119 protein-coding genes (2 of these 119 running past the window's edge) are annotated in these 112,448 nt (G+C 57.7%); 79 read left to right on the top strand and 40 right to left on the bottom strand.

The window, feature by feature from the left end:
• Window positions 1–621 carry the start of a glutathione-disulfide reductase gene (gor, locus tag QWY83_RS10955; protein ID WP_249945864.1) on the bottom strand. It extends 735 nt beyond the left edge of the window, so only the first 621 of its 1,356 coding nucleotides appear in the window; the start codon lies at window positions 619–621; its stop codon lies off the left edge, out of view.
• A gap of 86 nt (window positions 622–707) precedes the next feature.
• On the bottom strand, window positions 708–1,496 hold the full coding sequence (gene rpiA, locus QWY83_RS10950) for a ribose-5-phosphate isomerase RpiA (protein ID WP_249945865.1): 789 nt from the start codon (window positions 1,494–1,496) through the stop codon (window positions 708–710).
• Window positions 1,497–1,653: 157 nt separating this feature from the next.
• Between rpiA and QWY83_RS10945 the strand changes: the two genes are divergently transcribed.
• From QWY83_RS10945 to QWY83_RS10935, 3 genes are read left to right on the top strand one after another with little or no spacing between them, the layout of a single operon-like run.
• Window positions 1,654–2,325 (top strand): glutathione S-transferase family protein, encoded by a 672-nt coding sequence (locus QWY83_RS10945; protein WP_353958950.1) that lies wholly within the window; start codon window positions 1,654–1,656, stop codon window positions 2,323–2,325.
• Window positions 2,325–3,698 (top strand): L-serine ammonia-lyase, encoded by a 1,374-nt coding sequence (locus QWY83_RS10940; protein ID WP_249945867.1) that lies wholly within the window; start codon window positions 2,325–2,327, stop codon window positions 3,696–3,698. The genes QWY83_RS10945 and QWY83_RS10940 overlap by 1 nt, the downstream gene beginning before the upstream one ends.
• Window positions 3,699–3,734: 36 nt before the next feature.
• Complete coding sequence (locus tag QWY83_RS10935) at window positions 3,735–4,655, top strand: DMT family transporter (RefSeq protein ID WP_249945868.1); 921 nt, start codon at window positions 3,735–3,737, stop codon at window positions 4,653–4,655.
• Here the strand turns inward: QWY83_RS10935 and QWY83_RS10930 are convergent.
• Window positions 4,652–5,299 carry a thiamine diphosphokinase gene (locus tag QWY83_RS10930; RefSeq protein WP_249945869.1) on the bottom strand — a complete coding sequence of 216 codons (648 nt, stop codon included), beginning with the start codon at window positions 5,297–5,299 and terminating at the stop codon, window positions 4,652–4,654. The two genes, QWY83_RS10935 and QWY83_RS10930, sit on opposite strands and share 4 nt — an antisense overlap.
• Before the next feature lie 239 nt (window positions 5,300–5,538).
• Here QWY83_RS10930 and QWY83_RS10925 point away from each other — a divergent pair, with 239 nt between their 5' ends.
• Window positions 5,539–7,422 carry a hypothetical protein gene (locus QWY83_RS10925; RefSeq protein ID WP_249945870.1) on the top strand — a complete coding sequence of 628 codons (1,884 nt, stop codon included), beginning with the start codon at window positions 5,539–5,541 and terminating at the stop codon, window positions 7,420–7,422.
• A gap of 66 nt (window positions 7,423–7,488) precedes the next feature.
• Here the strand turns inward: QWY83_RS10925 and QWY83_RS10920 are convergent, their stop codons facing one another.
• Both QWY83_RS10920 and QWY83_RS10915 read right to left on the bottom strand, forming a co-directional pair.
• Complete coding sequence (locus QWY83_RS10920) at window positions 7,489–7,701, bottom strand: DUF2842 domain-containing protein (protein ID WP_105235723.1); 213 nt, start codon at window positions 7,699–7,701, stop codon at window positions 7,489–7,491.
• On the bottom strand, window positions 7,701–8,996 hold the full coding sequence (locus tag QWY83_RS10915) for an adenylosuccinate synthase (RefSeq protein WP_067549976.1): 1,296 nt from the start codon (window positions 8,994–8,996) through the stop codon (window positions 7,701–7,703). The genes QWY83_RS10920 and QWY83_RS10915 overlap by 1 nt, the downstream gene beginning before the upstream one ends.
• Window positions 8,997–9,238: 242 nt before the next feature.
• Here QWY83_RS10915 and secG point away from each other — a divergent pair, with 242 nt between their 5' ends.
• The 20 genes from secG (at window position 9,239) to QWY83_RS10815 (ending at window position 27,270) form a co-directional block, all read left to right on the top strand.
• A complete protein-coding gene (gene secG / locus QWY83_RS10910) occupies window positions 9,239–9,610 on the top strand; it encodes a preprotein translocase subunit SecG (protein ID WP_249945871.1) in 372 nt (123 codons plus the stop codon).
• 175 nt (window positions 9,611–9,785) lie between these two features.
• Complete coding sequence (gene pyrG / locus QWY83_RS10905; RefSeq protein WP_249945872.1) at window positions 9,786–11,429, top strand: CTP synthase; 1,644 nt, start codon at window positions 9,786–9,788, stop codon at window positions 11,427–11,429.
• 98 nt (window positions 11,430–11,527) lie between these two features.
• Window positions 11,528–12,310 carry a 23S rRNA (adenine(2030)-N(6))-methyltransferase RlmJ gene (locus QWY83_RS10900; protein WP_249945873.1) on the top strand — a complete coding sequence of 261 codons (783 nt, stop codon included), beginning with the start codon at window positions 11,528–11,530 and terminating at the stop codon, window positions 12,308–12,310.
• 42 nt (window positions 12,311–12,352) lie between these two features.
• Window positions 12,353–12,790, top strand: coding sequence for a tellurite resistance TerB family protein (locus tag QWY83_RS10895; RefSeq protein WP_249945874.1), 438 nt, complete (start codon window positions 12,353–12,355; stop codon window positions 12,788–12,790).
• Between the two features lie 145 nt (window positions 12,791–12,935).
• Window positions 12,936–13,709 (top strand): ABC transporter ATP-binding protein, encoded by a 774-nt coding sequence (locus tag QWY83_RS10890; protein ID WP_290245956.1) that lies wholly within the window; start codon window positions 12,936–12,938, stop codon window positions 13,707–13,709.
• 119 nt (window positions 13,710–13,828) lie between these two features.
• Window positions 13,829–14,557 (top strand): transporter substrate-binding domain-containing protein, encoded by a 729-nt coding sequence (locus QWY83_RS10885; protein ID WP_249945875.1) that lies wholly within the window; start codon window positions 13,829–13,831, stop codon window positions 14,555–14,557.
• Window positions 14,558–14,635: 78 nt separating this feature from the next.
• Window positions 14,636–15,520, top strand: coding sequence for an ABC transporter permease (locus QWY83_RS10880; protein WP_249946237.1), 885 nt, complete (start codon window positions 14,636–14,638; stop codon window positions 15,518–15,520).
• Window positions 15,517–16,323 carry an ABC transporter permease gene (locus QWY83_RS10875; protein WP_249945876.1) on the top strand — a complete coding sequence of 269 codons (807 nt, stop codon included), beginning with the start codon at window positions 15,517–15,519 and terminating at the stop codon, window positions 16,321–16,323. The genes QWY83_RS10880 and QWY83_RS10875 overlap by 4 nt, the downstream gene beginning before the upstream one ends.
• A gap of 178 nt (window positions 16,324–16,501) precedes the next feature.
• The gene (locus QWY83_RS10870) at window positions 16,502–17,836 is read left to right on the top strand and encodes a glutamine synthetase family protein (RefSeq protein ID WP_249945877.1); all 1,335 of its coding nucleotides are present in this window, start codon (window positions 16,502–16,504) and stop codon (window positions 17,834–17,836) included.
• Between the two features lie 60 nt (window positions 17,837–17,896).
• On the top strand, window positions 17,897–18,583 hold the full coding sequence (locus QWY83_RS10865) for a type 1 glutamine amidotransferase (protein ID WP_249945878.1): 687 nt from the start codon (window positions 17,897–17,899) through the stop codon (window positions 18,581–18,583).
• Window positions 18,580–19,938: a glutamine synthetase family protein gene (locus tag QWY83_RS10860; RefSeq protein WP_249945879.1), complete on the top strand. Its 1,359-nt coding sequence runs from the start codon at window positions 18,580–18,582 to the stop codon at window positions 19,936–19,938. The genes QWY83_RS10865 and QWY83_RS10860 overlap by 4 nt, the downstream gene beginning before the upstream one ends.
• Window positions 19,938–20,165 carry a hypothetical protein gene (locus tag QWY83_RS10855; RefSeq protein ID WP_067549996.1) on the top strand — a complete coding sequence of 76 codons (228 nt, stop codon included), beginning with the start codon at window positions 19,938–19,940 and terminating at the stop codon, window positions 20,163–20,165. The genes QWY83_RS10860 and QWY83_RS10855 overlap by 1 nt, the downstream gene beginning before the upstream one ends.
• Window positions 20,162–21,466, top strand: coding sequence for an NAD(P)/FAD-dependent oxidoreductase (locus QWY83_RS10850; RefSeq protein WP_249945880.1), 1,305 nt, complete (start codon window positions 20,162–20,164; stop codon window positions 21,464–21,466). The genes QWY83_RS10855 and QWY83_RS10850 overlap by 4 nt, the downstream gene beginning before the upstream one ends.
• A gap of 81 nt (window positions 21,467–21,547) precedes the next feature.
• Entirely contained in the window at window positions 21,548–22,744 is a 1,197-nt protein-coding gene (locus QWY83_RS10845; RefSeq protein WP_249945881.1) for a DegT/DnrJ/EryC1/StrS family aminotransferase, read from the top strand.
• Window positions 22,745–22,825: 81 nt separating this feature from the next.
• A complete protein-coding gene (meaB, locus tag QWY83_RS10840) occupies window positions 22,826–23,815 on the top strand; it encodes a methylmalonyl Co-A mutase-associated GTPase MeaB (protein ID WP_249945882.1) in 990 nt (329 codons plus the stop codon).
• On the top strand, window positions 23,808–24,605 hold the full coding sequence (locus tag QWY83_RS10835; RefSeq protein WP_249945883.1) for an alpha/beta hydrolase: 798 nt from the start codon (window positions 23,808–23,810) through the stop codon (window positions 24,603–24,605). The genes meaB and QWY83_RS10835 overlap by 8 nt, the downstream gene beginning before the upstream one ends.
• 126 nt (window positions 24,606–24,731) lie before the next feature.
• Entirely contained in the window at window positions 24,732–25,013 is a 282-nt protein-coding gene (gene rpmB, locus QWY83_RS10830) for a 50S ribosomal protein L28 (RefSeq protein ID WP_067550008.1), read from the top strand.
• Window positions 25,014–25,131: 118 nt separating this feature from the next.
• Complete coding sequence (locus QWY83_RS10825) at window positions 25,132–25,479, top strand: hypothetical protein (RefSeq protein ID WP_249945884.1); 348 nt, start codon at window positions 25,132–25,134, stop codon at window positions 25,477–25,479.
• 39 nt (window positions 25,480–25,518) lie between these two features.
• On the top strand, window positions 25,519–26,028 hold the full coding sequence (locus QWY83_RS10820; protein ID WP_249945885.1) for a copper chaperone PCu(A)C: 510 nt from the start codon (window positions 25,519–25,521) through the stop codon (window positions 26,026–26,028).
• 111 nt (window positions 26,029–26,139) lie between these two features.
• Window positions 26,140–27,270 (top strand): MFS transporter, encoded by a 1,131-nt coding sequence (locus QWY83_RS10815; RefSeq protein ID WP_249945886.1) that lies wholly within the window; start codon window positions 26,140–26,142, stop codon window positions 27,268–27,270.
• A 6-nt stretch (window positions 27,271–27,276) separates the two neighbouring features.
• Here the strand turns inward: QWY83_RS10815 and gltX are convergent, their stop codons facing one another.
• Window positions 27,277–28,599 (bottom strand): glutamate--tRNA ligase, encoded by a 1,323-nt coding sequence (gene gltX / locus QWY83_RS10810; RefSeq protein ID WP_105235740.1) that lies wholly within the window; start codon window positions 28,597–28,599, stop codon window positions 27,277–27,279.
• Window positions 28,600–28,783: 184 nt separating this feature from the next.
• Here gltX and QWY83_RS10805 point away from each other — a divergent pair, with 184 nt between their 5' ends.
• On the top strand, window positions 28,784–29,731 hold the full coding sequence (locus QWY83_RS10805) for a 1-phosphofructokinase family hexose kinase (RefSeq protein ID WP_353958949.1): 948 nt from the start codon (window positions 28,784–28,786) through the stop codon (window positions 29,729–29,731).
• Window positions 29,732–29,744: 13 nt separating this feature from the next.
• Here the strand turns inward: QWY83_RS10805 and QWY83_RS10800 are convergent, their stop codons facing one another.
• Together QWY83_RS10800 and nth are read right to left on the bottom strand one after the other, a co-directional pair.
• Entirely contained in the window at window positions 29,745–30,737 is a 993-nt protein-coding gene (locus tag QWY83_RS10800; protein WP_249945887.1) for an adenosine kinase, read from the bottom strand.
• A complete protein-coding gene (nth, locus tag QWY83_RS10795) occupies window positions 30,734–31,378 on the bottom strand; it encodes an endonuclease III (protein ID WP_105235742.1) in 645 nt (214 codons plus the stop codon). Before nth ends, QWY83_RS10800 begins: the two co-directional genes overlap by 4 nt.
• 179 nt (window positions 31,379–31,557) lie before the next feature.
• Between nth and QWY83_RS10790 the strand changes: the two genes are divergently transcribed.
• Window positions 31,558–32,217, top strand: a complete 660-nt coding sequence (locus tag QWY83_RS10790) for a YiaD family glycine zipper/OmpA-like lipoprotein (RefSeq protein WP_105235743.1) — start codon at window positions 31,558–31,560, stop codon at window positions 32,215–32,217.
• A 127-nt stretch (window positions 32,218–32,344) separates the two neighbouring features.
• Here the strand turns inward: QWY83_RS10790 and QWY83_RS10785 are convergent, their stop codons facing one another.
• The 5 genes from QWY83_RS10785 to QWY83_RS10765 all read right to left on the bottom strand — a co-directional run bounded on the left by QWY83_RS10785 (window position 32,345) and on the right by QWY83_RS10765 (window position 34,961).
• Window positions 32,345–32,920 carry a F0F1 ATP synthase subunit B gene (locus tag QWY83_RS10785; RefSeq protein ID WP_435404525.1) on the bottom strand — a complete coding sequence of 192 codons (576 nt, stop codon included), beginning with the start codon at window positions 32,918–32,920 and terminating at the stop codon, window positions 32,345–32,347.
• A gap of 1 nt (window position 32,921) precedes the next feature.
• Window positions 32,922–33,497, bottom strand: coding sequence for a F0F1 ATP synthase subunit B' (locus QWY83_RS10780; RefSeq protein WP_290245954.1), 576 nt, complete (start codon window positions 33,495–33,497; stop codon window positions 32,922–32,924).
• Between the two features lie 86 nt (window positions 33,498–33,583).
• Window positions 33,584–33,820, bottom strand: a complete 237-nt coding sequence (locus QWY83_RS10775) for a F0F1 ATP synthase subunit C (RefSeq protein WP_067550029.1) — start codon at window positions 33,818–33,820, stop codon at window positions 33,584–33,586.
• Between the two features lie 54 nt (window positions 33,821–33,874).
• A complete protein-coding gene (locus QWY83_RS10770; RefSeq protein ID WP_105235745.1) occupies window positions 33,875–34,645 on the bottom strand; it encodes a F0F1 ATP synthase subunit A in 771 nt (256 codons plus the stop codon).
• Window positions 34,632–34,961: an AtpZ/AtpI family protein gene (locus QWY83_RS10765; protein ID WP_249945888.1), complete on the bottom strand. Its 330-nt coding sequence runs from the start codon at window positions 34,959–34,961 to the stop codon at window positions 34,632–34,634. The genes QWY83_RS10770 and QWY83_RS10765 overlap by 14 nt, the downstream gene beginning before the upstream one ends.
• A 230-nt stretch (window positions 34,962–35,191) precedes the next feature.
• Between QWY83_RS10765 and QWY83_RS10760 the strand changes: the two genes are divergently transcribed.
• The gene (locus tag QWY83_RS10760; protein WP_249945889.1) at window positions 35,192–35,539 is read left to right on the top strand and encodes an ArsR/SmtB family transcription factor; all 348 of its coding nucleotides are present in this window, start codon (window positions 35,192–35,194) and stop codon (window positions 35,537–35,539) included.
• On the opposite strand, the gene QWY83_RS10755 is transcribed toward QWY83_RS10760, so the two are convergent.
• Window positions 35,508–36,386, bottom strand: coding sequence for a DMT family transporter (locus tag QWY83_RS10755; protein WP_290245992.1), 879 nt, complete (start codon window positions 36,384–36,386; stop codon window positions 35,508–35,510). The genes QWY83_RS10760 and QWY83_RS10755 overlap by 32 nt on opposite strands.
• On the bottom strand, window positions 36,383–37,261 hold the full coding sequence (locus QWY83_RS10750) for a LysR family transcriptional regulator (RefSeq protein ID WP_105235749.1): 879 nt from the start codon (window positions 37,259–37,261) through the stop codon (window positions 36,383–36,385). Before QWY83_RS10750 ends, QWY83_RS10755 begins: the two co-directional genes overlap by 4 nt.
• Before the next feature lie 254 nt (window positions 37,262–37,515).
• On the opposite strand from QWY83_RS10750, the gene ffh reads away from it, so the two are divergent.
• The 12 genes from ffh to rpmE all read left to right on the top strand — a co-directional run bounded on the left by ffh (window position 37,516) and on the right by rpmE (window position 45,295).
• On the top strand, window positions 37,516–39,036 hold the full coding sequence (ffh, locus tag QWY83_RS10745; RefSeq protein ID WP_249945890.1) for a signal recognition particle protein: 1,521 nt from the start codon (window positions 37,516–37,518) through the stop codon (window positions 39,034–39,036).
• A 3-nt stretch (window positions 39,037–39,039) separates the two neighbouring features.
• The gene (locus tag QWY83_RS10740) at window positions 39,040–39,555 is read left to right on the top strand and encodes a GNAT family N-acetyltransferase (RefSeq protein ID WP_249945891.1); all 516 of its coding nucleotides are present in this window, start codon (window positions 39,040–39,042) and stop codon (window positions 39,553–39,555) included.
• The gene (locus QWY83_RS10735; protein WP_249945892.1) at window positions 39,552–40,118 is read left to right on the top strand and encodes a GNAT family N-acetyltransferase; all 567 of its coding nucleotides are present in this window, start codon (window positions 39,552–39,554) and stop codon (window positions 40,116–40,118) included. Before QWY83_RS10740 ends, QWY83_RS10735 begins: the two co-directional genes overlap by 4 nt.
• Window positions 40,119–40,127: 9 nt before the next feature.
• Window positions 40,128–40,424, top strand: coding sequence for a chorismate mutase (locus QWY83_RS10730; RefSeq protein WP_067550043.1), 297 nt, complete (start codon window positions 40,128–40,130; stop codon window positions 40,422–40,424).
• A gap of 39 nt (window positions 40,425–40,463) precedes the next feature.
• Complete coding sequence (rpsP, locus tag QWY83_RS10725) at window positions 40,464–40,838, top strand: 30S ribosomal protein S16 (RefSeq protein WP_067550045.1); 375 nt, start codon at window positions 40,464–40,466, stop codon at window positions 40,836–40,838.
• 113 nt (window positions 40,839–40,951) lie between these two features.
• A complete protein-coding gene (bluB, locus tag QWY83_RS10720) occupies window positions 40,952–41,581 on the top strand; it encodes a 5,6-dimethylbenzimidazole synthase (RefSeq protein WP_249945893.1) in 630 nt (209 codons plus the stop codon).
• A gap of 10 nt (window positions 41,582–41,591) precedes the next feature.
• A complete protein-coding gene (rimM, locus tag QWY83_RS10715) occupies window positions 41,592–42,107 on the top strand; it encodes a ribosome maturation factor RimM (protein ID WP_249945894.1) in 516 nt (171 codons plus the stop codon).
• On the top strand, window positions 42,100–42,915 hold the full coding sequence (locus QWY83_RS10710) for a hypothetical protein (protein ID WP_249945895.1): 816 nt from the start codon (window positions 42,100–42,102) through the stop codon (window positions 42,913–42,915). Before rimM ends, QWY83_RS10710 begins: the two co-directional genes overlap by 8 nt.
• Before the next feature lie 9 nt (window positions 42,916–42,924).
• The gene (gene trmD, locus QWY83_RS10705; protein ID WP_249945896.1) at window positions 42,925–43,746 is read left to right on the top strand and encodes a tRNA (guanosine(37)-N1)-methyltransferase TrmD; all 822 of its coding nucleotides are present in this window, start codon (window positions 42,925–42,927) and stop codon (window positions 43,744–43,746) included.
• Between the two features lie 48 nt (window positions 43,747–43,794).
• The gene (locus tag QWY83_RS10700) at window positions 43,795–44,406 is read left to right on the top strand and encodes a hypothetical protein (RefSeq protein ID WP_249945897.1); all 612 of its coding nucleotides are present in this window, start codon (window positions 43,795–43,797) and stop codon (window positions 44,404–44,406) included.
• Window positions 44,407–44,675: 269 nt separating this feature from the next.
• Window positions 44,676–45,062 (top strand): 50S ribosomal protein L19, encoded by a 387-nt coding sequence (gene rplS / locus QWY83_RS10695; protein WP_067550057.1) that lies wholly within the window; start codon window positions 44,676–44,678, stop codon window positions 45,060–45,062.
• Window positions 45,063–45,073: 11 nt separating this feature from the next.
• Window positions 45,074–45,295 (top strand): 50S ribosomal protein L31, encoded by a 222-nt coding sequence (gene rpmE, locus QWY83_RS10690; protein ID WP_067550059.1) that lies wholly within the window; start codon window positions 45,074–45,076, stop codon window positions 45,293–45,295.
• 117 nt (window positions 45,296–45,412) lie between these two features.
• Here the strand turns inward: rpmE and QWY83_RS10685 are convergent, their stop codons facing one another.
• Entirely contained in the window at window positions 45,413–46,750 is a 1,338-nt protein-coding gene (locus tag QWY83_RS10685; RefSeq protein WP_249945898.1) for a DEAD/DEAH box helicase, read from the bottom strand.
• 337 nt (window positions 46,751–47,087) lie between these two features.
• On the opposite strand from QWY83_RS10685, the gene QWY83_RS10680 reads away from it, so the two are divergent.
• From QWY83_RS10680 to hypE, 21 genes are all read left to right on the top strand, one after another.
• Window positions 47,088–47,897, top strand: a complete 810-nt coding sequence (locus QWY83_RS10680) for a division plane positioning ATPase MipZ (protein ID WP_105235759.1) — start codon at window positions 47,088–47,090, stop codon at window positions 47,895–47,897.
• A gap of 143 nt (window positions 47,898–48,040) precedes the next feature.
• Window positions 48,041–49,351 (top strand): sensor histidine kinase, encoded by a 1,311-nt coding sequence (locus QWY83_RS10675; RefSeq protein ID WP_249945899.1) that lies wholly within the window; start codon window positions 48,041–48,043, stop codon window positions 49,349–49,351.
• The gene (locus tag QWY83_RS10670; protein WP_249945900.1) at window positions 49,348–50,340 is read left to right on the top strand and encodes an NADH-quinone oxidoreductase subunit B family protein; all 993 of its coding nucleotides are present in this window, start codon (window positions 49,348–49,350) and stop codon (window positions 50,338–50,340) included. The genes QWY83_RS10675 and QWY83_RS10670 overlap by 4 nt, the downstream gene beginning before the upstream one ends.
• The gene (locus QWY83_RS10665; RefSeq protein ID WP_249945901.1) at window positions 50,337–51,764 is read left to right on the top strand and encodes a nickel-dependent hydrogenase large subunit; all 1,428 of its coding nucleotides are present in this window, start codon (window positions 50,337–50,339) and stop codon (window positions 51,762–51,764) included. Before QWY83_RS10670 ends, QWY83_RS10665 begins: the two co-directional genes overlap by 4 nt.
• A complete protein-coding gene (hypF, locus tag QWY83_RS10660) occupies window positions 51,764–53,959 on the top strand; it encodes a carbamoyltransferase HypF (protein WP_249945902.1) in 2,196 nt (731 codons plus the stop codon). The genes QWY83_RS10665 and hypF overlap by 1 nt, the downstream gene beginning before the upstream one ends.
• A gap of 204 nt (window positions 53,960–54,163) precedes the next feature.
• A complete protein-coding gene (locus QWY83_RS10655; RefSeq protein WP_067550071.1) occupies window positions 54,164–55,252 on the top strand; it encodes a hydrogenase small subunit in 1,089 nt (362 codons plus the stop codon).
• A gap of 3 nt (window positions 55,253–55,255) precedes the next feature.
• Entirely contained in the window at window positions 55,256–57,046 is a 1,791-nt protein-coding gene (locus tag QWY83_RS10650; RefSeq protein WP_105235763.1) for a nickel-dependent hydrogenase large subunit, read from the top strand.
• 15 nt (window positions 57,047–57,061) lie between these two features.
• Complete coding sequence (locus tag QWY83_RS10645; RefSeq protein ID WP_067550075.1) at window positions 57,062–57,244, top strand: hypothetical protein; 183 nt, start codon at window positions 57,062–57,064, stop codon at window positions 57,242–57,244.
• A 3-nt stretch (window positions 57,245–57,247) separates the two neighbouring features.
• The gene (cybH, locus tag QWY83_RS10640) at window positions 57,248–58,024 is read left to right on the top strand and encodes a Ni/Fe-hydrogenase, b-type cytochrome subunit (RefSeq protein ID WP_105235764.1); all 777 of its coding nucleotides are present in this window, start codon (window positions 57,248–57,250) and stop codon (window positions 58,022–58,024) included.
• Between the two features lie 279 nt (window positions 58,025–58,303).
• Window positions 58,304–58,915: a HyaD/HybD family hydrogenase maturation endopeptidase gene (locus QWY83_RS10635; protein WP_249945903.1), complete on the top strand. Its 612-nt coding sequence runs from the start codon at window positions 58,304–58,306 to the stop codon at window positions 58,913–58,915.
• The gene (locus QWY83_RS10630; RefSeq protein ID WP_105235766.1) at window positions 58,915–59,235 is read left to right on the top strand and encodes a HypC/HybG/HupF family hydrogenase formation chaperone; all 321 of its coding nucleotides are present in this window, start codon (window positions 58,915–58,917) and stop codon (window positions 59,233–59,235) included. Before QWY83_RS10635 ends, QWY83_RS10630 begins: the two co-directional genes overlap by 1 nt.
• Window positions 59,236–59,242: 7 nt before the next feature.
• Entirely contained in the window at window positions 59,243–59,626 is a 384-nt protein-coding gene (locus QWY83_RS10625) for a thioredoxin domain-containing protein (protein WP_249945904.1), read from the top strand.
• A 2-nt stretch (window positions 59,627–59,628) separates the two neighbouring features.
• Window positions 59,629–60,462 (top strand): hydrogenase expression/formation protein, encoded by an 834-nt coding sequence (locus QWY83_RS10620; RefSeq protein ID WP_249945905.1) that lies wholly within the window; start codon window positions 59,629–59,631, stop codon window positions 60,460–60,462.
• A complete protein-coding gene (gene hybE / locus QWY83_RS10615; protein WP_249945906.1) occupies window positions 60,459–61,253 on the top strand; it encodes a [NiFe]-hydrogenase assembly chaperone HybE in 795 nt (264 codons plus the stop codon). Before QWY83_RS10620 ends, hybE begins: the two co-directional genes overlap by 4 nt.
• Window positions 61,253–62,119, top strand: a complete 867-nt coding sequence (locus tag QWY83_RS10610) for a hypothetical protein (RefSeq protein ID WP_249945907.1) — start codon at window positions 61,253–61,255, stop codon at window positions 62,117–62,119. Before hybE ends, QWY83_RS10610 begins: the two co-directional genes overlap by 1 nt.
• A complete protein-coding gene (locus tag QWY83_RS10605; protein WP_249945908.1) occupies window positions 62,112–62,441 on the top strand; it encodes a hydrogenase maturation nickel metallochaperone HypA/HybF in 330 nt (109 codons plus the stop codon). Before QWY83_RS10610 ends, QWY83_RS10605 begins: the two co-directional genes overlap by 8 nt.
• Window positions 62,441–63,274, top strand: a complete 834-nt coding sequence (gene hypB / locus QWY83_RS10600) for a hydrogenase nickel incorporation protein HypB (protein ID WP_249945909.1) — start codon at window positions 62,441–62,443, stop codon at window positions 63,272–63,274. Before QWY83_RS10605 ends, hypB begins: the two co-directional genes overlap by 1 nt.
• Window positions 63,271–64,740, top strand: a complete 1,470-nt coding sequence (locus QWY83_RS10595; RefSeq protein WP_249945910.1) for a sigma-54-dependent transcriptional regulator — start codon at window positions 63,271–63,273, stop codon at window positions 64,738–64,740. The genes hypB and QWY83_RS10595 overlap by 4 nt, the downstream gene beginning before the upstream one ends.
• 3 nt (window positions 64,741–64,743) lie before the next feature.
• Window positions 64,744–65,034: a HypC/HybG/HupF family hydrogenase formation chaperone gene (hypC, locus tag QWY83_RS10590; RefSeq protein ID WP_249945911.1), complete on the top strand. Its 291-nt coding sequence runs from the start codon at window positions 64,744–64,746 to the stop codon at window positions 65,032–65,034.
• Window positions 65,031–66,173, top strand: coding sequence for a hydrogenase formation protein HypD (hypD, locus tag QWY83_RS10585; RefSeq protein WP_249945912.1), 1,143 nt, complete (start codon window positions 65,031–65,033; stop codon window positions 66,171–66,173). Before hypC ends, hypD begins: the two co-directional genes overlap by 4 nt.
• Window positions 66,170–67,186, top strand: a complete 1,017-nt coding sequence (gene hypE / locus QWY83_RS10580) for a hydrogenase expression/formation protein HypE (protein ID WP_249945913.1) — start codon at window positions 66,170–66,172, stop codon at window positions 67,184–67,186. The genes hypD and hypE overlap by 4 nt, the downstream gene beginning before the upstream one ends.
• On the opposite strand, the gene QWY83_RS10575 is transcribed toward hypE, so the two are convergent.
• The 6 genes from QWY83_RS10575 to QWY83_RS10550 form a co-directional block, all read right to left on the bottom strand.
• Window positions 67,183–68,181, bottom strand: a complete 999-nt coding sequence (locus QWY83_RS10575) for an AbrB family transcriptional regulator (protein WP_290245951.1) — start codon at window positions 68,179–68,181, stop codon at window positions 67,183–67,185. The genes hypE and QWY83_RS10575 overlap by 4 nt on opposite strands.
• 130 nt (window positions 68,182–68,311) lie before the next feature.
• On the bottom strand, window positions 68,312–68,524 hold the full coding sequence (locus QWY83_RS10570; protein ID WP_067550105.1) for a formate dehydrogenase subunit delta: 213 nt from the start codon (window positions 68,522–68,524) through the stop codon (window positions 68,312–68,314).
• The gene (gene fdhD / locus QWY83_RS10565) at window positions 68,514–69,308 is read right to left on the bottom strand and encodes a formate dehydrogenase accessory sulfurtransferase FdhD (protein WP_249945915.1); all 795 of its coding nucleotides are present in this window, start codon (window positions 69,306–69,308) and stop codon (window positions 68,514–68,516) included. The genes QWY83_RS10570 and fdhD overlap by 11 nt, the downstream gene beginning before the upstream one ends.
• The gene (gene fdhF / locus QWY83_RS10560) at window positions 69,305–72,193 is read right to left on the bottom strand and encodes a formate dehydrogenase subunit alpha (protein WP_249945916.1); all 2,889 of its coding nucleotides are present in this window, start codon (window positions 72,191–72,193) and stop codon (window positions 69,305–69,307) included. The genes fdhD and fdhF overlap by 4 nt, the downstream gene beginning before the upstream one ends.
• A complete protein-coding gene (locus QWY83_RS10555; protein ID WP_249945917.1) occupies window positions 72,190–73,707 on the bottom strand; it encodes a formate dehydrogenase beta subunit in 1,518 nt (505 codons plus the stop codon). The genes fdhF and QWY83_RS10555 overlap by 4 nt, the downstream gene beginning before the upstream one ends.
• Window positions 73,704–74,174, bottom strand: coding sequence for a formate dehydrogenase subunit gamma (locus QWY83_RS10550; protein ID WP_249945918.1), 471 nt, complete (start codon window positions 74,172–74,174; stop codon window positions 73,704–73,706). The genes QWY83_RS10555 and QWY83_RS10550 overlap by 4 nt, the downstream gene beginning before the upstream one ends.
• 319 nt (window positions 74,175–74,493) lie before the next feature.
• On the opposite strand from QWY83_RS10550, the gene QWY83_RS10545 reads away from it, so the two are divergent.
• Window positions 74,494–74,676 carry a hypothetical protein gene (locus tag QWY83_RS10545; protein ID WP_105235782.1) on the top strand — a complete coding sequence of 61 codons (183 nt, stop codon included), beginning with the start codon at window positions 74,494–74,496 and terminating at the stop codon, window positions 74,674–74,676.
• Window positions 74,677–74,691: 15 nt separating this feature from the next.
• Here QWY83_RS10545 and trxC read toward each other — a convergent pair whose 3' ends face one another.
• Complete coding sequence (trxC, locus tag QWY83_RS10540) at window positions 74,692–75,117, bottom strand: thioredoxin TrxC (protein WP_067550115.1); 426 nt, start codon at window positions 75,115–75,117, stop codon at window positions 74,692–74,694.
• A 61-nt stretch (window positions 75,118–75,178) separates the two neighbouring features.
• Window positions 75,179–76,117 carry a methyltransferase domain-containing protein gene (locus QWY83_RS10535; protein WP_249945919.1) on the bottom strand — a complete coding sequence of 313 codons (939 nt, stop codon included), beginning with the start codon at window positions 76,115–76,117 and terminating at the stop codon, window positions 75,179–75,181.
• A gap of 308 nt (window positions 76,118–76,425) precedes the next feature.
• Here QWY83_RS10535 and QWY83_RS10530 point away from each other — a divergent pair, with 308 nt between their 5' ends.
• The 3 genes from QWY83_RS10530 (at window position 76,426) to QWY83_RS10520 (ending at window position 77,824) form a co-directional block, all read left to right on the top strand.
• Window positions 76,426–76,632 carry a cold-shock protein gene (locus QWY83_RS10530; protein ID WP_067550117.1) on the top strand — a complete coding sequence of 69 codons (207 nt, stop codon included), beginning with the start codon at window positions 76,426–76,428 and terminating at the stop codon, window positions 76,630–76,632.
• Between the two features lie 54 nt (window positions 76,633–76,686).
• Complete coding sequence (locus tag QWY83_RS10525; protein ID WP_249945920.1) at window positions 76,687–77,217, top strand: DUF4329 domain-containing protein; 531 nt, start codon at window positions 76,687–76,689, stop codon at window positions 77,215–77,217.
• 61 nt (window positions 77,218–77,278) lie between these two features.
• On the top strand, window positions 77,279–77,824 hold the full coding sequence (locus QWY83_RS10520; RefSeq protein WP_249945921.1) for a gamma-glutamylcyclotransferase family protein: 546 nt from the start codon (window positions 77,279–77,281) through the stop codon (window positions 77,822–77,824).
• Here QWY83_RS10520 and QWY83_RS10515 read toward each other — a convergent pair whose 3' ends face one another.
• Together QWY83_RS10515 and QWY83_RS10510 are read right to left on the bottom strand one after the other, a co-directional pair.
• A complete protein-coding gene (locus QWY83_RS10515) occupies window positions 77,825–78,376 on the bottom strand; it encodes a 2OG-Fe(II) oxygenase (protein ID WP_249945922.1) in 552 nt (183 codons plus the stop codon).
• Window positions 78,377–78,470: 94 nt separating this feature from the next.
• Window positions 78,471–80,129 (bottom strand): NAD+ synthase, encoded by a 1,659-nt coding sequence (locus tag QWY83_RS10510; RefSeq protein ID WP_249945923.1) that lies wholly within the window; start codon window positions 80,127–80,129, stop codon window positions 78,471–78,473.
• Between the two features lie 143 nt (window positions 80,130–80,272).
• On the opposite strand from QWY83_RS10510, the gene QWY83_RS10505 reads away from it, so the two are divergent.
• A complete protein-coding gene (locus tag QWY83_RS10505; protein ID WP_435404518.1) occupies window positions 80,273–81,766 on the top strand; it encodes an MORN repeat-containing protein in 1,494 nt (497 codons plus the stop codon).
• On the opposite strand, the gene QWY83_RS10500 is transcribed toward QWY83_RS10505, so the two are convergent.
• Entirely contained in the window at window positions 81,763–83,289 is a 1,527-nt protein-coding gene (locus QWY83_RS10500; RefSeq protein ID WP_249945924.1) for a cryptochrome/photolyase family protein, read from the bottom strand. The genes QWY83_RS10505 and QWY83_RS10500 overlap by 4 nt on opposite strands.
• The gene (locus tag QWY83_RS10495; protein WP_249945925.1) at window positions 83,283–83,927 is read right to left on the bottom strand and encodes an SDR family NAD(P)-dependent oxidoreductase; all 645 of its coding nucleotides are present in this window, start codon (window positions 83,925–83,927) and stop codon (window positions 83,283–83,285) included. The genes QWY83_RS10500 and QWY83_RS10495 overlap by 7 nt, the downstream gene beginning before the upstream one ends.
• Window positions 83,928–84,222: 295 nt before the next feature.
• Between QWY83_RS10495 and QWY83_RS10490 the strand changes: the two genes are divergently transcribed.
• A complete protein-coding gene (locus QWY83_RS10490; RefSeq protein WP_105235791.1) occupies window positions 84,223–85,782 on the top strand; it encodes a 2-isopropylmalate synthase in 1,560 nt (519 codons plus the stop codon).
• 46 nt (window positions 85,783–85,828) lie between these two features.
• Window positions 85,829–86,680, top strand: a complete 852-nt coding sequence (locus QWY83_RS10485; RefSeq protein ID WP_249945926.1) for an MBL fold metallo-hydrolase — start codon at window positions 85,829–85,831, stop codon at window positions 86,678–86,680.
• A 37-nt stretch (window positions 86,681–86,717) separates the two neighbouring features.
• On the opposite strand, the gene QWY83_RS10480 is transcribed toward QWY83_RS10485, so the two are convergent.
• Both QWY83_RS10480 and QWY83_RS10475 read right to left on the bottom strand, forming a co-directional pair.
• Complete coding sequence (locus QWY83_RS10480) at window positions 86,718–88,088, bottom strand: aspartate aminotransferase family protein (protein WP_249946243.1); 1,371 nt, start codon at window positions 88,086–88,088, stop codon at window positions 86,718–86,720.
• A 116-nt stretch (window positions 88,089–88,204) separates the two neighbouring features.
• Entirely contained in the window at window positions 88,205–88,681 is a 477-nt protein-coding gene (locus QWY83_RS10475) for an Lrp/AsnC family transcriptional regulator (protein ID WP_211096404.1), read from the bottom strand.
• Window positions 88,682–88,749: 68 nt separating this feature from the next.
• On the opposite strand from QWY83_RS10475, the gene argE reads away from it, so the two are divergent.
• Together argE and QWY83_RS10465 are read left to right on the top strand one after the other, a co-directional pair.
• The gene (gene argE / locus QWY83_RS10470) at window positions 88,750–89,916 is read left to right on the top strand and encodes an acetylornithine deacetylase (protein ID WP_249945927.1); all 1,167 of its coding nucleotides are present in this window, start codon (window positions 88,750–88,752) and stop codon (window positions 89,914–89,916) included.
• 63 nt (window positions 89,917–89,979) lie between these two features.
• Window positions 89,980–90,858 carry a hypothetical protein gene (locus QWY83_RS10465; protein WP_249945928.1) on the top strand — a complete coding sequence of 293 codons (879 nt, stop codon included), beginning with the start codon at window positions 89,980–89,982 and terminating at the stop codon, window positions 90,856–90,858.
• Between the two features lie 17 nt (window positions 90,859–90,875).
• Here QWY83_RS10465 and flgG read toward each other — a convergent pair whose 3' ends face one another.
• The 6 genes from flgG to flgB all read right to left on the bottom strand — a co-directional run bounded on the left by flgG (window position 90,876) and on the right by flgB (window position 95,297).
• Entirely contained in the window at window positions 90,876–91,643 is a 768-nt protein-coding gene (flgG, locus tag QWY83_RS10460) for a flagellar basal-body rod protein FlgG (RefSeq protein ID WP_067550138.1), read from the bottom strand.
• Window positions 91,644–91,715: 72 nt separating this feature from the next.
• Entirely contained in the window at window positions 91,716–92,474 is a 759-nt protein-coding gene (locus QWY83_RS10455; RefSeq protein ID WP_249945929.1) for a flagellar basal body rod protein FlgF, read from the bottom strand.
• Window positions 92,475–92,495: 21 nt separating this feature from the next.
• Window positions 92,496–93,773: a flagellar hook protein FlgE gene (locus QWY83_RS10450; protein WP_249945930.1), complete on the bottom strand. Its 1,278-nt coding sequence runs from the start codon at window positions 93,771–93,773 to the stop codon at window positions 92,496–92,498.
• Window positions 93,774–93,798: 25 nt separating this feature from the next.
• A complete protein-coding gene (locus QWY83_RS10445; RefSeq protein ID WP_067550144.1) occupies window positions 93,799–94,470 on the bottom strand; it encodes a flagellar hook assembly protein FlgD in 672 nt (223 codons plus the stop codon).
• Window positions 94,471–94,485: 15 nt separating this feature from the next.
• Window positions 94,486–94,905 carry a flagellar basal body rod protein FlgC gene (gene flgC, locus QWY83_RS10440; protein WP_249945931.1) on the bottom strand — a complete coding sequence of 140 codons (420 nt, stop codon included), beginning with the start codon at window positions 94,903–94,905 and terminating at the stop codon, window positions 94,486–94,488.
• Complete coding sequence (gene flgB, locus QWY83_RS10435) at window positions 94,905–95,297, bottom strand: flagellar basal body rod protein FlgB (RefSeq protein WP_105235799.1); 393 nt, start codon at window positions 95,295–95,297, stop codon at window positions 94,905–94,907. Before flgB ends, flgC begins: the two co-directional genes overlap by 1 nt.
• 86 nt (window positions 95,298–95,383) lie before the next feature.
• Here flgB and QWY83_RS10430 point away from each other — a divergent pair, with 86 nt between their 5' ends.
• Window positions 95,384–96,223: a hypothetical protein gene (locus QWY83_RS10430; RefSeq protein WP_249945932.1), complete on the top strand. Its 840-nt coding sequence runs from the start codon at window positions 95,384–95,386 to the stop codon at window positions 96,221–96,223.
• Between the two features lie 53 nt (window positions 96,224–96,276).
• Here QWY83_RS10430 and QWY83_RS10425 read toward each other — a convergent pair whose 3' ends face one another.
• Window positions 96,277–96,879 (bottom strand): response regulator transcription factor, encoded by a 603-nt coding sequence (locus QWY83_RS10425; protein WP_067550152.1) that lies wholly within the window; start codon window positions 96,877–96,879, stop codon window positions 96,277–96,279.
• 328 nt (window positions 96,880–97,207) lie between these two features.
• On the opposite strand from QWY83_RS10425, the gene QWY83_RS10420 reads away from it, so the two are divergent.
• The 3 genes from QWY83_RS10420 (at window position 97,208) to QWY83_RS10410 (ending at window position 101,811) form a co-directional block, all read left to right on the top strand.
• Window positions 97,208–97,729, top strand: coding sequence for a putative pterin-binding protein (locus tag QWY83_RS10420; RefSeq protein WP_249945933.1), 522 nt, complete (start codon window positions 97,208–97,210; stop codon window positions 97,727–97,729).
• A 37-nt stretch (window positions 97,730–97,766) separates the two neighbouring features.
• Complete coding sequence (locus tag QWY83_RS10415; protein ID WP_249945934.1) at window positions 97,767–100,331, top strand: hybrid sensor histidine kinase/response regulator; 2,565 nt, start codon at window positions 97,767–97,769, stop codon at window positions 100,329–100,331.
• Window positions 100,332–100,440: 109 nt separating this feature from the next.
• The gene (locus QWY83_RS10410; RefSeq protein WP_249945935.1) at window positions 100,441–101,811 is read left to right on the top strand and encodes an aminotransferase family protein; all 1,371 of its coding nucleotides are present in this window, start codon (window positions 100,441–100,443) and stop codon (window positions 101,809–101,811) included.
• Here the strand turns inward: QWY83_RS10410 and QWY83_RS10405 are convergent, their stop codons facing one another.
• A complete protein-coding gene (locus QWY83_RS10405; RefSeq protein WP_249945936.1) occupies window positions 101,812–103,053 on the bottom strand; it encodes an Hsp70 family protein in 1,242 nt (413 codons plus the stop codon).
• A gap of 124 nt (window positions 103,054–103,177) precedes the next feature.
• Here QWY83_RS10405 and QWY83_RS10400 point away from each other — a divergent pair, with 124 nt between their 5' ends.
• The 3 genes from QWY83_RS10400 (at window position 103,178) to QWY83_RS10390 (ending at window position 105,775) form a co-directional block, all read left to right on the top strand.
• Window positions 103,178–103,885, top strand: coding sequence for a 2-dehydro-3-deoxygalactonokinase (locus QWY83_RS10400; RefSeq protein ID WP_249945937.1), 708 nt, complete (start codon window positions 103,178–103,180; stop codon window positions 103,883–103,885).
• On the top strand, window positions 103,882–104,841 hold the full coding sequence (locus tag QWY83_RS10395; RefSeq protein WP_249945938.1) for an aldose epimerase family protein: 960 nt from the start codon (window positions 103,882–103,884) through the stop codon (window positions 104,839–104,841). The genes QWY83_RS10400 and QWY83_RS10395 overlap by 4 nt, the downstream gene beginning before the upstream one ends.
• Window positions 104,842–104,959: 118 nt before the next feature.
• Window positions 104,960–105,775, top strand: coding sequence for a bifunctional allantoicase/(S)-ureidoglycine aminohydrolase (locus QWY83_RS10390; RefSeq protein WP_249945939.1), 816 nt, complete (start codon window positions 104,960–104,962; stop codon window positions 105,773–105,775).
• Here the strand turns inward: QWY83_RS10390 and cueR are convergent.
• On the bottom strand, window positions 105,754–106,158 hold the full coding sequence (gene cueR / locus QWY83_RS10385) for a Cu(I)-responsive transcriptional regulator (protein ID WP_105235806.1): 405 nt from the start codon (window positions 106,156–106,158) through the stop codon (window positions 105,754–105,756). The genes QWY83_RS10390 and cueR overlap by 22 nt on opposite strands.
• Window positions 106,155–108,587 carry a heavy metal translocating P-type ATPase gene (locus QWY83_RS10380; RefSeq protein ID WP_249945940.1) on the bottom strand — a complete coding sequence of 811 codons (2,433 nt, stop codon included), beginning with the start codon at window positions 108,585–108,587 and terminating at the stop codon, window positions 106,155–106,157. Before QWY83_RS10380 ends, cueR begins: the two co-directional genes overlap by 4 nt.
• 121 nt (window positions 108,588–108,708) lie before the next feature.
• Between QWY83_RS10380 and QWY83_RS10375 the strand changes: the two genes are divergently transcribed.
• From QWY83_RS10375 to QWY83_RS10365, 3 genes are all read left to right on the top strand, one after another.
• Window positions 108,709–108,906 (top strand): heavy-metal-associated domain-containing protein, encoded by a 198-nt coding sequence (locus QWY83_RS10375; protein ID WP_249945941.1) that lies wholly within the window; start codon window positions 108,709–108,711, stop codon window positions 108,904–108,906.
• A 102-nt stretch (window positions 108,907–109,008) separates the two neighbouring features.
• A complete protein-coding gene (locus tag QWY83_RS10370; protein WP_249945942.1) occupies window positions 109,009–109,692 on the top strand; it encodes a DUF1045 domain-containing protein in 684 nt (227 codons plus the stop codon).
• Between the two features lie 1,219 nt (window positions 109,693–110,911).
• On the top strand, window positions 110,912–112,448 hold the 5' portion of the coding sequence (locus tag QWY83_RS10365; RefSeq protein WP_249946244.1) for a fibronectin type III domain-containing protein. Its footprint extends 668 nt past the window's final position; only the first 1,537 of its 2,205 coding nucleotides appear in the window; its start codon is at window positions 110,912–110,914; its stop codon lies beyond the right edge, outside the window.

Here is a 112,448-nt window from a genome sequence, read left to right as displayed (position 1 = left end):
GTCAAAGCCGCGCAGGATTTGGGCACCGCGGTAGTATTGCGTGACCTCAACACCGAGGCCATTGAGGATGCCCGCGAATTCACATGCGATATAACCGCCGCCGATGATCAGGATCGATTTCGGGAGATCTTCGAGGAGGAAAATTTCGTTTGATGTGATGCCCAGATCAGCATTCGCCAGATCAGGTTTCACAGGACGACCACCGACCGCGATCAGGATGTGTTTCGCGGTGATGTCTTCGCCCGTCGACAGCGTGACAGTGTGTTCGTCTTTGATCGTTGCGCGCGTGTCATATGCCGTGACCGACGACCCGTCCAAAAGGCGGCGATAGATGCCTTCGAGGCGATCAAGTTCGGCATGCATTTTGGTGCGGAAATCGGTCCAGTCGAAATCGCCCGACGACACGTCCCAGCCATAGGCCTGTGCGTCCTCAATGGCGCTAGGGAACTCGCTCGCAAACACCATCAATTTTTTTGGGACACAGCCACGGATCACACAGGTGCCGCCCATGCGGTATTCTTCAGCCAAGGCGACCTTTGCGCCAGTGGCTGCGGCAACGCGTGCGGCACGCACACCGCCCGAACCACCACCGATGACAAAGAGGTCATAATCAAAGGACATGGGATGTCTCCGTCTAAATCTTCTTAGCCCTGATGTGGTGGGCCATTCGGGGGCGGTCAATCTGCCCCCACGCACACAGCAGTCGCTTAATCTGCAATATCGCCAAAGATGTTATCGTCGCCGAGGAAATCGAACTTGTCCTCGGTGATCGTGCCCTCGTGAATATCGCGCACTTCAACGCGACCATCGCCGTAGCCGATGACAACCGCATCACAGACATCAAGGAACAGACCGTTTTCCACGACGCCCGGAATTTGGTTCACAACAAAGCTCAGCTGGCGCGGGTTGCCGATCCGTTTGAGGTGCAGGTCGAGGATATGGTTCCCTTCGTCGGTCACAAAAGGCGCATCACCGTTCATCCGCAGCGTCACGTCGCGGCCGAGAACGTCCATGCCGATCAGCGCCTCTTCGACGATGGATTTCGTGGTCTGCCAGCCGAAGGGGATCACCTCAATCGGCAGAGGAAACGCGCCAAGAGTTTCGACCGATTTAGAAGCGTCGGTGATCACGATCATCTGGTCCGATGCCGTCGCGACGATCTTTTCCTGAAGATGTGCGCCACCGCCGCCTTTGATCAGGTTCAACTGCGGGTCGAATTCGTCAGCGCCATCAATGGTCAGGTCGAGCCATTTCGCTTCATCCAGTGTGATAACGTCGATACCAACCTCGCGGGCGAGGATCGAGGTGCGGGTCGAGGTGGGCACGCCTTTGATCCGCAGGCCTTCCTCGCGGACCATTTCGCCAAGGCATTTCACCAGCCACGCCGCCGTTGATCCCGTGCCCAAACCGACCTTCATGCCGCTTTCTACAAACTGCGCTGCGCGTTTCGCGGCGACGAATTTGGCTTTGTCGATTGGGGACAGATCGATGGGCATATGGCAGCTCCTCATGGATGTTGCCGATCTTATAGGGCCTTCCCCCACAACTGGCGAGGGGCGCGGTCGAAAAACCCGAACCGCTGGGCGTAAAACTCTGCCCCAATGTCGTTATCGGACAGAGCGGTGTGGTTTTGCCAGATACACTCGCAGAATGATGACGCGCTATCGCCTGCACTTTGCCCCTGACAATGCCTCGCTCTGCGTTCGGTTGACGCTAGAGGAATTGGGCGTGCCCTATGACACCGTTTTGGTGGATCGGAGCCAGTCCGCCCAGCGCGATCCAGCCTACCTCGCCCTCAATCCCAATGGTCTGATCCCCGTTCTGGAAACCCCTGATGGGGTGATGTTTGAAACGGGTGCGATCCTGTTGTGGCTGGCCGATCGGCACGGTGCACTCGCCCCTGATCCGCAGAGCCCTGCCCGTGGCGATTTCCTGAAATGGCTGTTTTGGGTGGCGAACACTTTGCACCCCGCATTGCGGATGCTGTTCTACCCCGAAAAATTCAGCCCCGATCACCCGATTGAGTTTCGCGAGGCAACAAAGGTTCGCATCGAAGGGCTTCTCGATATTCTGGCCAATGGTCCTGATCTGATGGCACCGTCGATCCTGCAAACCTACGTGGCGCCGCTGCTGCGGTGGCTGGCGCTCTACCCTATCAATGACACGGCGTGGTTCGATTTATCGAAATGGCCCGCCTTGTTCGACTTCTGCACAATGATGGACGACCGTCCCTCGACCTTGGCCGCGATGCAGGCCGAAGGTCTGGGACCGACGTCGTTCTCTCAACCGAGATATCCTAATCCCCCCGAAGGAAGCGCACTCTAATGTTTCTCTCTGTCTTTGACATGTTCAAGGTGGGCGTTGGCCCGTCGTCTTCGCACACAATGGGCCCGATGGTGGCGGGTGCGATGTTCCTCGACCACCTGCGCAAACAGCCGTTTAGCGTGGCTGGACTGCGTGCGTCGTTGCATGGGTCGTTGGCGTTTACGGGTGTGGGTCACGCGACTGACCGCGCTGTGATCCTCGGTCTCGCTGGGTTCCTACCCGACACCTATGACGCCGAAAAAGCGGATGCAGAGCTGGAACGGATCAAAGCCGAAGGGACCGTGACACCCGAAGGGCTGCCCGTCCTGAACTTTAATCCCAAGGACGATGTGATCTTTGACTACGGTCCTAACCTTGAGGGCCACGCCAACGGTCTGATCCTGCGCGGGCTCGACGCCCAAGGCGACGTGATCACCGAAGTGACCTATTATTCGGTCGGTGGCGGCTTTGTCCTCACGGCTGAAGAACTCGCCGCGGGGAAAGACACTGACGACGGCGCGCCTGTGCCTTTCCCGTTCAAGTCCGCCAAAGAGATGCTCGATATGGCTGCGGAAAGCGGGCTGTCGATTGCGGATATGAAACGCAAAAACGAACTTTCGCGCCGTGGTTTGAACGAATTGAACCGTGGTGTGGAACGCATTTGGGACGTGATGAACCAATGTATTGATCGCGGTTTGACCCGTGATGGCATCCTCCCCGGTGGGTTGTTTGTGAAACGCCGCGCGAAGGGGATTTACGACAGCCTCATGGCGGAACGCGGTATGAACCTCTCTGCCCCGCACCAGATCAACGACTGGATGGCGACCTACGCGATGGCCGTGAACGAAGAAAACGCGGCTGGCGGTCAGGTCGTCACAGCACCGACCAACGGTGCGGCGGGCGTGATCCCTGCGGTGATCCGTTACTGGCTCGACCATGTTCCAGGTGCGACTGCTGCTAAAGTGCCTGAGTTCCTACTCACCGCCGCCGCGATTGGTGGGTTGATCAAATACAACGCGTCCATCTCTGGCGCGGAATGTGGCTGTCAGGCCGAGGTTGGCAGCGCGTCGGCAATGGCTGCGGCGGGCCTCGCGGCGGTGATGGGCGGCACGCCTGAACAGATCGAGAATGCGGCTGAGATTGCTCTCGAACACCACCTCGGTATGACCTGCGATCCTGTGCGCGGCTTGGTTCAGGTACCATGTATCGAACGCAACGGCCTTGGCGCGATCAAGGCTGTGTCGGCGGCGTCCCTGTCGCTGCGTGGCGATGGCACCCACCTCGTTCCGCTGGATGCCGCGATCGAGACGATGCGTCAGACAGGCGTCGACATGAACGCGAAATACAAAGAAACCTCTCTCGGCGGGCTTGCCGTGAACGTGCCAAACTGCTGAAGCTGGCGCGGATATCCTCACTCTGTCGGAGAGATCATGAACGACCGCATCCTGCCCGGTATTCTGCTGATGCTCGGCTTTTGTGTGACGGCGCCCATTTTGGACGTTTTCGCAAAGCTGGCGACGGATACGACCCCCGTGATGCAAATCGCCTCTGCGCGGTTCATCGTGCAGGCAGCGATCATGTTGCCCGTTCTGGTTCTCTTGCGCCACGCCATCCCGCGTGATCCATCGCTGCGCTGGCCACTGGTGCGGCGCGCGCTGTTCCTTGGCATTTCGACCTATTGCTTTGTTGCGGCCACGAATGAAATGCCCATCGCTGACGCGCTCGCTATCGCGTTTGTAGAGCCATTCATTCTGCTGATCCTTGGCAAGTTCCTCTTTGGCGATGAGGTCGGGATGCGCCGTATCATCGCCTCGGTTGTCGGTTTCGGTGGATCGCTTTTGGTCATTCAACCGAGCCTCGTGACCTTTGGCCTTGTTGCGCTCTACCCCCTTGGTACGGCGCTGTGTTTCGCGCTCTATATGCTAGAGACCCGATCGCTCAGCCGTAAATTGCACCCGATCCCGATGCAGTTTGTGACCTCGGTTCTGACGGCACTGTTCTGTAGCCTCTTTGTTGTGGCCGCTTGGATTGGCAAATGGGAGGCCCATGCCCCCGTGATGCCCGAAGGGATCACTTGGCTTTGGCTCTTTGGCGTCGGTGCCGCGTCAGCGCTGGCGCATATCATGATGACCTACGCCCTGCGGTTCGCACCCTCTGCGACCCTCGCGCCGCTGCATTACCTAGAGATCATCAGCGCCGCGATCTTGGGCCTTTTGGTATTCCAAGACTTCCCGAACACGCTGACGTGGGCAGGCATCGCGATCATCGTGTCGTCAGGGCTCTATATCATTCACCGCGAACGGCTGACCGAAAAGGGCAAGGTCCGCTTGAAAGTTCCAGCCGAACTTTAACCCAGCGCGGACCAGAGCGCGGGCAAATTGGCCGCGGAAGTCGAGAGAAGAACGGGACCAGAGGCACGGACCGTGATCGGGCCAGCGACCTCGTTCGAGGAACTGATCATGCCATCGGGCGCGAGGGCCTGACCGTCTAGGTTCCACCGCAACCCCGTTGTCCACGCCTGCGATGCCCCCAAGGGCATAAGGGCAATTCGATCCCCAACAGGTAATCTGAGGGACAACCCAACGTTGGGAACGACAGCCGCGCAATCGCCCGCCCCCAACAAAACCACGCGTCGGTCCGCATAGCGGGCCAGAACATTGAGAACGGCGAGCTGGTGGTCGATACGCCCACCCATGAACCCCAAGGCCAGAATGCGCGGCGCATCAATTCGCATCAGGCATTTTTCGAAATCAGTCGTCTCTTGTTCGCTGATCTCTTCGATCACATCGGCCAAGCTTAGGCGCAAATCGTCGGAGAGGCTGTCGAGATCGCCAATGACCCGTTCAGGACGGAATCCAGAAGCCATAACCTGCGCCGCACCACCATCAGCTGCAACAATCCTTGGCGCTAACCGCATAGCGGTGCTAATCTCATCGTTGCCAGTTTGCGCACCGCCGATCAGCGTGACTGGTTCGTTATAAGCAACAGTTCCCATTACCGACCCATTGATTGTCCACAAATTCGCAACTTGCCTCAAAAGAGTCACGAAATAATACCGTCCATAACCTGATTTCGTTCCGTTTTACGAACCAATTGGACGTCAGAGAGTGAATTACTGGACTAGGGGAAAGAAAGCGAGCGCATGTAGTTATGGTTGGATCGAGCAAGATTTTAACCGTCTCCTACGGAACCTTCGCGTGCACACTTGAGGGATTCGATGATTCCTTCGACACGATGAAGGCCATTGCGGAATATTTCCGCGATCTGGCGGCGGACGATAGATATTTTGGGGCTGAACCCCCAACACCGGATGCAGAAATGCTGGCGCGCATTGCCGAAAACGAAATTGCGCGTCGGGTCGAAGCCCGTATGGAATCATCTGGGATCGTGTTGCGTGCGGCTGCCTTGGCGGCCTCGGAAAATCGCGCTGCCGAACCCGTAAAAGAGGAACCGCAGGCCGTTGCGCCGAGCGTGGCACCTGTTATGCCGCCGCCCGTCGAGACACCTGAGGTCGTGGAAGAGGTTGCGCCGCAACCCGCCCCAGCGCCCGCAATGTCCGAAAGCGTTGCCGCGAAACTTCAGCGTATCCGCGCTGTCGTTGGCAAATCGTCGACTGGCGAATCCGATTACATCGAAGACATTCACGCCTCCGAACCCGAAGAGGACTTTGACCTTGGCTCTGTTATTGATGCCACGGAAGAAGCGCCAGCTCAGGTGGCGCCGATGGATGTGTCGATTGCAGAGACCGAAGTGACCTTTGATGAACCAGAGGACACGATTGGTGAGGACGCCCCTGCGGCTGAACCCGTTGCGCAACAGTCTGCTCCTGTTGCCGATGTGGCATCGCCGCAGGAGGCCGCCCCGCTCCGCCGCACTCGTGTGATCCGTTTGAAACGTTCGGAATTTGACCGTGCGCTGAATAACGGCACCATCGAAGCGGTGGCTGACAAAGCTAATGAGGACGTTGTTGCTGCTGCGCTTGCTGCGACACCGACCGAAAAGCCTGTCGAAGAGGCCCAAGACTGGGCCGATGACACCACAGCAAACGACTACGACGAAACCTACGACGATGCGGATATTGTTGAGGCCAGCATTATGGCCAAGCTCGCCGCAGCCGAGGTTGAAGCGAACGAAGCCGAAGCAAACCAATTCGACCTCGCCTCTTTGGATGGTGCGGACGACATTGATTTCGACGCTGACAGCTCGCTCTCTGACGAAGAAGAAGCAGACCTCCTGCGCGAATTGTCCGCGCTGGATGACGACGAAGACGACTTTGACGCCGACGAAATCGAATCGCAGAACGCCTTCGTTATGGAATACGACTACGAGGATGAGGACGAAGAGCCAGTTGCAGATGCGCGTGCCGACCAACGTGCCCGCGCCCTGCTGGACCGCGAACCCGAGGCTGACGCCCGTGACATGTCCCGTATCTTGGACCGCACGGACGAACAGCTTCGCGCGCCGGAAACCGATCTGCGTCGTCGTACGCTGAGCCACCTGAAGGCCGCAGTTGCTGCGACCGAAGCGGCCCGCCGCATGGGTGAGCCGGTCAAATCGAAAGAAGACGAAGAGACCGATTTCCGCAGCGATCTGAGCGCGGTAGTTCGCCCAACACGTCCGACCGCTGGTGGCGTCCTGCCCCGTCGCGCCGAACGTGGGGACGATCAGCCACGTACAGAGCGTCCGCGTCCTGCGCCGCTCAAACTGGTTGCCGCCCAGCGCGTCGATCTGGCCCCCGAAGAGGCCGCCCCCGCTCGTCCCGTCGCACCCGTGCGTCCGCGCCGTGTTGCCACGGAATCGGTTTCAACGATTGATGCCCGCGATGCAGAGAGCTTTGCTGACTATGTCGAAGAAATGGGTGCGCATAGCCTGCCCGACCTTCTCGAAGCGGCAGCGGCTTACACCTCTTTCGTCGAAGGTCACGAGGAATTCTCGCGTCCGCATGTGATGAAAAAGGTCCGTGAGGTTCTGCAAGACGACGACTTTAACCGTGAAGACGGTCTGCGCGTCTTCGGCACGCTCCTGCGTGAGGGTCGGATCAGCAAGGTCCGCAACGGTCGGTTCCAAGTGGCCGAAGGCACACGGTTCCGCCCCGAACCCCGCGCCGCTCGCGGATAAGGGCACAACAGAATGAAAAAAGGGGTCGGTTTTCCGGCCCCTTTTTACGTTTGATATCGCGAGTGCTTATTTCTGATCAGGATCTTCTTTGCCGATCCCGAGAAAGACCCATTTAAACGGTAGCGCCCATGCAAGACCCAAGATCACGTAGGTGGGCAGCTCTAGCCATTTTGGCAGGCGGTCGATGTTCGACATCACCGTCACCGCGAAAATGACATAGAGCGGCATCCCCACAATGAGGATCAAGAGCGACAGGCGTTTCCGTTTCTTATAGTCCATCAGTCCGCAAACGGGTCAGTGACAAGGATCGTGTCGTCACGCTCTGGCGAGGTCGACAGAAGCGCCACAGGGCATTCAATCAGCTCTTCAACGCGTTTGACGTATTTGATCGCATTTGCGGGCAGATCGTTCCACGACCGTGCGCCTTCGGTCGATTCCGACCAGCCCGGCATTTCTTCGTAGATCGGTGTGCAACGCGCTTGTTCGTCAGCTGCGGTCGGCAGGTAATCCATTTGCTTACCGTCGAGGTCGTAGCCCACACAGATTTTCAGCGTCTCAAAGCCGTCCAGAACGTCCAGCTTGGTCAGCGAAATACCAGTGATGCCCGAGGTCGCGCAGGTCTGGCGAACCAGAGCAGCGTCGAACCAACCACAGCGGCGCTTGCGGCCAGTGGTGGTGCCAAACTCGTGACCACGTTCGCCCAGACGATCGCCATCAGCGTCGTGCAGTTCGGTCGGGAATGGACCTTCGCCAACGCGAGTGGTGTATGCTTTGACGATGCCGAGCACGTAGTCGATCGAACCCGGACCAATGCCAACGCCCGTCGCCGCCTGACCTGCGATCACGTTCGAGGAGGTCACAAACGGATATGTGCCGAAATCAATGTCGAGCAGCGCGCCTTGTGCGCCCTCAAACAGGATACGCTTACCCGCTTTGCGCTTTTCGTTCAGAACCTTCCAAACAGGCGCCGCGAATTCCAGAACCGACGGCGCGATGTCTTTTAGTTGCTGGATCAAGTCGTCACGGTTGACCTCTTCCATACCCAGACCTTTGCGGAGCGGGTTATGGTGCTGCAGTGCACGGTCAACGCGGGCGATGAGGGTTGCCTCATCCGCGAGGTCAGCAACGCGAATTGCGCGGCGGCCTACTTTATCCTCATAGCACGGGCCAATGCCGCGACCGGTGGTGCCGATCTTTGTGCCTTGGCTTGCGGCTTCTTCACGAGCGCGGTCGAGTTCGCCGTGGATCGGCAGGATCAGCGGAGTGTTTTCCGCGATCATCAGCGTTTCTGGCGTGATTTCTACGCCCTGCTCACGGACGGTCGCGATCTCTTTGACGAGGTGCCACGGATCGAGAACAACACCGTTGCCAATGACCGAAAGCTTACCGCCACGCACAACGCCAGACGGTAGCACGTGCAGTTTATAGACTTTCCCGTCGATAACGAGCGTATGGCCTGCATTGTGACCGCCCTGAAAACGCGCGATCACGTCAGCGCGTTCCGACAACCAGTCTACAATCTTACCTTTTCCTTCGTCGCCCCACTGAGCGCCGACGACAACTACGTTGGCCATACCTGAGTCTCCTCGATTTCCGGCTCAAAACCCGCGCCCGTATAACGGGGTAGAACGAGGCAGGAAACCGCAATCTGTCATAGAACCGATACGAATGCATGTTTCGCTCAATTTAATGTGCTGACTTACCCGTCAAAGGTGCAAGACTGCAGAAAACCGACACTCGGTCACGTTGAGGGGTTGCGGGGAACGCACTGACCTTCTAGATACCCACCGTTCACGAAAGTGCAGAGAAGAGCCCTATGGAAAGCGTCGTACTGGTCATCCACCTGATCCTCGCCCTCAGCCTCATTGGCGTTGTGCTAATGCAGAAGTCTGATGGCGGCGGCCTCGGCATGGGCAGCGGCGGCGGCAATGGCCTCGTGTCTGCACGTGGTGCGGCAACTGCACTGGGCAAAGTGACTTGGGGTCTTGCGGCTGCGTTTATCGTAACCTCGATCACCCTGACAATCATCGCAAAGCAGAACGCAAGCACCGCGTCTGCACTTGATACTGCGGTTCCTGCGGCGGTCGAAGAAGCCCCTGCGGCTGATGCACCTGCATTGCCTGGTTTGGGTAGCGACCTGCTTCCGCCGTCGGTTGACAGCACCCTGCCGCCGGCACCTGCAAACTAAGTCTTACCACTACGTATAGGTTTTGGGGCATTTGCCCCAACATCATGTTGCGTACCCGGTTGCGTTCGCGGGGCGATTCCGGTTATACTTAACTCCCGTGATACTGCGTTTTGTTCGATAGATTCGGACAGCGTTTCCACATGATTTCGGATTGACTCACGGGGGATGCCTGACCATGGCACGTTTCATTTTTATTACTGGTGGTGTTGTGTCCTCCCTCGGCAAGGGGCTTGCTTCTGCTGCTCTCGGGTCGCTGTTGCAGGCGCGTGGCTATTCGGTCCGCCTGCGCAAGCTTGACCCCTACCTGAACGTTGACCCCGGCACGATGTCCCCGTTTGAACATGGCGAAGTGTTCGTGACCGACGACGGTGCAGAAACCGACCTCGACCTTGGTCACTACGAGCGCTTCACAGGCGTTCCTGCTCGCAAGACCGATTCTATTTCGTCGGGCCGCATCTATTCCAACGTTCTCGAAAAAGAGCGTCGTGGCGATTATCTGGGTAAAACCATTCAGGTGGTTCCGCACGTCACCAACGAAATCAAAGACTTTATCCGCATCGGCGAAGACGAAGTTGATTTCATGCTCTGCGAAATCGGCGGCACCGTGGGCGACATCGAAGGCCTGCCCTTCTTTGAAGCGATCCGTCAGTTCATCCACGAAAAACCGCGTGGTGAGTGTATCCTGATGCACCTGACGCTGTTGCCTTACCTTGCTGCATCGGGCGAGTTGAAAACCAAACCGACCCAGCACTCTGTGAAAGAGCTGCAATCCATCGGTCTGGCCCCCGACGTTCTGGTCTGCCGTTCCGAACAGCCGATCCCAGAGCGTGAGCGGGAAAAGATCGCTCTGTTCTGTAACGTCCGCAAAGAGCACGTTGTTGCAGCCTACGACCTGAAATCGATTTATGAGGCACCGCTGGCTTACCACGGCGAAGGTCTGGATCAGGCGGTTCTCGATTGCTTTGGCATTGCGCCCGCACCGAAACCGAACCTCGACCGTTGGCTCGACGTTCAAGACCGTATTCACAACACCGACGGCGAAGTGAACGTCGCGATTGTTGGGAAATACGTGCAGCTTGAGGACGCCTATAAGTCGATCAAAGAAGCACTGGTTCACGGTGGCATGGCGAACCGCGTTAAGGTCAACGTCAATTGGGTCGATGCAGAAGAATTCGACCGCGAAGACGTTGGTGAGCACCTGTCGGGCTACCACGCGATTCTGGTTCCGGGTGGCTTTGGCGAACGCGGCACCGAAGGCAAAATCAAAGCAGCGCAATTCGCACGTGAACGTAACATCCCGTATCTGGGCATCTGCCTCGGTATGCAGATGGCGGTGATCGAAGCAGCACGCAACGCGGCTGGCATCGCCAAGGCAGGGTCGGAAGAGTTTGACCACGAAGCAGGCGAAAAGCGTTTCGAACCCGTTGTTTACCACCTCAAAGAGTGGGTTCAGGGCAACCACACCGTGACCCGCAAGGCGGATGACGCGAAGGGCGGCACGATGCGTCTGGGCGCCTATAACGCGACACTCCTCGATGGGTCCAAGGTGGCGAACATCTACGGTGAGACCAAAATCGAAGAACGTCACCGTCACCGTTATGAAGTCGACGGAAAATACCGCGAGAAACTGGAGGAGGCTGGTCTGTGCTTCTCTGGTATGTCGCCTGATGGTCGTCTGCCTGAAATCGTGGAGTGGAAAGACCACCCGTGGTTCATCGGCGTTCAGTTCCACCCAGAACTCAAATCCAAACCGTTCGAACCGCACCCGCTGTTTGCGGACTTCGTTCGGGCCGCGGTCGAAAACTCGCGGTTGGTTTAACGGATTACGGCGCCTTCGGGCGCCGTGTTTCATTGGGGGCGCTGCCCCCGTCTGCGATGCAGACTCCCCCGGGATATTTGGGGCACAAAGGCAGGGCGATGCTTTCTTATCAACATATCTATCACGCTGGAAATTTAGCTGATGTGCAAAAGCACGCGCTATTGGCGTGGGTGCTGGCCTATCTGACCAAGAAAGATAAGCCGCTGACCTACGTTGAGACCCATGCAGGGCGCGGGCTTTATGACCTTGGGTCGTTTGAAGCGTTGAAGACAGGGGAAGCGGCGGCAGGGATAGCGGTCGCGGAAGAGCGGGGTTGGTTCGCGCCAGATCATCCTTTTGCGAAGGTGTTGAAGGGTGTTCGTGATGAACATGGGCGCGACGCCTATCCTGGATCGCCGCTGGTTGCGGCTGGTGTTCTGCGGGCGATGGACAACCTTCAGTTGGCCGAGTTGCACCCCAAGGAATTCGCAGCACTTGACGAGTTGATGGCGGGGCGTGCGGTTCGGGTCAAACGGGACGGCGTGGAATATGCGAAGTCCATTTTGCCGCCAGAGCCACGGCGCGGTGTGCTGCTCGTTGATCCGCCCTACGAGATCAAGGACGACTACAAAACGATGGCGGACCTTTTGGTGCAGGTGCACAAAAAGTGGAACGTGGGCGTTTTGATGCTCTGGTATCCGATCCTCAAGGATGGGCCACACAAACCGATGCTACGCACGTTAGAGCAAGCCATTCCCGATGGAATTCGACACGAGGTGAAATTCCCGCCTGCGCGCGACGGGCACCGTATGATCGGATCGGGGATGTTTGTGGTGAATGCGCCCTTTGGGTTCACCGAAGAATCGGCGCGTCTATCCAAGCTCTTTGGCACTTTGGCGTGAGCGGGACTTTCCCACGGGTCTACAGGGGCTTATACCTCTCTTATGATAGCTGATTTCCTGCGGCGTCTGACCGCCCCCGCCCAAGCCCCCCTGTCCGATGTGGATGCCCGCCGTGCGATCGGTGCGCTTTTGGTTCGGATCGCGCGATCCGACAACCACTACGCCCCCGACGAAAAGGCGCGGATTGATCGGATTTTGGGTGCGCGGTTTGGGCTGACTGAGGCGGAGGCAAAGGCGCTCCGCGAGGAATGCGAAACGATTGAGGCCGAGGCGCCTGACACCGTTCGTTTCACCCGCGTGATCAAAGAAGCCATTCCGTTGGACGACCGCGAAGCCGTAGTGCGTGCCATGTGGGAGGTCGTTTTGACTGACGGTTCACGGGACCAGCACGAGGACGCGTTGATGCGGATGGTCGCGCCGCTGCTTGGTTTTACCGATCAGGACAGCAACCGCATCCGTATCGCGATTACGAAAAACTAATCGCACCTTAAGCGAGCAAAATGCACAAAACGGGCAAATGGATTGCGCAAATCGGTCGAGTGGCCCTAACGTCAACCCATAATGGACGTTGCGCTGGACAGAAAATTCCGCACTACTCCGCAGCCAAACAGGGAATACAGACGCCGTGACTTTGAACAGCCCCGTCATCGAAATTCGCAACCTACACAAGGCCTATGGCGCCTTGGAGGTGCTAAAGGGTGTGGATATTCGCGCCGAGGCCGGACAGGTCATTTCGCTCATTGGCTCGTCAGGGTCAGGGAAGTCGACGCTATTGCGCTGCGCCAACCTTTTGGAAGACAGCCAAAAAGGCGACATCCTGTTCAAGGGTGAGCCTGTCGCGTGGAAAGGCGAAGGCCTGCTGCGTCGACCTGCGGATCGCAAACAGCTGCTTCGTATTCGCACGAACCTGTCGATGGTGTTCCAACAGTTTAACCTCTGGGCGCATATGACCGTTCTGCAGAACGTGATGGAGGCGCCTGTGACCGTGCTGGGCCGTGATAAGGCCGAGGTCGAAGAGAAGGCGCGGATGTATCTTGATAAGGTGGGCATTGGCGACAAGTGCGATGTTTATCCTGCGCAGATGTCAGGCGGGCAGCAGCAACGTGCCGCAATCGCGCGCGCGCTCTGCATGGAGCCTGAGGCGCTATTGTTTGACGAACCGACCTCGGCTCTGGACCCAGAGCTAGAGCAGGAAGTGGTGAAAGTGATCCGCGGACTGGCCGAAGAAGGCCGCACGATGATGATCGTGACCCACGACATGCGGATGGCACGGGATATTTCTGATCATGTCGTGTTCTTGCACAAAGGCTTGATCGAAGAAGAAGGCGCACCAGATGCGCTCTTTGGAGCGCCGAAATCCGAGCGCCTCCAACAATTTTTGTCGCATTCGCTCCATTAAAGGGCCGTGCTGATTGACCCGATGGTCAATTTTGGCACGATGCGTCACACAGACAACCACAAAGTCCCGTTAAGGGGCGATTCCACGGGCAACAGCCCACCAACCTTTGGGAGAGACCAATGAAAACCCTTATCCTCAGCACCGCGATTGCCGCGCTGGCCGCTGGCGCAGCACTGGCTGAAGGCCATGGCGCAACCGTTCGCATGGGCACCGAGGGCGCCTACCCTCCGTACAACTTCATCAACGACGCTGGCGAAGTTGACGGTTTTGAGCGCGAGCTGGGCGACGAACTGTGCGCACGCGCTGAATTGACCTGTGAGTGGGTGACCAACGATTGGGATTCGATCATTCCGAACCTCGTATCGGGCAACTACGACACCATCATCGCTGGCATGTCGATCACCGACGAGCGTAAGCAAGTCATCGACTTCACCGAAAACTACACCCAGCCTGATCCGTCGGCATTCGTCGCTGTTGCAGGCAACGATGTTGACCTCGCTGGCGCAGTGATCGCAGCACAGGCTGCAACCATTCAGGCGTCTTACGTTGCTGAAATGGGCGCAACCCTTCTCGAGTTCGCAACTCCGGAAGAGTCGATTGCAGCAGTCCGCAACGGCGAAGCTGATGCGGTTCTCGCCGACAAAGCGTTCCTTGCTCCTGTCGTAGAAGCCGAAGCAGACCTCGCATTCACTGGTGACGACGTTCTCATCGGTGGCGGCGTTGGCATGGGCGTTCGTCAGTCTGACACCGAACTGCGCGACAAATTCACCGCTGCGATCCAGTCGATGAAAACAGACGGCTCGCTCAACGCGCTGATCGCTAAATGGGAAATCGGCGAGCAGTTCTAATCGCCTGACCTGAATACCGCGGGGCGACTGACACCAGTCGCCCCGTTTTCTCTATCCTCTCAACAGACGGTGGCAGCTATTTTCAGTTTCTGTTCCGATCCAGCCTCGCTCGAAGGCATCGAATGGCTCAGCTGCTATTTGACCACAGGCAAACATCTGGGGATCTACTGGTCTATTGGGACGGTCCTGTTGTTGCTGGCCATCACAGCACCTGTTGCGCTGTTTTTCGGCTTTGCAGGGGCAAGCGCCGCACGCTCGCGCATCCTTCCAATTGCTTGGTTCGGGAAGGGATATACCGCGATCGTTCGAGGCGTGCCCGATATCGCCTTCTTCCTATTCTTCGTCATCGCGCTCGATCAGTTCTTTGAGTGGATACGGCACGAGGTGAAATGTCCCGACTGGGATATGCCGATCCGTCAAGGCAACGATTTCGTTGTCTGCCCTGAAGCAAAACTGCCATTGGGCACAGCCCCACAGTGGGTGCATGAAACCTACGGGTTCTCTCTCGCCGTTCTCACTTTTGCGATCGTGTTTGGGGCCTTTGCAGCGAACGTTCTTTCGGGCGCAATGCGGGCCGTGCCCCATGCCCAGCTAGAAACGGCAGAGGCATACGGCATGACACAGCGCCAAACCTTTTGGCGCGTGCTTGTCCCGCAGATGTGGGTCTACGCCCTGCCCGGTCTGTCGAACCTCTGGATGGTTTTGATCAAAGCCACGCCGCTTCTGTTCCTCCTCGGTGTTGAAGACATCGTCTATTGGGCCCGCGAACTCGGCGCGACGAAGACCGCAAAGTTCACCGAATACCCCCACGGCGATTGGCGGATGTGGTATTTCCTCGCTCTCTTGGTCTTCTACCTCGGCTTCACCAAAGTGTCCGAAGTCGTGCTCGATAAAATCATGTCGCGCCTCACACGTGGTCAAGCGACCGCCGCTGGCGAAGCCCAGAGAAAGGCCGCAGCATGACCTGTTGGGATATCCTATCGGACTACGGATTGCGCAGCTTGGGCATTGGCGAACGGCTGCTGCCGCGTGATAACTTTACCATCTGTCAGCAGGTCGTGCTGATCGGATCGGGGATGATCTGGAACATCTACTTTGGCCTTTTGGCGCTGGTGTCTGGGTTCTTCTTGGCCGTGGCGACCGCTGTCGGCAAAGCGCACCACAACCCGATGTTCCGCAAACCCGCTGAGTGGTTCATCTTTGTGTTCCGTGGGTCGCCGCTGTTCATCCAGTTCTTCTTTGCCTACTTCACCTTCCAGAGCCTCAAGGGCGCCTATCCGATCTTTACCCCGCTGACCTCGGCATGGCTCGGCGCGTTGATCGTTTTGTTCCTCAACACGGCGGCCTATTCGGCAGAGATTTTTTACGGCGCGTTGATGTCGATCCCCAAAGGCGACATTGAGGCGGCAGACGCCTATGGCATGTCGGGCTGGAAACGGTTCCGTCGGATCACCTTACCGACCATGCTCCGCCTCGCGTGGCCAGCCTACACGAACGAAGCGATCTTCTTGTTCCACGCCACAACGCTGGTTTTCATGTCGGGCTTTCCTGCGCGCAGCCAGATGGGTGATGCGCTCTATTACGCGAGCTATTTTGCGGACAAAACGTTCAACCCGTTTATCCCTTACCCGATCCTCGCTGGGTTCTTTATCCTGCTGACGCTGACCGTGATCGGCACCTTCGGGCTGATCAACAAACAGCTTAACCGCCATTTGCCGCAAACAAATCGTGCTAAAATACGCTTGCGTCTAAATCTGATCCGGTAGTATACATAATTTGATCAAATTTACCGGGTGGGTCCGCGCGAGCGGCAGCTACAACCCAAGCGACGGGGTTTGATCCGATCAATGAAGGGCCAAGGGCATGGACCTGTGACGTGGCTGCGTATTCCGCGCGCCACCCCGTACCATTGCCTTGTCAACGGCCCTCTTAAACGGGTGAGACATGAGTAGTTGGCTGGACGAGAATCCGCATATCCGCAGCATTCGCGCGGGCGCTGCCGACCTTAACGGTCAGGCACGGGGCAAACGCATCCCTGTAAAATTTGCGCGTAAGATGGAAACCGAAGGCATGCGGTTCCCGCTGTCCGTTTTGAACCTCGATATTTGGGGCGAAGACGTAGAAGACAGCCCCTTGGTTTTCGAAGTTGGCGACCCTGACGGGATGCTTTTCCCAACCGAGCGCGGCTATGTTCCGATGCCGTGGCTCCAGACCCCATCGGCGCTTTTGCCAATGTGGATGTTCACCGAAGAGGGCGTGCCGTTTGACGGTGATCCGCGCCACGCCTTGTCGCGTGTCGTCAAACGCTATGCCGAGTTGGGCCTAAAACCTGTTGTTGCTTTCGAGATGGAATTCTACCTCATCGATGACAGTGGCAAAGAAATCCAGCAGCCGAAAAGCCCTCGGTCAGGAAAACGCCGCGCGGGTGGCGAAATCCTGTCGCTGCGTGCACTGGATGCCTTCGATAACTTCTTTAACGACCTCTATGACGCTTGCGACCTGATGGAGATCGAAACAGAGGCGGCAACCTCTGAGGTTGGTGTCGGCCAGTTCGAAATGAACCTCGTCCACGTGGCCGACGCCCTGAAAGCCGCTGATGACGCCTATCTGTTCAAGATGCTGGTGCGCGGCCTTGCCCGCAAACACGGGATGGCAGCGTCCTTTATGGCGAAACCCTATGAAGAATACGCAGGCAACGGTCTGCACGTCCATTTCTCGGTCGTGGATGAGGACGGGAATAACGTCTTTGCCGACGGCAGCTTTGAGGGCACCGATACGCTCAAGCACGCGATCGCGGGCTGTCTACGCGGCATCCCTGATCTGGCGTTGGTATTTGCCCCGCATGAAAACTCGTATGCGCGCCTTGTGCCCGAAAGCCATGCGCCAACAGGCATTTGCTGGGCCTACGATAACCGCACAGCGTCAATCCGCGTGCCAGGCGGTAGCCCCGCTGCACGTCGGATCGAACACCGCGTGGCAGGGGGCGACGTGAACCCCTATCTGTTCCTCGCTGCGGTGCTGGGGTCGGCTCTGGTCGGGATTGAGGACAAACTCACCCCGCCGCCTCCCATCAGCGGCAACGCTTACGAACAGGAAATGGCGCAGATCCCCGATACATGGGCTCAAGCCATTGATCGGTTCGAGACGTCTGTCCTTGCGGAACGTGTCTTTCCACGGACACTGATTGACAACCTTGTGATGACGAAGCGCCAAGAACTCCATTATCTGGGCGAGTTGTCGGAACAGGAAATCCTAGACCTTTATCTGGATACCGTCTGACCCATTGCCGCCTGTGAAAACCGCAGGTAGCCTGAGTTAACGCTCCTTATTTGGTGACTTATGAAGATCGGCATTCTGATCGCTGGGCATTCGCCCGAAAACCTAAGGCCGGAACACGGCGAATATGACGTGTTCTTTAAAAACCTGCTGGCTGGTCAGGGGTTTACCTTTGAAACGTGGTTTGCCGTTGATGGCGAATTGCCCGACGACGTGCATGCGGCGGACGGCTGGCTGATCTCTGGATCGCGCCACGGCGCCTATGAGGACTTGCCGTTCATTCCGCCGCTCGAAGACTTCATTCGCGCGGTCTATGCGGCGGCTGTGCCTCTGGTCGGGATTTGCTTTGGCCACCAGATCATCGCCCAAGCCCTCGGCGGTAAGGTCGAAAAGTCCGAAAAGGGCTGGATGGTTGGCCGTCAAGTCTACAACTTCGCAGGCGAGGCTGTGGCGCTTAACGCATGGCATCAGGACCAAGTGGTCGCATTGCCCAAAGATGCCAAAGTCATCGCCTATAACGACACCTGCCCCTATGCCGCGCTTGGCTATGGGCACAAAGCGTTCACCGTGCAGGCGCACCCTGAGTTCTCGAACGGTTTCCTCGGCAAATTGGCCGAAAGCCGTGGGCGGGGCGTGGTGCCTGATCCGCTGATCGATACTGCGATCGAAAACACGGAAAAGCCGACCGATAGCGCCATTCTGGCCCGTCGCATCGGCGCATTTTTTAAACAGAAAGAGCCACAGTCATGACCGACTGGACTGAAAAATTACCCGAGGCGGCTCAGGAATACCTGAAGGACCGCCGTTTAGACGAAGTTGAATGTATTATCGCCGATATGCCCGGCATTGCCCGCGGCAAGGCCGTTCCCGCGTCCAAGTTCGCGCGCCAAGAATACTTTCACCTGCCCGACAGCATCTTTTACCAAACCATCACAGGTGAGTGGGGGGATGCAGCGGGCGAGGACGGGTTTATCGAACGCGATATGATCCTGAAGCCTGACTACGACACAGCGACCGCTGCACCGTGGACGGGCGACTGGACGCTGCAGGTGATCCACGACGCCTACGACCGCAAGGGCAACCCGATCGAATATGCGCCCCGCAACGTTCTGAAGCGTGTTGTGGAGCTGTATCGCAAGCAAGGGTGGGAACCGGTTGTTGCGCCCGAGATGGAATTCTACCTCGTGGCCCGCAACCTCGACCCTGCGAAAAGCATTGAGCCTATGATGGGCCGCTCTGGTCGTCCTGCTGCTGCGCGTCAGGCCTATTCGATGACCGCCGTAGACGAATTCGGCCCTGTGATCGACGACATCTACGACTTTGCCGAAGCTCAAGGGTTCGAAATCGACGGCATCACCCAAGAAGGCGGCGCAGGTCAGCTTGAGATCAACCTCCAGCACGGCGACCCTGTGAAACTGGCTGACGAGGTGTTCTACTTCAAACGCCTGATCCGCGAAGCCGCGCTGCGCCACAACTGCTTTGCCACCTTCATGGCGAAACCCATTGCCGATGAACCCGGCAGCGCGATGCACATCCACCATTCGGTCAAAGAAATAGAAACGGGTCAGAACATCTTTTCCGGTCCGCAGGGTGGCGAAACGGACGCGTTCTATCACTTCATCGGTGGGATGCAGAAATACCTGCCGTCCGCGATTGCCGTGATGGCGCCCTATGTGAACAGCTACCGCCGTTATGTGCGCGACCACGCCGCCCCGATCAACCTTGCGTGGGGCCGCGATAACCGCACGACGGGTATCCGCGTGCCGCTCTCTGGTCCGTCCTCGCGTCGGATTGAGAACCGCTTGGCTGGGATGGACTGTAACCCATACCTTGGCATCGCGGCGTCCTTGGCCTGCGGCTATCTGGGCATGATGGAAGAACACCGCGCAGGTCCGTCGTTCAAAGGCGACGCCTATGAGGGTGACGAAGATCTGCCGCGCGTGATGGGTGACGCTCTCGACCTCTTCGAAGAGGCAACCACGCTGCACGACATCCTTGGCCCAGAATTCGCCCGCGTGTATTCCATCGTGAAACGCGCCGAATACGAAGAATTCCTACAGGTGATCAGCCCGTGGGAACGTGAACATTTGCTGTTGAACGTCTGATGAAACCAACCCGCCGCCCGACAAAGATGGAAAAACCAACTGGACCACGGTCGGCGGGGATGTTTTCGCATGGGGGGAAGGCTCAGAAATCCGCAGGACGGCTGAGCATGAAAAACAGCCCCTCCCTCAACGGCATTTCGGCCTTTCGCGAAGATAAGGTCGAGGTCGCGCAGCCCGTAAAGAAAACCCAATTCACGGTCGCCATCGAACCCAAGAGTGACGAATGAACCCGCTCTACTGCAATGACACGCGCGGTGAATTCCCGCCCTCTTGGTATGCGGCGACCACACCACTTCCTCCGCGGCGCCCATCCCTGACAGGGGATCAAAAGGCGGATGTTGTGATCGTCGGTGCGGGCTACACTGGCCTTCATGCGGCGTGGGAATTGCGCAAACGGGGGCTGTCGGTGATCGTCCTTGATGCGCATCGCGCGGGTTGGGGGGCTTCGGGTCGAAATGGCGGGCAGGTTGGCAGCGATTACAACAAAAGCCAAATCTGGCTGGGTGCGCGGATCGGCCAGCCTCTGGCCCAAGACCTGTGGAAGCTGGCGCACGAAGCCACCGACATGGTCAAAGATTTCTGCACCACCTACGCCCCAGAAGCGAATTTTCGCCACGGGATCGCGCACGGCAGCTTTGACGCCAAAGATGTCGAGATGGAGCGCCGCATCTACGACCTGATGGACAAACACTATCCGGGTCATGAAACGACGGTCCTGAACGAAAAGGCGTTCCGCCGTTTGGTCAATTCCAAACTCTACGCGGGCGGCACCATCAACCGTCGCGCGGGCCATGTGCACCCGCTCCGCTATGTCCTCGCCCTCGCCCGCGAGGCAGAGGCCGCAGGTGCCCAAATCTATGAAATGACCGAGGCAAAGCGCATTCAGCATGGCGCAAAGCCAGTCGTTCATTGCGAAAATGGAACCGTCACGGCGGATCATGTGATCCTTGCGGGCAATGGTTATATGCGTGGCCTTGATCGTGGAAACGACGCGCGCGTGATGACCGTGAATAGCTTTATCGGTGTTACCGAACCCTTGGGTGATTTGGCCGATACGGTTCTGGGCGAAGACATCGCCGCCTGCGATTCATCGAACGTGGTGAACTATTTCCGCTTGACCGAGGATCGCCGTTTGTTGTTCGGTGGCCGTGCCAACTACACGCGGCAGTTCCCCGACGATATCGGCAGCAAACTGCACAAACGCATGGGCGAAATGTTCCCGCAAATCCGCCACGTGCCCTTTACGCATACGTGGGGTGGCTCGCTCGGCATTTCGGTCAGACGTTTGCCTGTCGTGCGCCGCGTTGCGCCGAATGTCCTGTCGGTCTCTGGCTACTCTGGTCACGGCGTCGCTTTGGCGGGGCTTGCAGGGAAACTCATGGCCGAAGCGGTCGCGGGTCAGGCCGAACGCTTTGACACCTTTAGCACCATCCCCCAAGGCCCCTACCCCGCAGGCCATCTGGCCCAAGGTCCGCTTTTGACCCTCGCCATGGCATGGTTCCGTCTGCGCGACAAACTCGGCATTTAATCGCCTTTAAGGCAGACATTCGTAGAATTGTAACAATCCATGTGTTAAGGATTTCCGAAATGAGTTTTCGGGAATCCCAAAATGACCACATTGCCGCCGAATGTTTATGACGCCGAAGCAATCCCAGCCTCTGCATTGGCCGAAGTCGAACGTCTCCTGACCTCTGGCGATCTGTTCCGCTACACAAACGAGGGTTCCCCCGTTCACCTTCTGGAGCAAGAATTCGCAGCATTCCTCGGCTCTAAATACGCGCTGGCTGTGTCGTCCTGCTCTGCGGCTCTGTTCCTCTCGCTCAAGGCGCTCGGCCTGCCCCGCGACGCAAAAGTCCTGATTCCAGCTTTCACATTCGCCGCTGTGCCATCCTCGATCGTACATGCCGACTGTATTCCCGTGCTGTGTGAATGTGCCGACAACTACCGCATCGACATGAACGATTTCCGCGCCAAGCTTCCCGATGTGGATGCGGTCATCATCAGCCATATGCGCGGCCACACCTCTGACATGGACGCAATTATGGAGGCCTGTGACGCCGCAGGTATCCCCGTTGTCGAAGACGCCGCCCACAGCCTCGGCACCAAATGGCACGGCAAAAACATCGGCACCATCGGTCAGATCGGCTGTTTCAGCTTCCAGAGCTACAAAATGCTCAACTCTGGCGAAGGCGGCATTCTCGTCACCGACGACGCCGACCTGATTGCCCGCGCGGTCATCATGTCTGGTGCGTACGAGCACAACTGGAACAAAAACATGGGCCTCAAAGAGGCGTTTGAACGCTGGCAGAACCAACTGCCGCTCTACAACGTGCGCCTCAACAACCTCTCTGCCGCCATCGTTCGTGCCCAGATCCCAGAGATCAACCGCCGCATCACTGACGGTCGTCGCAACCATGACCATGTGGCAGCGCAGCTGAACGCCTCGCCTTGGATTTCAGTGCCCGACAAACTCGCCGCCGAAGACCGCGCACCGGACTCGATCCAGTTCAACCTCGTTGGCATGGGCGACAACGCTGTCAAAGCATTTGCTGCCGCCGCCGCGGAACGTGGGATCAAAGTACAAGTCTTTGGTCGTAGCCAAGACAACGCGCGTGCATTTTGGAACTGGCAGTTCTTGGGCGAAACACCCAACCTGCCACAAACCCGCGCGATGCTAATGAATGCCTGTGACGTGCGCCTCCCTGCCCGCCTGACGCTCGAAGAATGTGATGTGGTGGCTGGCGCTCTGATCGACGCAGCACAAACGGTCATGGGGCAATCGCTCGACACGGTGGCAGCGGAATAACCGCGCCACCTACTTTTGCCAATTCACCCCGCGTCCCACCGCCGCACTGGACAGGCTCGTGCCATCCGCTAAACAGTTTGTATGGCAAAACCATTCGATATTCCCGCAACCGCCGCAGCCCTGAAACAAGGCGACCGCCGTGCTCTTGCCCGCGCGATCACCCTCGTTGAGAGCGGTCGCGCCGATCACCGCGCGCTTGCGCTGGACCTCCTCGATGCGCTCGGCACGGATAGACAGGCGCTGCGGATCGGTCTGTCTGGCACCCCTGGCGTCGGGAAATCCACGTTCATCGAAGCGTTCGGCCTTGCGCTCACCAGCTCTGGCTTGCGCGTTGCCGTGCTTGCCGTTGATCCGTCCTCGGCACGGTCTGGCGGTTCGATCCTTGGCGACAAAACGCGGATGGAGCAGCTAAGCCGCGATCCCAACGCCTTTATCCGCCCTTCGCCATCGCAGGCGCAAATGGGCGGCGTGGCGCGTCGCACGCGTGAGGCTATCGCGCTTTGCGAGGCGGCGGGATTTGACGTGGTTCTGATTGAAACCGTCGGCGTCGGTCAGTCCGAGACGATGGTCGCCGAGATGTGCGATATCTTTACCCTGCTTCTGGCCCCCGCGGGTGGCGACGAACTGCAGGGTGTCAAACGCGGCATCATGGAGATTGCCGATCTGATCCTTGTGAACAAGGCGGATGGCGACCTCAAACCACAAGCAACCCGCACCTGTGCGGACTATGCGGGTGCCCTGCGCCTCCTGCGCAAACGCCCCCAAGATCCCGCCGATTTCCCCAAGGCTATGACCGTGTCCGCCTATTCGGGCGATGGCATTGCCAAGGCATGGGAAGAAATGACCACGCTCGCCAAATGGCGCCGTGATGAGGGGCATTGGGATGCACGCCGCGCAGAACAAGCGCGGTATTGGTTCCACGAAGAAGTGCGATTGCAACTCCTCGAACGGCTCCAACGCGATCCAGCCTTGGCGGCACGACTGGCGCAGGCCGAGGACCAGTTGCAGCGCGGCGAAACCACCCCGACCCAAGCCGCTGCGCGGGTCTTGGACGGGTTCACAGGTGGCTGAGGCCGACGAAGGCATCCGAATTTTCGATGGCGCCCGTTTGCGCCTGACCCATTTTGCGCGGGGCCACGACAAACTGCTCGTGTCCTTTGACAGCCGCGAAATTGGCCGTACAGGCTTTAAGCCGCCCAATATGATCAACGTCTATGATCGGCGCGGCTATGACCAAATTTCCGTCCGCACGTCGGTCAACGATTGGTTCATCAACGCGGAAACCACCGCCGCCGAGCGGGTATTAGAGGCCGTGGCGAAACCGTATCGCGATGTGGCTGCGGTCGGGTTTTCGATGGGGGCCTATGGTGCCCTCCGCTTTGCTCGCGCGATTGGCGCGACGCGGGTGCTCTCTGTTTCGCCCCAATGGTCCATCCATCCTGACGATGTGCCGTTCGACAAACGCTATCGCGCTGAGGCTGGTAACTATGACCAGAGGCTCGGTGCGCTAGAGCCCAGAGCCGTGCCGACCCTAAAGGGGATCATCGCGGTCGACCCGATGAACCGACTGGACCTGTGGCACGCAGAGCGGCTCCAGATGATCTTTCCTGCCCTTCGGATTGCACGGCTGGCGTTCGGCGGACACCCAGCGACCCAAGTCATCACGCGGGGCGGTCGGTACGGGGCCACGGTGCGGGCGCTTCTCTCTGATCCGCCTGACCCGATGGTGCTGACCAAGATGCATCGCGAATTGCGCCGCGACGTGCCATTCTACCTCGACCGACTGTCACAACGCGGCAAAGACAGGTTTCCAGAGGCCGCCGCATGGGCAAAACAGCGGTCAGCATCATTGCAGGCTTGACCGTTTCGCGGAATCGACCTATTGTCAGCGCTCATAACTGGTTCCACGAGGTGTGGGGCCAGTTGGGCTATTGCCCGTTTAACAAACTGGCCCTGGTGGCTGGAACCAATAAATAAGGATATACCCATGTCGCGTAAATGCGAACTCACTGGCAAAGGCCCGATGTCGGGCAACAACGTCAGCCACGCTAAAAACCGCACCCGTCGCCGGTTCTTGCCGAACCTTCAGGACGTCACTCTGATCTCTGACGTACTGGGCCGTTCGTTCCGCCTGCGGATTTCGTCCGCTGCGCTGCGTACTGTTGACCACCGCGGTGGTTTTGATGCGTTCCTCCTCAAGGCGAAAGACGCCGAGCTGTCGAGCGAAGCACTCAAAATCAAAAAAGAAGTCGTTAAAGCATCTGCTTAATCTGACTGACTACCGAATTCGTCAAAGCCCAGACATCACTGTCTGGGCTTTTTCGTTTCCAATCCCTGCGACGCGCTGACCCTTTTCCCGCCTGATCGGCGGTGATAATGGTTGCCCCATGGTTTGGCTCAGATCGCTCATTGCTATCGCGCTTGCCCTGCTGGTGACCGTCACCTCGCAGGAAATGGCGATATTGCGTGGGCAGACAGGCGCCGTTGGCACGACTGTGTTGTGTATTGGTGAGGTCGCTGTCGAAGTCGCCGTTGATGCGGATGGGAAACCCGTCGGTCCGCGTCATATCTGTCCAGACTGTGCCCTGAATGTGATTGTCGCGCTGGCGACACCGGATCTGCCTCAGCGGATCGTCATTGGCCGTGCTCTAACCCTTCTTCCGGTCCATGACATCCATGCAGCCGAAGCGCAGCGCTTAACACCCTCGGCCAGAGGACCGCCTGTGATCGTTTGATCCCCAACATCATACATCTACACATCACAGGACAAACCAATGTTTTTGAAATCCGTTAAACTGGCAGCGGTTGCCGCTACCCTTTTCGCAACCGCTGCTTCGGCTGAGAGCATCATCACCGTTAACGACGCCTATGCGCGGTCGTCTGGCATGTCGGCTATGGCTGGCGCTGCCTTCATGGTGATCACCAACACAGGCGACACCGATGACCAACTCATCGACGCCCGTTCAGACATTTCGGCAAAGGTCGAACTGCACACCCACATCATGGAAGACGGCATCGCTAAGATGCGTCAGGTCGAAGGTGGCTTCCCGATCCCTGCTGGCGGCGAACACGTTCTGCAACGTGGTGCTGACCACGTGATGTTCATGGGCCTCAAGGGTGCGATGGAACAAGGCGATACCGTCACCGTCACCCTCGTGTTCCGTGAAGCGGGCGAAATCACCGTCGATATCCCTGTCGACCTCGAACGTCAGCCACAGGGCGGCCAGATGAACCAAGGTCAAATGGACCACAGCAATATGGGCCACGGCAACATGAACAACTGATTGACAGCGTCAGTTGGATCAAAGAACGGCTCGCCCTCGCGGTGAGCCGTTTTTCATTGTGCAGGACATTCGGCGCGGCTAGATTTTCCGAAATCGTTTTAGGAGACGCAAGTGATCCGACTCTCAGGCCCTTGGCGCGCTGTTGCTTCAGTGTTTTTCTTTAATGGGGCCCTGTTCGGGCTTTGGGCCTCGCGTATCCCTGCTTTTGCAGACCGTTTCACGCTTTCCCCTGCCAACTTGGGCTTGCTCCTGTTGTGTTTGGCGGCGGGTGCAATTGTCGGCTTCCCGCTTGCTGGACGGACTGCGGACCTGCGCGGCGCGCGTAATGCAACGATGCTCTATGGTGCGCTCTACATCGTTGCGTTCCTCTGTCTGCCTCTCGCCCCTAACGTCTGGGTTCTCGCCCCGATCCTTGCCCTGTTCGGCATGGCTCACGGGGGGCAAGACGTTGCCATGAACGCTTGGGCGGCGGAGGTTGAGCGGCACATGGCACGTCCCGTCATGTCGAGCTTCCACGCCGCGTTTTCGCTCGGCGCGGGGATCGGTGCGGGCTCTGGGTTTATTGCGATCAACTGGGGCGCCAGCGTCGCGCTGCACTTCTGGCTCGGCGGTCTGGGGATCACCGGTTTTGTCGCACTTTTCGCTTTTATCCCGTGGAGCAGCGTCACAGGAACGGCAGAGCACGGCCCGCTCTTTGCGTTGCCCAAAGGCCCGCTGTTGATGGTGGGGATCGTCGGTCTGTCGTCGGCCATCGGCGAAGGCGCGATGGTCGATTGGTCGGCACTCATCCTGACCGCTGCGAAAGGCGTCGATCAGGCTCAAGCCGCGCTGGGGTACACGGTATTTTCGACCCTGATGGTCGCAACACGCCTCGCGGGACCGATCCTTGTCGCTCAATTAGGACCTGTGCACACTACCCGAGTTTCGGCAGCCAGCGCGATGATCGGCGGGCTACTGGTCCTCGTGGCACCGTCCCTACCCGTCGCTTTGTTCGGCTTTGCCGCTTTTGGCATCGGCTATGCGATGATCATCCCATTGGCGTTTTCGCGTGCCGCTAATGACCCCGACGTGCCCGCAGGCCGTGCCATCGCGAGCGTGGCCACCCTGACCTACGGCGGCATCCTAATCGGGCCGCCGTTGATCGGTTTCGTGGCCGAGGTCACATCACTGAACGGATCGTTGTGGTTGTTGATCGCCTTAGCGGGCGTCACGCTCTCTATGGCAGGAGCGCTCCGCCGCTAAACCCAATCAGAAGCGCGGTTTTACCTGCATCAGCTGCATGACGTTGCTCATGTCTGGACCGCTAGCGCGACCGGTGACCGCCTTACGGAGCGGCATGAACAGGCCCTTGCCCTTGCGACCGGTGGCTTCTTTCACAGCGTTGGTCCATTCAGCCCATGTGTCTGCGGTGTAGGCTGGCTCACCCAAGAGGCTGAACGCTGTCTCGATCATTTCGCGGTCTTCGTCATCAACCAAAGCAGGTGCGCCATCGCGGAACAGGGTCCACCATTCCGCCATATCGCTCATAAAGGTGATGTTCTCACGAACTACGGTCCAGAAGGTTTCGGCCAGATGCGCAGGAACGCCCAGTGCTAGAACCTCGTCCTTGACCGCATCGAAGGGTTTTGCAGCATTGATACGAGCGGTGAGCGGTTCGAGGTCGAGGACATCGAATTTGGTCGGCGCAACGCCGAATTTACCCAGCTCAAAGCCGTCGATGATCTCTTGAACCGTATCACGCAGTTCGACCGGATCAGCAGAGCCCAGACGCGCCATCAGGCTCATCACGGACATCGGCTCAATACCTTTGGCCTTGAGGTCTTTGAGCGACAGCGTGCCCAGACGCTTCGACAGAGCCTCGCCTTGCGGACCCGTGAGCAGCGAGTGGTGGGCGAACTGCGGAACCGTGCCGCCAAGCGCACGGATCATCTGGATTTGCGTTGCGGTGTTAGTCACGTGGTCAGAGCCGCGCACAACGTTGGTGATGCCCATATCGACATCATCCACAACGGACGCGAGGGTATAGAGGAACTGACCGCTTTCCTTGATCAGAACGGGGTCAGATACCGATGCCGCATCAATCGAGATATCGCCAAGGATACCATCGGTCCATTCGATGCGCTCCCAGTCGAGCTTAAAGCGCCAGTGCGACCCGCCACGCTCTTCGCGCAGACGGTCTTTGTCAGCCTCAGACAGGTCCAGCGCCGAACGGTCATAGACCGGCGGCTTGCCCATGTTCAGCTGCTTTTTACGTTTCAGGTCCAGTTCGGTCGGCGTTTCAAAGCACTCATAGAGGCGGCCCATTTCGATGAGCTGCGCCTTAGCGGCCTCGTAGCGTTCCAAACGCTTGGACTGATATTCGATGCGGTCGTAGGTGATGCCCAGCCAAGCCAGCGCATCCAAGATACCGTCCACATACTCCGGCTTTGACCGTTCCTGATCGGTGTCGTCGATCCGCAGGATAAACGTGCCGCCTTGCTGTCGGGCAATGCAGAAGTTCATCAGCGCAGCGCGCAGGTTACCAATGTGCATCCAGCCAGTGGGCGAAGGGGCGAAACGGGTTGTGGTCATGTGTATCTCCTGTTCCCCTCGCCTGTTTCATATTGGCCCGCTTTTGTCCATATCGGCTGTGGTTTCAGCCCCCGTGGTCTGGCATGAACGATGCGCAATTTTCGACCATTTGATGCATGTCAGTGGCGTGGTTGCCGACAGCACTCTATGTTAGGGCTAACGAAACGCTCTGATGGCGACCATGATGCCTGAAATTCTCACTGTCACGCTCAACCCCGCGCTGGATATCGCAACCACTGCGCCGCAGGTCACGGCGGGGCACAAACTGCGCTGCTCTGATCCGCAGATTGATCCAGGTGGTGGTGGCATCAACGTGGCCCGTGCGATTATTCAACTGGGTGGGCAGGCAACGGCGTTTGTGGCCTTGGGAGGCGATACAGGCGCGCATCTGCGTCGACTGTTGGACGCGGCTGGCATCCCCATTATTGCCCACGCCGCACCCGGCGACACACGGCAGAGCCTCGCCGTCACCGATCTGTCCATCAACAACCAGTTCCGTTTTATGCTGCCCGGCCCGAATTGGAGCGACGCGGACGTCGCATCCGCCAGCGCGGCCATCTGCGCCAATGCGCCCAAAGGTGGGTATGTAGTTTTGTCGGGGTCTGGACCATCAGGAACTACGGCCTCGCTCTATTCTCAACTCTGCGCGGACCTCGCAGGGCGCGGCGTGCAGGTTGTCGTCGACACCTCAGGCGCGGCCCTGTCGCATTTGGCCGAAGGTCACGCCATCCGCCCCCACGTGCTGCGCATGGATCAAGTCGAAGCCCAAGAGAACAGCGCCACGCCCCTCACCACCCGCACGGACACGGCTGATTTTGCGTCTGGTCTGGTGGCCAAGGGAGCCGCAGAGATTGTGATTATCGCGCGTGGGGCGGATGGCAACATCCTCTCGGACGGGACAAACCGTTGGTTCTGTCCCGCCGTCAACGTGACCGTTAAATCAAAGGTCGGCGCGGGTGACAGCTTTGTCGGTGGTTTCACATGGGCTTTGGCACAGGGCAACGATCTACAAACCGCCCTCGCCCACGGTTCTGCCGCCGCTTCTGCGGCCTGCATGACCGAAGGAACAGAGCTATGCCGCAGGGACGACTTTGCCGAGTGTTTGGCTAGAACGGAGTCCTCTCCGCTCTAGCGCCATATTGAAATCAGATCAGACCGTGTTGCGCGAACAAGGCCTTCAGGTCGCTTTCCGCACGTGCGCCGATATGGCTGATGACTTCGCTTGCCGCGACACAGCCCATACGGCCACAGGTCTCTAAGTCATAACCGTTGGTCAGGCCCCAGAGGAACGCACCCGCAAAGAGATCGCCCGCACCCGTCGCGTCAACGATCTGGGTCGGAACCGCAGGCGCATGCCAACGCTGACCGCCTGACAGGATGTGCGCACCATTATCGCTGTCTGTGCAGGCGACGATGGAGACTTCTTTCGCGGCCTGAGCCAAGGCTGCGTCGAAATCCTCGGTCTGATACATCGACAGCATTTCAGCGCGGTTGCAGAACAGCAGGTCCACGTCTTCGCGGATCATCATACGGAACGCATCGCGGTGGCGTTCAACGCAGAACGGGTCGGAGAGGGTAATCGACACCTTACCGCCGTGGCCCTTGCACGCATTGATCGCTTTCGCGAAGGCGGCGTGGCTTTCAGGTCCGTCAAAGCGGTAACCTTCGAGGTAAATCCACTCTGCATCGGCCATCATATCAACGTCGATGTCGGACGGTTCGAGGAACTCTGTCACGCCCAGATAAGTGTTCATCGACCGCTCACCATCGGGGGTTACGACGACAATGCAACGACCGGTTTCTTGGGCTGCGTCTTTGGGGGCGAGCTTGGTTTCATAGACCGCACCCTGCGCCCGCAGGTCGTGGGCGAAAATCGCGCCAAGCTGATCGTCCTTAACCTTACCGACATAGGCCGTCCGCCCACCAAGGTGCGCGATCCCCGCAATCGTATTCGCCGCAGAGCCGCCCGAGATTTCCTTGGCCGCGCCGATACGGCTGTAGAGGTCAACCGCGCGGTCCATGTCGATCAACTGCATGATGCCTTTTTCGATGCCCGCCTCGGACAGAAACGCTTCGGTCTCTTGGGTCAGCACGTCGACCATTGCATTGCCGATACCGACGACTTGAAACTTCTTCATAGGTTCTTTTCCTCAAACAGACAGAGATCGCGGATCACACAGGTCGCGCATTTCGGGTTACGGGCAAGGCATGTATACCGCCCGTGCAAAATCATCCAGTGATGAGCGTGAAGCTGGAAATCGGCGGGGATGTGATCCTCGATCGCACGCTCAACGGCGACGACATCCTTACCCACGGCCACGCCCGATCGGTTCCCGAACCGAAAGATGTGGGTATCAACAGCCTGCGCTGGATACTGCCACCACATATTCAAAACCACATTCGCCGTCTTGCGCCCGACCCCAGGGAGGCTTTCGAGCGCCGCACGGGAATTCGGGACCTCGCCGCCGTAATCATCAACAAGAATACGGCTGAGTTTGATGACGTTCTTAGCCTTATTGCGGAACAGGCCGATGGTTTTGATGTGCTCGATCAAACCCTCTTCACCAAGGTCCAACATCTTTTGCGGGGTATCCGCAATTTTGAACAATTCGGCAGTGGCGCGGTTCACGCCCTTATCGGTGGCCTGCGCAGAGAGCGCGACAGCCACGACCAGCGTATAGGCGTTGACGTGATCTAGCTCCCCTTTCGGCTCGGCCTCGGCCTGCTGAAAGCGGGTGAAAATCTCGCGGATGGTATGATAATCAAGCTGCTTAACCATAGCGTGGGTATGCCCGCCGCAATCCGATCAGGCAAGAACAGGATTGCCGCATAAACCAAAATCCAATGGGCGAAATTTTGCCCGTTATTGTTGCGTTATTGGATATCAATCGCGTTTGAGGCATATCAAAGGGCAATAGGCGCAACCTTCTGCGTCGTACAATAAAACTGGATAGACTTATGATTCTTGCTCGTTCTTCGCTCGCTGTGGCAGCTTTCGCGCTTTTCGGCACGGCTGCATGTGAAATGACCGACCCATCAAACCCGAACCGCAACACGCAGACGGGTGCGGTTGTTGGTGCTGGTATTGGTGCGCTCCTTGGTGCGTCGACTGGCGGTAACGATACCGCAGAGCGCCGCCGCAATGCGATCATTGGCGCTGCTATTGGTGGTGGCCTTGGTGCCGTAGGCGGGCGTCAGCTCGACCTTCAGGAAGCTGAACTGCGTCAGCAACTGGGTAACCAGTCCAGCATCGTGAACACGGGCAACCAGCTGATCGTCACCATGCCGCAGGATATCCTCTTTGCGACCGACAGTGCGACCCTGACAGGTGGCCTACAAAACGACCTCTACACCGTTGCACGGTCGATCAATGCCTATCCAAACACCATCGTTCAGGTTATCGGCCACACCGACAACACTGGCTCCGCTGCCTATAACCAAGACCTGTCGCTGCGCCGTGCGCAGGCTGTGACCTCGGTCCTGATCAACGCAGGTGTTCCAGCGATGCGCATCCAATCCGCAGGCCGTGGTGAGAACCAGCCTGTCGCGGACAACCTGACACCGCAGGGTCGCGCACAGAACCGTCGTGTTGAGATTATCATCATCCCGACGAACTGATCCACCATCAGAAGAGATCGAGGCCGCCCCGAAACGGGCGGCCTTTTTCGTTTCCAAAGCATTGCCGCAAAAACAAAACCCCGCCTGCAGCGCAGACGGGGTTCTATTCAGGTGATGACGGCGGGCGTTAGTGGAGCTTTGCTTCCACAGTCGCGATTGCGTCGTCGATCAGTTTGTTCGCCGAAGCTGCGGTCATCTGTTTAGCGACCACTTCTTTGGCTGCAGAGACAGCGACCATAACTGCGCGGTCCTTGACCTCTTTGACTGCAGACGCTTCAGCGCTTGCGATCTGGTCTTGGGCGGCAGCAAGACGGCGTGCAACAGAAGCTGCGATGTCTGCTTTGGCCTGAACTGCAGCGGCTTCAGCTTCTTCTTTAGCTGTTGCCACGATGCGGTCTGCTTGCTCCTGCACTTTTTTCTGCTTGCGCTCGAACGAGGCCAGCAGGGTCTGTGCTTCTTCGCGGATCGATTTGGCTTCTTCCAGGTCAGACCGGATAGATGCCGCGCGACCGTCGAGCATTTCGCCAACCTTCGACGGAACCTTCAGTTTGAGAAGGACACCAACGAAGACGAGGAACGCCAACAGAACGATGAAGTCAGTGTTGTGCAGCGACCAGAATTCAGCCGCGAACGGGTTCTTGGACGATGCCAGCGCAGGCTGAGCCATCAGGATGAATGCGGGGATCAGAAGCTTCTTCATAATCTCAGCCCTTCATCTGAGCGGCGACAGCAGCAGCGATAGCTTTGTCGTCAGCTTGGCCACCCAGCGCAGCGACCAAAGCAGCGGCAGTTTCCGTTGCTACATCGGTCACGCTGGAAAGCGCGTTATCACGAATTGCCGCGATGGCTTTTTCGCCCTCGGCAGTTTTGGCTGCGATCTCGTCGTCTGCTTTAGCCAGTTCGGCGTTCAGCTGCGATTGGATCTCTGCCTTAGTCTCATCAACGATACGAGCTGCCTCGGAACGAGCGTCAGCAAGTGCTTTGTTGTAAGCTTCTTCAGCTGCAACAGCTTTCGCTTTCAGCTCTTCAGCTGCAGCGAGATCGTTGGTGATGGTTCCCGACCGTTCTGCCAGAACCGCAGCGATGCGCGGCAGGGCAATTTTGGACAGGAGCAAATAGATCACGACGAGCGTGACCAGAAGCCAGAAAATCTGGTTGGAAAAGGTCGTAGGGTCGAGCTGGGGCATTGCTGCACCGCCAGCTTCGGCACCATGAGCCATGTCGACTGCGTGTTCCGCAGCATCAGCGACATGCTCGACCGTGTTGTGTTCGTCTGCCATCTCGTCTCTCTCCGTCGGACCCTTGGGTGTCATCGGGGGCGCGGGGTTAGTCCCGCGCCGCCCGACCGTAAGGATGCGTCAGGTGATTAGACTGCGAACATCAGCAGCAGAGCAACGAGGAACGAGAAGATCCCCAGTGCTTCTGCGAATGCCAGACCGATGAAGAGGGTAGCGGTCTGCGAAGCAGCAGCCGACGGGTTACGCAGAGCGCCCGACAGGTAGTTGGCAGCAACGTTGCCTACACCGATAGCAGCAAGGCCGGAACCGATTGCGCCAAGGCCTGCGCCGATGAACTGACCGAGTTGTGCGATATTGCCTTCCATGATTGTATCTCCTTACGATGGAATTGGCTGGATAGGAATTCAGTCCTGCGTCTCTTAGTGCGCTGGGTGCAGCGCATCTTTGAGGTAGATGCAGGTCAGAATGGTGAACACGTAAGCCTGAATACCGGCTACGAGAACTTCGAGACCGTAGACTGCTGCGATAGCCACAACAGACACAGGAGCCACAGCAGCGATCGCAGCAAAGCCTGCGAACACTTTGATCATCGCGTGGCCTGCAGTGATGTTACCTGCAAGACGGATGGAGTGGCTAACGGGACGGACGAAATAAGAGATAACCTCGATGATCGCGATGATCGGGCGCAGCGCGAGCGGTGCGTCTTTCAGCCAGAACATGCCGAGGAAGCCGATGCCGTTCTTCACGAAACCAATCATGGTTACGATGATGAACACGCCGAAGCCGAGAACAGCAGTTACTGCGATGTGCGAGGTGGGCGAGAACGACAGCGGCAGAAGGCCGAGGAAGTTCGCAAAGAAGATGAAGCAGAAGAGCGAGAAGATGTACGGGAAGTACTTCACACCGTCGTGGCCGGTGATGTCTTCAACCATCTTGTAAACGAAGCCGTAGAACAGCTCTGCGATCGACTGACCGCGCGACGGCACGATTGCGCGACCGCGGCTACCGATGACGAACATCGCAACAATCGCCAGAACAGCGAGGGCCATCCACAACGTTGCGTTGGTGATGGTGTACCAGTGAACGGGGCCATCCCCGAACAGCGGAGTTACCTTGAACTGGTCCAGCGGGTGGAAAACAAGGCCTGTGCCTTCGCCATGCGCTTCAGTCGCCACGTCAGTGATCCCCATCTTTGCTGGAAGGTTGCTCCAGCAGTTTCCTCTGTAGTTCCTGAGCAGAGCCGATCACGGTTTTAACACCGGCCGCAAAGCCCAGAAAAATGAATATCACCAGAAACACAGGCATGGTGCCAAAGGCGTAATCTAACCCGTATCCGATGACGAAGCCGATCAGAAGACCAGCTACAAGCTCGGTGACCATCCGCCACGCATGCTGCGCTTGAGAGTAGTCTTTCTTCATGTGGTTCACTTCGGGCGCTTTGGCTTTCACCTCTTTGATCCGGCTTTCTAGCGCCTTTAGGCGGTCAAGATCGTTCGGATCAGTCACACGAAAATCCCCTCAGAAGGTTGGGGACTAGCTATGGCCTTAGGACCAATGAGTCAATAAGCCGTGATGTGACAAATCGTTCGACGTAATGCATTGTTAATTAACGAAAAAACTTTCACCGCTTCCCCGCCAACGATTCCGCCCACAGCCCATTTAACCCCGAAACCACCCATTCTTTATATTCAACCAATCGGTTGACCTTTGTTATGAAGGCGGCTTAATCGGCGGATATGGCAGCTACACTTGATACCGTCTTTATGGCCTTGGCCGACCCCACCCGCCGCGCGATCCTGTCGATGCTGCTGGAGGATGATATGGCAGTAACCGATGTGGCCGAACCATTCGCCGTGTCGCTTGCCGCGATTTCAAAGCATCTTGCCGTTCTGGCTGACGCTGGACTGATCTCTCAGGAGAAACGCGGACGGGTGAAATGGTGCAAACTGGAACCCGACGCCCTGCGTGAAGCAAGCGTTTGGATGCAAGGCTTTGGTCAGATGGATGGCGTTGATCTCGATGCGTTCGAACAATTCCTCGCCTCTGAGGGCGTCATTCTCGCAGAAGAAGAAGCAGAGCGATAAGCGTCATTGCCACGCCAACCAGCACGATCCCTGGCGGGACGTAGGCATGCCGGATGTATTCCCACGCTATCACCCATGTCGGCACAAGGTATGTGTAGGCCATGACCTTGGACGAAGGCAGGCGTTGGGTCGCGAAGAGCAGCAGCAGCGATGACACCGAGGTCGCAAAGACCGCGATATAAAGGATCGTGATCCAAACGAGGTTCGGAAGGTTTACCCAATCCGTCACCAACAGATCACGCCAACCATACCCCGTGATCCAGATCGCCGCCGCGACCAATGTGCCGAAGGTGTAGGGAATGACATGCGTGCCGCGATTGAGCCTCCGCGCGAGCGGCGTATAGATCGCATGCGCCGCGCAGCCCCAGAAATAGAGCGCCTCACCGCTACCGACCTCGAACGCAAGGAATGCACTGAGGTCGCCACGGAAGATCACCCAGACCGCACCCGCACCGCCAATGGCGAGGGCCAGCGCGATGCGAGGGGACATGACTTGTCGCAGCAGGAAATACCCAAAGCCGCCCGCCATGACAGGCGTCAGCGTGAACACCACCGATAGGTTCACAGGCGACGTGGATTTGAGCGCCATGAACATCAGGACAAAGTAGCAGGCATAAAGCCCGCCCAAAATCGCGTAACGCCACGGGGCTTTGAACGTCTGGCGACTTCCCTTCCCTGTCAGCTTCATCACGATACCGAGGATGGCGACGGCGACCCAGAACCGAACGGTGTTCAGCGCGACAGGCGAAATGTCATTGGCAACGGAGGCGCCGAGCGAAAAGCTCCCCGCCACTGAGGCAGAGAACACCAACATCGCCAAATGTCCCGCTAGATGGGGGCGGATCAATCGACCCACGACTTTGCCTCTTCCTTGAGGAACTTGAGGAAGGTCTGCACCTTTGGCGTCCGATGCAGATCAACGTGCGTGACCAGCCAGAGGCTGGTTGACCATTCTTCGCGCGGCGGCATGACCTGCTGGACACCTGGCATCAAGCCAAATTCGTAGGACGGAAGGAACCCGATCCCTGCCCCCGCCGCGATGGCGTCCCGCATCGAGCGGTTGTCCATCGTGCGATAAACGATTTGCGACGACGGCACGTTCGCAAGAAGCCAACGGTGGAACGGCGCACGGCTGTCAGAGTCGTCATGGCTAACGAACTCGTGCTTTGCGAGGTCCGCGTCGTTCTCTGGCATCCCCATGCGGTCGATGTAGCTTTGGGCCGCGACCATCGCGACGGTCTGTTTGATAAAGGGCTGGACCACGTTGTCAGGCTGGTCAGGCGCGGCACCGGCACGGATCGCGACATGCGCCTCACCATATTCGAGACGGAACAGACGGTCGCCTGTGAGGTAGCGGATCTTTACCTCTGGGTTCTGCTTCTGGAATTTCACCATCACAGGCGTGAGCATCGTCGAGAACGACGCGAGCGACGTCACCGTCAGATCGCCCGTCACACCATCCCCGTGCCCCTTTAACCGCGCACCTAGCTGATTAAACTGATCGTCCGCTGCCTTTGCGACCTTTAACAGGTCCTGCCCTGCCTCAGTGGGTGTGTAGCCCCGAGCGTGTCTCTGGAACAATTTCACGCCCAGACGCCCTTCGAGAGCGTCGATGTGACGGATCACTGTTGCGTGGTGAACACCCAACACTTCGGCCGCGCCGCTGACTGTGCCCAAACGCGCCACCTGATAGGCCGTGCGCACCTCATCCCAATGATCCATCGTGGAAATCCTTAAATCGACCACGTCAATCTAGCCACTGAACCGAAAGGCGCAAGGGCAAGGCGTGCTTGACTCACTGGTTCCACGCGCGTAAACGCAGGCCAAATTTCCCGGAAGCCGAGTCTTCCGGTCCCTTCCCTATTCGGGGGGATCGCCGTCCATCAGCGCGTTGCGCCCATGGGCGCGATTGTGGTTTGAGCGGTCGATGCCTATGTAGCGACCAGATGTTTAACGGGTCGCTGGAGGGCCATGGCATGTTTGAAAATCTATCCGAACGCCTTGGCGGAGTGTTTGACCGTCTGACGAAACAGGGTGCCCTGTCCGCAGACGATGTTAAAACCGCGCTTCGTGAAGTGCGCGTTGCACTCCTCGAGGCTGACGTTTCCCTGCCCGTTGTTCGCAGCTTTGTTAAAGCGGTCGAGGCAAAGGCCACTGGCTCTGCGGTAACAAAATCGATCACTCCGGGTCAGCAGGTCGTAAAGATCGTACATGACGAACTGATCGCGGTTCTGTCGGGTGGCGAAGAAGCCGACCGCCTGAAGATCGACAACCCGCCTGCCCCGATCCTGATGGTCGGTCTGCAGGGTTCGGGTAAAACCACCACCACCGCGAAACTCGCAAAGCGTTTGAAAGAACGCGAAGGCAAGCGCATCCTGATGGCCTCGCTCGACGTCAACCGTCCTGCGGCTATGGAACAGCTTCAAATCCTCGGCCAGCAGATCGGTGTAGACACACTCCCGATCGTCAAAGGCGAAGATCCCGTCACCATCGCAAAGCGCGCCAAAACACAGGCGAGCCTCGGTGGCTATGACGTCTATATGCTCGACACCGCAGGCCGACTGCACATCGATGAAGAACTGATCCAGCAGGCTGCTGACGTTCGTGATGCCGTGAACCCGCGCGAAACGCTCTTGGTCGTCGACGGCCTGACGGGTCAGGACGCGGTGAACGTTGCAACCGAGTTTGACGCTAAGATCGGCGTCACTGGCGTTGTCCTCACCCGTATGGACGGTGACGGTCGCGGCGGTGCTGCGCTGTCGATGCGCGCCATCACGGGTAAGCCCATCCGCTTTGTCGGTCTGGGCGAAAAGATGGACGCCATTGAGACCTTCGAGGCGGAACGCGTTGCTGGCCGTATCCTCGGCATGGGTGACATCGTTGCACTGGTCGAAAAGGCTCAAGCAACGCTCGAGGTCGAACAAGCCGAACGTATGATGAAGCGCTTCCAGAAGGGCCGCTTCAACATGAACGACCTGAAGATGCAGCTGGACCAGATGCTCAAGATGGGCGGTATGGAAAGCCTGATGGGTATGATGCCCGGCATGGCGAAACACGCTGGCAAGATCAAAGAAGCTGGTTTCGACGACATCATGCTGCGCCGCCAGATCGCGCTGATCAACTCTATGACCAAACTCGAACGCGCTAACCCTGATGTGATGCAAGCCAGCCGTAAAAAGCGGGTTGCTGCGGGTGCTGGCCTCGAGGTGTCGGAACTGAACAAGCTGCTCAAGCAGCAGAAGCAGATGGCCGACGTCATGAAGAAGATGGGCAAAATGGGCAAAGGCGGCGCTCTCAAAGCAGCCGTTAAGCAGATGTTCGGCAAAGGCGGTATGCCTGACATGCCGAACATGGACGACCCCAAAGCCATGGAACAAGCAGCCAAGGCACTGGGAAGCCAGTTGCCGGGTGGCAAACTTCCGGGTCTTGGTGGCCTTGGTGGCCTCGGCGGTTTGCCGGGTGGCCTATCGGGTCTGGGCATGGGGAAAAAGAAGTAAGCCATGCAAACGCTCGAAACCCAACGTCTTATCCTGCGCGAGCCGAAGGCTTCGGACATGGAGGCCGCATGCGCCTTTTTTATGTCTGACCGCGCAGCAGGCGTGGGTGGACCGCATGATCTGGGCAAGGCATGGCGTGCTTTCGCGGCTGAGATTGGCCATTGGCAAATCCACGGATACGGCATGTGGATCGTAACCCGTAAGGGCGACGACACACCGCTGGGCATGATCGGACCGTGGTTCCCTGCCGATTGGCCAGAAACTGAAATTGGCTGGACCGTTTGGGACCCGTCGATCGAAGGCACAGGCATCGCCACTGAGGCCGCTCGCGCAGCGATTCATCACGCGTGGAACGTTCTGAAGTGGGACACCATCGTTAGCTACGTCGGCATCGGCAACACCCGCTCCGCGAACCTCGCGGAAAAGCTGGGCGCTGTGCTGGATGAAACCGCACCACAGCCGAAACCCGATCAACCGTGCTGGGTCTATCGCCACCCGAAACCGGAGGCTGTTCAATGACACGTGCATGGGAAAACGCCCCTGAAGGCCAAGCAGCCGTTGCAACCGACCGTATTCGCGGCGCCCTGCCCCGTATCATCCTTGATCGTGTGACCCTGCGCGCGCCGCGCATCACCGATTTTGAGGACTACGCGAAAATCGTCTGCACCGAGCGCGGCAAATTTGTTGACGGCCCAATGGACCGCGACCAAGCATGGCTCGATTTCAACCAGCTGATCGCGGGTTGGGTTCTGCGTGGCGCTGGCCTCTGGACCGTAGAGCGTAACAGCGATTTCGTGACCTTGGGCTTTGTGATGCTCGACCATGAATTCGGCGATCCCGAGCCCGAAGTTGGTTTCCTCTTCCTCGAAGAATACGAGGGCCAAGGTTACGCCTATGAAGCCGCCCGCTCTGCCCGCAACAACGCGTTTAACGCGCTGAGCTGGCCGACACTGGTAAGCTACATCCACCCCGACAACACCCGTGCGATCCGTCTGGCTGAAAAGCTGGGCGCGGTGCGTGACGAGACCGCTGATTTCGGCGGCTGCATCACCTACCGCTATTCGCCCGATATTCCAGCGTAAGAGGACAGAATGACCGACGCCGTTCAAAAAGCAGCAGCGATCCTCAAAGGCCACCGCGAGTCCATCGACCGTTTGGACGCGATCCTCGTCTTTACGCTGGCCGAACGCTTTAAGCACACCCAAGCCGTTGGGAAGCTGAAAGCGGAAAACGAACTTCCTCCGTCTGATCCCGTGCGCGAAGAGGCACAGATCAAGCGGTTGACCGACCTTGCGGAACAGGCCGATCTGGATCCTGAGTTCGCCAAGAAATTCCTGAATTTCGTTATTCAGGAAGTGATTCAACACCACAAACAACACCAATCCTGACGGCCCGCCCGTCACCACGCCATTCAAGGAGATCAACCCATGGCTATGAAAATCCGTCTCGCTCGCGGTGGTTCGAAAAAACGCCCTCACTACGCAATCGTTGCTGCAGACTCGCGCATGCCGCGTGACGGTCGCTTCAAAGAGAAACTGGGCACCTACAACCCGCTTCTCGCAAAAGACAGCGAAGACCGCGTAAAACTGAACGTAGAGCGCGTTCAGTTCTGGCTCGCTCAGGGCGCTCAGCCGACCGACCGTGTTGCACGTTTCCTCGAAGCTGCTGGCCTCGTTGCGAAAAAAGTCCGCAACAACCCGAACAAAGCTGTTCCGGGTAAAGCTGCTCAAGAGCGCGCTGCTGCTAAGGCTGCAAAAGCTGCCGAAGCTGCTGCACCGGCAGAAGAAGCCGCTGAAGAATAATAAACGTTCTGCTCGGCCTTTCGGGGCCGAGCAGTCCCCCTTGTCTTTGGGGCTATTTTGTCTGACCTTGCCAGCATAACGACGGGCAATGCCGCACAAAGGAGCCATCGCGCATGACTGGGTTCTCACCCAACTTTCAAAGTGACCTCTGGTCACTGATCCGCATGCGCCGCGATGTCCGTCGGTTCAAACCTGACGCCATTGATCCCGAAATCGTCGACCGTTGCCTGCGTAGTTTTTCGCTCGCCCCGTCTGTTGGTTTGTCCGAACCGTGGCGGATCGTGATGGTGAACAGCGCAGAAGGTCGCGCCGCCGCGCGTGAGAATTTCCTTGAGGCGAATGCCGATGCGCTGGCGGGTTACAGTGGCGACGATGCGAGAATTTATTCGGGGCTAAAGCTGTCTGGCATGGATTTGTCCCCCGTTCAGATGTCCGTTTGGTGTGACGCTGGCACGACCAAGGGCAAGGGCCTCGGCGCAGGCACTATGCCCGAAATGAAGGCCTACTCCTGCGTTTCCGCCGTCATGCAGTTCTGGCTCATGCTCAAGGCGCATGGGGTCGGCATGGGATGGGTGTCCATCCTCGATCCTGACCGTTTGGCACGCGACCTTGATGTTCCGGACGGCTGGAAATTGATCGGCTACTTCTGTATCGGCTATCCCGAAGAAGAACATGAAACTCCAGAACTCGAGCGCGCTGGTTGGGAACAACGGCAAGCTCTCCCTGATATGCTGGTAAGGTAAGAGGATCGACATGCCCGAAGATCGCGTTGTCGTAGGTTCTATCGCAGGTGCCTTTGGTGTCCGTGGCGAAGTGCGCCTGAAGTCGTATTGCTCTGACCCCGAAGCCATCGCCGACTACACGCCTCTTTATACAAAGGACGGTCGTAGCTTCCCTGTTGTTGTCCTGACGGGCATCACCAACAACGGCCTCACAGCACATATGGACGGGATCGTCACCAAAGAGGACGCAGATGCGCTCAAGGGCACTGAACTCTTCGCATCGCGCGATGTCATGCCCGACCTTCCTGATGACGAATACTATTACAACGACCTGATCGGCCTTTCGGTCTTTGATACGGGCGGCAATAACCTTGGCACTGTAAAAACGGTCGTGAACCATGGCGCAACGGACCTCTTGGAAGTGACCAAGATGGGCTACCGCGACACCGTGCTGTTGCCGTTTACCAAAGCCGCGGTGCCCACCGTCGACATCGCCGCGGGCCGTATCGTCGCTGACCCACCCGAAGGGCTCTTCCCCGATGCCTAAACGTCGGATTTTGCTGCACCCGGGCTTTCACAAGACTGGCACCAGCTCTATCCAGCATTTCTTTTGGACCAACCGCGAAAAGCTGGCGCCGCATGTGCATCTGTTCATGCTCCGCCACCTCAAGCCCGTCACCCAACTGACCCACAGCTATTCGCGCAGCGGCAATCCTCTGACTCTGATCGATCTGGCGGATCGCCTTGATGAGGTCTTTGCTGACACGCCCGACGACAGCCGCGATATCCTGATTTCCTGCGAGGCGCTCTGCGGCCACCTCCCCGGTTGGCCCAAGGTGCAAACCTATCAGGCCGCGCCCGTTATCCTGACCTATGTCACAGGCTACTTGCGTGATCTTTTTAGCGCCGAGGTCGAGATCGTCGTGACCACACGCGATCCCGAACCGTGGCTCTACTCTGCCTATCGTCACCACCTCAAAGGCCAGCGCCTGACGCTCGACCCCGATGCCTTTGCCGCGAAATATGCCAAGGCCGCCGACTTTACCCCGATCATTTCGGCCATCGCGACCCAATGCGGCCCGACGCAAACGCTGCCGTTGGAAACCTCAGCGCTCCATCCGTTCGGCCCCGGTGGTGCGCTCCTCGACCTGTTCGGCATCCCAACCGACGGCTTTACCCCCGTGGGCAAAGGCAACGAAGGGCCGTCGAATACCCTGTGGCGCGAGTTCCTGACGCTCAACCGCTCTGACCTCACCGACACCGCGCTGGTCGATGCCAAAGACGCGCTCGCCAAACAGTCGAACTTGGGCGGGTGGCGCACGGGGGACGTTCCCAAACCCAGCCAATTGCCCTAAGACAGCCGCATGACTGATACACCCGATACCCCCCGCAGCATTGGCCGCAAGGTGATGCGCCCGACCCTGAAACCGACCGACCTGCTGACCGAACAGCCGGAGTGGGTGGGGACGTGGACCGCGCAGATCATCACGCTGATGCCCGATGCTTTTCCGGGGGTGCTCGGCGATAGCCTGACGGGCAAGGCGCTGCGGGAAAACCTCTGGGCGCTACGGACGATCAACCTGCGTGACTACGGGATCGGCAAACACAAGAACGTCGACGACACCCCTGCGGGCGGTGGCGCGGGAATGGTGATCCGCGCCGATGTCCTCGACCCCGCGATCCAAGAAGCGGGCCGCAATGCCCGTGGCCGCATGCCTCTTGTCTACCTCTCCCCGCGTGGGAAGCGGTTCGATCAGGCGATGGCGCGGGAGTGGGCGTCCTACGACGGGATCACCATGATCTGTGGCCGTTTTGAGGGCATCGACCAGCGCGTGATCGACGCCTACAACATCCAAGAAGTCTCGCTCGGCGATTTCGTCCTAACGGGCGGTGAACTCGCCGCTCAAGCCATGCTCGACGCCACTGTGCGCCTGCTGCCGGGTGTGCTGGGGAACGCCGAAAGCGTGGTGGACGAAAGCCACTCCAACGGGCTCTTGGAACACCCCCAATACACCCGCCCCGCCGAATGGCGCGGCCGCGAAATCCCCGAAGTCCTCATGTCCGGCCACCACGCGAATATCGAAGCATGGCGAAAGGAACAGGCCGAGGAGCTTACGAAGGAACGTCGGCCTGATATGTGGGAGAGGTATCGGGGGGGGCTACTCAATTTAGGCGCCACATCTTAGGGTTGACTCTACACCTATGGTTTCCCCAGGATTTATGAGGATGATTTATTGAGTCAGGATGATGAACCGGACTGGAAAGTAGAACTCCAAAAACACGATGAAGCTTTAGAAACACAACAGAATGCAGAAGCGACACCAAGTTTCTCTATCCCCGAATTTAAAAAACGGATGAGACAAGGCGAGGACTGGCACAAGTTAGTTCAAGCAAAAATCTACTTGGAATTTGTTGCTTTAAAATTCTTAGAACAAGAGCTGGCAAACCCAAACGAAATTCGACTAAGTAGAATGAGTTTCAGCTCACGGTTAGACTTAATTTCTGCGCTAGGCCTCGCGCCTAAGAATTTTATTGACGCTGTGCGGTTGGTCTCAAAAAAGCGCAACAACGTTGCGCATGATTTAGAGTTTGAACTGACCGAACAAGATGCCAACGAAATAGCAAGCCAGCTGCCTAAAGAGCTAAAGAAGATAGCTCGCGAGGTAGAATTCATTACGGATCAAGGCCCAATTGAGATAAGTCAATCACTCTCAATTATCGTTGTAATGTTTGAGCAATACCGACAAACTCGTATGCGGTATCTAGTTTGGATCAAACACAAAAAGCATCGTGAGCGGTTACTACAAAAGATGATCAAGCAAGTGATAGCAGAGATTTCGACATAGAAGCGTTGTTTCTGGCAAACTCAATCCTTGCCCAACACCCCCCAATCCCCTATACGCGCCCTGTCTAGGGGTCCGTGCGATTCCGTAGGCCCGTGTTGCTATTGCTTTGGCGCGTTTTCTTCGGCAGCCACCACGGCTCGCAGCATCGGTGAATAAGTAAAGTCGACCTGAACTCTGGCGGGCGCTACGGCGGACCCGAAAGAAGACCAAGAGCTCTGAGGACGCATTAACTTTGTGGGACCACCACAAGCATCATAGGAGAAGGTCAGATGGATCTGATCGCACAGCTCGAGGCGGAACAAATCGCCTCCCTCGGGAAAACCATTCCCGATTTCAAAGCCGGCGACACCGTTCGCGTAGGCTACAAAGTGACCGAAGGCACCCGCACCCGTGTTCAGATGTACGAAGGCATCTGCATCAGCCGTAAAAACGGCAAGGGCATCGCTGGCTCGTTCACCGTTCGCAAAATTTCCTTCGGCGAAGGCGTAGAGCGCGTATTCCCGCTCTTCTCGACCAACATCGACTCGATCGAAGTTGTACGTCGCGGTAAAGTCCGTCGCTCGAAACTGTACTACCTGCGCGCACGTCGTGGTAAATCCGCACGTATCGCAGAAGTCACCAACTACAAACCGCTCAACAGCGGCGCTGACGCGTAAGGAGACGGATAATGAAAAAAGACATCCATCCCGACTACCACTTCATCGAAGTGAAAATGACCGACGGCACCGTTATCACCATGCGCTCCACTTGGGGCAAAGAGGGCGACACGATGGCACTCGACATCGACCCGACCGTGCACCCTGCATGGACTGGCGGTACTTCGCGTCTGCTCGACCAAGGTGGTCGCGTATCGAAGTTCAAAAACAAATACGCAGGTCTGGGCTTCTAATCCCAAACCCACGGTTTACGGAAACGCCGCGCATTTTGCGCGGCGTTTTTGTTTGGGCGATCGGGTGGCCAGTTAGTGAAACGAAAAACGCGGACCCGAGGGCCCGCGTTTGTCATTTTATCCTGCGGCGCGATTGCCTTGGGGTTTGCGGCGACGCTGGCCGCCCCCTGCTGGCTTAGCAAACGACGGACGGTCACCTGCGGGTTTGCCGAATGCGGGACGATCCCCTTTGGGTTTGCCAGCACCACCGCTGCCTTTGTTGCCAAAGCGACGCGGACCACCACGGCCATTGCCAGCGGGTTTGCGTTTCGGCTCGTTGCCGAGGACTTCCCACGGACGGCCAGAGGCGACAGGGATCGTCGTTTTGAGCGTCTTTTCAATGTCGCGCAGATCCGACATTTCGTCAGGTGCACAGAACGCAACGGCGCAACCGTCCGCACCTGCGCGCGCGGTACGGCCAATACGGTGGACGTATTGATCAGGCACGTTCGGCAGCTCGTAGTTATACACGTGACGCACGCCCGGAATGTCGATGCCACGGGCCGCAACGTCGGTTGCCACGAGAACGCGCACCTTGCCCTCTTTGAAGTCTTTGATTGCGCGGTCGCGTTGTCCTTGGGATTTGTTCCCGTGGATCGCAGCAACGGCAAAGCCCTTGTTTTCGAGAACGCGCGACAGTTTCTCCATCCCGTGCTTGGTACGGCCAAACACCAGTGCCAGTTCGTCACGGTGTCCGTCGAGCAATTCAACCAAAAGGTCCGTCTTTGCAGCCTTCGCAACAAAGTGGATGCATTGTTCGATTTTCTCAGCCGCCTGACCCGGAGGGTTCACTTGAACGCGGATCGGGTTGGACAAGTAGCTTTCGGCCAATTCAGCCATCTGTTTCGGCATGGTCGCCGAGAACAGCATGGTCTGACGCTCTTTGGGGATCAGCGTCGCGATTTTGCGCAGCGCGTGAATGAAGCCGAGGTCGAGCATCTGGTCAGCCTCGTCCAACACGAGGAACTGCGTCTCATCAAGGCGCACAGCACCACGGTCGATCAAGTCGAGCAACCGACCGGGGGTCGCGACGAGGATCGAGGTACCTTTTTCCAAACGGCGGCTTTGGCCCGTGATGCCTGCGCCACCGACGACCAGAACGGTTTTGAGGTGCGAGCCAGAAGAAAACGCAGACAAGCTATCCGCAATCTGTTTCGCAAGCTCACGGGTCGGCGCGAGGATCAGCGCACGCGTGGTTTTCGGCGAAGGCTTTTCACCGTTTTTCATCAGCGCATCGAGCATCGGCAGACCGAAAGCAGCGGTTTTACCTGTGCCCGTTTGCGCAAGGCCCATAACGTCGCGACCGTTCATCGCGTGCGGGATCGCCTGCGCTTGGATCGGGGTCGGGTCAGTGATGCCAAGCTCGGCAAGTTTAGTCACAAGGCGGGGGGCGAGCCCCAGCATATCGAAGTCCATAAAAATCCTGTTCCGCGCAGCCCAACGGGCAACGCATTGGTCCGGCCCAGCGCCGGAAACTGCAAGAGTTGCGCGGATCGCTCGCCGTTCGACCGGATGTCGAACTGCCGGATCTACGCGGCCCCTTGCGTGAAAGTGGGAACCTGTAGGTTGATGACGTCTTGCGCACATCTCAGCGCACGTCTCACGCGGACGGGACGGTCATCAGTGGCGGCATATGGACCCTTAGCCGTTATACGTCAAGGATTAAGTAATTGCGGCATCACAGGCGGCACATCTTTTCCTTGGCGGTTTCGCGCCATATAGTGCGACCAACGAACAGCACTGGGGATCGGGCGTGGCGCATATTATCGTCGTCGGTAACGAAAAAGGTGGCGCGGGCAAATCGACCGTGTCGATGCATGTGGCAACGGCTTTGGCGCGGATGGGACACCGGATTGGTGTGCTCGACCTCGATATGCGGCAGAAGTCGCTGGCGCGGTATCTGGATAACCGTAAGGCATATTCGGACGCCGAAGGTCTGAACCTCGCCATTCCTGTGTACCGCGACCTTCCTGAGGTGGATCAGGCCGACCTGCAGCCCGGTGAAAACGCATTTGACCATCGTCTGTCCGCAGCCGTGGCCGCGCTGGAACCCGAAAGCGATTTCATCCTTATCGACTGCCCCGGTTCGCACACCCGCCTGAGCCAAGTGGCACATTCGCTCGCTGATACGTTGATCACACCGCTGAACGACAGCTTTGTTGATTTCGACCTTCTCGCCCATATCGACAGCGATGGTGAGAACATCACTGGCCCTTCCGTCTATTCCGAAATGGTATGGAGCGCGCGTCAGTTGCGTGCTCAGGCAGGCCTCCAGCCGATTGACTGGGTCGTGGTGCGGAACCGTTTGGGCGCACAGGCGATGGTCAACAAACAAAAGATGGAATCCGCGCTGAACAAACTGTCACGTCGGATTGGGTTCCGTGTCGCCCCTGGGTTCAACGAGCGCGTTATCTTCCGCGAATTGTTCCCGCGTGGCCTGACGCTCCTCGACCTTAAGGATGTTGGCGTCACGCAGTTGAACATCTCGAACCTCGCGGCCCGTCAGGAATTGCGCGACCTGATCAAGGCACTGAACCTGCCGGGTGTTACTGCGGACTTCTGATCACTGCCTGATCACGTATCCACGTCTCTGCATGGTCACTTTGCAGAGACGTACCCTATTCGACCATAAGTCTATGAATTCACGCGGGCTCTCCTTTGACGTGGCCTGCAAACTCGCTAAGCTATCCCAAAGAGGAGCCTCGCGTGATCGACACCCATGACCTGAGCGGTGGACAAACGCCCGTGTCCGATGAGGCATGGGTCGATGTGCTGCGGGCCGTCGATAAAACCTACGCAGAGCTGGTCAGTTACCAGAGCGAGCTAGAGGTTCGGAACGCCGAACTTGATGAAATGCGCGGCTTTATGGCCTCGGTTTTTGCCTCGGTGTCGGACGTTTTGATCGTTGTCGATCGGGACGGGTTGATCGAACAGGCGGCGGGGTCGTTCCAAATGCTCTTGGGCCTTGACCCTGCCAGTGTGCGGGGCCGCCCCTTGGCTGATCTCACGTCAGATGCCGCACTGCATGAGGCCGTGCAAAAGGTCGTGCAAAACCGAAAATCCGTTCGGTTTGAGGCTGAACTGCCCACCTCTGCCGGTCCGACCCCTATTGATCTGTCGATCACCCCTCGCATTGGGGAACGCGGCAAAAGCCTTGGCGCGGTGCTGATCGGGCGCCCTGTGGGCGAACTGCGTCAGGCCTATTCCGAACTCGCCGAAAGCCACCGTGCATTGCAAGAGGCCCAAGCCCACCTCGTTCGCAACGAAAAGCTGGCGTCGCTGGGTCGGTTGCTCGCAGGCGTTGCGCACGAACTCAACAACCCGATTTCGTTCATCTACGCCAACACCCATGCCTTAGAAAAATACGTGGCGCGGTTTGTGACCTATTTCGAACAGGTGCAGGCGGGGGCATCGCGGGCAGAGCTAATTGAGTTGCGCAAGGAACTGCGGCTCGACCGCGAACTGGCGAATATGCGTACCGCGATTGACGGAGCGCGGGACGGGTCCGAACGGGTCCGCGACATTGTTGAGGATCTACGCAGGCTATCCGCAGATGGCACGGGCGAATTTGCCAATTTCGATTTGGTTGAAACAACACGCGTGGCAACCCATTGGGTCGTGCGCGGGATGAAAACCCCTGCACCGATTGTCACCAATGCGCCCCTGACCCTCTCGGCGAACGGGCGCGTCGGTCACGTTCAGCAGGTCATAATGAACCTCGTTCAAAATGCGCTCGATGCGGTTGAAGGCACAAAGGACCCGCAGATCCAGATCACCTTGGGCCAAGACGGCGATCACGTCTTTGTTCAGGTCGCGGACAATGGTCCTGGGATCGGTCCCGACATCGCAGGGTCCATCTTTGACCCGTTCTTCACCACCAAACCCGTGGGCAAAGGAACAGGCCTCGGCCTGTCGATCTCTCACAAGATCGCAGAGGAACACGGGGGGCAGTTGCAACTCTGTCCATCTGAACGCGGTGCCTGTTTCCGACTGTCACTGAAACGAGGTGGGGAATGAACGTTCTCTGGCTTCAGGCGTCGGGCTGCGGTGGCTGCACGATGTCGCTCCTCTGCGCTGAAAACCCGAATGTGTTCGATCTATTGGGTGGCGCGGGCATCAGCTTTATCTGGCACCCTGCCCTCTCTGTCGCCTCTGGCGACGAGGTGCGCCGCCTCTTGGCGCAGGTTGGAGCGGAGGAGATCCCGCTCGATATCCTCTGCATTGAGGGCGCCATCGCACGTGGTCCGCGCAACACAGGGCGGTATCAAATGCTATCGGGCACAGGCCGTAGCATGATGGACTGGGTCCAATCGCTCGCCCCTCTCGCGCGGCATGTGATCGCCGTGGGTAGCTGTGCGGCCTTTGGTGGCGTGACGACTGCAGGCGGGAACCCGTCGGATGCGGTCGGGTTGCAGTTCGATGGCACGCATGCGGGCGGCATCCTTCCGTCGGGCTTTGTCGGCAAAGGTGGCCTGCCCGTGATCAATATCTCAGGCTGCCCTATGCATCCGGACTGGGTGACTGAGACGTTGTTGATGCTGGCCGATGACGCGCTCACGCCTGCTGATCTAGACAGCTATGCGCGGCCAAGGTTCTTTGCCGATCACCTTGTCCACCATGGCTGCACAAAGAACGAATTCTACGAATACAAAGCCTCGGCCAAGGAACTCAGCCAGATCGGCTGCATGATGGAGCATTTGGGCTGCATTGGCACCCAAGCCGTCGGTGACTGCAACATCCGTCCGTGGAACGGAGCTGGATCGTGCACGCGCGGGGGCTATCCCTGCATCGCCTGCACCGCGCCCGAATTCGAAGAACCCCGCCACAGCTTTACCGAGACGCCAAAGATCGCGGGCATTCCCGTTGGCCTCCCGTCCGACATGCCCAAGGCGTGGTTCATGGCGCTGGCCTCTCTGTCCAAGGCCGCAACACCAGACAGGATTGGCACCAACGCGACAAGCGACCGCGTGACCATCCCACCCACCATCAGGACGCCCAAGAAATGACAGACCGCAGCCTGATCGTCGGCCCGTTTAACCGCGTCGAAGGGGACCTCGAAATTCGTTTGGACGTGCGGGACGGTGCTGTCGCTGCGGCCTACACGAACTCGCCCCTGTTCCGTGGGTTTGAAATGATGCTCTTGGGCAAAGACCCACGCGATGCGCTGACGATCACGCCACGGATTTGCGGGATTTGTTCGATCAGCCAATCGGCGGCGGCGGCCTTAGCCCTCGCCGATGCGTCAGGGGCTGTGATGCCAGCCCAAGGGATGCTGATCGCCGCGATCTTACATGCGGTTGAAAACCTCGCCGATCATGTGACGCACTTTAACCTCTTTTACATGCCCGACTTTGCCCGCCCCGTGTATAGCGCCGAACCTTGGCATGATCAGGCGGTCGCACGGTTCACCGCAATGGAAGGCTCAGCCGCCCGCGATGCCGTGACCGCGCGGGCAGAGCTTTTGCACATCGTCGGGCTATTGGGTGGGAAGTGGCCCCATACGCTCGCCATCCAGCCCGCTGGCGTGACAAAGACGCCGACCACATCGGATAAGGTGCGCATCCAGACCGCGCTGCGGAGCTTCCGGCGTCATCTGGAAACGACGCTCTTTGGTGCCCCTGTCGAAACCTTTGCCGCGCTGAGCCGTAAGGACGACCTGCTGAATTGGACCACAGGGGATGCTGGCCTTTTTATCAGGATCGCGCAGGCGGTTGGGCTGGATGATATGGGCTACGGTCCGGGGCGGTTCATGTCCTTTGGCGCCTACCCACTGCCAGATCGTCGGGCGTTCAAGGCGGGCGTTTGGAATGGCACCCTTAGCCCCGTCGACACCACACAGATCACCGAAGACCTCAGCCACGCATGGATGCTTGGCGATACGGCGCATCCCCGCGATAGCACAACCGAACCAGACGAGGATATGCGCGACACGGCGTATAGCTGGTGCAAGGCCCCACGTCTAAACGGCCAAACCGTTGAAACAGGTGCGTTGGCGCGACAGATTATCGACGCGAACCCATTGGCCCGTGATCTGGCAGCGCACCCCTCGGCCTTTGCCCGTGTCGCAGGGCGACTGATCGAGATCGCCCGCACGCAAATGCTTCTCGAAGATTTGGCGGCTCAGATCGACCCCAAGGATCGGTTTATGGGGCACTGGGACATGCCCGCCTCAGGCACAGGCGAAGGTCTGGTTGAGGCAGCACGTGGTGCCTTGGGCCATTGGGTGAACTTCGACGGCGGGAAGATCACAGGCTACCAGATCATCGCGCCGACCACGTGGAACTTTAGCCCACGTGATCAGGAAGGGAACGCTGGTCCTGTCGAGGCCGCCTTGGTCGGTGCGCCTGTCCGCGACGGCGAAGAAACCCCGATCGCGGTCCAACACATCGTCCGTAGTTTCGATCCCTGCATGGTTTGCACGGTGCATTGATGGGCTGGCGCATCCGTGTCCGCGGGCAGGTCCAAGGCGTCGGATTTCGCCCCCACATTTGGCAACTCGCCCAACGGTTCGGCCTGAACGGCGAAGTCCTGAACGACGCTGAGGGTGTTCTGATCCTCTGCGACACCGCCCCTGACGAATTCATCACTGCGATCACCGCAGAAAAGCCGCCCCTGTCCCGCATCGATCAGGTCGAAGTCACTGAGGCGGACTATGATGCGCCCATAGGCTTTACCATCGCGGCCAGTGGGGCAAAGGGCGCAGAGACCCGCGTCACCCCCGATGCCGCCACCTGTCCCGCGTGCTGTGACGAAATCCACGGGGACGGTCGCAGGGCGGGATACGCCTTTACCAACTGCACGCACTGCGGGCCGCGTTTCACCATTCTGAACGCGCTGCCCTACGACCGCGCCCAGACCACGATGGCACCCTTTACCATGTGCCCCGACTGCGCCGCCGAATATGCAGACCCCGCTGACCGTCGGTTTCACGCGCAACCCATCGCCTGCCCTATTTGCGGCCCGCGTATCTGGGCAGAGCCCGATGGTGACGCGATCCCAGCCACGGCGGAGCGTATCTTGGCTGGGCAGATCGTAGCGATCAAAGGGCTGGGTGGGTTCCACCTCTGTTGTGACGCCACGAACCCCACCGCGATCGATACCCTACGCACGCGGAAACACCGTCCGACAAAGCCTTTGGCGCTGATGGCGACGCTCGACACCATTCACCGTTACGCTCGTGTCACCGACGCCGACCTCGCGCTTTTGACCGACCCTGCTGCACCGATTGTTCTGCTGCCCAAGGCCGACGCCCTGCCTGACACCCTCGCCCCGCAGCAAAACCAACTGGGCTGGATGCTGCCCTACACGCCGCTTCATCATCTGTTGATCGAGGCCGTGGGCCGACCGCTGGTGATGACCTCGGGCAACCTCTCGGGCGAACCGCAGGTGATCGGCAATGATGAGGCCCGCGAAAAGCTGAGCCGCTTTGCCGATGCGTTCTTGATGCATGATCGCGACATTGCCCGCCGACTGGACGACAGCGTGGAACGCGCCACTCCACCGATGATTTTGCGCCGTGCGCGGGGCCGTGTGCCTAGCACGATCCCGTTGCCAGAAGGGTTTGAGGACGCGCCGCAAGTCCTCGCGCTTGGGGGGCAGATGAAAGGCGCAATTTGTCTGACGAAGAACAGAGAGGCCCTGCTCGGACATCACCTCGGTGACCTAGACGATGTCTTATGTGCAGAGGAATTCGAGAAAGCCGTCACGGACTATTCCGCCCTGTTCGACCACAAACCGACCGTTGTCGCCGTCGATGCCCACCCTAGGTATCGTGCGACGCGCTACGGGCAAACGCTCGGACTGCCCGTGGTCGAGGCTTGGCACCACCATGCCCACCTCGCGTCCTGCCTCGCTGAAAACGGCTGGCCGCTGTCGGGTGGGCCCGCGGCGGGGATCATATTGGACGGCACGGGATTGGGGCCTGATGGCACGCTGTGGGGGGGCGAGGTTCTCCTCGGTGATTATCGCGCGGCCACGCGGGTGGGTGGCCTTACCCCTGCCCCGCTGGCTGGTGGTGATCGGGCCGCCCGCGAACCTTGGCGCAACGCGATGGCCCGACTGGATCAGGCAGGGCTGAGCGATTGGGCCGATGAACTGTTCCCCGACGCCCCCCGCGACATCCTCCGCCACGCTGTCTCCAAAGGACTGAACGCCCCAATGTCGTCGAGCGCAGGACGGCTCTTTGACGCTGTCGCTGCGGTTGTGGGCCTCTGCCCGATGGCGCAAAGTTACGAGGGCGAGGCGGCGATGGCCTTAGAAGCCTTAGTCGACCCCACAATCGACGGGGCCTATGCGTTCGGTGTTGAGAACGGCCAGATCGATCCCTCACCGATCTGGGGTCAAATCCATGACGACCTGCGCCGCGGCGCGCCCCACTCTCAGATCGCCACCCACTTCCACCGCGGCCTCGCAAATGCCTTTGCCGATGTCGCCCGTGACCTGTTTGAACAGGGTAATGTCGAGGCAGTCGCGCTCTCTGGTGGATGCTATCAAAACGTTGCGCTTTTCACGATGACCAAGGCACGGCTGGAGGGCATTCCCACCCTCGTCCATCGTGAGATTCCCGCCAACGATGGGGGACTCGCCTTGGGTCAGGCGATGATCGCAGCAGCGCAAAGCATCTGACCACATATACGATTAGGCGGTTATCGCCATACCGGACGCGATCGCAGAGAAATCACACTAACCACATGAAATGAATGCAGTATTCCACTGTATGCGAATTTTGCACTCACTGCCTACCTTCTGACCCTGATCCACCCGATCCTAAACGGACAATGCCCGAATTGCGTCTTTCGCACGGGCCAGAATTCAAAGAGGGAGGGTCATTTGTCGCAAATCGAAACCTTTTATGAAGTGATGCGGAAGCAGGGGATCACCCGCCGCTCCTTTATGAAATATTGCTCGCTGACGGCCTCGGCACTTGGCCTTGGTCCGTCGTTCGTGCCGCAGATCGCGCACGCCATGGAAACCAAACCGCGCACGCCTGTGATCTGGGTCAATGGCCTAGAGTGCACCTGCTGTTCGGAATCCTTTATCCGTGGCGCGCACCCGCTGGCCAAAGACGTCGTTCTGTCGATGATCTCTCTCGACTATTCGGAAACGCTGATGGCTGCCGCAGGCCACCACGCCGAAGCCGCGTTGGAAGAAACGATTGAGAAATACAAAGGCAACTACATCCTCGCCGTTGAGGGCAACCCGCCCCTGAACGAGGACGGTATGTTCTGCATCGTCGGCGGCAAGCCCTTCGTCGAGCAGTTGAAACATGCAGCCCAACACGCGAAAGCGGTTATCTCTTGGGGTGCTTGCGCGTCCTACGGCTGTGTTCAGGCGGCAAAACCTAACCCGACGCAGGCCACACCCGTTCACAAGGTGATCACCGACAAACCGATCATCAAGGTTCCGGGCTGTCCGCCCATCGCCGAAGTCATGACGGGCGTCATCACCTATATGCTGACCTTCGACCGTCTGCCCGAGCTCGACCGCCAAGGTCGTCCGGCGATGTTCTACGGCCAGCGTATCCACGACAAATGCTACCGCCGTCCGCATTTTGATGCGGGTCAGTTCGTCGAACATTGGGACGATGACAACGCACGCAAGGGCTTCTGCCTTTACAAGATGGGCTGCAAAGGCCCGACCACCTACAACGCCTGTTCGACCGTGCGTTGGAACGAAGGTGTCTCGTTCCCGATCCAATCGGGTCACGGCTGTATCGGTTGTTCCGAGGATGGGTTCTGGGATCAGGGCTCGTTCTACAACCGCGTCACCGATCTGACCCAGTTCGGGATCGAAGCCAACGCAGACAAAATCGGCATGACCGCCGCTGGCGTTGTTGGCGCGGGCGTTGCGGCCCATGCGGCCGTATCCGCGCTCAAGGCCGCGCAGCGCAAGACTCAAGACAAGAAAGAGGAGGCATAAGCCATGGTCACCACCCCTAACGGCTTTGACCTCGACACATCGGGCAAACGTATCGTCGTCGACCCTGTGACCCGCATCGAAGGCCACATGCGCTGCGAAGTGAACGTGGACGACGAAGGCATCATCCGCAACGCGGTTTCCACAGGCACCATGTGGCGCGGTCTAGAAGTGATCCTCAAGGGTCGCGACCCGCGTGATGCTTGGGCGTTCACCGAACGGATTTGCGGCGTCTGCACAGGCACCCACGCGCTGACCTCGGTCCGTGCGGTAGAGGACGCGCTGGGGATCACCATCCCTGACAACGCGAACTCCATTCGTAACATCATGCAGTTGAACCTGCAGATCCACGACCACATCGTGCACTTCTACCACCTGCACGCGCTGGACTGGGTGAACCCTGTCAATGCTCTGCGAGCTGACCCCAAGGCGACCTCGGAACTGCAACAGATGGTGTCGCCGAACCACCCGCTGTCGAGCCCAGGCTATTTCCGCGATGTTCAGAACCGTCTCAAACAATTCGTGGAATCTGGTCAGCTCGGCATCTTTAAGAACGGCTATTGGGACAACCCTGCCTATAAACTGCCGCCCGAAGCAGACCTTATGGCAACCACCCACTACCTCGAAGCGCTCGACCTGCAAAAAGAAATCGTGAAAATTCACACGATCTTTGGCGGTAAGAACCCGCACCCGAACTGGCTCGTTGGTGGTGTTCCGTGCCCGATCAACGTCCACTCGACGGGCGCTGTCGGCGCGATCAACATGGAACGTCTGAACCTCGTGTCGTCGATCATCGACAAGTGCATCGAGTTCAACAAAAACGTTTACCTGCCTGACGTTGTTGCCATCGGTGGCTTCTACAAAAACTGGCTCTACGGTGGCGGTCTGTCGTCGCAAGCCTGTCTTGCCTATGGTGACATCCCAGAGCATCCGAACGATTTCTCTGCGGATCAGCTTCACCTGCCGCGCGGCGCGATCATCAATGGCGACCTGTCGGTCGTTCATGATGTAGACGTGCGCGACCCAGAACAGGTTCAGGAATTCGTTGACCACTCGTGGTACGAATACGCAGAACCGGGCATGGGTCTTCATCCATGGGATGGCGTAACTGAGCCGAAATACGAACTCGGCCCGAACGCCAAAGGCACACGCACCAACATCCAAGAACTCGACGAAGCTGCGAAATATTCGTGGATCAAAGCGCCGCGTTGGAAAGGTCACGCGATGGAAGTTGGCCCGCTGGCCCGCTACGTCGTCGGCTACGCCAAAGGCCATGAGGACATCAAAAACCAAGTTGATGGCCTGCTGCGCACGATGGACCTGCCGCTGCCTGCGATCTTCTCGACCCTTGGCCGTACCGCTGCGCGGGCGCTGGAGTCGGAATACTGTGGCCGCTTGCAGAAGCACTTCTTCGACAAACTCGTCACCAATATCAAAAACGGCGACGAAAGCACTGCGAACGTGGCGAAATGGGACCCGTCGACATGGCCCAAAGAAGCCATGGGCGTTGGCATGACCGAAGCACCACGTGGTGCGCTGGGTCACTGGATCAAAGTCAAAGATGGTCGCATCGAAAACTACCAGTGCGTTGTTCCAACCACTTGGAACGGTTCGCCGCGTGACACCCAAGGCAACATCGGCGCCTTTGAGGCCGCTCTGATGAACACCAAAATGGAACGTCCCGAAGAGCCAGTCGAAATCCTGCGCACTCTGCACAGCTTTGACCCATGTCTTGCGTGTTCGACCCACGTTATGTCGCCCGATGGTGAGGAACTCACCACCGTCAAAGTCCGCTAAAGGGAGGATCGGACAATGAAAAAACTCGCGACTGCACTTCTCACCCTGAGTGCCACCACAGCGGTGGCGCATACGGGCCACGATGCCGCACTTGGCGACGGTATCGCGCATTGGACCCTGTCGCCCCTTCACGGGCTGGGTGTGATTGCATTGGCTGCGGTTCTCTACGGTGTTCGCTCCTACCTTCGGAAGGAGTGATCCATGGCTGATCAGTCAATTCACACACCAAACATGGAGGTCGAACCTCTGGAAGCGTCCCGCCTGACGGGGGACGCAACCGCGCAGGACATCGACAGCATCCGCCGCAGAACATCGGTCTTTGTCTACGAATGGCCTGTGCGTCTGTGGCACTGGGTCAATGCGCTCTGCATCATGGTTCTGATCGGAACAGGCTGGTTTATCGCCTCGCCCCTGCCTACCATGACCTTTGCTGAGGCCACCCATCAGTTCGTCATGGGCTACATCCGCTTTGGCCACTTTGCCGCCGCGCAAATCCTAACGGTCGGGTTCTTTGCCCGCATCTATTGGGCATTTGTCGGCAACCACCACGCAAAGCAATTGTTCTACGTTCCCATCCTGAACAAACGCTGGTGGAAAGAGGTCGTGTTCGAACTCAAATGGTATCTCTTCCTCGAAGCAGAGCCAAAGAAGTACGTCGGCCACAACCCTCTGGCACAGATCGCCATGTTCTTTTTCATGACGCTCGGGATCACGTTCATGATCCTGACAGGCTGGGCGCTCTACGCAGAAGGTGCGCAGGCGGGTTCACTCTCGCACAACCTGATGGGCTGGTTGATCGGTTGGGTCGGGAACACACAGATCCTGCATTCGGTCCACCATTTGGGCATGTGGTTCATCGTGATCTTCATGATCATCCACATCTACGCCGCAATCCGCGAAGACATCCTGTCGCGTCAGTCGATGGTCTCCACCATGATCTCTGGCACGCGGACCTTCAAAGACGACCGTCCAGAATAATCCCATCCTTATTCAGGACAAAAAACGGGCGCTTCGGCGCCCGTTTTTTTGTGAATATTTCATTTCCAAATATACATATGTTCGATAATTTACTTTTCACTATGCTGCAGCATAGCATCCTACGGCATACAGAAATTTAACAATAAAACAGTTACTTAAAACGAAATATCCGAGAATGTCTTTTCTCTCACCGCCGCAAATTGAAAGCATTACTCTCACTTAGGCGAACAGTCGGTAACCATGATTCCGGCTAGAGGGGACATCATCAGGGAGGGTTGGATGGCACAACGTGTGCTCATTCTAGGCATCGGTAACGTTCTGTGGGCCGACGAAGGCTTTGGCGTCCGCTGCGTCGAACGTATGGCAGATCAGTGGGCCTTTCCTGACAACGTGCGCCTCTTGGATGGCGGCACGCAAGGCCTCTACCTTTTGCCCTTCCTCGAGGAAGCCGACGTTCTGATCGTCTTTGATGCGGTCGATTACGGCCTCGAACCCGGCACGATGAAGATCGTCGAAGGCGACGAAGTTCCCGCCTTTATGGGCGCGAAAAAAATGTCGCTGCACCAGACGGGTTTTCAGGATGTAATCGCGACCGCGCGGTTGATGGGCTACTGCCCGCCCGACCTTTTGCTGATCGGTTGCCAACCCGAAGAACTAGAGGACTACGGCGGCGGGCTCCGCGACATTGTTGCCGCACAGATCGAACCCGCGATCAGAGTGGCGCTCGATAAGCTCGCCAAACTGCAGATCGTTCCGACCCGTGGCGAAGGCGACAAATCGCTCCTCGCGGATAAATCCATCCTGCGTTCCGCCTATGAAGATGGCCGCCCGTCCGAGGACGAAGCCTATCGCTATGGCGACGAACGCTTCCTCCCTGCGGAGGTCGAATAATGTGCGTCGGCGTCCCGATGAAAGTCATCGGCACCGAAGGCATCGCCGCGACTTGCACGGACGGCGAACGGATCGAATTGATCGACCTGTCGCTGGTCGGTGATGTCCCTGCTGGCACGTGGCTCCTAACGTTTCTCGGTGCAGCCCGCGACATCATCTCTGCCGACGAGGCCGAAAAAATCACCGCTGCACTGAATGGGCTGCGCTCCATCATGCAGGGCGGCGATCTGGGTGAAGCCTTTGCCGACCTGAACGCCCGTGAACCGCAACTCCCCCCTCACCTTGCTGCCGCACTCGCGGATGGCAAATCGACTGCATGAGGCCGCAATGACCCATCCGTTAATCGACCGAATGACCTCCGAATTTGGCTACCCCGTCCTGAACACGACCCACGACCTGACCGAATACACACGGGGCGAAGGCGTGCATTGCGTGTTCATCACGGGTGATCCCGTCCGCAACCTCGAAACCACCGACGTGGCCGTAGTTCTGCCCGAACTGAAAATGACCTTCCAAGGCGCGTTTGACTGCGCCGTCGTCGCGACCGAATTCGAGGACGCCGCCAAAGAGGCCGCAGGCGTGTTCAAAACACCCGCGCTCGTTTTTTACCGCGAAGGCGTGGTCTTGGGTTCGATCCCAAAGGTCCGCGACTGGGACGACTACATGTCCCGCATTCCCCAAATCCTTGCGCTGCACCCTGAAGGAGCCTGATCATGTCGAATTTCGTAATGCCCCCGACCGGCTTTGGCCCTGGCTCCCAGCCTTTGGCTGAGGATGACGAGCTACAGTACACCGTCATGCCGCAGGACATGCGGACCTATTGCCCGCACACGCCAGAGATCGACGATCCAACCCGCGTTGCAGCTGGCACCGCGCTGATGCACGACATCGCCAAATCATGTGCTGATTGTGCGATTGACGGGCAAAGCCGCAGCCACGACCTATCGCATCTTGATCAGGCGAACCGCGCGTTCATGGCCGACACCTTGGGCGAAGGTGAAGTCTCGCTCCGCATTCGTGGTATCCCCGCGATCCGTGCGCAGGAGTCGTTCTTTGCAGGGGTATGGCTCATCGCAGGCGAAGGCGTCGACCGTGTAGAGGTCGCCCCCATTCCCGCGATCGCCATTGAGCGCGCCCACACCCCACACAAACCCGCGCTTTTGACCGCAGCCCCGAAACCATCAACCATCGCCAACGCGCCTGCGCTACTGGCTGAACTGATGGACAAATCGGCGAGCTACCAAAAGGGCCAAATCCCGCATGTGATCAACCTCACCCTCCTGCCCCACACCGAAGGCGATCTGGAGTGGTTGGATGCTGCCCTCGGCGAAGGGGCCGTGACGATTCTGTCCCGTGGCTACGGCAACTGCCGCGTCACCGCGACCGCGTTGAGCAAGGTCTGGCGGGTACAGTTCTTTAACTCCATGGACACGCTGATCCTCGACACGTTCGAAGTCACCGACATGCCCGAAGTCGCGCTCGCCGCAGACGAGGACCTCCGCGACAGCGACGCCCGCATCCGCGACGTGATGGAGACACTGGCATGAGCGGGTTCGAGGGATCATTCCTCGGCGCGATGGACAAGATAAGCCGCGCCGCGATCATGGAATGTAAAATCTGCTGGACCCCCTATGACCCAGCGGATGGCGACGATTACCGTCAGATCGAACCCGGCACAGCCTTTATCGACCTGCCGCATGATTGGTCCTGTCCCAACTGTTCCGCCCCCAAGGAACAGTTCATGGTCCTCGAAGACCCTGGTGCAGAGAGCGTCAAAGACGCCAATGACATGGCCGCCGTCTCTGCCGGGCTCGAAGCGGATTTCCGCGAAATCTGGCATGCGAAAATGCGCGACGTGCCTTTGGTGAACAAGGTGCTGCATGTGCAGGCCGTCGGGTTCCACCGCTATGAGGGCCGTCCCTTGGGCGTGCTAATCACCCCGTGGTTCATGAACCTGTTCCTCTTGCCTGCCGAGGGCGAGGATTGGTCGACCCTCACCGTCGGCGCTAAGGAAACCATCGCGTTTCCATCGGGCAATTACGAATTCATCCATAACGTTCGCGAACAATCGGGCGGCTATAAGGCCTGTTCGCTGTTCTCTCCGATGGGGGATTTCAACACTCAAGCCCAAGCGGTCGATGTGGCCCGCGCTGTCCTGACAGAGCTCTTCAAAGAAGAGAACCGCGCAGAGACGGACTGCCGCGAAGATATCCGCGCCGCGCGCGAGGCAGAACTGAAACCGCCAGAGGCCGAGGAACCTGAAATCGACATGGCTCCGTCCCGCCGCAAGGTGATCACCGCTGGCATGGCGTCAGATATGGCGACCGAGGCCGAATAATGATCCAGACCCGCGCACGATATATAGTCACCACAACGCCGGAGCTTCCGGTAGGTGAATTGTTGCGCGGGCGCACAGCGCTGGATGCGGCAGAAACCTTGCCGCGTCTGTTCAACCTCTGCCGTGGGGCGCAAGAGCTTGGCGCACGGTTGGCCCTCGGGCTTCCGACAACGCCCGACTTAATGCAGGCCGCTCACCAAGAGGCCATCCGCGACCACGCCCTGAAATTGTTCATCGCGCTGCCATCGCGGCTAAACATCGGCTCGCCGACGCTGCCCCAAGGCTGGCAGAGCGATGCAGCGGCCGTGATCCGCGCGGGCTTTGGCCCGAACGGCGTGCCACGGCGGCTCGCTGATTTTCGGGCGTTTTTGACCTCGGGCGATGGCATTGCCCCGCTCTTTTCAACGATCCAGACCACCTTTGCAAACCGCGTGGCCGACACGGGCCCCGTGCCTTTGGTCAGCGTGGACACCATGTTCAAAAAGGCTCCAGTCGAAAACTCAGTCGCGGGTCGTCACGCCGATCACCCCCTGATGATCCAAATCGCGGAAAGCTACGGCTACGGCCCGCTTTGGCGTACAATGGGCCGCGTGATTGATCTAACCCGCCCGTATCCATCCCCGCGCCGCACCGCCTTTGGCACCATCGTCAGCGCCCCACGTGGCGACTATGGCCTGCGGATCGGCATGTCGAACGGGCATGTCACCGATCTGACACGGATTACCCCGACGGATCACCTACTTGCCAAAGGTGGCGTCTTGGACAGATCGCTCGCGTCCTTAACCGATGCTGGCCTTGCGTCGTTGCTTTTGGATATTCTGGATCCCTGTATCCCCGTCACCGTTCAAGAGGCCGATCATGCATGAAATGTCCCTCTGCGAAGGCATCCGCAGCGTGATCGAAAACGCGACAGACCGCCCCGTGACCAAGGTGCGCGTGGAAATCGGTCGCTTTGCAGGCGTGGAAAAAGACGCGTTGAGCTTTGCCTTTGACGTGGTGATGCGCGGGTCCGTCGCGGAAAACGCGGAACTTATTATGATTGACCTCCCCGGTCGGGCGCTCTGCTACGACTGCATGAAAGAGGTCGAGATCGACAATAGACTGGACCCCTGCCCTGACTGTGGCGGCGGGAAATTGATGCCCCAAGGGGGCGACGAAATGCGGATCAAAGATTTGGAGGTGGAATAATGTGCACAGTTTGCGGTTGCGGTGATGCAAAGCTCGAAGATCACCACCATCATGATCACGGCCACCACCATCATCACGGTCATGGGCATCACCACCACGATCACGGCGATATCCACTTTGGCCACGGCCCTGCGGGCGTCGAAGTGCCTGGCATGTCCCAAGAACGCCTGATCGAGATCGAGACGGATATCCTGGCCAAAAATGACCGTTACGCCGATGAAAACCGTGCGGCCTTGGCGGGTCTTGGGTGCTTTGCGATCAATCTGGTGTCCTCACCGGGGTCGGGTAAAACCACCCTTCTGTGCAAAACCATCGATGCCTTGGGTAACGCGCCCCTTGCGGTGATTGAAGGCGACCAGCAGACCGCCAACGACGCCGACCGCATCCGCGCAACAGGCGCCCCCGCGATCCAAGTTAACACGGGCAAGGGCTGCCACCTCGATGGCCATATGGTCGGCCACGCGATGGAACACCTGAACCTCGCGACAGGCTCGTTCCTCTTTATCGAAAACGTCGGAAACCTCGTTTGCCCCGCCTCTTTCGATCTGGGCGAGGACTGCAAGGTCGCGATCCTCTCGGTCACCGAAGGTGAAGATAAACCGCTGAAATATCCCGATATGTTCACCGCAGCCCGCGTGGCGATCCTGAACAAAATCGACCTCGCCCCGCATTGCGACGTGGACCTCGACCTTTACGAGGAAAACCTGCGCCGCGTGAACCCAACCATCGAAATCCTCCGCGTTTCGGCGCGCACGGGCGAAGGCATGGATCAGTGGATCGGCTGGCTGACCGCGCGGCTCGCGGCGAAATCCGAACCGAGGGCCGCAGAATGACCCTGCCCACGGTTCTCTTGATTGATGATGAGGCGCACAGCCTTGCCTCTATGCGGATGGCGCTTGAGGACGACTTTGACTGTCTGACCGCCGCCAATGCTGATGAAGCAATGTCCCTGATGGAGGACAACTACGTCCAAGTTATCTTTTGCGACCAGCGGATGCCGGGCAAAACTGGCGTCGAATTTCTGTCTGAGGTCCGCAACCGCTGGCCCGAAACCGTGCGGATCATCATCACGGGCTATACCGAGACAAACGACATGATCGCCGCCATTAACGAGGCAGGCATTTATCAGTTCGTTACCAAACCGTGGCACCCCGACCAGCTGTTGATGACCGCCAAAAACGCGAGCCATCTTTTCCAGTTGTCCCGCGAAAACGACCGTATGTCGCTCGAGCAGAAATACCTCGGTCAAACGATGGAGACGAAGCTCGAAAAACAGCGCAAGGCACTGCGCGAGGGGCTGGGTTTTGAAAACGTCCTGCGGTCGCCCAATTCGCCGCTTAACCCCGTTCTGACTGCCGCCCGTCAACACGCGTCGTTTGACGTGCCTGTCTTGCTGACAGGCGAGGCAGGCGTCGGCAAAACCCAGATCGCACGGGCGATGCACTATACCTCGCTCCGCTCTGATCGGTCGTTCTTTGAACTGAACTGCGCGGGCATGTCGTCAGAGATGGTCGAGCTAGAGCTGTTCGGCGCGAAACGCGGCGCGATCCCCAGCCTTCAGTCGAACAAGATCGGCCTCCTGCAAAAAGCAGATCGTGGCACGCTCTTCCTCAACGGCGTCGAAACCCTGTCGCCCGAACTTCAACTGTCGCTGTTGCGGGTCGTGACCGAAGGCAGCTTCCAACCCATCGGCGGGCACGAAACGCTGTCGACGAACATGCGGTTGCTCACGGGCGCCCATTGTGACCTGCGGGCGCGGGTGGCGGATGGGCTGTTCCGTTCGGACCTCTTCTACGCGCTGGCCGTCACTGAACTGTCGATCCCACCTCTGCGGGCACGGGTCGGTGACATCGCCGTTTTGGCGCAGCACCTCTTGTTTGAGGCAGCGCAATCGCACGGCAAACCTGTGCATGGTCTTGCGGATACCGCTCTGGAATTTCTGGAAAACTACGATTGGCCCGGCAACCTCAAGGAACTCGAAAACGAAGTCACGCGCATGTTGATCTTTGCGCAAGAACCCGTGCTCGGCCCTGAACTGATCTCGCGTCATATCCTTCAGGCTGATCCGTCAGAGGATGGCGCGGATCGTCGCGCCGAAGAGGTGCTGACCTCTGAAGGCACGCTCAAAGACCGCGTTGAACTGATCGAAATGCGGATTTTGCGCGAAACCCTCACCCGTCTGAAGTGGAATAAAAGCCGTGCGGCGACCGAACTGGGTCTGTCACGTGTTGGCCTGCGCGCCAAACTCGACCGTTACGGCATCACGCCACCCCGCCGCATCAACGCAGAAGAGGATTAAGCCATGTGCCTAGGTATCCCCGGCCAGATCGTGGCCATCACCGACCCAACACGCATGATGGCAATGGCAGATGTGTCTGGCGTCAAACGCGAAGTGTCCTATGCGCCTGTCCTAACAGGCAACCCTGACGACCTGATCGGCCAATACACCCTGATCCACGTCGGCTTTGCCATGGCGATTATCGACGAAGACGAAGCCGCCAAAACGCTAGACGCGTTGCGCGGGTTGGGCGAGGCACAAGAGACGCTTGAGGCGATGGCCGAGGGTGCGAAGGCGCTGGAGGAAACGAAATGAGATACGTCGAAGAATTCCGCGACCCCACGGCTGCAAAAGCCCTCTTGGCCGAGATCGAAAAGGTCACCAAACAGATCGGCGCGACCAAAGAAAAACCCGTGCACATCATGGAAATCTGCGGCGGCCACACCCACGCGATTTTCCGCTACGGGCTGGATCGCCTGACACCCGAAGGCATCGAGTTTATCCACGGTCCGGGCTGCCCTGTTTGCGTGCTACCAATGTCCCGCGTCGATGAATGCGTGCAGATCGCTGAAAAACCGAACGTGATTTTCACGACCTTTGGCGATGCGATGCGCGTGCCGGGCACTAAAAAGTCCCTCCTTCAAGCCAAGGCGGACGGGGCCGATATCCGCATGGTCTATTCTCCGTTGGACGCATTGGAACTGGCCCGCCGGAATCCTGACAAAGAGGTCGTTTTCTTTGGCCTTGGGTTCGAAACAACGACGCCCTCGACCGCGCTGTCGATCCAACAGGCCGCGCGTGATGGGCTGACGAATTTTTCTGTGTTCTGTAACCACATCACCGTGCCCGAACCGATCAAGGCGCTGCTGGATGACCCTTACATGATGCTCGACGGGTTTGTCGGGCCGGGTCACGTGTCGATGGTGATCGGCGTGCATCCCTATGACTTTATCGCTCGTGACTACGGCAAACCAATTGTCGTCGCTGGGTTTGAACCGCTGGACCTTCTGCAATCGGTGCTGATGGTCCTCACTCAGATACGCGATGGGCGTGCCGAGGTGGAAAACCAATACGCGCGCATCGTGCCCGAACATGGCAACCCAATTTCAATCGCCGCTATCAACGATGTTTACGAACGCCGCCCTTCGTTTGAATGGCGCGGGCTGGGTGAAATCGACGCCTCAGGCCTCAAAATCCGTGACAGCTACAAAGCGTTTGACGCTGAAGAAAAGTTTGGCATCGGCTACGCCGCTGGCCCCCGTGTGGTCCAAGAACCCGACGGCTGCGAATGTGGGGCCGTTATGACAGGCCGAATGAAGCCCACCGCTTGCCCGCAGTTTGGCAAGGGCTGCACGCCCGAAATGCCACTGGGCGCGCTGATGGTCAGTTCCGAGGGCGCCTGTGCCGCCTATTGGCAATACGGCGGACGCCGCGCTGCGGAGCCTGCCGAATGACCCTACGCGACGACAAAGTAACGCTGTCCCACGGTGGTGGCGGCAAAGCCATGCGCGACCTGATCGCAGAGGTTTTCACCTCGGTCTTTGAACCCACCAGTCGCGAGGATCAGGCCCGTCTGACCCATGAGGCGCTTCTTGAAACTGGTGCGCAACTGGCATTTACGACTGACAGTTACGTGGTGACACCCGTCGAATTCCCCGGCGGCGACATCGGCAAAATCGCGGTCTGCGGCACGGTCAACGATTTGGCCGTTGGTGGAGCGAAACCGCTCTGGCTCTCTGCGGCATTCATCATCGAGGAAGGCACCGAAATCGCCCTCCTCCGCCGTATCGTCGCCAGCATGAAGGCCGAGGCGGACAAGGCAGGCGTAAAGATCGTCACGGGCGACACAAAGGTGGTCGGGCGTGGGTCCGCCGACAAGGTGTTCATCACCACCTCTGGCGTCGGCGTGATCCCCGCGGGCCGTGATCTGCGGGCGGACATGATCCAAGCGGGCGACGTTGCCATCGTGAACGGCGTGCTCGGCGATCATGGGGCGACGATCCTCGCCGCGCGGGGTGATATGATGCTGTCCTCTGACCTGAAATCCGATTGCGCCGCACTGGGCCACCTGATGGAGGCCACCTGCACTGCCGTTCCCGTCCGTGCCTGCCGTGACGCGACGCGCGGCGGGATTGCCTCTGCGCTCAACGAAATGGCCGAGGCTGCGGGCTGCGCGATTGAGATCGACGAGGCCGCTCTCCCCCTTCGGGCAGAGGTCAAAGGCACCTGCGAGATCCTCGGGCTTGATCCGCTGTATTTGGCGAATGAGGGAACGCTCGTCCTCTTTGTCCCTGCCGAACATGCGGATGCCGCACTGGCTGCGATGCGATCCGTTGACACGGGCAAAGGCGCAACCATCATCGGTCAGGCCAAAGAGGGTGCGCCGATGGTCACCATGCGCACGGCTTTTGGCGGCAGTCGGATTGTCGATATGTTGGTGGGCGAACAGCTGCCGCGGATTTGTTAACCGCGGCGCAAGAGCCACTTCATCACGACAGGCGCGAAGGCGATCACCAGTGCGATCCGTGCGAGGTGGTGCACCGAGATATAGGCCACCTCCGCGTTCATCGACAGCGCGACAAGGCTCATTTCGGTCAATCCACCGGGCGCATAGGCGAGGATCACCTGCTCTGCAGTTTGGCCGAACAACCCATGGAACAGAACTGCAAAGACGAGGGTCAAGGTCAAGGTCAGCAGCGTCGCGCCGAGGCTCAGAACAAGCGACCGCACCACCATCGGTTTTGGCGCCCCAACAAAGCGGCAGCCCAACACGGTGCCCAAAACCACCTGCGCGACGATTACCAGAACGGGCGGCGGCGCGGAATGGGTCAGACCCGCGATATGCACAATCGCTGACAGGATCATCGGCCCAACCAGTTGCGCGGCGGGCAAACGCAGCCAACCACCCAGATAGACGCCCGCCACAGCACAGGCCGTCAGGATCGCAACATCGACCATACCTAGCGAAACAGGTTCGATGGCAAAGCCGGCAACCTTTAGACCCAGAACCACACGGAACCAGAACGCGATCACCGCAATCGTCACTAGAATTCGTGCCGCATGAGCGAGGATGATCTTGCGCGGGTCGGCCCCCATCGCCTCACCGATGAGCATCATGTCGTTCACACCACCGGGCATCGCGGCGAAAAACGCGGTGGTGCGGTCGAACTTACCAATGTGCGTGTAGAACGGAACCACGATGGCCGACGCGACCGCTAGGTAGAACCCGAGAAAGGCCAACGACACCGCCCAAGCGCGTGCGTCAGCTAGGATGCCGCTGTCAAATCCGGACCCCAGCATGACCCCGATCACCGAGATCACGATCGGCCGCAACATTGCAGGTGCCTTTAGCTTTGCACCGCCCATAACGACCGCGAAGGTCGCTATCATCGCGCCGAGCATCCACGGCAGAGGCAGGTGGAAATAGTAGAACAACCCACCCCCGATCCCGCCGATCGTCAACGACAGCGAAATCGGTAAAGCATTGGAAAAGATCGTTTTTGCAGACACAGGAGCGCACGCCAAAAGTTCGGAGAGTCGAAAGGCTTGCGCTTTGTATACCTCGGTATACAAAAACGTTCAACGGGTCAGTTTACTCTGCCGTCGCGATCTTTGCGCCGTCCAGCGCCAAAGGCGACAGACCTTCGCCGCCAGCATCGAGATGCGATTTCAACTGGCCCCGCATACGCGGCTCCCAAAAATCTTTGATATGCGCGGCAACGCGGTCCGCTTTGTCATCGCCAGGCTGGGAAGAAAAGAAGGTGGCGATTTGGTTCGCCATGTAGACCATTTTTTCAGACTTCATCGGGGATAATCCGTTCAGGATGGGTAAAGACATCAAATCCATCGCCACGCGCCAGCGCGGCAATGGTCAGGTTGGCGGCATCGGCGATCTCGACCGCTTGCACGGTCGGTGCAGACACAGCGATCAGGATCGGCGCACCAGCGATCACGGTTTTCTGGACCATATCGACCGACACCCGCGAGGTGAGAACAATCGCGCCCGTCGCAGGATCGATACCGCGCTGCACCAAGGTGCCGATCAGTTTGTCGAGGGCATTGTGACGGCCCACATCTTCGGTCACGGCAACTATGCCATCGCACCAGAACCCCGCTGCATGAACGGCGCGTGTCTGGTCATGCAAGGGCTGGTGCTGGCGGAGGGTTTCGGTCGCTGCGTTGACCTCAGAATAGGTTAACGTCTTGTTAATGTTGACAGTTGTCAACTTTCGCATCGCCTGCTCAAGGCTATCGATCCCGCAAAGGCCGCAACCCACCGGACCAATCATCGACCGACGTCGATCCTCCATCCGTTTGGCGGCGGCATCCGCGATCCACATCCGCACCTCGAACCCTTGATCATGTTCGATGACCTCTAGGCTCTCGATCTCATCGGCGGTGGTGACGGTGCCTTCGGTCAGGGCAAAGCCGATCCCAAAGGCGTCCAGCGCGTCGGGCGTCGCCATCATCACGGCCTGCGTTGTGCCGTTAAAGACGATGGCCACAGGCACTTCTTCGGGCAAGGCGCGGTGCATTTCCTGCACCCCGCCCCGCCAGCTCTGTCCAGCGATGGATTTCGCCGCGCTCACTCTGCCGCCGGAAGGATACGCCGCGAAGCGGTGGCCTGCGCGTTGTAGTCCTCTTGCCACTCGGACGGACCGTTCGACGGGCTGACCTGAACGGCAGTGACCTTGTATTCAGGACAGTTGGTCGCCCAGTCACTAAAGTCCGTGGTGATCACGTTCGCCTGCGTATCTGGGTGGTGGAAGGTCGTGTAGACCACACCTGGTGAGACACGATCCGTGATCTGCGCTTTCAGCGTCGTTTCACCAGACCGCGATGCGAGCTTGATGAAATCACCGTCCTTCACGCCGCGGACTTCTGCGTCATGCGGGTGAATTTCCAGAACGTCCTGATCATGCCAGACAACGTTCGCGGTCCGACGGGTCTGAGCGCCCACGTTATACTGCGACAGGATACGACCTGTGGTCAGCAAGAGCGGGAAGCGCGGACCTGTTTTTTCGTCAGTCGCCACGTATTCGGTGACAATCAAGCGGCCCTTACCACGGACAAAGCCATCGACGTGCATCAGAGGCGTGCCATCAGGCGACTTGTCGTTGCACGGCCATTGGATCGAACCGCGTTCTTCAAGCAAATCGTAGCTCACATTCGCAAACGACGGGGTGGTCGCTGCGATTTCGTCCATGATCTGGCTTGGGTGGGTGTAGGTCCAACCTGCGCCCATCGCGTTCGCCAACATCTGGGTGACTTCCCAGTCGGCATAGCCGTTCTTCGGTGCCATCACCTTGCGCACGCGGTTGATGCGGCGTTCAGCGTTGGTAAAGGTGCCCTCTTTTTCCAAGAAAGTAGAACCCGGCAGGAAGACGTGTGCGTAGTTTGCGGTTTCGTTCAGGAACAGGTCATGGACGATCACGCATTCCATCGCGGCAAGGCCAGCGGCAACGTGTTTGGTATCGGGGTCGGACTGAAGGATGTCCTCGCCCTGACAGTAGAGGCCCTTGAAGGTACCATCGACCGCCGCGTCGAGCATGTTGGGAATACGCAGACCCGGTTCAGGATCAATCGCAACGCCCCATGCCTTTTCAAATATCTCACGCACGTCGGCGTTCTTCACGTGGCGGTAGCCCGGCAGTTCGTGCGGGAACGACCCCATATCGCAGGAACCTTGAACGTTGTTCTGACCACGCAGCGGGTTCACACCAGCACCGTTGATACCGACGTTACCAGTCAGCATCGCGAGGTTGGCGATACCGATGACGGTGGTCGAGCCTTGGCTGTGTTCGGTCACGCCGAGGCCGTAGTAGATCGCGGACTTGCCAGCCGTTGCATAGGTGCGGGCCGCTGCACGAACCTCTGCCGCAGGCACGCCTGTCAGCATTTCGACGGCTTCGGGCGAATGGCGCGGATCGCTGACGAACTCTGCATAGGCAAGGTATTCGTCCCAATCGCAACGGGTCTTGACGTAGTCTTCGTCGATCAGACCCTCGGTCACGATGGTATGCGCCAGCGCAGTGACAATCGCCACGTTGGTGCCCGGACGCAGTGCGAGGTGGTGGTCGGCCTTGATGTGGTTCGATTTCACCATGTCCGTGCGACGCGGGTCGATCACGATCAGCTTTGCACCCTGACGGATACGCTTTTTCAGGCGCGACGCGAAAACAGGGTGACCGTCGGTCGGGTTCGCACCAATGATCAGCGCACAATCGGTTTCTTCGACCGAGTCAAAGTCCTGTGTGCCAGCCGAAGTGCCATAGGTCTGACCCAGACCGTAGCCAGTCGGCGAGTGGCAGACGCGGGCGCAGGTGTCGGTGTTGTTGTTGCCGAACACAGCACGGGTCAGTTTCTGAACGAGGAAGGTCTCTTCGTTCGTGCAGCGCGACGAGGTGATCACGCCGATGGACTTCTGACCGTATTTCTCTTGCAGACCGCGCAGACGGGTCGCGGCAAAAGTCAGCGCCTCGTCCCACGACACTTCGCGCCACGGTTCATCAATCGTGTCACGGATCATCGGGTTGAGAATGCGGTCTTGGTGCGTGGCGTAGCCGTAAGCAAAACGGCCCTTAACGCAGGAGTGACCACGGTTCGCTTTGCCGTTCTTATATGGCGTCATGCGGACGAGTTCGTCACCGCGCATCTCTGCCTTGAACGAACAGCCCACGCCGCAATAGGCGCAAGTCGTGATGACCGAACGGGTCGGTGTGCCCATTTCGATCACGGATTTTTCTTGAAGGGTCGCGGTCGGGCAGGCCTGAACGCAGGCACCACAGGATACACAGTCCGACGACAGGAAGGTGTCGTTCAACGCGCCAGCGGACACGCGGCTGTCGAAACCACGGCCTTCGATGGTGAGAGCAAAAGTGCCCTGCACTTCTTCACAGGCACGCACACAACGCGAGCACACGATACACTTCGACGGATCGTAGGTGAAATACGGGTTGCTGTCGTCTTTGGGCAGCCACTGCGGGTTGGCTTCGCCGCTGGTGTTTTTGGCTTTGAAGTGGGTTTCGACCGCTTCATAGCGCACATCACGCAGGCCAACAGCGCCCGCCATGTCTTGGAGTTCGCAGTCGCCGTTCGCGCCACAGGTCAGACAGTCCAGCGGGTGGTCGGAGATGTAGAGCTCCATCACGCCTTTGCGGATTTTCTGAACCTTGGACGATTGGGTGTGAACGACCATGCCAGCTGCAACAGGTGTCGTGCAGGACGCGGGCGTGCCGCGACGACCTTCGATTTCCACAACGCACAGACGGCACGAGCCGAACGCCTCAACGCTGTCAGTCGCGCAGAGTTTCGGAATGTCGATGCCAGCGATCGCAGAGGCACGCATAACGCTGGTGCCTTCCGGAACGGTGACTTCGAAACCGTCGACGGTGATGGTGACGGTCTTGTCAGATTTTACAGCGGGGGTGCCGAGATCGCGATCATCGGTCCACGGGATAATAAAGTCCTTCATTCTGCGGCCTCCTTCGCGGTCGAGAATTCTTCAGGGAAATTTTGCAGTGCAGACATGACGGGGAACGGGGTGAACCCGCCGAGCGCGCAGAGCGACCCGTCTTTCATTGTCTCACAAAGATCAGTCAGGATTTCGACGGCCGCGTTATCGCCCGCCGCAATACGGTCGATGGTTTCTACGCCGCGCACCGCACCGATACGGCAGGGGGTGCATTTACCGCAGCTTTCAACCGCGCAGAACTCCATCGCGAACCGCGCCATGCCGAGCATATCAGCAGTGTCGTCGAACACCACGATACCAGCGTGACCGATCAGGCCGCCTTTCTGGTCGAAGTCCTCATAGCCAAAGGGCGTGTCGAATTTGGACACAGGCATATAGGCGCCGAGCGGGCCACCAACCTGAACGGCTTTAACCGGACGACCAGAGGCTGTGCCGCCACCGATTTTATTCACGAGATCGCCGAGTGGCATACCGAACGCAGTTTCAAACAGACCGCCGAATTTCACGTTGCCTGCGATCTGGATCGGCATGGTGCCTTTCGAACGACCAAGGCCGAAGTCCGCATAGTGCTGCGCACCCTTTTCAAAGATCACAGGAACAGTCGCCAAAGAAATGACGTTGTTCACAACGGTCGGACGGCCCATGAAGCCTTGCAGAGCAGGGAGCGGCGGTTTCGCGCGAACGGTGCCGCGCTTGCCCTCAAGGCTGTTGAGGAGCGAGGTTTCCTCGCCACAGACATAAGCGCCAGCGCCCACACGGATTTCGATGTCGAACTGGTGGCCAGAGTTCAGTACATGGCCCAGAACGCCCGCATCACGGGCAATCGCACAGGCAGCTTCCATCTGTTCGATGGCGTCAGGGTATTCCGAACGAATGTAGACGAACCCTTTGGTCGCATGCGTCGCGAGACCCGCGATGATCATGCCTTCGATCAGGGTGAAGGGGTCGCCTTCCATGACCATACGGTCCGCAAAGGTACCGCTGTCGCCTTCGTCGGCGTTACAGACGATGTATTTCTTTTCGCCCTGCGCCATGCGCACGGTGTCCCATTTGATCCCTGTCGGGAAGCCAGCGCCACCGCGACCACGCAGGCCAGAGGTTTTCACTTCGTCAACCATCGCCTCGGCGGACATGGCGATTGCGCGGCGCAGACCGACGAGGCCACCGTGGGCTTCGTAGTCGGACAGGGACAGCGGGTCGATTTTACCAACGCGAGCAAAGGTCAGGCGGGTTTGCGCGGCAAAGAACGGGATCTGTTCCACATCGCCCAGCGCCTTATCGCTGTCACCTTCAAAGATCGCTTTGACGTCAGCAACGGTCACAGGGCCATAGCCCACACGACCTTCGGCGGTTTCAACCTCGACCAGCGGTTCGAGCCAGATCATCCCGCGGGAGCCATTGCGGATAATCTGCGCGTCGATGCCGCGCTCTTTGATCTCTGCCTCTACTGCTTTGACGATACGTTCAGCGCCGAGAGCTTTGGCGGCTGCGTCACGAGGAATATAGATTTTCATGCGCCGCACTCCGCCAGGATTTCGTCCATACGAGCCGCATCAACGCGACCTTCGAGCTGATCATCGACCAGAACAGCGGGGCCACAGGCGCAGAGGCCAAGGCAATACACAGGTTCAATCGTGATATTGCCGTTCGGCGTCGTCATGTGCCAGTCGCCGCCCAATTTTGCCAGAGCGTGATCGGACAGGGCATTTGCGCCAACCGACTGGCACGCCTCAGCGCGGCAGATTTTCACGACGTGCTTGCCCGCAGGGGCATCACGGAAATCGTGGTAAAAGCTGACGACGCCATGCACTTCGGCGCGACCGATGTTCAGTTCGGCAGCGATCAGGGGAACGGCAGTTTCAGGGATGAAGCCGAATTCATGCTGCAAATCATGCAGGATCGGCAAAAGCGGGCCTTCGAGGTGAAGATGGCGGGCGATGGTTTCGACTATCGCCTCTGGCGTGGGCTGGGCTTGTGTCATAGCGGGCTCCGAAAGTTTACCAGACACTCGTTGAAGTGATCACGGAAAACAATATCGATAAGCCGTCATTTGATAGAAAATTTCTATCAACCGAATGATCCAAAACGAATCGAAATTGCCCGAAATTCAGGCGCTTCAGCCCCGCCTTTCAGGATTCGAACACAGATGTGTCATGTTCCTGCAACAGGTGTCACGTTGAGACGTGCTCCAAAGGATAGGGTCGGTAAACAGAGGAATAAGCCAACAAGACGCACCAACTTTGACGGCGTTAAGCCTGAGTGTCGGATCGCTGCTGATCCCCGTGTGTTGAGGTACTCAAATGGCGTTTGTCGCTTTTATCGCTGGAAGTTTTATCGGCCTGCTCGCTGCCTGTGCAGGTCTCGTATTCTTGGACCTGAGCCTGATGGCTTCGTTTGCGCTCTACATGATCGCAGGCATTGCGATTCCATTGGTGTGGCTGGCGACCGACCATGCCGAACGCCGCCTGAATACAACTCTCTGATCTGCCAATCAGACCTTAGGTCGACGCCCACGTAATAATGGCGGATGCTGGAACGGCACCCGACTGGCGTTTGACCTCTTTGCCCTTGGCGAATTTCACCATCGTGGGAATGCCGCGGATCCCGAATTTCGGGCTCGCGGTTTGGTGCATCTCGGTGTTGACCTTCACCAGTCGCGCCTTGCCTGACAATTCAGAAGCGGCCTTTGAAAACTCTGGTGCCATCATGCGGCAGGGCCCGCACCATGGTGCCCAGAAATCGACGACCAATGGGACGTCATCGGTTTTGGCGGCTTTTTGAAGCGTCTTGAGGTCGATCTCGATCGCTTTGTTCGACATGAGTTTGGTCCCGCAGGTGGCACATTTCGGGCCAGCGGTCAGTTTGTCGTCGGGAACGCGGTTCACCTGTCCACAATCGAAACAGGTCATTTTCAGGCCAGCCATCGGTGCCTCCATTCATACATCTCAAAAATCATATATGTTTGTGAGACAAAGATGCAAGCCCTTAGGCCATGGTTTCCTCTGCCTCACCTTCGCGGTCGGATGTTCGTAGCGGCGCGTGAGCCGTCACGATGAGCGCAGCAATCGGTTCTCCGCGATCTTGGCGAAGGGTGGTTTGGGACAATTGAACATCCCTGAAGCCCGCAACATCTAAGAGCGAGCGGATATACTGTTCCGAATGGGCATAGCGGTGAGATGGTTGGAGCATGACGCCCTCCCCGTCGTGAACTTCGACGGTAAAGGCAAAGCGTCCTGTGTTGGTCAGGGATGCCGCGACCCAGCCGAAGATGCGTTCCAGCGTGCCGATATAAATGAACACGTCCGCCGCGATGATCGTGTCATAGCGGCTACTATCGACCATCAATGTGGCGAGGTCGCGCTGTTCGAGGTGGTCATAGATCGCTTTGTCTTTGGCCTGGGCTAGCATCCGCGCGGAGAGGTCGTAGCCCCCTATCCAGTCGTAGCGCCCCGCAATCGCAGCGCCCATCAGTCCCGTCCCGCAGCCAAGGTCGAGCACGCGGCCAAGCGGACCCGACAGCGCCTCTGCAATGCGGTCTGGCCCGCAATAGCCCAGCGCCCCAACAAGAGAGGCCTCGAACCGAGGCGCATAGTCGTCAAAGAGGGCCTCGACATGCGCCGCAGGAACACGTTCTGCCAGAGGGACCGCGCGGTGCAAATCCAACCGCAACGTCGCGCCGAAACGGTCAGACGGGTCAGTGGCGAGGGCTTGGGCGTAGGCCTCTTGGGCCAAGGTCGCATCACCCGCCGCATCGGCCATTTCGCCCAAACGCATCCATCCCGCCGTCCACATTGGGACTGTCGGCATGGTTTCGCGCATCAGGTCAGCCGCCGCGCGCGCATCGCCCTCCGCCAAGAGAGCGTCGGCATAAGATAAACGGCGGTCAGCCGCCAAATCACCAGAAGACGTAAGCAAAGGTGCCATGATCGCATCCAAACAAGGAATACCGCCCCGCCGGCGGCAAGCGATTTGCGATCAGACTCAGGGGGACTGTTTGGACATGAAATACGACCATGACGGACAAAGCTGCGCTACATGTTGCTAGACTGCTCCAACTGTCAAGTGGGCCTCACGCAAAGCTTGATTATTTAAGGAGAGGACCCCATCATAAAGGACGCGAGTTACTACTTATCGACACTGTCTCCGAATCCGGCTCAGTTCTTCGATCACGTTCTGACGAGCCGGCTCCGCTGCAATTCCGCGAGCGGGTTACTAAAACAGGAGACATCACGATGGCTACCGGCACCGTGAAATGGTTCAACACCACCAAAGGCTACGGCTTTATCGCCCCTGATGGCGGCGCAAAAGACATTTTCGTTCACATTTCGGCAGTAGAGCGCTCGGGCCTCACTGGTCTGAACGAAAACCAGAAAGTCGAATTCGAACTTCAGGCTGGCCGTGATGGACGCGAATCCGCGATCAACATCACCATTCTCTAATCTACCGTTTATTCGGACTTGATTGGAATCATGGGTGCGGGGATGCTCGCGCCCATGAGATTTTTAAAAGCAGCCGCATGCATCCTATGCGCGACCAGTATGACCGCCCATGCCGAAGCACCTGATGGTGCGGAATTCGCGTTCGTCATCAAAATCTTTGAAAAAATCCAAGAGCAGTCATTTGCCGCGAACCGCGAGTTATGCGGGTATTTGGGCTATGGGCCCGATGGCGAGCTAATGACCACACGGATCAATCGCGGTGAAGAAGCGGCCTGCTATCTGCCGACTTGGCCAGCCAAGATGGATGTGATCGCCTCGTTTCACACGCACAGCACGTATAACCCCGACTACAATTCCGAACTGCCGTCCTCGACCGATATGGAATCAGACGAGGACTCTGGTATCGACGGCTGGGTCGCCACACCTGGTGGACGGCTATGGTATATCGATAGCTCTGAGATGATGGCCTATCAGGTTTGTGGTGCGGGTTGTCTGCCCCAAGACCCCAACTTTGTCGACGAACCCGCTGGCGCGATCAAACCGAGCTATACCTACCGCGGCATCCTCAAGAGTGAGTCGCAGTAGCCCCTCGCCTCTCTCACTCGAACGCGATAAGTGTGCGGGGACGATGACGACGGATATTCGCATGACCCACCCGCGCTTTTTCGGCTATGGCAGCCTCGTAAACCTGACCACCCATACCTATCCCGACCCCAAACCCGCCAAGCTGCGAGGATGGCGTCGCGTGTGGCGGCATACGCAAATCCAAGAGCCTGCGTTCTTATCCGTGGAACCCTGTGACCGCACGACCTTGCTCGGCGTGACGGCGGCGGTTCCGAATGCGGATTGGGCAGCGCTGGATGAACGGGAAAGCGGATATCTGCGCCGCGACGTGACCCATTTGATCGACGACGCGGTGCAATCTACAGCCGTGTATGAGGTCGACGCTGCGCATTACCTCGAACCTGTCACACGCCCGATCCTGTTGTCGTATCTGGACGTGGTTGTTCAGGGATATCTGCGGGTGTTTGGCGACGAAGGTGCTGATCACTTCTTTGATACGACCCACAATTGGGGGCCGATCCTGAATGATCGCGAGGCACCGCGCTATCCCCGCGCCCGCACTTTGACGGCTGAAGAAACCTCGCGGGTGAATGCGGGGCTGGCCGCGCTGGGCCAACCCCTCGATTAATTAGCGGAACGCGGGTCCGTGCGCCCAGATGGTGAGCGAGTAGCGTTCACCAATGGTGACGGGTGTTACGCGGTGTAGCAGATACGACGGGAACATCGTGACGGTGCCGCGTGCCTTATTCGCGGTGATCACGGCGTTTGACGGCATGACCTCTAGCGCGCCGCCCTCGTAATCCTCGGGTTCGGACAGTTGCGCGACCATGGTCAGCTTGCGTTTGGACGCCACGCGGCCGTCGCCGATATCGGAATGCCATGTGAAATGCCCTTCGCGTTCGGCACCATAGCGAGCGACCTGCGGGCTTTCGGAAAAGTCGGTGAGATCAAAGCCATAGGCATCCCGATTGGCCACACGCACGACATCGATGATGCGATTCATCACCCAATCCGCGCCCTCAACATCATCGAGCCAAACGAGATCAGCGCGGCGCAGGTTGTGGTTCTGTTCACGCCCGACAAGTTTCGCGTCCTTCGCAGGCGCAGAGCGCACCAGATCGAGAATGCGGTCGCAGTCTTCGATTGAAAAAGCGTCGGGCACCGTGTGCACAGTGATCATGGTCGTCCATTCCTATACTGAATGGACGGTCATTTAGGCGCGAACGGTCTGGGGTCTGTTCGCTTTCCGACATGCAGGACGGAAAGCGACGTAATTATGCGTTATCGCGGAAACGGTTTGCGATGGGGTAGCGGCGGTCCAGCCAGAACGCCCGTTTCGTCAGGCGCGTACCCGGTGCCGATTGGAAACGTTTGTATTCGCTGATGTAGAGCAGATGCTCTACTTTCTTGACCACATCACGGTCAAAGCCTTTGGCGACGAGGTCGGCAACGCTGGCTTCGTCATCGACCAATCCTTCGAGGATCGCATCGAGGATGTCGTAGGGCGGCAGGCTGTCTTCGTCCTTTTGGTCGGGACGGAGTTCGGCGCTTGGCGGTTTGTCGATGATTGAAACGGGGATCACCTCGCCTGCGGGGCCATCCATCCACGGGCGGTGGTTGGCGTTGCGCCAGCGGCAGGTCTCAAAGACGCGCGTTTTATAGAGGTCTTTGATCGGGTTATAGCCGCCGTTCATATCGCCATAGATCGTGGCATAGCCCACGGCGACCTCGGATTTGTTGCCCGTCGTCAGCAGCATTTCCCCGAATTTGTTCGACAACGCCATGAGGAGAAGTCCGCGCAAACGCGACTGGATGTTTTCTTCGGTCAGGTCAGCGTCGCGGCCCGCAAAAAGTGGAGCCAGCGTTTCGGTGATCGCATCGCGACCCTGTTTGATCGGCACATAGTCATAGTGGACACCCAGACGGTTCGCGATGTCTTCGGCATCGTCGAGCGATCCTTGCGAGGTGTATTCAGACGGCAGCATCACGCAGCGCACGTTTTCGGCACCAATCGCGTCAACAGCGATGGTCGCGACGATGGCAGAGTCGATCCCGCCCGAAAGGCCAAGCAGCACCTTTTTGAACCCCGTTTTCCGCATGTAATCGCGGAGCGTCGTGACCATTGCGTGATAGTCCTGTTCCCACGCATCGCCAAAGGTGGCCTTGGGGCCTTCGGCGGCTTCCCAGCCATCATCGGTGCGGTGGAAATCGACGTGGGCCACGGCCTCTTCAAAGAGGGGCAGCTGCACGGCGAGTTTGCCGTGACGGTTCAGCACAAACGATCCGCCGTCGAAGGCCTGATCATCCTGACCGCCGACGGTGTTCACGTAGACCATCGGCACATCGTTTTCGATCACACGAGCAACCATCGTGTTTATACGGCGGTCGAATTTTCCACGGTAATAGGGCGATCCGTTCGGTACGACGAGGAGTTCGGCCCCGCTTTCGACCATGGCTTCGGCCACATCGGGGAACCAAGCATCCTCGCAAATCGGCGATCCGATCCGCAGGGGGCCAGCATCATAGGGGCCCTGAATGGCGCCACGATTGAACTGACGCACTTCGTCAAAGACGTTGTAGTTGGGCAGGAAGTGTTTCAGCTGGCGCGCCGCGATCTTACCGTCCTTGAGGATGAAATAGGCGTTATAGAGCCGTCCGTTTTCCGCCAGTGGCCCACCGATCCCGATCATCGGGCCATCCGCACATTCCGCAGCGAGGGCGACAATGCGGTCATAGCAGGCCTGCTGGAACGCTGGTTTCATCACGAGGTCTTGGGTCGAATAGCCCGCGATGAACATCTCAGGCAGTGCGACCATCTGCGATCCAGCCGCGCGGGCGGTATCCCAAACGGTTTTGGCCTTGGCGGCGTTGCCTTCGACATCCCCAACGGTGGGGTTCAATTGGGCCATCGTGATGCGGAATGTATCGGTCATCGGTGTCCTGTGCGCTAACTCACGACAGGTTTACCAGAACCCACGCTAAGGGAAAGCGGATTGCGGCCCAATCCCCCCTAGACCGTTGTATCGGCGGGCGGGCTCTATTAGCATCGCGCGGGCTGGAATAGGGAAAGTTAACGATGACTCGCAATCGGGCGCTATGGGGCGGTGCAGTTTTGGTTCTGTCGATGACAGGGGCCGTGGCGCAGGACGTTCAGACCAAACAATACGAGGATGGCGGCGTCTACGAAGGCGAATTCCTGAACGGCAAACAGCACGGGACAGGGATGTATCGCCTGCCCAATGGCTATGAATACAACGGCGATTGGGTCGAAGGCCGCATCCAAGGCAATGGCGTTGCGCGCTTCCCCAATGGTTCTGTCTACGAGGGCGAATTCGCCGAAGGTAAGCCGAGCGGCACAGGCAAGATCACCTTTGCCGATGGTGGCGTCTATGAAGGCGACTGGGTGGATGGCAACATCACCGGCAGCGGCATCGCCACTTATGCAAACGGTGTCATCTACGAAGGCGAATTCCGTAACGCGATGCACCACGGCACAGGCACCATGCGCAGCCCGAATGGTTACAGCTATGCGGGCCAGTGGGTGAACGGCGTCAAAGAAGGCTCTGGCACGATCACTTATCCCGACGGCACGATCTATGAGGGCCAGTTGGCCCGCGATGACCGCGAAGGTGACGGTAAGCTGCTGATGCAGGACGGCACCATCTACGAAGGCAAATGGGTCGCTGGTCAGATCGAGGGCATCGGTCGACTAGTCCAGCCGAACGGCGACATTTACGAGGGCGATCTGGTCGCAGGCCACCGCGAAGGCACGGGCACTGTGACTTACGCCAACGGTGATATTTATCAGGGCGGTTTCCACGATGACCGCCGCCACGGTCAGGGCACGTTCCGCGGAACGGACGGCTACGTCTATGTCGGCGGCTGGGAAGGTGGCGCGATGTCTGGTCAGGGCAAAGTGCTCTATCCAGACGGTTCTGTCTACGAAGGGCAGTTCGCAAACGACCTACCCAATGGCGAAGGCAAAATCACCTATCCAGACAGCTCGACCTATGTTGGCGGCTGGGTTGATGGCGTGATCGAGGGAACGGGCATCGCCACCTACGCCTCTGGCCTCGTCTATGAGGGCGAATTCAAGAACGCAAAAAACCACGGTCGCGGCGTAATGCGCTATGGAGACGGCTATTCCTACGACGGTGAATGGGCAAACGGTCAGCGCCATGGGATTGGCACCGCAACCTATGCCGACGGGTCCGTCTACTTTGGTCACTTTGAGAACGGCCAACGTCATGGACAGGGCAAGATCACCATCCCCGACAACCCCGCCACCGAAGCCGACGAGAGCTTTACCTACGAGGGTGAATGGCAGAACGGCGAGATTTCGGGCCAAGGGGTCGCGACCTACTCGAACGGCGATATCTATCAGGGCACCTTTGTTGCGGGTCGCCGTCAAGGGGATGGCACGATGCGCTATGCCTCGGGACAGATCGAAAGCGGTAACTGGGATCAAGACCTCTACGTGACCCGCGATGATGCCGCCCCTGCAGGTGATGTTGCGACAGGTGCGCCAGAGGCCACCCCAGACGCAGCCCCCGAAGCGCCCGCGAACTAAACGACCTCGCCCGCGTCCAGTCGGGCGAGCCACGTTTTCGCATCAGCTAGAACGGTTTCTTTGCGCGTGTCGTCCATTCGGTCCCACGTGCGATACATGTTCCCCATCCGTGCATTGCCCGCAAAACGGTCGCGGTGACGAATGAGGAAATGCCAATATAGCAAGTTGAACGGACAAGCGGTGTCGCCTGTTTTGTCTTTGACCTTGTAGTGGCAGGACCCGCAGTAGTCCGACATTCGGTCGATATAGGCGCCGCTGCTGACGTAGGGTTTGGACGCGATTACTCCACCGTCGGCGAACTGGCTCATCCCGATGGTGTTCGGGGCCTCGACCCATTCAAAGGCGTCGGCATAAACGGCCAGATACCATTCATGCAGTTGATGTGGATCGACCCCCGCTAAGAGCGCAAAGTTGCCTGTCACCATGAGCCGTTGGATATGGTGGGCGTAGGCCTCTGTTCGGGTTTGTTCGACGGCCTGAGACATGCAGTGCATCTTTGTCTCGCCACCCCAGTAGAGCCACGGCAGTTTACGATCATGGCCAAGCGCGTTGCGGGTCATGTAGTTGGGGCCGTGCAGGAAATAGATGCTCCGTACGTATTCCCGCCAGCCGATGACCTGACGAATGAACCCCTCCACCGCGTTGAGCGGCGCGGTGCCGCTGCGATAGGCGGCTTCGGCTTGTCTGCAGACCTCAAGCGGGTCCAAGAGGCCGATGTTGAGATACATCGAGATGATCGAGTGCCAGAGGAACTTTTGCCCCGTCAGCATGGCGTCCTGAAAGTCGCCGAATTTCGGCAGACCCCGCGCGATCCAGTGATCGAGTTGGGTTTGGGCCTGCTGGGCGTCGGTCGCGAACCAAAACGGGCGTAGATCGCCAAAGTTCTGACCAAAGCGATCTTCGACAAGGTCCAGAACCTCTGCCGTGATTGCATCGGGTTCAAACCGCAACGGTCCACTGAAATCGACGGCATCGGGCGCGGGTTTGCGGTTGTCGTGGTCGTAGTTCCATTGACCGCCCGCCGGCTGGTTGCCGTCCATCAACAGCCCCGTTTTGCGGCGCATATCGCGGTAGAAATACTCCATCCGCAGCGCCTTGCGGCCCTCGGCCCAATCCTCGAAATCGCGATGAGAGGCGATAAAACGGTCATCAGGGAACTGGTGCACGGGGATTGGCAGATCTTCGAGTGCTGAGATCAGCCGCCATTCGCCCGATTGTGTCGCGATCACTTCGGCAGCGTTATGTTCAGAGGCGCGCCGCAGAAGTTCCCCAGCGATGCTGCCCGCGTTTTCGGGATCATCCAGAGTGGTGTAGTCCACCTGCCAGCCCTCGGCCCTCAGGTGATCCGCAAACTTGCGCATTGCGGCAAAGATCAGGGCGATCTTTTTGGGGTGATGGGGGACGTAGGTTGCCTCGCCCATGACTTCGGCCATGACGACGACATCGCGGGACTTATCTGCTTCGCGCAGGGCGGAGAGGGTCGGCGAAAGTTGGTCACCTAGAACGAGGACGAGCTTTACCACGGCACGGTTGCCCCGTTGAAATCGTAGAACGACCCTGTTTGGTCTGCCCCTGCCCCGTCGAGGACGGAGAGTAGTGCGGTGGCAGAATCCGTCGGCGACAGTTTCTTTGCGGCATAGCCCGCAGTGAACGGCGTATCGACGGTCCCAGGGTGAAGGGCGAGGACGACTGAACCTTTGTGCGTTCGTTTCAGTTCCAACGCCGTGCCACGAATGATCTGGTTCACGGCGGCCTTCGATGCGCGGTAGGAATGCCAGCCGCCCAATCCGTTGTCCCCAATCGACCCAACCCGCGCAGAGAGGACACCGACCCGTCCCGATGGGGCAAGCAGTCGGGGAACGTGCTGAAGGATCAACGCCACGCCAATCGTATTCACCGCAAAGACCTGCGCCATCGTCTGCGCATCAATGGCCGACAGGGATTTTTCTGGCGCGGCACCGTTGGGGGCGAGGATACCCACGGCGATGATCACACGATCAAACGGCCCCTCAATGGCACCCAGAACACGATCAACCGAAGCAGGGTCGGTCACGTCCAGACCATTGTCACGACGCGATAGTCTGATGACCTCGCCATCAACTACATCGCAAAACGCGCGGCCTATGCCTCCTGAGGCGCCAATGATCAGGTTTCGTTTCATGCGCCAGAACTAGTCTACCCTGCCCCACTGTCCAGTTTTCCCCGACCAAAACGCGGGCATTCAATGAGCCAGAGCAAAAACGGGCAAAAACGCTCTTTCCCTCGCGGGAATCATGGGTATAGTCCCGCCCCATGACGCGCTTGGATCATATCACTCAGACTGCCCGCATTTGCGGTGCGTCGTCCTCGTGCGCCCTTCTACTCCTTAGCAGCCTCTGAGCGTGCCTTCCGGCGCGACCGCTCAGGGGTGTCTTAGCGTCGGGACAAAAAGCTAAGGACAGACAAGGAATTATGACATGACCAAAGACCGCGTGTTGATTTTCGACACAACCCTGCGTGACGGCGAACAGTCGCCCGGCGCCACCATGACCCACGAAGAAAAGCTCGAAATCGCAGAGCTGCTTGACGATATGGGTGTCGATATTATCGAAGCTGGCTTCCCCATCGCATCCGAGGGTGACTTCCGCGCCGTTTCCGAAATCGCTCAGCGTTCCAAGAATTCGACGATCTGCGGTCTGGCACGTGCGAACTTTAAAGACATTGATCGCTGCGCTGAAGCGATCAAGCACGCAGGCTCGGGCCGTATTCACACGTTCATCGGCACCTCGCCGTTGCACCGTGCGATCCCGAACCTGACCATGGATGAGATGGCGGATAAGATCCACGAAACGGTCAGCCATGCGCGGAACCTCTGTGACAACGTCCAGTGGTCCCCGATGGATGCGACCCGCACCGAGTGGGATTACCTCTGCCGCGTGATCGAAATCGCGATCAAAGCGGGCGCGACCACGATCAACATCCCTGACACCGTGGGCTACACCGCCCCGATGGAAAGCGCGGACCTGATCAAACGCTTGATCGAGACCGTTCCGGGTGCAGATGACGTGATCTTTGCGACGCACTGCCACAACGACCTCGGCATGGCGACGGCGAACGCGCTGGCGGCTGTGGCTGGTGGTGCGCGTCAGATCGAATGCACCGTCAACGGTCTGGGCGAACGCGCAGGTAACACCGCGTTGGAAGAAGTCGTCATGGCGCTCAAAGTACGCAACGACATCATGCCTTACACCACAGGTGTTGATACCACGAAGATCATGAATATCTCGCGCCGCGTTGCGACCGCGTCGGGTTTCCCTGTGCAGTTCAACAAAGCGATCGTTGGTAAGAACGCCTTTGCGCATGAATCTGGCATCCACCAAGACGGCATGCTGAAGAACAAAGAAACGTTCGAGATCATGCGCCCAGAGGACGTAGGTTTGGCTGGCACCTCGTTGCCGCTGGGCAAACACTCTGGTCGTGCGGCACTGCGGGCGAAACTGGAAACGCTCGGCTTTGATATGGCCGACAACCAATTGAACGACCTGTTCGTGCGGTTCAAAGACCTCGCTGACCGCAAGAAAGAAGTCTACGACGACGATATCGTGGCTCTGATCCGTCAGAACGACACTGTCGAGGACCACATCAAGTTCAAATCGCTCCGCGTTGTTTGCGGCACTGAGGGTCCGCAGACCGCTGACCTGACCCTGCTGGTTGGTGGCGAAGAGAAATCGGTTCACGCGACGGGCGATGGTCCGGTTGATGCAACGTTCAATGCGGTTAAGGCGATTTTCCCGCATGGTGGCCGTTTGGACCTGTATCAGGTGCACGCTGTGACCAAAGGAACGGACGCACAGGCCACCGTTTCGGTCAAGCTCGAAGAGGATGGTCGTATTGCGACAGGTCAGTCGGCAGATACGGACACTGTGGTTGCGTCGGCCAAAGCCTACATCAACGCGATCAACCGTTTGATCGTGCGGCGCGAAAAATCCGCTCCGGGTGATGACATTAAGAACGTGAACTACAAGGACACGATCTGAGGATATCGGGCGGCTTTCGGGCCGCCCTTTTCATAAGGGCTATAGCATGGACAATTGCGTCACTCTCCTCGGGACTAAGGGCGGTCCTGCAATCAGACCTGGAACCCCGATGCCGACCTCGATCTTTGTGCGGCTTGCGGGGCAAGTGATCCTCGTTGATGCGGGCCTTGGTGTGTCGCGGGCGGTTTGCGATGCGGGTGTCGCGCTGACCGACCTCGATGCGATTATCGTGACGCATATGCATTCCGACCATTATCTGGAGTTGGGACCGCTGATGCACACGGCGTGGACCGCTGGGTTAAAGCGCGCCGTGCCGATCTATGGCCCCGCAGGTCTGACGGCCTATTGGCAGGGGTTCCTTGCTTCGATGGAGGCCGATATTTCCCTGCGGATCGCGGATGAGGGCCGCCCAGCGCTAGAGCCTTTGGCCGATCTTCGGCTGCTGGATGCGGGGCAGTTTACAATCGGCAGCGTAACGGTCGAGGCGATCCGCAATCAGCACCCACCGCTGATCGACAGCTTTGCCCTGCGTCTGGCGGGTGACGGGAAATCGGCGACGCTTTCGGGCGATACGGCGCCAATCGACGCGATGATCGACTTTGCCAAAGATACCGACCTCCTCGTTCATGAAGCGATGCTGAGCGCGGGTATTGATGCCCTGTGTAAACGGGTTGGGAATGGTGACGACCGTCTGAGGGTGCATCTTGAACGGTCACATTCGCCTGCGGCTGAGGTGGCTAAAATCGCGACGGCGGCAGGGGTGAAACAACTCGCCCTAAATCACCTGATCCCGAGCGACGATCCTGATTTCACCTTGGAAGATTGGCACGCAGAGATCACACCACACTACAGCGGGCCGCTGTTTGTCGGGACTGATGGGATGACGATCCCGCTTTAACGAAAAGGGCCGCAGCGAACTGCGGCCCTGTGTCGTCTTAACCGAGCACTTCTTTGATCGAGTCGACGGTAGCCGCGACGATGGTATCCGCCTCGTCTTTGGTCAGGCAGAACGGCGGCGCGTAGCCGAGGATGTCGCCTTGGGGCATCGCACGCGCAATCACACCACGCGACGCCATCGCCGCAGAGAGCGACGGGCCGATTTTCTGCGATGGATCGTAGAAGGTGCGGCTATCACGGTCAGCCACGAACTCTACCGCGCAGAGCATCCCTTCGCCGCGCACTTCACCGACATTCGGGTGATCCGCGACGGCGGCTTTCATCTGGGCATTTAGATAAGCACCCATTTCGCCCGCGTTTTGAACGAGGTTCAATTCATCTAGCAGTTTGAGGTTAGCTACACCTGCAGCCGCGCCAATCGGGTGCGCAGAGTATGTCCAACCGTGACCGATGGGGCCGTTTTCGTCGGTGCCCTGCTCTAGCACTTTCCACATACGATCCGAGATGATCGAGCCAGACAGCGGCGCATAAGCAGACGTCAGACCTTTGGCGATCGTGATCAGGTCAGGTTTCAGGTCGTAGTGGTGCGAGCCGAACATGGACCCCAAACGGCCAAAGCCGGTGACGACCTCGTCCGCGATCAGCAGAATGTCGTGCTTTTCCAGAACAGCCTGAATAGCAGCCCAATAGCCAGCAGGCGGTGGGACGATGCCGCCTGTGCCCATGACAGGTTCACCGATAAAGGCCGCGATAGTGTCCGCGCCTTCGCGTTCGATCAGCGCTTCGAGTTCGGCGGCGCAATGTGCCGTGAACTGCTCTTCGGTCATGTTGACGTCCGGACGGCGGAAGTAATACGGCGCCTCGGTATGGATGACCTGTTCGAGCGGCAGGTCAAATTTCGCATGGAACAGACCAAGGCCCGTCAGCGACCCCGTCATCAGGCCAGAGCCGTGATAGCCGCGCCAGCGCGAGATGATCTTTTTCTTTTCGGGGCGACCGAGGATATTGTTGTAATACCAAACGAGTTTGATGTTCGTCTCGTTCGCATCCGACCCCGACAGGCCAAAGTAAACCTTGGACATGTGGTCGGGCGCACGGTCGAGCACCATTTTCGACAGGGTAACCGACGCCTCAGTCCCATGACCAACATAGGCGTGGTAATAAGCCAATTCTCGCGCCTGATCGGCAATCGCTTCGGCGATGTCCTGACGACCGTAGCCAACGTTCACGCAATAGAGGCCAGCAAACGCATCAAGGAGCTTTCTGCCGTCGCGGTCTTCGATGTGGCAGCCGTTCGCGGTTTTAATAATACGGGTCGGGGTTTCGCCGCGGGCGTGTTGGGCCAGGTGGGTCGAGGGGTGGAAAAAGTTCTCGCGGTCCCATTGGGCCAGTTGGTCGTTCGTTAGCATCGTCATTCCTATCGGGTAGAGTCGCGCGATATTGCCCGCGATTTGCCCGAGGCAGGATGAGAAATTCAGTGATGCCTCAGAAGATTCAGCTGCAAAACGTGCGCTAGACCCACAATTTAGTCTGCGAAGAGATGCAACGGTGGGAGGCCCCCGCCCTTGATCTGTTTGGTCACGATATAGGTGAAATAGCGGGCAATCCCGATCCGCGCCTCTAACAGATCGTCCATTGTCATTTGGTAGCTTTCCACATCGCGGGCCGCGACTTGCATCAGGTAATCATACCCTCCGCCTAAGGCCCAACAGTGGGTGATGTCGTCATGCGCCTCAATCCGTGCCTCAAACGTGCGGAAGGATGCAGCGGTGTGATCTGCCAGTTCAACAACGACAAAGACCGTCACCCAAGGGCCGAGTTTGCGCAGATTGAACCGCGCACCATAGCCGTCGATCAACCCCGCCTTTTCCAGTTTCTTCAAACGGTCCCAGCAAGGTGTCGGGGTCAAGCCGACCTTTTCTGCCAGCGCCGCTTTTGTGATCCTGCCGTCGGTGGCAAGGATGCGCAGAATGGCGATGTCGCGGTCGTCCAGCTTTATCATTCGAGCCTCGGCGAAAATGTGTCGCTTTCCTTCTACCGCGTCACGAAAGGTTCTGCCATGGTCGCGCCATGACTGATTTGCACACCACCCGCGCCATCCTTTCGGACCTCATCGCATTCGACACAACGTCGATCCTGCCGAACCGCCATTGCATCGACTACCTCGCGGCCAAGCTCGAGGATGCAGGTGCGCGAATTGAGATATTTGAGGACGAAACCGGCAAAAAGGCGAACCTCTGGGCGACGATCGGGCCAGAAGGGGACGGCGGGATCGTGCTATCGGGTCACACCGATGTCGTGCCGGTTGCCGATCAGGATTGGACAAGCGATCCGTTTGAATTGGTTGAACGGGATGGGAAGCTCTTTGGACGTGGCACTTGCGATATGAAGGCGTTTATCGCCGCGGCCGTCGCGATGGCGCCTGAGTTTGCAAAACACGCCACCGCCCGCCCTGTCCATTTCGCATTTACCTATGACGAGGAAACTGGCTGCCTTGGCGGTCAGGCCTTGGTCGAGGTGCTGCGCGAACGTGGCCTGCGCCCGTCTATCGGGATCGTCGGGGAACCGACCGAGATGCGGATCATCGAAGGCCACAAGGGGTGCTATGAATACACCACGCATTTCCACGGCTCCGAAGGGCATGGCTCGGCCCCCGACCTTGGCGTGAATGCCGTTGAATATGCGGTGCGGTTTATATCGAAGCTTCTGGAACTGAAGGACGCGCTAAAGTCCAAGGCGCCCGAAGACAGCCGTTTTGACCCGCCATGGACCACGATCAACACAGGCAGCCTGATCGGTGGCGTCGCGCATAACGTCATTCCGGGCAAGGCGACCGTGCAGTGGGAAATGCGGCCCGTTCAGGTGTCGGACGCGGACTTTGTTAAGGGTGAATTGGCGACCCACGTCGAGCATCTGAACAAACAGATGAAAGCCGTGCATCCTGATGCTGGCGTGCATACGCACACGATTGCCGAAGTTGTGGGCCTTGAACCCATGGCAGAGAACGCGGCGCGTGATCTGATCACAGAACTGACGGGCGCGAACGGCTGCGATGTGGTGCCGTTTGGAACCGAGGCGGGGCTATTCCAGTCAATCGGTATGGATGTAGTGGTCTGCGGGCCCGGGTCGATCGCACAGGCGCATAAGCCTGACGAATACATCAGTCTCGAGCAATTGGATCAGTGCATCACCATGCTGAAACGACTTTGTTCCAGACTTTCGACGTCGCGCCCCTAAACTCTGCTCTGTTTGCTTCGTTTTAGTGTCGACCTCTCACTTTTTGATGGAAGACGAGCAGACATGCAGACCAAGACTGATACGGCAAAGTCGCCGTCCCCGACCCCGAACGTTCCGACCCGCTTTTACACCACAGGCGATTTTGTCGATCTGATCAACGCGCTTCGCGAATTCGATCCGGGTGCGGCATCGCATACACTGGTAGGTTTGCTGCGCATGGCGAGCGAAAACACCGCGACGCCCGTTGAACAGACCGCTTTGCGCATTGCGGGTCTGGGTGACATCGAAGCCAAAACCTTTGTCCTGACGGATGCAGCCAAAGACCTGCTCTATGATTTCTCAACGGGTGACTATTCGGGCAATGTGCGCCCCGGTCGTTACCGCGAAAACGTGGCCGCGAAAGAAGAGGAAGCGGAAGAGACCGATTACCTCAAGACCGACGCGCCAGAACCCGTTGCCCGCCTGAACATCGGTGGCACCAACTATGTGATCGGCGAGCTTGCTGCTCTCGACATGCTGGCGTTCCGTCTGGAAAGCGGCGGCGAGTGGCATCACCTCAGCAACACCGTTGAAGATGGCTGGTCGTCAATTGCGGCTGAAATCATCGCGGCTACCCGTGACACCACCCGCGAATATATCCGCATGCACATGATCCACCGTCGCAACGTGAACGTCGGCGACAACATCCGCCTATTCGACCTCTATGGCTTTGAGTGGTTCATTCGCATCGACGACCAAGGCTGCTTTACCCACGTGGAAGGCCGCAACTGGGAGCCTGTGAACATCGACGGTCTAGATATCGAAGAGGACCTTGGAAAAATCGCGGTCAACGCAATTATGGTCGCCGTGCCAGACGCACGCGAGCACTTCAAAGATGACGTTGATCAGTGGGCACGTCGCATCGCGGCTGGCGCAATGGTCATGCCAGCGTTCAATATGTGAGACAGGCTGAGGGCGCGTTAATCGCCCTCTTCTGCCGCAGAGATCGATTTGGAGTTGATTTCATAGGCCCGCTGGGTCTCGATCATGTCGACGAGTTCTTGAACTACGTTGACGTTTGACGTTTCGAGCATCCCTTGGGTCAACTGTCCCAGACCTTCGGCTTGGGGTGTGGCCACGATGGGGGCGCCGCTCGCGAGCGTTTCAACAAAGAAATTTTCGCCGATCGGTTCCAGACCCCGCGGGTTCGGGAAGTTGCCCAATGTGATCTGACCAATTTCTTGGTTCTGTGTGTCACCCGGCATCACAACGCTGACGATACCGTCCGCCGAAATGTTGATCTGGTTCGCTCCTTGGGGGATCTGGATTTCAGGCTGAATGACGTAGCCGCTCGCCGTGGTGAGCGTGCCCTCTTGGTTCATCGAAAACGTCCCGTCGCGGGTGTAGCCGATGCGGCCATCAGGCAGCAGAACTTGAAAGAACCCCTGCCCGTTGATCGCAACGTCGAGAGCGTTACCCGTATCAGACAGCGCGCCTTGGGTATGGAGTTTGTCAGTGCTGACAACACGAACACCTGTACCGATGGCCAGAGCCGAGGTCAGGTTAGTGTTTTCCGATGTTTGGTCACCGCCAGGGCGCGACACTTGATACAGGAGGGATTCAAAATTCGCGCGGTCGCGTTTGAATCCCGTCGTATTAACGTTGGCAAGGTTGTTCGAAATGACCTGAAGCCGCGTCTGTTGGGCGTTTAGACCCGTCTTCGCGACGTGCATTGCATTGGTAGACATCTGGGCTCCTCTCGGTGGCTCACTTACCCTGAATGGTGCAAGCGCCGTGCCAGATGTCAGTGCAGAGAAATGTTATGCGGGGGCCCGCATAATTTCAGTACCTGCCTCGTCCAATTCCTTGGCCGTATTGATCATGCGCATGTTCATTTCAAAGGCGCGCTGAATGGTGATCGACGAAATCAATTCCTCAGTCGCATTCACGTTTGCCCCCTCAAGGACACCCTGACGGACAGAAGCCATCTGGTTCGGCTGCGGCAACGTCCCATCAAGGTTTCGGATCAGGCCGTCTAAACCTTTGGCCATTGTCGCGTTCGGATCAGGAACCACGGTTCCGATCGTCGCAATCTCGACAGTCTCGCCAGGAGCACCATCAATTGGTTCGATCACAATCTGACCGACCTCGGTGATTTGCATGGTCCGATATGGCGGCAAAGTGATTGGCGACATGTTGGTGTCGAGCACCATTTCGCCAGCGCCATTCACCAGCTGGCCAGCACCGTCCGTCCGCAAATCGCCGCGACGGGTAAGACCGACCTCTCCATTGCCTTCTTTCACGAAGAAGTAGCCGTCTTCCATGATCGCCACGTCGAACGGATCGCCTGTTTGGTCCATAAAGCCAACTTCGCTCGCAAAGCTACCAAACTCGGTCTCAGAGGCAAACATACGTGCCTCAAAGCTTTGATCGTCACGCAGCACATAAGAATTGGCTTGGGGAGGAAGATCGCGCCGGTAGCCCGGCACGTTCATGTTTGCGAGGTTTTGCGCCGAAATGGCCTGCAGATCCTGAACGGTCTGCATCGAGTTCATAAGGGTGTGAACCATACGATCCATAACGGCGTCTCCTTAGGTCAATTAGCTGCGGATTTGCAGGATGGTCTGCATCAGCGAGGACGATGTCTCCATCGCTTTTGCGTTCGCCTGATAGTTCCGTTGTGCCGAAATCAGGTTCACCAGTTCTTCGGTCAGGTCGACGTTCGAACGTTCGAGCATACCCGACTGAAGGCGACCAAACCCAGATTCACCTGCCGCAGAGAAGTTCGGACGACCCGAGTCAGAGGTTTCTTCAAAGCTGGTGTTACCGCCCTGACGCAGACCCTGCGGGTTTGCGAAGTCAGCCAATGCGATACGGCCAAGTGCAAGACGCGCCTGCGAACCGTAGCTGCCCCAGATCACGCCGCCAGCGTCAACTTCGAGGCTGGACAGACCGATTTCGCGGACGCCATTTTCCTGAACGCTCGCAACCGAGAACGGCAGATCGCGCAGACGCGAACCATCGGTGTTTACGATGTAGTCAACGCCAGCAAGTGCGAAGGTCAGAGGGGTCGTCGCGTCGACTTCACCCGCTTCGTCAAAGACCATCGTTGCAGGTGTCGTCGCGCCAGTCGACGGGTATTCGCTGCCGTCCACGAACAGATGCATCTGATATTCGGTGGTCGGATCAGTGGCGTCTGGGGATTTCGACCGAACGAAATAGGCCCGCGCTTCAATCGTTTGACCGTTCTCATCCATCATCGGGATCGGCGACGAGAATGCGTAGGTCGTCGGATTGGTGCTGTCGAAGGCATTGGTCGCTGGAACTGCGTCCTGCTGGCCGAGCATATCTTCACCGCGAGGCATATTTACCGCAAGGTTAATTTCGGTCGTGCGAGCAACTTCACCAAAGCTCAGCGGGATCGAAACAGGGCTAAGCGATTGCGCTGACATCTCAAGAATACTGCCATCATCGGCTACAGGGTAAGCCAGCAGTGCACGACCCGAGCTATCCGCAACCAGACCCTCCGCATCGATCGAGAACGCGCCGTTACGGGTGTAGTTGATGTCGACGACCTCATCACGGTCGGACAATTGCGGCGATACCGCAAAGAAGCCCGCGCCCTGGATCGCGATGTCGAGGGTCTGACCCGTGGCAACAAAGTTACCTTGACCGAACTGGGTCGATACGCGGGACAGGTGGGTACCAGAACCCGTCACCGTGCGGAACGCGTTCATCGGAGCCGAGTAGTAGTCATCCGAAAATTCAGCGCGGCTTTTGCGGAACGCGTTTGTTCCCGCGTTCGAGATGTTGTGCGATGTGGTGGCGATGTCCGATTGTGCTGCCATCAGGCCGGACAGGGCGGTGGTCATACTCATGTTTCAAAAACCTCCGGTTATAGGATTAACGGAACGCTGTGACTTCGGTCGTATCGAGGGCTCCGTAATCCTCGACGAGAAGAGTGATGGTGTCGCTAGACGGTCCGCCCAAAGCGGAGTCGACGCGTGCAAAGACCGAAGCCGGAACACTGATCGTTCCGTTTTCGGTTTCGGCCATGATGGACACGCGAACCTGTCCGTTGACGGCCTGAATGGCGGCAGGAACCTCGTCCCAGCCGAATTCGATCATGCCACCGACCTGCGCGCCCAGTTCTTGGACGTGGATCGGTTGGTTGGTGTTGGGATCGGTGTAGGTGACGGTCATCGACGACACGTTCGACGACAGTTCAGCCATCCCGTGAATTTCACCCTGATCGTCGACCCGCGCCATGTTGCCAGGGACCAGAACAGAGTGACCCAGTAGGCTAGCCGCCGTCGACACGCGATTACCGCCGAGCATATCGCCGAGCGATGTGACCGACGCGTTCACACGGTCGATGCCCTCAACGGTCGAGAACTGCGCCATCTGTGAAATGAATTCGGTGTTGTCCATCGGGGACAGCGGGTCTTGGTTCTGGAGCTGGGTGGTCAGCAGAACTAGGAACTCTTGTTGACCCAACGAATTGGCCTGTTTGTCAGTTGTGACCTGACCCAAGTTGCCGGTGTAGAACGGGTTCGAACCATCAATCGTCGTCATCTTGTCGGCCCTTCCTTATTTGCCCATTGCGACGGTGCGCGACATGAGCGTCCGCATGGTCGACACTGCTTCGAGGGTGTTTTGGTATGCGCGGCTAGCTTCCATCATCTCGACCATCTCTTCTTCGACGTTGACGGTTGAGGCGTAGACAAAGCCATTGGCGTCGGCCAACGGGTGATCCGGGAGAAATTTAGACTCTGGCTCACGGTCAAGTTGGACAACATCCACAGCGCGCGAGGTCGCTAAGGTGCCTAGATCGCCAATCCGACCCGAATATTCTGTCTCAAACACAGGTCGCATCGCACGGTAGGCTTCTTCGGGGGAAGACGCGACAGAACCAGCGTTGGCGATGTTCGACGCCAAGGTGTTCATCCGCACCATCTGTGCAGACATCGCCGTTTTGCCGAGGTCAAAAATGTTGCTAGGACCGCTCATCATTCACCTCTAATCACAGTCATAAGGCCGGAAATCCGACGGTTCAGAAGTTCAAGGCTGGTTTGATAGCGAACCGTGTTTTCCGCGAATTCCATCTGTTCCAGCGCCATATCGACGGTATTCCCGTCCATCGACGGCATCACAGCGACGCGGTAACCGTTTTCGCCCGCAGGCCCAGTGGTCGGCATAGCCATGTGCTGCGACGACGAGGTCCGCAACGAAGCGCCCAGTTGAGTTTGGCGCGATAGTTCTGCTTCAAAATCAAAGTCTCTGGCTTTGAATCCTGGGACGGACGCGTTGGCGATGTTGGATGCCAAAACGTTGTTCCGCTGTCCGCGCAAAGCCAATGCTTGCGCGTGGATGCCTAAACCTTCTCTCAATCCTGTCGTCATAGTTGCTATCCGGTTCTCGGGCGAAGACCGCCAATCAGACCGGAAACTGCAAGGGCTGTGCCAACTGCCCAAAGCCGGAGCAGCGCATGTCGAAACAAAACCTCCTTCCGCGTTCAAACGCCGCAAAAAAAGCAGTGCGCGCGATCATGCGCAAAATCTCGACCGAGCCAAATAGCCCTGACATTGCGCGGTTGACCGAACTCTACGACCGAACAACCGACCGTGAAACGCGACGCTTGCTGCGTGCTGTGCGGATGCAAATTTTGACTGCGGAGCCGACTAAACCAGCCAAATTCATCCCGAAAAAGCTGCCAAAACCTGAGCCAGTGATCGAAGAGCCCATTGAGAAAATCGAAGTCGCTGAGGAAGCTCCGCCAGCGAAGGTCAAACCCAAAAAGGCATCTTCCATGATGTCGTTGGATCTGTCTGACGCGACGATGCTTCTGCAATTCGGTGGTAACGACGCTGCCGAAGAGGAAGAAGACCAGTACGAAGCGGATAGCGGCGATACCGATGACATTTCGTTAGATGGTGCCGTGGACGCCCCAACCGACGAACAGGTTCTGGACGAAGTCGTCTCCGCCCTCGCCGAAGACGAAAGCGACGCGCTGGATAAGTCCAACTTTACATCGCTCGCACCAGCAACCCCTAACACCTTTTCGGCGTCAGAACTCGTGTTCCCATCCGACGATGGTGACACAAGTCAGTCCGACGTTGACTGGGACCCTTTTGCGGAAGCCGATGAAACGGAGCGATCTGACACCACCGAAGTCGAAGAGGCCGAGGTGGTCGAACCCCAACCAGAGGCACCCAAACCCGTCAAAGCGAAAAAGGGCGTACCCACTACAGACCTCTCCGCACTGAGCGGCGGTAGTGCCCTCTTTGACCAGTTAGGCGGAAGCTTTGGCGACGACATGGACGATTAAAAAAGGCGGCCCTCTCGGACCGCCCTTTTGTGCCGTGAGTGGCGTTTAAATTCTTAGACGAGGTTACGATCGCGTGCGATCATCGCTGCCTGCGTACGGTTCCGCGCGTCGAGCTTGCGGCTCAGTGTCTTGACGTGGAGTTTCACAGTCACTTCCTGAAGGTCGAGGTCGCGAGCGATCTCTTTGTTCGATTTACCTTCGCAGATGCCGCGCAAAACGTCAGTTTCGCGTTTGGTCAGCAGACCGTCGCCTGCAGCCGGCGCTTCTTGCATAAAGCCGAACGGGGCGTAGGTTTCACCAGCCGCCATAAAGCGGATCGCTGTCACCATCGACTTCGAGGCAAGCGTTTTCGGAACAAACCCTGCCGCGCCAGCCTTTAGAGCGGCGTCAGCAACGTCGCGGGTCGCGGTGCCGGACAGGATCGCAACAGGACGACCGTCATTCGACGCGCGCATCTTGGTCAAACCTTCGAGGCCGTTCATCCCCGGCATGTTGTAGTCGAGGAGAACCACATCGAAGCTACCGGTTTCTTCTGTGATCTTCACAGCTTCATCCAATGACGCAGCCGTCTTAACTTCGACGACCCCTTCAGCCATCAAAAAGGCCGCAACAGTCTCTCGAACCAGATCATGGTCGTCTGCGATAAGTACCCGCATGGTTTGCTCCGTCAATTTTGTGGAGTATCCGCCCTGTGCTAAGGGAGTTGTCCCACCTAATTTCGCGCCTTTAACGACGCCTTGTACATTTTGATTATACATCATTTCACCATTCAACCCGAAGAAATCAAACTTCGCTACTAAGGAATGGTTACCGCACAACCAGACGATGTCGTATAATTGCGTACGTATACTTTAACGTTCTCACGGCAACATAATATATACTTTAGAATACACCAATACCCCTATGCTTGAATGCAACCTACTTCAAAAGGTGCAATCTCAGAGCCTGAAGAGACCAATCCACCCAGAGGAGATTCGAAAGCAAATGGAACAGTCGTTTTTAAAACTAGGAAAAATTGTAGCAACCATTTGTTTTGCATCATTTTCAACCACCTCTCACGCTGCAGATTTGGCGCAACCAAAAAGTGAAATCATTCTGACGGTCTCTGGTGGAATCGCCTCGACAAACGCCAATGACACGGCAGTTTTTGATCTCGACATGATCAAAGAGCTCGGCATGACGTCGATCGAGACAACAACAATTTGGACCGAAGGCGTTCAATCTTTCGTTGGCGTCCCGCTCACAGCTCTACTTGAAGCTGTTGAAGCTGAAGGAACTGTCATCAAGGCGACTGCAGTTAACGATTATGCAATCGAAATCCCCCTTGATGATCCAACCAGCACAGCTGCGCTGATTGCCTATGAAAATAACGGTTCTGTGATGACACTTCGTGACAAGGGGCCCCTCTGGATTGTATATCCCTACGATGAGGCTCCCCAATTCCAAACCGAAGTCGTTTATTCTCGGAGCATTTGGCAGCTAGATCGTATAGAAATAACGGAGTGATCCGTTAGGTCATGAGTAAATAGAACACGGATGGTTCGTGACGGCTCAAGGCAACAAACAACAGCCCCTAAGATGGGCCCGCTTTGGCATACTTGGTGTGGTTCTCTTGGTGTGCTTTGGCGCGATTGCCATCCTCGGCTTCGAGGTGAACCGAAAGATTAAGGAACAAGCGACCGCAAGTTCCGATAACGTGCAATGGGTATTGTCCCAGCTGGAAGTTGAGTATCTCAGCTTCCACGCTGCAATCACAGAGGCTCAACTCGATGGCGACCTAGGGGATGTTCGGCGACGGTTTGACATCCTTTACAGCCGCGTGGCCACATTCCGCACAGGTCAAGCCTACGAAACGCTGAGAGGTGAACTGTCGTTTGCTAACCTCCTTGCGGGGCTAAACGCAGCCGTCAACGACATGATCCCGCTGATTGATGGGCCAGACGAAGAACTGCGCGCTCAATTGCCAGAACTATCTAAACAGGTCGAAATTGTAGGGACTGCCGTTCGGCAAATTGCATTGATCGGCATCGACTATTTTGCTGGCGTCTCAGACCGAAGCAGGTCCGAGGTTTGGCTCACCTTGATGCGCGTAGCGGCGCTGACCATGGCGCTCGTCATGGCGCTCGTGATCCTCGCCATCGTTCTGTTCCAATTGTATCGCGTCGCGCAACGCAACGCCGAAGTCACACGAACCACCTCTGCCCGCCTTGAAGCGATGGTGTCTTCGACACTCGACGCCGTCATCGTGATCGATGAGGCTGGGTTGATTGTCGAATATAACGGCGCTGCGGAATACATTTTTGGTTATAGCAGGACCGAAGCCATCGGATCGCCGATGGTCGATATGATTATCCCGCTGAAATACCGCAAAGCACACCTTGAGGGTATGAAACGCCACCTTCGGGACGGAAGCACACATGTGGTTGGTCGTGGGCGCATCCAGATGGAAGCCCTACGCAAAAACGGTGAGCTGTTCCCTTGTGAATTCTCCATCGCGCGGGCGCCCGCATCGAACCGTATTTTGTTCGTGTCATTCCTTCGCGACAACTCCGCTCAGGTCGCCGCCGAACAAGAACTGCTCAAGGCACGCGATGAGGCTTTGGCTGGCGAACGGACCAAAGCTGAATTCATGGCTGTTATGAGCCACGAAATGCGCACCCCGCTCAACGGGATGCTGGGGACGATGGAGCTGCTCGCGGAAACCGAACTCAATCCGCGTCAACGTGATTACCTGCGGATCATCGAAACTTCTGGTCGATTGCTCTTGCACCACGTGAATGACGTGCTGGACATCGCGCGGCTTGATGCAGGTCGGACAGGTTCTGAGAAGCGGCCGTTTAATTTGTCTGTCCTCGTGAGCGAAGTCGCGGACGGCCAGCGCAGCCTTGCACATGCGAACCACACGGAACTCGAGATCGATCTCGAAGCGCTCGGTAATCCGACCGTTCTGGGCGACCAACAACGGTTGCGTCAGGTGCCGCTGAACCTCGTCTCGAACGCGATCAAGTTCACCCGTGACGGCGTCGTTCGCATTGAGGCCGAAAAACTGGGTGACAGTGATGTGGTCGAATTCCGCATTATCGACAGCGGCATCGGCATCAACGAAGAGGATCTTGATCGGATCTTTGATGACTTCGTGACGCTGGACACGACATATGCGCGCGAGTACGGCGGCACGGGCCTCGGCCTTGGGATCGCGAAACGTCTGATTGAATCGCTTGATGGGGCCATTGGCGCAGAGAGCGAACCGGGCGATGGCAGCCTGTTCTGGTTCCGCCTGCCTCTACCAATCCTATCCAAAGGCGCTGCCGAAACTGTCGAAGTTGAAGCAAAACCAGCGCCGCGCCCAAAACCAGAACAATCGCTCGATATTCTTGTGGTCGAGGACAACCAGATCAACCAGTTAGTGGTCGAAGAGATGTTGCGCAAAGAAGGTCACAGCGTGACCCTCACCAACGACGGCCAAGAGGGCGTCGCAGCCGCGAACCTGCGTCACTACGATGTTATCTTGATGGATATTTCGATGCCGCGGATGGATGGCGTCGCGGCCACCCTAGCCATTCGTAACGGTGACGGACGTTGTCGCGACACACGTATTGTTGCGCTTACCGCAAACGCAGTGCCAGAGGACATTGAACGGTTCAAAGACTCAGGCATGAACGATGTATTGGTCAAACCGATTTCGCGTGCAAAGCTCGCCAAAGCTCTGAGCATCAAGAGCCCTGAAATCATTGCATCGGCGGCCCCTCGCGCATTGCCTGCCCTTCTCGACACCGAAGCCGTGCGCGGCCTCTTGAGCGACCTTGGCGCTGAAAGATCGTCGAAACTGCTGAACGCGTTCCTGGCCGAAACCGATAGCTTGGTCGACCAGTTCACAACTTCACCCGACAACGACGACAACATCCTGATCGGCGACATTCACAAACTGGCTGGATCGGCGTCTCTCTTTGGCACACTGCAATTCAGCGATTTGCTACGCGAGCTTGAAGTGTTGGGAAAATCGGGCCGCGCAGATGAAATGCGCGCCAAGCTGTCCGACCTACCGCAATGTTGGTCTATGACCCGCAATGCACTCGAGGAAATCGCCTCAGAAAACGTCTCGCAATAAGTCGATTGTCCTTTTCGAACAGGTTGACGAAAACCAAAATCCAGCGCACCCTCCGATCAATATGATCAAATTATCGGGAACCTTTATGGTCCCGCCTTCGGAGGTTTCCATGTCTCAATATCATAACGATCCTGCTTCGGTCATCGAATCCGACCGCGCGCATGTGTGGCACCATCTTGCGCAACACAAACCCTTTGAAACGATCGATCCGCAGATCATCGTCGAAGGCAAAGGGATGCGCGTTTGGGACATCACTGGCAAAGAGCACCTCGATGCTGTGTCGGGCGGTGTATGGACCGTCAACGTCGGTTATGGCCGCACAGAAATTGCTGATGCCGTCCGCGATCAGCTGGTGAAAATGTGCTACTTCGCCGGCGCTAAGGGGACCATTCCGGGTGCGGAATTCGCACAGCGCTTGATCGAAAAGATGCCGGGTCTGGACCGCGTCTACTATGCGAACTCGGGTTCCGAGGCGAACGAGAAAGCCTTTAAGATGGTCCGCCAGATTTCGCACAAACACTATGGCGGCAAGAAAAACAAAATCCTCTACCGTGACCGCGATTACCACGGCACCACGATTGCTTGCCTTTCCGCAGGTGGCCAGCAAGAACGCAACGCGCAGTATGGCCCGTTTGCACCTGGTTTTGTTGAGGTTCCGCATTGCCTCGAATACCGCGCTGATCATCCAGGTGAGGGTTATGGCGAACGTGCAGCCCAAGCGATTGAAGATGTGATACTGCGCGAAGGTCCAGATACCATCGGTGCACTCTGCCTAGAACCGATCACCGCCGGTGGCGGCATCATCGTGCCTCCACAAGGGTATTGGGAACGCGTTCAGGAAATCTGTAAGAAATACGATATCCTGTTGCACATCGATGAAGTTGTTTGTGGCCTAGGTCGCACGGGGACTTGGTTCGGCTATCAGCAGTTCGGCATCAAACCCGATATCGTCACGATGGCCAAAGGCGTCGCGTCTGGTTATGCGGCGATCTCTTGCTGCGTTACCACGAACGAAGTCTTTGAAAAATTCAAAGATGCCGACGACCCACTTGGCTATTTCCGCGATATTTCGACCTTCGGCGGCTGCACGGCTGGCCCGGTTGCAGCGCTCGAAAACATGCGCATCATCGAAGAGGAAAACCTCTGCGAAAATTCTGCAGCGATGGGCAACCGCCTCCACCAGAACCTGCTTGACCTGATGAACAAACACGAATGCATCGGCGAAGTCCGCGGCATGGGTCTGTTCCAAGGTGCGGAACTGGTCAAGAGCCGCGAAACCCGCGAACCGATGGACGAAAAACGTGTGATGGCGGTCGTTGCGGACTGTCTGAAAAACGGCGTGATTATTGGCGCTTCGAACCGCTCTATGCCGGGCTTCAACAATACTCTGTTGTTCGCGCCCGCATTGATCGCGACTGCGGACGATATCGACCAGATCACCGCTGCGGTCGATCAGGCCCTGACACGCGTGATGGCCTAATCAGCCAACCGAAGCGAGCGCCAAACCGTCGACAACAGCGGTGAAGGCCTCGTTTCGGTTGATACGTGCCATTGGACAGGCGGCGCGTGCCTCGGATTGAACAAGGTTCATGAGACTCGACCCGCCGACCAATACCACGGATGTGATTTTGTCTGGCGTGAGGCCCGCACCGAAAATCGTCGCATAGATCGCCTCGCGCAGTTGCATCTGAAATTCGGACAGAGCGTCGCCCATCGACCCTGCCGAAATTGGGACATTCAGACCATTTTCAACTGACCCCAGATCAATTTTCGCTGACCGTTCGCCCGAGTTGGCGGCGATCTTTCCTGCCTCGACCGCAAAGGCGATTTCGTGGCCAAGCTGGTCTTCGATTACAGCATGAAGTCGATCCATCGCGTCGCTGTCGACAGCATGACGCTGCATATCCTCGATCAGACGAAGCGTCTCGCGGGTATAGAGAAACGGGATCTTGGCCCAAGTTGAGAGATCAACGTAGAGCGATTTGGGCACGGGCAGTAGACCTTCGCCAAAGGTGCGCCGCAACTCTCCGCCATATCCGAAATAGGGCATCGCGTGGGCCATCGAAATCGCGTGGTCGAAATCGGTACCGCCCAATCTGATGCCGTGGCTGTGCAGAATATCCAACCGATCGTCATCGCTCTGGAACACGGAAAAGTCGGATGTGCCGCCGCCGATATCCACGATCAGCCCCGTTTGCCCAACGCCACCGAAAGCACGACTGGCCCAAGCGGCAGCTTCGGGTTCGAACATAAACTCAACGTCGGTAAAGCCCGCCGCGTGATAGCAGGCCCGCAGGTCATTCTCGGCCTTTTGATCGCGCTCAGCATCGGCAGAGTGGAACCTGACGGGACGCCCAGACAAAACGCGCGTGCAGGTCTGGCCGATCTGCGCCTCGGCACGGGTTTTCACCTCGACTAAGAACGCCGTTACAATGTCGGCCAGCGTGCGGCGCTGCCCACCAATCGGGCGCTGTTCGTGAAACAGCGATGTGCCGAGGACCGATTTCAGCGCGCGCATATAGCGCCCCTCATCCCCCGCAATCAGCGCCTCTGCCGCAGCGGCCCCTATCACCATTTCCCCGCGATCAGCTGGAAAGAACACCGCAGTCGGCAGGGTATCCGCGCCATCCTCAATCGGGAGCCGACGCAGAACGCCATTTTCAACAATGGCGACGGCGGAATTCGAAGTTCCAAAGTCAATTGCGAGTGTGGGAGCGGTCATAGGGTATTCCAACGTCATCAAAGTCTGCGGAGCTACCCAAAATCACGCCACGCGGCAAGTAGGTTGAGGCCTACCCTCTTTGCCTTTGGGCCGTTTCATGGTTGAAGAAGGCAAGAGGTGACACATGACTTGGATCGCAATTGACCTGACATCTGGCCGATCATGGCTGATGAATGATCACATTCCTTTGGCCCAGCGCACGGGCACAACGCCTGAAGCGTTAATCGGCGATTGGCAAGGTCCGCAAGTGATCGCTGGGCTCCCCGATGCAGCGGTGAGCCGTGTGCCATGCAAGGCGTTGCCGCCGTCGGGACAGTTCGGGCCTGTGGTTCAGGACAGCCCCGCGCATCTACTCCCCCACTCGGCAGCGATTGCGGGGTTTCTGGCCAGTCAGGATGATTGGGACGGTGTGATCTGTTTGGTGTCCACGCAAGTGCACTGGGTCCATGTCAGCGCAGGCGAAATCGTGAGTTTTCAGAGCTCTGTCACACCCGAAACCTTTGCCGCCTTTGCGTCAGGCGCAATGTCTACCGCAGCGTTCGACGAAGGTCTGGCCCAAGCAATGGATCGACCAGAACGCATCCTGTCTCATATCGCGTCGGCCCGCATTGCAGAAGGTGACGCTGTGAGCCGCATTTTGGGCCTGTTGATCGGCGCCGACCTCAAAGGCAGTCGGGCCTATTGGCTCGGTCAGCGCGTTGCCGTGATTGGCGACGGCGTGATCGCTGACGGATATGCCCGCGCCCTGACCGCTCAATCGGTTCCTGTTTTACAGATGCCCGACACAACTCTTGCTGGCCTCGTGGCCGCTTACAAAGGACTAGCTCAATGACTTTCGGCACTCTTCCTGATGGACGCACTGTGGACCGGATCACCATTTCGAACGGTGATCTTTCGGTGAGCATTCTGACATATGGCGCGATCGTTCAGGACGTGCGGTTGAAAGGTCATGATCATAACCTCACCCTCGGGTCCGACGACATTAACGACTACCTCACTTCGATGAAGCACTACGGCCCGATCATCGCACCTGTTGGCAATCGGATCAAAGGCGCACGCGCGACCTTTGGCGGGATCGAGCACATGCTGACCCCGAACGAGGGACGCAACATCCTTCACTCTGCCGAAGGGGGCAGCCAGTTCAAACTTTGGACTGTTGAGGATCAAACACCCGATACCCTCACGCTGACCGTCCTGTGCGCGGATGGCGAAGCTGGTTTCCCCGGCAACCAGCGCGTCATGGCCCATTTCGCCATTTTGCCCGACAACGTTATGCGGATGGAAATCACTGCGACGACGGATGAGTTGAGCATGATCAACATCTGCAATCACAGCTATTGGAACTTGACGGGTGATCCGACCTTTGCGGGTCACAAATTGCAGATCAAAGCGCAGAACTATCTGCCCACAGACGCCGAAAACATTCCGACCGAAGTGACCGAAGTTGAAGGTACAGATTACGATTTCCGCACCCTGCGTGAGGTCGTTCCAGCCAACCCGCCGATTGACCACAACTTCTGCCTATCGCGGATCAAACTAGATCTACGCGATGTCGTGACCCTCGAGGGCGGGGATCTTCGGATGACCATCGCGACCGACATGCCTGGGCTTCAGGTCTATGATGGCCGCACGGCATCGAACGCGGGGTTTGCCGATTACGCCGCTCTCGCCTTTGAACCGCAGTACTGGCCGAACGCACCGCATGAACCGTCCTTCCCAAAGATCACCGTCAAAGCGGGTGAGGTTTGGACACAAGAAGTCGAATGGCGGTTTGAACATCTGGCATAACAACCCATCGTAAAAATTGGGCAGAGCCATAAAAGTTCTCGGAAATGAGCCGCTTATGATATTATCGGCCTAACGTCGTTTTCTTCGGCGTGGGGTTCGCACAGGTGAAAGTACTTTGATGTCATATGCCTTTCCGTTGGGTGGAATGCCCTCTCTGGATGATGATCCCGCGCAGAACGGTGCTCATTTCACCGAGAGCTACGCGCTGATCCCAGCCGCAACGATGCGGGACATTACCGCCAGCCTTCTGCCTGGGTGGATTGACACACGGTGCTGGATTTTGGCGCGCCCGCTTAGCGGCTTTGCCGAAACCTTTGCGCAATATGCAGTCGAGGTCGGACTAAACGGTGGCTCCGACACGCCAGAGCCGAACCGAAATGCCGAAGCGGTGTTGTTCATCGCAGACGGTATTATGGAGCTGATCGTTGCGGGCCAGACTCATATTCTGATGGCGGGCGGATACGCCTACATTCCGCCCCATACGCGCTGGACCTTGCGCAACGCGGGCGATGGACCGCTCAGGTTCCACTGGGTCCGCCGCCAATATGTCCATGCGCACGGCTATGATGCGCCGATGCCGTATATCACAAGCGACTATGACACTCCGATCAGTTGGATGTCAGAGACTAAGGATTGGGGAACATCGCGGTTCGTCGATCAAACCGATCTACGCCACGATATGCACGTGAACATCGTGACCTTTACCAAAGGTGGCCGTATCCCCTTTGCGGAAACGCATGTGATGGAACATGGGCTTTATGTTCTACAAGGCACAGCGCGGTATCTACTGAACGAACGCTGGGTTGATGTCGGCCCCGGCGATTTCATGTGGCTGCGCGCGTTTTGCCCGCAGGCTTGTGTCGCGACCAGCAACGAGCCATTCCGATACCTGCTCTACAAAGACGTCCACCGTCACCCTGATTTGACGCTCTGATCTGCAGCGAGACTATCGAGGATTGGACAGTTGGGCCGATCATCACCCGCACAACATGACACGAGATGAGCTAGGGTTTTGCGCATCTCCTTCATTTCGGCAATTCGCTGATCGATCCGTGCAAGGTGGTCGCGCGCAATAGATTTTACCTCTGCGCTTGTGCGCGTCGTATCTTCGTAGAGATGCAGCAAGGTGCGGCATTCTTCGACGGTGAAGCCCAGACCACGCGCCCGCCCGATAAACGCAAGTTTGTGAATGTCGGATTCTTCAAACGCGCGATAGCCGTTCGCATTGCGATCTGGCTGAACGAGGCCGATATCCTCGTAATAGCGGATTGTTTTCGCGGGAAGGTTGGTTCTAGCCGAGGCTTCTTTGATATTCATCTGCGCACTTTCCGTCCTGCTGAATAGCTACGGAGACGTAGCGCGTTACTGACCACAAAGACTGACGAAAAGGCCATGGCGCTGGCCCCGAGCATGGGCGACATGAGCATGCCAAATGCGGGATAAAGCACGCCAGCAGCAACGGGGATCAACGCGATGTTATAGGCAAATGCCCAAAAGAGGTTTTGCCGAATGTTTTGCATCACTGCGCGGCTCATCCGAACCGATGCAACAGCACCGCTGAGGTCCCCCCGCATCAGCACAACGTCCGCTGTTTCTACGGCGACGTCTGTCCCCGTGCCCATAGCGACACCGATATCTGCCTGTGCCAAAGCGGGTGCGTCGTTGATCCCATCACCAAAGAACGCCACGGGACCGTTCGCTTGGAGATCTTTGACCGCTTCGACTTTGCCTTCAGGAAGCACTTCGGCAACGACCGTATCAATGCCGAGCCGCCGCGCGATGCTCTCTGCGGTGGCGATGTTATCGCCCGTGACCATCGCCACGCGCATCCCGCGTTCTTGAAGAGCCGAAATGGCATCTCTGGCCCCAGCTTTGATCGGGTCCTCAACACCGATAAGAGCGACCATCGCGCCATCTACAGCAACAAAGAACGGGGTCTGGCCTTCTTGGGCGAGGGACGCCGCCCTTGCCGAATACGCAGCCACCGAGACGTTATTTTCAGTCAAGAACCGTTCCGATCCAACCAAAACCCGATGGGTATCAACGATGCCAGAGACACCTTTCCCTGCGGTCGATTTGAATGATTGGGCGGCAGCCAATTGGACACCATTTGACGTCGCCTCACGCAGAATAGCCCGCGCCATTGGATGTTCGGATTGTGCCTCAACAGAGGCGGCGAACCGAAGTGCTTCACGACGGTTTTGCGCGTAGATTGTGACGACCTGCGGGTGACCTTCGGTTAGTGTGCCGGTCTTATCAAAAGCAACAGTTGTTACCTCGTTCAAGCGCTGCAGAGCATCACCCCGACGGAACAATATGCCCAATTCAGCCGCACGGCCTGTGCCGACCATGATCGAGGTCGGGGTGGCAAGGCCCATGGCGCAAGGACATGCGATGATCAAGACAGAGACCGCCGCGACCACGGCATAAGAAACCCCAGGCCCAGTGATCATCCAGATTATCGCGGTGACCAAAGCAATCAAAATCACAACGGGCACGAAAATGCCTGTGATCCGATCGACCAAGCCTTGGATCGGGAGCTTCGCAACCTGCGCTTGCTCGACCATCTGCACAATCCGCGACAGGACGGTGTTGGCACCAATGGCCCGCACCTCCATGCAGATCGACCCGTCCGTATTCATCGTCCCGCCGATGACCTGATCACCCAAGGATTTGAGCACGGGAACAGGTTCGCCAGTCAGCATAGATTCATCCAAATACGAACTGCCATCGACGACAATCCCGTCGACAGGCACCCGCTCCCCTGGGCGAATGCGCAAAATGTCTCCGGGAACCAGTTTTTCGACTGGTGTCTGGACCTCAACTTCATCCTTGAGAACGCTCGCGGTTGTCGGGCGTAGTTTGACCAAGGCTTCGATCGCGGCGCCCGTCCGCCCCTTAGCCCGTGCTTCGAAATAGCGGCCAAGCAGGATCAGCGTGATGATCACCATCGATGCCTCAAAATACACCGCACGCGCCTCAACAGGCACAAAGCCCGGAGCAAAGGTGACAAGAGTTGAATAGAGCCACGCAGCGCCCGCCCCCATGGCGACAAGACTATTCATATCAGGCGAGCCTTTGAACAAGGCTGGAATACCAAGGCGATAAAACCCCTGCCCCGGACCAGCCATCAGCAAAGTCGCCAACAGGAACTGGATACGACGGAACATGGACTGTCCGATCACCATATCGACCCAGTGATGGACCTGTGGGAACAAATGCCCACCCATTTCGAGGGCGAAAACGGGCAGCGTCAGAAGCAATGCCGTGGTGAATTGCGACCGAATAGCTGCGGCTTCTTCGGCTTTGCGTTCCGACACAGCCTTGCGTCCACCAGATGACAGTTGCGTTGGGTAGCCCGCCTTGCCCAACGCGTCGAGCACAGGCGTCAAATCGTCCAAGACTGTTTCAACCTGCGCCGTTTCTGTCGCGAGGTTCACCTGAGCCGAGACAATCCCCGCCTGACGGGTCAGCAGTTTTTCAACACGACCAACGCAGGCCGCACAGGTCATGCCCGACACGTCGAGCGATACGCTTTCTACGCGTGCGGGGTATCCCGCTTGGCCGAGCACCTCTAAAACGGTCGATGGCACGGTGTTGTCCGAGTAGGTAATCGTCGCCGTTTCCTTGGCCAAATTCACCGACACCGTGTCAACGCCATCGGCGCGGCCGAGGATCTTCTCGACTCGTGCAACACATGCCGCACATGTCATTCCGCTCACCGCGATAGTCATTTGGCGGGCCATTGGTCACCTTCTTTGCTTGGTCTTGGCTTTACTTAGTGCCTCCAGTAACTGGAAGGTCAATAGCCCCTTGACCTTCCAGCAGGTGGAAGCGCCATCTAATGTGCATAGCATGGAGACTAGAATGAAACTTTACGTTCCCGAAATGAGCTGCGGTCACTGTAAATCATCCATTGGGACAGCAATCGCTGGCCTAGATGGAGCGGCAACCGTCGAATTCGACATGGATGCGCGCAAGATCACAGTCGCGACCGACAAGACCCCTACCGAGGTCATCAAAGCCCTTGATGTGATCGGGTTTGACGCTGAAGTTGCCGACTAAACGGACCGTGAACACCTTTTTGTGCATCGGTTTACACTATAGTCGATGTCATTAAGGTTTCACGCAACTCTGCGAAATCCCCAGTTTAAAAGGGAGTAAGCCATGTCCGATTTCACCCGCTTCGCAATTTACTATGTTCCTCCTGCGGGACCGCTCGAGCAATTCGGCGCAGCTTGGCTGGGATGGGATATCGCGACAGGCAGCGCAGTTCCGCACCCGCCAGTGGACGGCCTCGACCTTGTGGCCGTCACTGAAACACCACGGAAATACGGATTTCACGCGACGCTAAAGCCACCCTTTCGACTGGCTGAGTCGCATGGTGAAGTCGAACTGCAAGCCGCAGTGGCCGACCTCGCGGATGTATTGGCTCCAGTGGCGCTCAATGGCCTCAAGCTGAGCCAGATCGGCTCTTTCCTTGCCTTTACGGTCGAAGGATCGCAATCGGGCCTCAATGCATTGGCGGCAGCTTGCGTTCGCGAACTCGACCACTTCCGCGCCCCAGCCAGCACGTCAGAGACAGAGCGCCGCAAGGCAGCGGGCCTCTCCGAACGACAGACAGAGCTATTGATGCAATGGGGCTATCCCTATGTCATGGAGGAATTCAAATTCCACATGACGCTCTCAGGTAAACTGGACCCCGAAACAGCGACACGTTCGATGGCCGCTATCGAAGCGCTGAGCCGCGGCGCACTCCCCCGCCCGTTCATCATCGACGCCATCGCACTGGTCGGCGAACGCCCTGACGGTCAGTTTGAAACCATTCGCCGCTATAGCCTGAACGGATAACGGTTTACCCGATCACTTTTCGGCGAATTTCCATTGATATCTGGGGGATATGGTGGCGGTGCAGGGAGAGCTGGGCCTTTGGCCCATACCCCTTGAAGTTCCTACGTCACTTCAAAGGGCAACCCCAGACACAAGCAAACCCAACCATTCCAATAGGTTCATGATCTGTCACGAGTTTAACCGTGCATTGAGGTTGATCCAGAATGGCATCGATTTCAAGGATAATGTGTGCATCAACATACTGTGCCACCATAACTACAACCAACAATATAGGGTATAAGACTAAGCCCTCTATAGTGTGCGGATTTTGACTTTTCGTTTACTTACAACAACTTACTCAAAGTCCAGCAGTTAACCCCCAATGCCATGCTTGTGTACACTGGGAAACCCCTATCCAGATCAGGACACTGTACCCGTTTGTGTGTAGCTGAGAACACAGAACACTAAGACTTACTCTTTCAAAACAACAGCTTGTGTTGCGATGTATGAATCTGGCTTGGGGAACCCTACCGCCTAGGCAGCCCTGATTGCATACCCCCTAGCAATAGATGACACATAGTGACGGGGGCCACGGGGGCTTGGGGGTAGTTAGTAAATTACAAAATGCGACTTTTCATGACAGCAATATTTTTGGGACCATGCAAAACTACCTCATCAGTATAGGTAGGCTCAGTCCGATACTTCGTTTTGGATGCACAAGCTGCACATTAACGATTGATGATTGAATGACCCAGAATCCTGTTGTTGACCTAACTAAGATGTCCCCGCCTGAGTTTACCCAATACGTGATGCAAGCAGATGTCGGTGAGAGAATGATCTACATGCGGAAGAGACAGGGTGAATCTACTCCGTTGAAGCGTGAGGCACTGGATCTCTACGAAGGTGGATATGTTCTGCTTACACAACGTCGATGTGAGCAGCCTAACAACAAAGAGTTTGAGTATATTGCGACACGGTCCAAAAAGGCTGCAAAGAAAGTCGCTGCTTAGTCAGTGATCTCACAGTTGCCGTGGAATATGTAGCCAACGTTCCTGAGTGACTTCATTGGGAAGATGTCACTGCGTCATTCCTGAACCGTCTATGGAGACGAAATAAGAGAACCTTCAGTGATCTGATCTGCTTGCCCCATCCATTGAGCCCAAAAGTGTATAACCTACTACAAAATGGGAGGCACATATGTTAATGGCTTCAAGCAAATGGACTTGAAGGCTTGATAAGCATGAATAACCAAGAGATTAGCATTAGTTTGAAGGGTGTTTTTAATAAGGGGCTAAAATCTCTACTCGTAGGACTTACCTGCCTCAACGCCAATACAGCATTGGCTTTTGATGCAGGCACTTCTGACCCCAACGATCGTCTTTACGAAAGTTTAATCGGTAACAACAATACTTGCTGGTTGGAAGTAGGATACCTGCAAGCCTCAGCAAACCTCACTCAAATTTTGATAGGCACGACTGTATCTGGAACGACCCGCTATTACTATTACAACGGTGGATATTATCGTTCGGCAACCAACACTTGGTCTAACACCGAAGCTAGTTACACATACTCATCGACAGGCTCAGCTGGCGAGCTGTCACCAGCTACGATCGCAACGATCATGACAGACTGTGGATGGAGTTCTGCCAACTTCACGGACAACACCCCCTCTTCAGGTTTTGCTGATGGCACAACCACTTTTGCAAATGCAACTACAGCCAGTTTCACCGTGGATTACACATATAATTCTCGGAATTTTTCATTCACTGGAGCGCTAACTGGCGCTGCTTCAGATGTTCCAACCACCAGTGCGGTTTATCTAGGCACTCCAAACCTCCCAACAAGTCTTTCCTCCGTCGTAGGAGATGGCTCAATTAGCCTTTCTTACACGGCTCCTTCTGACCTACCAACAGGTGCGGGAGAAACAGCCAACATCATCACAGATTACGAGTATGAACTCAACGGAGACGGTAACTGGATTTCCGCAAGCACTACTTCAACCTCTTTTACTATTTCCGGACTTACAAATGGCACCACGTATTCGGTCAAAGTACGAGCCGTAAATGGTGTAGGTGATGGCTTGGCATCTTCAGCCATTTCAGCTACCCCAATTACTGTACCCAATGCCCCAACTTCACTGTCAGCAATACTAAGCAACAACCAAGCAACCGTATCATTTACTGCTCCAACCAGCACTGGTGGATCAAATATCACGGATTATGAATACCAAATCGACAATGGGACATGGACGAGCTCTGGAACAACGACCAGCCCGGTAACTATTACAAGTGGCTTAATAACTGGTACCACACAATACGTTAAACTACGTGCAATTACATCTGTTGGGAACGGAACTGCATCCGCTCCGGTTGCATTAACTTCTGGTTCTCCACAATCGGTATTCACCCAAAACGAAGATGTAATCCGTGAACAAGTGCAATCAGTTGCTCTTCAAAGCATTCGCAACGGTGTTCAGGAGGCGTCAGGTTTCATGTCGTCAGCAAGGGATCGGTTTATCCTCTGTGGAAACGTATCAAGCGGTGCCTCATCTGCAACCTGTCCATCCAACATTCCTTTCGACATCGATGGCTCTGCATCTGTATCCACGACTTCAGCCAATATTGACGGTAGTTTCTTTGGTCAGTTTGGGAACTTTGATGGCAACTACAGACGCATGACGTCTGGGGACTTTAATCTTCAACGTGACGAGAATGGAAACACCACAGGTGCATTGTCTGGTCGCATAGCTTGGGAATACTTGTCGTCTGACACAGCCA

This window comes from Marivivens donghaensis (assembly GCF_030410045.1).
Classification (GTDB): domain Bacteria; phylum Pseudomonadota; class Alphaproteobacteria; order Rhodobacterales; family Rhodobacteraceae; genus Marivivens; species Marivivens donghaensis.
The sequence above is the reverse complement of the archived record's forward strand: the minus strand, read 5'-3'. Positions and strand labels throughout refer to the sequence as shown.

What these genes read in the sequence shown, in the direction of transcription:
- rpiA (WP_249945865.1), bottom strand. Translation starts at nt 1,496, where the DNA reads ATGCCCATCGATCTGTCCCCAATCGACAAAGCCAAATTCGTCGCCGCG.
- QWY83_RS10945 (WP_353958950.1), top strand. Translation starts at nt 1,654, where the DNA reads ATGACGCGCTATCGCCTGCACTTTGCCCCTGACAATGCCTCGCTCTGC.
- QWY83_RS10940 (WP_249945867.1), top strand. Translation starts at nt 2,325, where the DNA reads ATGTTTCTCTCTGTCTTTGACATGTTCAAGGTGGGCGTTGGCCCGTCG.
- QWY83_RS10935 (WP_249945868.1), top strand. Translation starts at nt 3,735, where the DNA reads ATGAACGACCGCATCCTGCCCGGTATTCTGCTGATGCTCGGCTTTTGT.
- QWY83_RS10930 (WP_249945869.1), bottom strand. Translation starts at nt 5,299, where the DNA reads ATGGGAACTGTTGCTTATAACGAACCAGTCACGCTGATCGGCGGTGCG.
- QWY83_RS10925 (WP_249945870.1), top strand. Translation starts at nt 5,539, where the DNA reads ATGAAGGCCATTGCGGAATATTTCCGCGATCTGGCGGCGGACGATAGA.
- QWY83_RS10920 (WP_105235723.1), bottom strand. Translation starts at nt 7,701, where the DNA reads ATGGACTATAAGAAACGGAAACGCCTGTCGCTCTTGATCCTCATTGTG.
- QWY83_RS10915 (WP_067549976.1), bottom strand. Translation starts at nt 8,996, where the DNA reads ATGGCCAACGTAGTTGTCGTCGGCGCTCAGTGGGGCGACGAAGGAAAA.
- secG (WP_249945871.1), top strand. Translation starts at nt 9,239, where the DNA reads ATGGAAAGCGTCGTACTGGTCATCCACCTGATCCTCGCCCTCAGCCTC.
- pyrG (WP_249945872.1), top strand. Translation starts at nt 9,786, where the DNA reads ATGGCACGTTTCATTTTTATTACTGGTGGTGTTGTGTCCTCCCTCGGC.
- QWY83_RS10900 (WP_249945873.1), top strand. Translation starts at nt 11,528, where the DNA reads ATGCTTTCTTATCAACATATCTATCACGCTGGAAATTTAGCTGATGTG.
- QWY83_RS10895 (WP_249945874.1), top strand. Translation starts at nt 12,353, where the DNA reads ATGATAGCTGATTTCCTGCGGCGTCTGACCGCCCCCGCCCAAGCCCCC.
- QWY83_RS10885 (WP_249945875.1), top strand. Translation starts at nt 13,829, where the DNA reads ATGAAAACCCTTATCCTCAGCACCGCGATTGCCGCGCTGGCCGCTGGC.
- QWY83_RS10875 (WP_249945876.1), top strand. Translation starts at nt 15,517, where the DNA reads ATGACCTGTTGGGATATCCTATCGGACTACGGATTGCGCAGCTTGGGC.
- QWY83_RS10870 (WP_249945877.1), top strand. Translation starts at nt 16,502, where the DNA reads ATGAGTAGTTGGCTGGACGAGAATCCGCATATCCGCAGCATTCGCGCG.
- QWY83_RS10865 (WP_249945878.1), top strand. Translation starts at nt 17,897, where the DNA reads ATGAAGATCGGCATTCTGATCGCTGGGCATTCGCCCGAAAACCTAAGG.
- QWY83_RS10860 (WP_249945879.1), top strand. Translation starts at nt 18,580, where the DNA reads ATGACCGACTGGACTGAAAAATTACCCGAGGCGGCTCAGGAATACCTG.
- QWY83_RS10855 (WP_067549996.1), top strand. Translation starts at nt 19,938, where the DNA reads ATGAAACCAACCCGCCGCCCGACAAAGATGGAAAAACCAACTGGACCA.
- QWY83_RS10850 (WP_249945880.1), top strand. Translation starts at nt 20,162, where the DNA reads ATGAACCCGCTCTACTGCAATGACACGCGCGGTGAATTCCCGCCCTCT.
- QWY83_RS10845 (WP_249945881.1), top strand. Translation starts at nt 21,548, where the DNA reads ATGACCACATTGCCGCCGAATGTTTATGACGCCGAAGCAATCCCAGCC.
- meaB (WP_249945882.1), top strand. Translation starts at nt 22,826, where the DNA reads ATGGCAAAACCATTCGATATTCCCGCAACCGCCGCAGCCCTGAAACAA.
- rpmB (WP_067550008.1), top strand. Translation starts at nt 24,732, where the DNA reads ATGTCGCGTAAATGCGAACTCACTGGCAAAGGCCCGATGTCGGGCAAC.
- QWY83_RS10825 (WP_249945884.1), top strand. Translation starts at nt 25,132, where the DNA reads ATGGTTTGGCTCAGATCGCTCATTGCTATCGCGCTTGCCCTGCTGGTG.
- QWY83_RS10820 (WP_249945885.1), top strand. Translation starts at nt 25,519, where the DNA reads ATGTTTTTGAAATCCGTTAAACTGGCAGCGGTTGCCGCTACCCTTTTC.
- gltX (WP_105235740.1), bottom strand. Translation starts at nt 28,599, where the DNA reads ATGACCACAACCCGTTTCGCCCCTTCGCCCACTGGCTGGATGCACATT.
- QWY83_RS10805 (WP_353958949.1), top strand. Translation starts at nt 28,784, where the DNA reads ATGCCTGAAATTCTCACTGTCACGCTCAACCCCGCGCTGGATATCGCA.
- QWY83_RS10800 (WP_249945887.1), bottom strand. Translation starts at nt 30,737, where the DNA reads ATGAAGAAGTTTCAAGTCGTCGGTATCGGCAATGCAATGGTCGACGTG.
- nth (WP_105235742.1), bottom strand. Translation starts at nt 31,378, where the DNA reads ATGGTTAAGCAGCTTGATTATCATACCATCCGCGAGATTTTCACCCGC.
- QWY83_RS10790 (WP_105235743.1), top strand. Translation starts at nt 31,558, where the DNA reads ATGATTCTTGCTCGTTCTTCGCTCGCTGTGGCAGCTTTCGCGCTTTTC.
- QWY83_RS10780 (WP_290245954.1), bottom strand. Translation starts at nt 33,497, where the DNA reads ATGGCAGACGAACACAACACGGTCGAGCATGTCGCTGATGCTGCGGAA.
- QWY83_RS10775 (WP_067550029.1), bottom strand. Translation starts at nt 33,820, where the DNA reads ATGGAAGGCAATATCGCACAACTCGGTCAGTTCATCGGCGCAGGCCTT.
- QWY83_RS10770 (WP_105235745.1), bottom strand. Translation starts at nt 34,645, where the DNA reads ATGGGGATCACTGACGTGGCGACTGAAGCGCATGGCGAAGGCACAGGC.
- QWY83_RS10760 (WP_249945889.1), top strand. Translation starts at nt 35,192, where the DNA reads ATGGCAGCTACACTTGATACCGTCTTTATGGCCTTGGCCGACCCCACC.
- QWY83_RS10750 (WP_105235749.1), bottom strand. Translation starts at nt 37,261, where the DNA reads ATGGATCATTGGGATGAGGTGCGCACGGCCTATCAGGTGGCGCGTTTG.
- ffh (WP_249945890.1), top strand. Translation starts at nt 37,516, where the DNA reads ATGTTTGAAAATCTATCCGAACGCCTTGGCGGAGTGTTTGACCGTCTG.
- QWY83_RS10740 (WP_249945891.1), top strand. Translation starts at nt 39,040, where the DNA reads ATGCAAACGCTCGAAACCCAACGTCTTATCCTGCGCGAGCCGAAGGCT.
- QWY83_RS10735 (WP_249945892.1), top strand. Translation starts at nt 39,552, where the DNA reads ATGACACGTGCATGGGAAAACGCCCCTGAAGGCCAAGCAGCCGTTGCA.
- QWY83_RS10730 (WP_067550043.1), top strand. Translation starts at nt 40,128, where the DNA reads ATGACCGACGCCGTTCAAAAAGCAGCAGCGATCCTCAAAGGCCACCGC.
- rpsP (WP_067550045.1), top strand. Translation starts at nt 40,464, where the DNA reads ATGGCTATGAAAATCCGTCTCGCTCGCGGTGGTTCGAAAAAACGCCCT.
- bluB (WP_249945893.1), top strand. Translation starts at nt 40,952, where the DNA reads ATGACTGGGTTCTCACCCAACTTTCAAAGTGACCTCTGGTCACTGATC.
- rimM (WP_249945894.1), top strand. Translation starts at nt 41,592, where the DNA reads ATGCCCGAAGATCGCGTTGTCGTAGGTTCTATCGCAGGTGCCTTTGGT.
- QWY83_RS10710 (WP_249945895.1), top strand. Translation starts at nt 42,100, where the DNA reads ATGCCTAAACGTCGGATTTTGCTGCACCCGGGCTTTCACAAGACTGGC.
- trmD (WP_249945896.1), top strand. Translation starts at nt 42,925, where the DNA reads ATGACTGATACACCCGATACCCCCCGCAGCATTGGCCGCAAGGTGATG.
- rplS (WP_067550057.1), top strand. Translation starts at nt 44,676, where the DNA reads ATGGATCTGATCGCACAGCTCGAGGCGGAACAAATCGCCTCCCTCGGG.
- rpmE (WP_067550059.1), top strand. Translation starts at nt 45,074, where the DNA reads ATGAAAAAAGACATCCATCCCGACTACCACTTCATCGAAGTGAAAATG.
- QWY83_RS10685 (WP_249945898.1), bottom strand. Translation starts at nt 46,750, where the DNA reads ATGGACTTCGATATGCTGGGGCTCGCCCCCCGCCTTGTGACTAAACTT.
- QWY83_RS10670 (WP_249945900.1), top strand. Translation starts at nt 49,348, where the DNA reads ATGAACGTTCTCTGGCTTCAGGCGTCGGGCTGCGGTGGCTGCACGATG.
- QWY83_RS10665 (WP_249945901.1), top strand. Translation starts at nt 50,337, where the DNA reads ATGACAGACCGCAGCCTGATCGTCGGCCCGTTTAACCGCGTCGAAGGG.
- hypF (WP_249945902.1), top strand. Translation starts at nt 51,764, where the DNA reads ATGGGCTGGCGCATCCGTGTCCGCGGGCAGGTCCAAGGCGTCGGATTT.
- QWY83_RS10650 (WP_105235763.1), top strand. Translation starts at nt 55,256, where the DNA reads ATGGTCACCACCCCTAACGGCTTTGACCTCGACACATCGGGCAAACGT.
- QWY83_RS10645 (WP_067550075.1), top strand. Translation starts at nt 57,062, where the DNA reads ATGAAAAAACTCGCGACTGCACTTCTCACCCTGAGTGCCACCACAGCG.
- cybH (WP_105235764.1), top strand. Translation starts at nt 57,248, where the DNA reads ATGGCTGATCAGTCAATTCACACACCAAACATGGAGGTCGAACCTCTG.
- QWY83_RS10635 (WP_249945903.1), top strand. Translation starts at nt 58,304, where the DNA reads ATGGCACAACGTGTGCTCATTCTAGGCATCGGTAACGTTCTGTGGGCC.
- QWY83_RS10630 (WP_105235766.1), top strand. Translation starts at nt 58,915, where the DNA reads ATGTGCGTCGGCGTCCCGATGAAAGTCATCGGCACCGAAGGCATCGCC.
- QWY83_RS10625 (WP_249945904.1), top strand. Translation starts at nt 59,243, where the DNA reads ATGACCCATCCGTTAATCGACCGAATGACCTCCGAATTTGGCTACCCC.
- QWY83_RS10620 (WP_249945905.1), top strand. Translation starts at nt 59,629, where the DNA reads ATGTCGAATTTCGTAATGCCCCCGACCGGCTTTGGCCCTGGCTCCCAG.
- hybE (WP_249945906.1), top strand. Translation starts at nt 60,459, where the DNA reads ATGAGCGGGTTCGAGGGATCATTCCTCGGCGCGATGGACAAGATAAGC.
- QWY83_RS10610 (WP_249945907.1), top strand. Translation starts at nt 61,253, where the DNA reads ATGATCCAGACCCGCGCACGATATATAGTCACCACAACGCCGGAGCTT.
- QWY83_RS10605 (WP_249945908.1), top strand. Translation starts at nt 62,112, where the DNA reads ATGCATGAAATGTCCCTCTGCGAAGGCATCCGCAGCGTGATCGAAAAC.
- hypB (WP_249945909.1), top strand. Translation starts at nt 62,441, where the DNA reads ATGTGCACAGTTTGCGGTTGCGGTGATGCAAAGCTCGAAGATCACCAC.
- QWY83_RS10595 (WP_249945910.1), top strand. Translation starts at nt 63,271, where the DNA reads ATGACCCTGCCCACGGTTCTCTTGATTGATGATGAGGCGCACAGCCTT.
- hypC (WP_249945911.1), top strand. Translation starts at nt 64,744, where the DNA reads ATGTGCCTAGGTATCCCCGGCCAGATCGTGGCCATCACCGACCCAACA.
- hypD (WP_249945912.1), top strand. Translation starts at nt 65,031, where the DNA reads ATGAGATACGTCGAAGAATTCCGCGACCCCACGGCTGCAAAAGCCCTC.
- hypE (WP_249945913.1), top strand. Translation starts at nt 66,170, where the DNA reads ATGACCCTACGCGACGACAAAGTAACGCTGTCCCACGGTGGTGGCGGC.
- QWY83_RS10570 (WP_067550105.1), bottom strand. Translation starts at nt 68,524, where the DNA reads ATGAAGTCTGAAAAAATGGTCTACATGGCGAACCAAATCGCCACCTTC.
- fdhF (WP_249945916.1), bottom strand. Translation starts at nt 72,193, where the DNA reads ATGAAGGACTTTATTATCCCGTGGACCGATGATCGCGATCTCGGCACC.
- QWY83_RS10555 (WP_249945917.1), bottom strand. Translation starts at nt 73,707, where the DNA reads ATGAAAATCTATATTCCTCGTGACGCAGCCGCCAAAGCTCTCGGCGCT.
- QWY83_RS10550 (WP_249945918.1), bottom strand. Translation starts at nt 74,174, where the DNA reads ATGACACAAGCCCAGCCCACGCCAGAGGCGATAGTCGAAACCATCGCC.
- QWY83_RS10545 (WP_105235782.1), top strand. Translation starts at nt 74,494, where the DNA reads ATGGCGTTTGTCGCTTTTATCGCTGGAAGTTTTATCGGCCTGCTCGCT.
- trxC (WP_067550115.1), bottom strand. Translation starts at nt 75,117, where the DNA reads ATGGCTGGCCTGAAAATGACCTGTTTCGATTGTGGACAGGTGAACCGC.
- QWY83_RS10535 (WP_249945919.1), bottom strand. Translation starts at nt 76,117, where the DNA reads ATGGCACCTTTGCTTACGTCTTCTGGTGATTTGGCGGCTGACCGCCGT.
- QWY83_RS10530 (WP_067550117.1), top strand. Translation starts at nt 76,426, where the DNA reads ATGGCTACCGGCACCGTGAAATGGTTCAACACCACCAAAGGCTACGGC.
- QWY83_RS10525 (WP_249945920.1), top strand. Translation starts at nt 76,687, where the DNA reads ATGAGATTTTTAAAAGCAGCCGCATGCATCCTATGCGCGACCAGTATG.
- QWY83_RS10520 (WP_249945921.1), top strand. Translation starts at nt 77,279, where the DNA reads ATGACCCACCCGCGCTTTTTCGGCTATGGCAGCCTCGTAAACCTGACC.
- QWY83_RS10515 (WP_249945922.1), bottom strand. Translation starts at nt 78,376, where the DNA reads ATGATCACTGTGCACACGGTGCCCGACGCTTTTTCAATCGAAGACTGC.
- QWY83_RS10510 (WP_249945923.1), bottom strand. Translation starts at nt 80,129, where the DNA reads ATGACCGATACATTCCGCATCACGATGGCCCAATTGAACCCCACCGTT.
- QWY83_RS10505 (WP_435404518.1), top strand. Translation starts at nt 80,273, where the DNA reads ATGACTCGCAATCGGGCGCTATGGGGCGGTGCAGTTTTGGTTCTGTCG.
- QWY83_RS10495 (WP_249945925.1), bottom strand. Translation starts at nt 83,927, where the DNA reads ATGAAACGAAACCTGATCATTGGCGCCTCAGGAGGCATAGGCCGCGCG.
- QWY83_RS10490 (WP_105235791.1), top strand. Translation starts at nt 84,223, where the DNA reads ATGACCAAAGACCGCGTGTTGATTTTCGACACAACCCTGCGTGACGGC.
- QWY83_RS10485 (WP_249945926.1), top strand. Translation starts at nt 85,829, where the DNA reads ATGGACAATTGCGTCACTCTCCTCGGGACTAAGGGCGGTCCTGCAATC.
- QWY83_RS10480 (WP_249946243.1), bottom strand. Translation starts at nt 88,088, where the DNA reads ATGCTAACGAACGACCAACTGGCCCAATGGGACCGCGAGAACTTTTTC.
- QWY83_RS10475 (WP_211096404.1), bottom strand. Translation starts at nt 88,681, where the DNA reads ATGATAAAGCTGGACGACCGCGACATCGCCATTCTGCGCATCCTTGCC.
- argE (WP_249945927.1), top strand. Translation starts at nt 88,750, where the DNA reads ATGACTGATTTGCACACCACCCGCGCCATCCTTTCGGACCTCATCGCA.
- QWY83_RS10465 (WP_249945928.1), top strand. Translation starts at nt 89,980, where the DNA reads ATGCAGACCAAGACTGATACGGCAAAGTCGCCGTCCCCGACCCCGAAC.
- flgG (WP_067550138.1), bottom strand. Translation starts at nt 91,643, where the DNA reads ATGTCTACCAATGCAATGCACGTCGCGAAGACGGGTCTAAACGCCCAA.
- QWY83_RS10455 (WP_249945929.1), bottom strand. Translation starts at nt 92,474, where the DNA reads ATGGATCGTATGGTTCACACCCTTATGAACTCGATGCAGACCGTTCAG.
- QWY83_RS10450 (WP_249945930.1), bottom strand. Translation starts at nt 93,773, where the DNA reads ATGAGTATGACCACCGCCCTGTCCGGCCTGATGGCAGCACAATCGGAC.
- QWY83_RS10445 (WP_067550144.1), bottom strand. Translation starts at nt 94,470, where the DNA reads ATGACGACGATTGATGGTTCGAACCCGTTCTACACCGGCAACTTGGGT.
- flgC (WP_249945931.1), bottom strand. Translation starts at nt 94,905, where the DNA reads ATGAGCGGTCCTAGCAACATTTTTGACCTCGGCAAAACGGCGATGTCT.
- flgB (WP_105235799.1), bottom strand. Translation starts at nt 95,297, where the DNA reads ATGACGACAGGATTGAGAGAAGGTTTAGGCATCCACGCGCAAGCATTG.
- QWY83_RS10430 (WP_249945932.1), top strand. Translation starts at nt 95,384, where the DNA reads ATGTCGAAACAAAACCTCCTTCCGCGTTCAAACGCCGCAAAAAAAGCA.
- QWY83_RS10425 (WP_067550152.1), bottom strand. Translation starts at nt 96,879, where the DNA reads ATGCGGGTACTTATCGCAGACGACCATGATCTGGTTCGAGAGACTGTT.
- QWY83_RS10420 (WP_249945933.1), top strand. Translation starts at nt 97,208, where the DNA reads ATGGAACAGTCGTTTTTAAAACTAGGAAAAATTGTAGCAACCATTTGT.
- QWY83_RS10410 (WP_249945935.1), top strand. Translation starts at nt 100,441, where the DNA reads ATGTCTCAATATCATAACGATCCTGCTTCGGTCATCGAATCCGACCGC.
- QWY83_RS10405 (WP_249945936.1), bottom strand. Translation starts at nt 103,053, where the DNA reads ATGACCGCTCCCACACTCGCAATTGACTTTGGAACTTCGAATTCCGCC.
- QWY83_RS10400 (WP_249945937.1), top strand. Translation starts at nt 103,178, where the DNA reads ATGACTTGGATCGCAATTGACCTGACATCTGGCCGATCATGGCTGATG.
- QWY83_RS10395 (WP_249945938.1), top strand. Translation starts at nt 103,882, where the DNA reads ATGACTTTCGGCACTCTTCCTGATGGACGCACTGTGGACCGGATCACC.
- QWY83_RS10390 (WP_249945939.1), top strand. Translation starts at nt 104,960, where the DNA reads ATGTCATATGCCTTTCCGTTGGGTGGAATGCCCTCTCTGGATGATGAT.
- cueR (WP_105235806.1), bottom strand. Translation starts at nt 106,158, where the DNA reads ATGAATATCAAAGAAGCCTCGGCTAGAACCAACCTTCCCGCGAAAACA.
- QWY83_RS10380 (WP_249945940.1), bottom strand. Translation starts at nt 108,587, where the DNA reads ATGGCCCGCCAAATGACTATCGCGGTGAGCGGAATGACATGTGCGGCA.
- QWY83_RS10375 (WP_249945941.1), top strand. Translation starts at nt 108,709, where the DNA reads ATGAAACTTTACGTTCCCGAAATGAGCTGCGGTCACTGTAAATCATCC.
- QWY83_RS10370 (WP_249945942.1), top strand. Translation starts at nt 109,009, where the DNA reads ATGTCCGATTTCACCCGCTTCGCAATTTACTATGTTCCTCCTGCGGGA.